This window comes from Cupriavidus pinatubonensis, from assembly GCF_019602855.1.
In the GTDB taxonomy this organism is placed as follows: Bacteria; Pseudomonadota; Gammaproteobacteria; order Burkholderiales; family Burkholderiaceae; genus Cupriavidus; species Cupriavidus pinatubonensis.
Map to the genome: position 1 here is coordinate 333,782 of NZ_CP080766.1, position 115,343 is coordinate 449,124.

The following is a 115,343-nucleotide window of genomic DNA, read 5'->3' on the forward strand; positions in this document are numbered from 1 at the left end:
ATGGCCGGCCACCTGGCCGCCAAGGGCCATGAAGTCACTGTCTACAACCGCACTGCAGCGAAGGCGCAGGCCTGGGTCGAGAAGTTTGGCGGCAAGGCGGCCGACACCCCGGCGCAGGCCGTCAGGCAGGCCGACGTAGTCTGCTCGTGCGTGGGCAACGACGACGACCTGCGCTCGGTGCTGACTGGTCCGGATGGCGCGTTCTTCGCCGCGCCCACGGGCTGCATCTTCGTCGACCACACCACCGCCAGCGCCAACGTGGCGCGCGAACTCTACGCGGCGGCGCGCGAGCGCGGCCTGCATTTCGTCGACGGCCCCGTGTCCGGCGGCGAAGTCGGCGCGGAGAAAGGCATCCTGACCATCATGTGCGGCGGCGACGCCGACGTCTACGCGCGCGTCGAGCCCGTGATCGCCGCGTATGCGCGCGCCGTGACGCGCATTGGCGAAGCGGGCGCAGGCCAGCTCGCGAAGATGGTCAACCAGATCAGCATCGCCGGCCTGATCCAGGGCTTGTCCGAAGCCATCGCGTTCGGCGAGCGCGCCGGCCTCGACATGAAGCTGGTGCTCGACGTCATCAGCAAGGGCGCGGCCGGTTCCTGGCAGCTCGAGAATCGCGGCCCGACCATGATCGAAAACAAGTTCGACTTCGGCTTCGCCGTGGACTGGATGCGCAAGGACCTGGGCCTGTGCCTGGACGAGGCGCGCCGCAACGGCGCGAGCCTGCCGGTCACCGCGACGGTCGACCAGTTCTATGCCGACCTGCAGCAGATGGGCTGCGGCCGCTCGGACACATCGTCGCTGATCAAGCGCCTGCGCCGGTTTTCGCAGAACTGACTGAGCGATCCGGACGGCACCTGGCCGTCCGACAAGTCCTACATGGCAATCGGCCTGCGCCCGAAAGGCTCGATATATCCGCGTGCCTAAGCTGGAAGGCATGAGCACGGATGGCCTCATCCGTGCGCGGCACAGGAGACGACCATGTGGAAAATCGCAGTCGCGCTGCTGGTCAGCGCTGGCATGGGCCTCGCCGGCTGTACCGCGGCCGGTGCAGTGGCCGGTGGCGTTGCGGGGCACGAACTGTCGCACGGCAGCACCGCGGGCACCGTCGGCGGCGCAGTGGTCGGTGGCGTGGTCGGCCATGAACTCGGCAAGTAGTCCTGAACCAGTTCTGAATCGAAGGCTCATCCGTTCCAACGCCCGCTGTTCGCGCAGCGGGCGTTTCCATGTGCGCACGCCTCTGGCGCAAACCGGCTTCAACGGTTTCGCATGCGTCCTGAATATATTTGCCAAGGCCGCACGATATGCGCGCACGCAACTGGCTATACGAATTATTCGGCTAGGATAGGCAGCAAGCCATGCCAACTCGATCCCCATGACACCCGCCACCACGCCTGATACGCGCCTGTCGGCCACCCCCGCCTCCCATGCACGTCACTGGATCGGCGGCACGCTCGCTGCCTGGCTGCTTGCCTGCGCCGCCAGCGCCGCGGCGCAGCCGCTGTGGTTCGCCAGCGGACGCCCCACGCCCGACGCCCAGCAGGCGGTGTCCGCACTGGCCAGCGCGCAGACGGATGGCCTGGTGCCGCAGGACTACGATGCCGACGGCCTGAAACGCGCGCTCGCCGAAGCCGCCACCGGCCCGCAGCCCGCGCAGGACGCCATCGACAAGCTCGACAACACGCTCAGCGACGCCATGCGGCGCTACCTGTCGGACCTGCACAGCGGCCGTGTCGATCCACGCAAGGTACACGCCAATTTCACGGCGCCGCCATCGACGGCGTTCGAGCCCGACAGTTACCTGCGCGCCGCCGTGGCTGGCCACCGGCTGCCCGAAGCCATCCGCGAGGCCGCACCCTCCTTCCCGCTATACGGCACGCTTCGCGACGCGCTTGCGCACTACCGGACGCTGGCCGCGCAACCGGGCTGGGACCGCACGCTACCGGCTCTGCCCGGCGGCAAGCTGACGAGCGGCCAGGCTTACAGCGGGCTTGCCGAAATGGCGCGGCGCCTGCAGGCGCTTGGCGACATGCCCGCCGATGCGCCGGCGCCCAAGCGCTATAGCGGTGCGGTCGTGGACGGCGTCAAGGCCTTCCAGGCACGCCACGGGCTGGAGGCGGATGGCGTGATCGGCGCCGGCACGCTGGCGCAGCTCAATACCACCCCGGCCGCGCGCGTGCGGCAGATCGAGCTGACCATGGAGCGCCTGCGCTGGACCCCGCTCACCGACAGCCCGCGCATGATCGTGGTGAATATCCCCGAGTTCATGCTGCGCGCCTATGACTACAACGGCGGCAAGCTCGATATCAAGCTCGAGATGAAAGTCATCGTCGGCAAGGCGCTCGATACGCGCACGCCGCTGTTCAAAGAGGACATGCGCTATATCGAGTTCAGTCCGTACTGGAACGTGCCGCCGTCGATCGCGCGCTCGGAGACCATCCCGAGATTGCGGCGCGATCCGGCCTATTTCACGCAGCAGGGCTTCGAGTTCGTCTCCAATGGCAAGGCCGTCACCACGCTGTCCGACGCCAACCTGGATGCCGTGCTGAACGGCCGCATGCGCATCCGCCAGCGCCCCGGCCCGATGAACGCGCTCGGCGACATCAAGTTCGTGTTCCCCAACAATCAGAACATCTACCTGCACCACACCCCCACGCCGCAACTGTTCAAGCGCGACCGGCGCGACTTCAGCCACGGCTGCATCCGTGTCGAGGAACCCGTGGCACTGGCGAAGTTCGTGCTACAGGACATGCCGGGCTGGACCGAAGAACGTATCCGGCAGGCGATGACCAAGGGGCAGTCGAACACCGTGGCGCTGCAGCAGCCGCTGCCTGTGGTGCTTGCCTACGGCACCGCGATTGCCCGCGCCGATGGCCGGGTATACTTCCTGCCTGACATTTATGGCCAGGACAAGCTGCTGGACCAGGCGCTGAGCCAGAAAACCGCGCGCCGGCCCGCCAGTGTGCCGGCATCGGCACCGGCCGCCCCTGCAACACCGGCCACCCCGGATGCCCTTGCCCGTCCGGCGCCCACGCAGAACCCGACATGAAGCACACTCGCACTCCCTCCCGCCGCCGTTTCCTGCAACACACCGGCGGCCTGGCGATCGGCGCCGGCCTGGCCGCGTTGTCGCCGCAACTGGCGCTGGCCAACGTATCCGGCGCACGCAGCCTGTCTTTCGATCACACGCATACCGGCGAACATCTACAGCTCGTGTATGCGTTAGGCGATCAGGTGCTGCCGCAGGCACAGACCACGCTCAACCATTTCCTGCGCGATCACTACTCCGGTCAGGTCGGCGTGATCGATCCTCAGCTTTTCGGGCTGCTGTTCGAACTGCGCCGCACGCTCGGCAGCGAATCGCCATTCCAGGTGATCTCGGGTTACCGCAGCCCGGTCACGAACGCGCGCCTGCGCCTCACGGGCGGTGGCGGCGTGGCGAAGCACAGCCTGCATATGGACGGCAAGGCCATCGACATCCGTCTGCCGGGTGTTGCGTTGGCCGATCTGCGCGATGCGGCCATGTCGCTCGGCGTGGGCGGCGTAGGCTTCTACGCGCGCGAGGACTTCGTCCACGTCGACACCGGCCGCGTGCGCCACTGGGGCTGACCAGGGCCCCCAGCGACGCTGCTACGGCAGAAATCGCGCGCAACTGCTGCTGTCCGCATGCCGGGGCCATCGCTAGCCTTGAGTCTGTGCCACGCCCGCAAGGCGTGGCTGGCCCAAGAGCGATGCGAGACCAGCCCCCATGTACCTCTATGACTCCACCGACCAGCAACTGGTCGACGAGCGCGTTACCCAGTTCACTGACCAGACCGCACGCTTCCTGAGCGGTGATCTCACGGAAGACGAATTCCGTATCCTGCGTCTGCAGAACGGGCTCTACATCCAGCGTCATGCGCCGATGCTGCGTGTGGCGATCCCCTACGGCATGCTGGTTTCGCGCCAACTGCGCAAGCTGGCCGAGATCTCGCGGCGCTGGGACCGCGGCTACGGCCACTTCAGCACGCGCCAGAACATGCAGTTCAACTGGCCGCGCCTGGAAGACGCGCCTGCCATCCTGGCCGAACTCGCCACGGTCCAGATGCATGCGATCCAGACCAGCGGCAACTGCATCCGCAATACGACCACGGACCACTTTGCCGGCATCGCACCCGATGAGGTGGTGAACCCGCTGGTGTGGTGCGAAATCATCCGGCAATGGTCGATGCTGCATCCGGAATTCGCGTTCCTTCCGCGCAAGTTCAAGATCGCCGTCAGTGGCGCCACCACCGACCGTGCCGCGGTAGGCGTGCACGACATCGGGCTGCAGGCGGTCGAGCGCGACGGCGAAACCGGCTTCCGCGTGTGGGTGGGCGGCGGCATGGGGCGCACGCCGATGGTCGGCAAGGAAATCAGCGGATTCGTGCACTGGTCCGACTTGCTCACCTACCTCCAGGCGATCCTGCGGGTTTACAACCTGCATGGCCGGCGCGACAACAAGTACAAGGCGCGCATCAAGATTCTCGTGAAGGACCTTACGCCGGAAGTCTTCGCTCAGCAGGTCCATGAACACTGGCAGCCTATCCGCGGCGGCCCCGATACCGTCGATGCGGATTTCGTGCGCGACATCGCCACGCGCTTCACCACGCTGGATTACGACGCTGCCGCCGCGCAGGACCACGACCCGAACCCCGCGCTGGCCGCCGCCAACCCGCGCTTTGCGCGCTGGCTGCGCAGCAACGTGCATGCGCACCGCGTGCCCGGCTATGCCGCCGTCACGGTATCGCTGAAGGCCACCGGCACGCCGCCCGGCGACATCACCGCCGACCAGATGGAAGCCGCGGCAGACCTCGCGGACCACTACGGCTTTGGCGAGCTGCGCGTCTCGCACGAACAGAACCTGATCATCGCCGACGTGCGTCGCACGCGCCTGCATGAACTGTGGCAGCAGCTGCAGACGTGGAACCTCGCCACGCCCAATATCGGCCTGCTCACCAACATCATCGCCTGCCCGGGCGGGGATTTCTGCTCGCTGGCCAATGCGGTATCGATCCCGCTGGCCGAGGCGATTCAGCAACGCTTCGACGATCTCGACTACCTCTACGAGATCGGCGAACTCGACCTGAACATCTCGGGCTGCATCAACTCTTGCGGACACCACCACGTCGGCCATATCGGCATCCTCGGCGTCGACAAGGCCGGCGAGGAGTGGTACCAGGTCACCCTTGGCGGACGCCAGGGCGGGCCATCCGGTGCCGCAATCGGCCGCATCATCGGGCCATCGTTCGCGCGCGATGAGATTCCGGAGGTGGTCGAGGAACTGATCAAGCGCTACATCGCGATGCGCGACAGTGAAGCGGAGCGCTTCATCGATGTGGTCGAGCGTGTCGGTATCGAACCGTTCAAGGTTGCGGTCTATCAGAATCCGGTGATTGCAAAGCGCCGTCTGGAAGCGGAGGCTGCCCGTGTCTGAAGCCATGGCTGCGCTGTAGCAAGATACAAAATCGGAGAATGACCGCAGCAGTGCTCGCCGACGCGCTGCCTCTGTCACCGTTAGGCGGGCCTGCTCCCTTCCATGTAGTGGGAATCCAGATACCTGCCTGGTCCTGATCTTCCCAATCCATTACAGTTGACAAAACTGCCAAAAGGACAAGATCAGATGACAGGCGCCCCCCGGCCGATGACCCGCTATGAAGAACTGGCGGAGGACATTGCCCAGTCCATCCATGCCGGTGTGCTGCGCCTCGGCGATCGGCTGCCGTCGGTGCGCCAGGCCAGCACCGGCCGCGGCGTCAGCCAGTCGACCGTGTTCCAGGCCTACTACCTGCTGGAGGCGCGTGGCCTGATCCGCGCGCGCGAGCGTTCCGGCTACTACGTGGCCACGGGCTCGCGCCAGCTTGCACCGGAGGCGGAAACGCCGTCGGCACCCGTGCAGGAGTCGGGTCCGGTCGATGTCAGCGAACTGGTCTTCAAGGTGCTGGAGTCCACGATGCGGCGCGACGTGGTGCCATTCGGCTCGGCATTCCCGAGCCCCTTGCTGTTCCCGATGCAGCGGCTGGCCAAGACCATGGCCACGACCGTGCAGAAGCTGGACCCATGGAGCAGTGTCGACGACCTCACGCCAGGCAATGCGAACCTGCGCCGCCAGATCGCGCTGCGCTACCTGGCGGACGGGCTGACCGTGCAGGCCGACGAGATCGTCGTCACCAACGGCGCGCTGGAGGCGCTGAACCTGTGCCTGATGGCCGTCACGCGTCCCGGCGATGCGGTGGTGATCGAAAGCCCGACGTTCTACGCGGCGCTGCAGGCACTGGAACGCTGTGGCCTGTCTGCCATTGAGGTGCCCACGCATCCGCGCGAGGGCATCGAGCTGGGCGCGCTGGAGCAGGCACTGGAGCGGCACCGCCCGAAGGCGTGCTGGCTGATGACCAACTTCCAGAACCCGCTTGGCTCGCTGATGCCCGACGCGAAGAAGCAGGCGCTCGTCGAACTGCTGGCGCGGTATGAGGTACCGCTGATCGAAGACGATGTCTATGGCGAGCTCTACTTCGGCACGCGCCGCCCCACGCCGGCCAAGGCGTTCGACAAGGCCGGGCTGGTCATGCACTGCGCATCGTTCTCGAAGTGTCTGGCGCCGGGCTATCGCGTTGGCTGGGCCGCACCCGGCCGCTTCGCGCGCGATGTCGCGCGGCTCAAGCTGACCACGACGCTGGCCGGCTCCGCGCCCGCGCAGGTGGCCATTGCGGCGTATCTGGAAAAAGGCGGTTATGACCGGCACCTGCGCCAGCTCAGGCACGCGCTCATGCTGCGGCAGGATGCCGTGGCACAGGCGGTGGCGCGGCACTTCCCGCCCGGCACGCGTGCGACGCGCCCGGCGGGCGGCTATTTCCTGTGGATCGAACTGCCTGAAGACACCGACACGCTGGCGCTGCAACAGCTGGCGCTGTCGCACGGCATCAGCATCGCACCGGGGCCGATCTTCTCGGCCCGGCACAGTTTCCGCAATTGCCTGCGGCTCAACTACGGACACGAATGGGACAAGCGTGCCGAGACCGCGCTGGCCACGCTGGGCCGGCTGGCCGGCGCGGTGGCCGGCACACGGTCGTAACGGAGATCAACCCTCAGCGCGCGAGGCTGCGTAGACCTTCGGCGCAACCTGTTCTGACGGCACCGCGCCCACCGATGCGGCGCGCCGATGGTCGATGCCGCCCACCGCCAGCACGGCCACCACAGCCGGTACCGCGATCGCCAGGAAGTTCTGCTCGAGCGGCAAAGCCATGCCTACCAGCACACCGATCACGATCGGCGCAAGGATGGCCCCGGCACGTCCCACGCCCGACGCCCAGCCAATGCCCGTCGATCGCGCGGCCACCGGGTAGAACTGCCCCGCATACGCATAGGTGACGATCTGCGTGCCGATGGTCGAGGCACCGGCCAGGCCCACCAGCAGGAACAGCACCGGCGTGGGCACCTTGTAACCGAGCAGCGCGATCGACACCGCGGCCAGCGCATACATGCCCATCAGCACGTACTTGATGCTGAAGCGATCAGCCAGCCAGCCGCCGCCAATGGCGCCGAGCATGCCGCCGATATTCAGCACCAGCACGAAGGTCAGCGCAGAGCCCAGGCTGTAGCCGGCCGACGCCATCAGCTTGGTCAGCCACGAACTGAGCGCGTAGACCATGAACAGGCACATGAAGAAGGCCAGCCAGAACATCAGCGTGCTGAAGCCGCGCCCTTCGCGGAACAGCTCGCCCACAGCAGCCTGGCCACCCGTGCTGGCGTCCGGCAGCACGAGGCGGTCACCATCCTTGCAAGGGTTCGCCGGATCGATGGCGCGCAGGATCTTGCGCACGGTGTCGTTTTGTCCGGTGCGAAGCAGGAATGGCATGGAGTCAGGCAGTTTGCTGAGGATCAGCGGCACCAGCAGCGCCGGTGCACCAGCGGCCAGGAACACCGACTGCCAGCCGTACTGTTCGAGCAGTTGCTTGCCGAGCAGCGCGGCCAGCATGCCGCCGACAGAGTAGCCGCTGAACATCAGCGTCACGAGCGTGCCGCGGATACGCCGTGGCGAGTACTCGGTCATCTGCGCCACCACATTGGGCATGACCCCGCCGATGCCGAGCCCGGCCAGGAAACGACTCGCGGCGAACAGCATCGGATCGCTGGTCATGCCCGCCGCGGCGGTGAACACGCTGAACAGCAGGATGCAGATGGCAATGGCCTTGCGCCGGCCGATGCGGTCGGCAATCGTGCCGAGGAAGATGGCCCCGAACATCATGCCGAACAACGCCGAGCTGACCATGAAGCCCGCGTGCGTCGCCGACACCCCCATGTCCTTCATGATGGCCGGCAAAGCGATGCCGGCCACTGCCAGGTCATAGCCGTCGAAAATGATGATCAGCGCGCACCAGAACAGCACGCCTGCATGGAAGCGGTTGAAGGTGGCGCCGTCCGCCACTGCGTACACATCGATCTGTCTCACTACCTGTCTCCAGTTGTCCAAAAGTCCCGCTTCTTGCGTCGGGATCGCCGCGACGTTGCCGGCGGCACGTCTTCTGGCGTGGAGAATAGGAGTGGCGCGGACGGCCAGTCCAACACCGAATGGGTATTTCCGGCATACCCCAGAGGTATCGGCCGTAAAGGCGCCTACAGACTGGCGCGGCTCTGGGGGTGATCACGCGCAAGCCCCTTCATTCAGGGTATACGTGGAGCAGTATGGAACGGGACCGACGGCTATCCGGGCCGCCAGCCGGTCAGGTGTTTCACTTGGCGGACGGGTCGTCCTTCGGATCCAGGTAATGGATATCCAGCGGGCCTGTGCCGTGGATCTGCACTACGGTCTCGGTCTTGCTGAACGCATAGTGATGGGCCTTGGCGGGCAGATAGTGGAAACCGCCCGTCTTCAGGGCATGAGCGTGAGCCATGTCCATCTTGTCCCCGGCTCCAAGGTAAAGCGTGCCAGAGATCACGGTCAGGTTCTCGGCCTGGGTATGCCAGTGGGCCGGTACCTTGTAGCCGGCCGGCGTCTTGAGCCGGATGACAAACGGCACGTCTTTGCCCGGATCGCCGTACAACACGGCAAGCTTCGCCCCTTTGGGCAGCGAAGCGGGCGCGTCGCCCCATTTCACCGCGTCTGGGTTGATCATCTCCATGCCTGCCGCGGCCGGTTCCTGAGCATTGGCTGGTCCGGCCGCTGCCAATAACGCCAGGATCGCTGCCGCCAGCCATGCCTGCCGCGCTGCATGCTCTGAAGAATGCGCTTTCATGATCTTCTCCTTCTTGCGTTGGCCCATGCTCGCACGCGGCCTGGCAGCCGCATCGTTACCTCCGAGGAGAGCCTGAGACCATCGTAGTGCAGGCGCACGGCGTCGGCGTTACTGGACGTCCAGCGCAAAGGCCACGGCGGAGGTGCTGGTCCGACCAACGCTTTCAGGTCGCCCGGTTCGGCGGGCGCGAGTTGCCGTCCGCGGCCGCATGCAACCGCCGCCAGAGCAGCCGTGGCAATCGCACCAGCCAGCCGGTCACCAGCCGCAGGTGCATCCACCCCAGCAGCAGGTTGTCGCGCAGATAACGGAAGTGGGACACACCGCCCGCGCGCGGATCGAAGTAGCGCACGGGCGCATCGAGGTTGACCGGCCGCACGCCGCGCCAGCACAGGCGCACTGCCACCTCGGGATCAAAGTCGAAGCGCCGCATCCAGCGGCTTTCCCGCATGATGGCCCGCAGCGGTTCGATCGGATAGACACGGAAGCCGTACAGTGAATCGCCGATGCCGGCCCACAGTGTTTCGACGTCCGTCCAGAAGTTGGACACGCGGCGCCAGTACACGCGTTCGACCGGCGCGCTCGCATCGAAAATCGGGCGCCCGAGCACCATTGCGTCCGGGTCGCGCATCGACGCCGCCATGAACTGCGCGATCAGCTGGGCCGGGTGCTGGCCGTCGGAGTCCATCACCAACGCATGCGTGAAGCCCTCCGCGGCGGCGGCCTCGATGCCGTGCAGCACCGCCGCGCCCTTGCCCTGGTTTTCGGGCAGGACCAGTACGCGCAGACCGGAATCCTCGCGGGCCTGTTGCTGCAGCCATTGCGTGCTGTCGTCGGTGCTGCCATCTACCACCACCCAGACCGGACACCAGGCCGCGCGCGCGGCACGCAGCGTTTCCCGCAGCTTCGCGCCGGGGTTGTAGCTGGGGATCAGCAGCAGATGGGTCGGGGACGGCTGCGGGGCCATGGTGGGAAGACAGGTTCAGGCCATGCCGCCATTGACGGACAGTACCTGGCCGGTCACATAGGCTGCCGCATCGGAAGCCAGGTAGGCCACCATGCCGGCCACGTCATCGGGCGTGCCCGCGCGGCCGGCTGGCACGATCTGGCGGACGCGCTCCGCGGGGAACGCCAGTTCCGTCATGGGGGATTCGATCACGCCCGGCGCCACGGCATTGACCGTAACGCCGCGCGACGCCATCTCGATCGCCAGCGAGCGCGTCGCGCCGATCAGGCCCGCCTTGGCCGCGGCATAGTTGGCCTGCCCGCGGTTGCCCATCACGCCGGCCACCGAGGCCATATTGATGATGCGGCCCCAGCGCGTGCGCATCATCGGCATCAGCAAGGGCTGCGTCACATGGAAAAAGCCGTGCAGCGAGACGTCGATGACGCGGCGCCACTGGTCGCGGCTCATGCCAAGCAGCGGCGCATCGTCGTGGATGCCGGCGTTGTTGACCAGGATCTGCACCGTGCCGTGTTGAAGTACACGCTGCAGTGCAGCTTCGGTCGCGTCGGCGTCGGTCACGTCGAAGGCAATGGCGGTCGAGGCACCGCCCGCTGCGCGGATGGTGGCCGCCACGGCTTCCGCCTGCGCCAGGTTGCGATTCGCGTGGACCCACACCTCATTGCCGGCTGCGGCGAGGGCGTGACTGATAGCACTGCCGATAGCGCCGCTCGCGCCGGTGACGAGCGCCAGCCTGCGCGTAGCTTGCGGCCTGCCCTGCTGCGCCATAAGTGCTCCCTGTCCTGCTCCTGTCCGCCGGATCGGCCTTGGCCGCCGCGCTCAGCGCGTGCGGTTTGCCGCGACGTAGGCGGCCAGGCTGCCCAGCGAGGCGAAGATGGTCTTGTTGTCGGGATTGTCCGAGCGCAGTTCGACCCCGTACTTGCGCGACACCAGCAGCGCGATTTCCAGGATATCGATGGAATCGAGCCCGAAACCGTCGCCGTAAAGCGGCGTATCGGCGCTCACGTCTTCCAGTTTCAGGTCGGCGATGTCCAGTTCGCCAATGATCAGGCTAGCGAGTTCCGTGTCGAGTTCGTTCATTGTCGTGAATGTCTTCTTCCGCTCATAAGTGACGCCGGAAGACGGCGAGGCGATGCTACCAAAGCCCGGCACATCGCACTACCTGAGAGAAGTTTAGTAACAACATTGGAACGACTTTGCTGAAACATCGCTGCGTCCCCGGGGTCTTTTAAGGTATAAAGCGTTCGCCTTGACGGCGTTGCGCGCGCGAAATGCCATTCTGTGCGCCATCCGCCCGCAGGAAAAGAGTATATTGCATCACAATAATTCCGTAATGCCCTCGAGCCAACCTTCCCACCCAGTCGTCCCGTCTTCCGCCGCAACGCCGCTACTGCAGCGTGCCGGTTGGGTGGCTGCACCCGTGGGCTTTCTGGCGTACGAATCGGCACTTCACCACGCGGCGCATACGCCGGGAAGCGAAGTCCCGGCGCTGATGCTGGGACTGGCGCCATTTGTGCTGATTGCCCTCGCCGCAGCGTGGCGCGCCACTTGGCGCTTGCCCTGGCTAGTGTTTGTGACGGCTTGCGGCGTTGCGTTGTGGGTCGCGCGCATTCCCTTGGCCGCTCATTTTGGCTGGACTTACTTCCTCCAGCACTTTGGGGCGAACACGGCTCTCGCCGCCATGTTCGGCCGGACGCTGCGCGCTGGCGCGACACCGCTCTGCAGCGAGTTCGCGGCGGCGATCCACGGCCCGCTGACGCCGGACATGCAACGCTATACCCAGCGCGTGACCCAGGCCTGGACCCTGTTCTTCGGCGCGACGGCCCTGGCGTCGCTCGTGCTATTTGCGGTCGCGCCCATGTCAACGTGGTCGACGTTTGCCAATCTCGGCACCCCCATCCTGATCGCGCTGATGTTCGTTGCCGAAGCGGCCTGCCGCCGCGCGCTGCTGCCGGCGGCCAAGGACACCGGCGTGCTCGATGCCGTGCGCGGCTATCGCACCGTGATGACCGAGCGCGCCAGCCGCGCCGGCGCGTCGCGCTGAACGCGGATTGCTTATGACGAGCACGTTCGCCCTTCTCTCTCATCCCGACCCAGACAGCGTCGTCGCGTGGCGCGGCAGCCAACCGGTCACGGCCAGCCGGTTCCTGGCGGATGTCCACGCGCTCGCGGCACGCCTGCCACCCGGCGACCACGTCTTCAATGCGTGTGCGGATCGATACCGCTTTGCGGTCGGACTCTGCGCGTCGCTGCTGTGCGGCAAGGTGAGCCTGCTGCCGTCGGCACAGACGCCGGAAACGGTGCGGCAACTCGCCGCGTTTGCGCCGGATGTCTTCTGCCTGTACGACGACGCGGATGGCAGCGTGGCGCTGCCCCGTTTCTTTTACGATGCATCTGAGCCCGAGCCATCCGCACCGCTGCCCGTACCGGACATTCCGGCAGAGCGGCTGATGGCCTATGTGTTCACCTCGGGCACCACCGGCCAGCCTGTCGCCCATGCCAAGACGTGGGGCGCGATGGTGCGCGGCGCGCGTGCCACGGCGCAACGCCTTGGCCTGGCGGACGGCCGCGCGTGGACGCTGGTCGGCACGCTGCCCCCGCAGCATATGTTCGGACTGGAAGCCACGGTGATGCTGGCCCTGCAAGGTAGCGCAGCGCTGGCCTCGGTGCGCGCGTTCTATCCGGCCGATATCCGCGCTGCCCTGCGCGACGTCCCGCAGCCACGCGCGCTGGTGACGTCCCCGGTGCACCTGCGCGCACTGCTGCAATCAGACAGCGACCTGCCTGCCGCCGACCTCGTGCTGTCCGCTACGGCCCCGATGAGCCGAGCCATGGCACGGCAGGCGCAGGCTGGTCTGGCGGCACCTTTGCTCGAGATCTACGGCAGCACCGAGACCGGCGCGATGGCGACGCGCAAAACCGCCGACACGGACGAATGGACGCTGTTGCCCGGCATCACCCTGGAAAGCCGCAGCGATCACGCTGGCGATGGCGAATCCGAGCCCGCGATACGGGTCCGCGGCGGCCACATCGACGAGCCAGTGGCGCTCGGCGATGCCATCGCGCCGCTCGACGCCGGGCGCTTCGTGCTCCACGGCCGCAAGGCCGACATGATCAAGATAGCCGGCAAGCGCACGTCGCTCGCCTATCTCAATCAGCAACTCACAGCCATCGACGGCGTGCAGGACGGCACCTTCTACGTGCCCGATGACGTGCATGAAGTCGAGGCCGCAGGCCGCGTGGTGCGGCTCGTGGCGCTGGCCGTAGCCCCCGGCGTGCCGGCCGCGCGCATCCTGCAGGAGCTGCGCGAGCGCATCGACGCCGCGTTCCTGCCGCGGCCGCTTTGTCTCGTCGATCGCCTGCCGCGCAATGCCGCGGGCAAGCTTCCGCGAGAAGCACTGGCGCCGCTGGTGGCCGCGCAACTGGCACAGCGCCACGCGCCAGGCTTTGTGATCGACGCGGGGCACCCGGCGATAGCGGGCCATTTTCCGGGCAATCCCGTGGTCCCCGGCGTGGTACTGCTGGACCATGCGATCCTGCAGATCGGCGCAGCGCTCGGACAACCGCTTGCCGTCGCGCAAGTTGGCACGGTCAAGTTCCTGAGCCCGGTCCGGCCCGGCGAGCGGGTCGAGGTCGCACACCAGCTGCATGGGGACCACGCCGGCACGGCGTCCATCCGCTTCACGCTGCGCGCGGGCGGCCGTGACGTGGCCAGCGGCACGCTGAGCACGCGGGCCACGCTGGCGAGCAGGGAGGCATCGCCATGCTGACCTGGCTTCGCAAGCCCCAGCCACTGGACACCGACTGGTCCAGCCGCCAGGAACGCAGCAATGTCACGCTGATGCGCGTGATGACGTGGATTTCGCTCGCGCTCGGCCGCCCTGCCGGGCGCGTGGTGCTGCGCCTGATCGCGGCGTACTTCACGCTGTTCTCGCCGACCGCGCGCCATGCCTCGCGCGCGTACATGGACCGCGCGCTCGGCCGCGAAGCCGGCTGGATGGACGGCTTCCGCCATGTCTTCACGTTCGCGTCGACCATCCACGACCGCATCTACCTGCTCAACGGCCGCTTCGACCTGTTCGACATCCGCCTGCACGGCGAAAAGCAGCTCGAACAGACGATCGCGCGCGGGCAAGGCGCGTTCCTGATGGGCGCGCACCTGGGCAGTTTCGAGGTGATCCGCGCCATGGGCCGGAAGCATCCGGACATGCGTGTCGCCATCACCATGTACGAAGAGAACGCCCACAAGCTCAACGACGTGCTGCAGTCGATCAACCCGGCCATGCGCCGCGACATGATCACGCTGGGCAAGGTCGACGCCATGCTGCGCGTGCGCGACTACCTGGACCGCGGCTACATGATCGGCATGCTGGCCGACCGCACGCTGTCGCAGCGCGCGACGGACCCGGTACAGCAGTGCGATTTCCTGGGGGCGCCGACGGGCTTCCCGACCGGTCCGCTGCGCATGGCGGCCATGCTGCGCCGGCCGGTGTTCTTCATCACCGGGCTGTACCGCGGCGGCAATCGCTACGATGTGCACTTCGTACCGCTTGCCGACTTCTCGCAAGTCGCGCGCGGACGCCGCGAGGCCGAAGTGCAGGCCGCGCTGCAACGCTACGTGGCGCTGCTCGAGCAGTTCTGCCGCAGTGCGCCGTACAACTGGTTCAATTTCTACGACTTCTGGCACGCCGGCCCGCCGCTGTCCGAACAGCCGCCGCCAGGCAACGAGCCCTGACCGATGCGCCGAATCCGCCTGATTTTGCCGGCCCTGCTGCTGGCTGCTGCAATGCTGCCCGGCATGGCCGGGCAGGCGCTCGCCGCCGACAGCGGCTCGTCCGCCTGGGGCGTCGACCAGCTCATGTCCGCACTCGCGCAGCGCAAGTCCGGCCGCGTGCAGTTCACCGAGACCAAGTACCTGGCGATCCTGGATCGCCCGGTGGAATCGAGTGGCGAACTGGTGTTCACCGCGCCCGACCACCTCGAAAAACGCACCGTCACGCCCAAACCTGAAAACCTGGTGCTCGACGGCGACATGATGACGGTGGAACGCGGCGGCAAACGCTTCACCATGCCGCTGCAGAACTACCCGGAAATCGCCGCGTTCATCGAGAGCATCCGCGGCACGCTGGCGGGCAACCGCACCACGCTCGAACGCTACTACAAGCTCGGCCTCCAGGGCCGCGCGAGCCGCTGGACGCTGACGCTAACGCCGGCCGATTCGCGCATGGCGGCCATGGTCACCCAGGTGCGTATCGAGGGCGCTCATGATGGGCTCGACAGTGTGGAAATCCGCCAGGCCGACGGCGACCGTTCGGTCATGAAGATCCGCCCCGCCGGCAAGCCATGATGCCGGCGCCGCGCGGCGGTTCGCGCACAACCGCCCTGCCCTGGGCCCGGCTGGCCGTGGCGCTCTGGCTGGCGTGGTTGCTGGCCTGCGCGGCCGTGGTTGCGCGCACCGGGTTCACCGCCGACCTGTCCGCGTTCCTGCCGCGCATGCCGAGCGCCGAACAGCAATTGCTGGTGGACCAGTTGCGCGAAGGACTGGTGTCGCGCCTGATCCTGGTCGGTGTGGAAGGCGGCGACGCCGACGGGCGTGCGGCCGTATCGCGGACGATGGCGGCCAGGCTGCGCCAGGATGCCCGGTTCTCTGCGATCACCAATGGCGAGCCGGTCAACCAGGCCGCCGACCAGCGCTATGTCTACAACCACCGCTACCTGCTGAGCCCGACGGTCACGCCCGAACGGTTCTCGCAGCAGGGCCTGTCCGCGGCCGTCGGCGAAACGTTCGATCTGCTGGCGTCCCCGGCCGGACTGTTCACCAAGTCCCTGCTGCCACGCGACCCGACCGGCGAAGTGATGTCGATGATGGGCCAGCTTGACGCCCAGCAACGCGTGCCGATGCACGCGGGCGCGTGGGTTTCGCATGACGGGAAGCGTGCCGTACTGCTCGCGCAGACGGCTAGCGCCGGCTCCGACACCGACGGCCAGGCCCGGGCGATCGACGCCATCCACGGGGCATTTGCCGACGCGGCCAAGGCCGGCCCGTACCGGCTCGTGATGACGGGGCCCGGCGTGTTCTCGGTCAAGGCACGCGACACCATCCGCCATGACGTGGAACGGCTGTCGGCAATCGGCATAGCGATCATCATCACGCTGCTGCTGGTGGTGTATCGCTCGGTGCCGCTGCTGGTGCTCGGGCTTGTGCCGGTGCTGTCCGGCGCGCTGGCCGGCATTGCGGCCGTGAGCCTCGGTTTCGGCGGGACCGTGCACGGGCTGACGCTCGGCTTCGGCACCACGCTGATCGGCGAAGCCGTCGACTATTCGATCTACCTTTTCGTCCAGTCGGCGCAGTACACGCGCAACGGGCAGCGAGACAACCGCGCCTGGATCGCCGGCTTCTGGCCGACCGTGCGGCTCGGCGTGCTGACTTCGGTGTGCGGGTTCGCCTCGCTGCTGCTGTCGGGCTTTCCGGGGCTGGCGCAGCTTGGGCTGTACTCGATCGCCGGGCTGGCCACCGCCGCGCTGGTCACGCGCTTCGTGCTGCCGCATCTGGTCCCTGCCAACCTGCACCTGCGCGATGTCACGCCGCTCGGCCAGCGCCTGGCGGCGCTGCTGGCGCGCGCCAGCCGGCTGCGATGGCTGGTGGCCGTGGCGGCGATTGCCGCCTGCGCTGTGCTGTGGGCGCGCCACGACTCGCTGTGGGGACGCGAGCTGTCGGCGCTGAGCCCCGTGGCGGCCTCGGAGCAGGCGCTCGACGCCTCGCTGCGCGCCGATCTTGGCGCGCCCGACGTGCGCTACCTGGTGGTCCTTTCGGGCCCGGACCAGGAATCAGTACTGCGGGATGCCGAGCGCGTAGCGCGCGAACTCGATCCTCTCGTGGCATCAGATGTCATCGGCGGCTACGAAAGCCCCGCTCGCTACCTGCCAAGCGCCGCGACCCAACGCGCGCGCCAGGCCAGCCTGCCACCGCCCGAGGAACTGTCGCAGCGCCTGCGCACGGCCATCGCGCAACAGCCCGTGCGGCCGGAACTGTTCGCTCCGTTCCTGGCAGAGGCCAACCAGGCACGCACGGCGCCGCTGCTGCAGCGCCAGGACCTCAAGGGCACGTCGATGGCGCTTGCCATCGACGCCCTGCTGACCCAGCGCGGCGACCACTGGAATGCCACCCTGCCCTTGCGTGCGCCGGCCAATGCCAAATCCACCGACGTGCTCGACAGCCAGCCCATACGCGCGGCACTGGCGCGCGCCGGTGCCGGCCATGCGCTCTTCGTTGACCTCAAGCGCGAGTCGGACCAGCTCTATGGCGGCTATATGCGCGAGGCGCTGCACCTCTCGCTCGGCGGCGTGCTCGCCATTCTCGTGCTGCTTTCGGTAGCGCTGCGTTCGCCACGCCGCGTGCTGGCCACAGTACTGCCGCTGGCCGCGGCGGCGCTGGCTGTCATGGGCGGGCTGGCGGCGCTGGGCCAGCCGCTCACACTTTTGCATCTGGTAGGCCTGCTGCTGCTTGTGGCAGTGGGATCGAACTACGCGCTGTTTTTCAATGGCGCGGCCGGTAGCGGGCCGGCGACGGCCATTTCGGCGCATACACTGGTATCGCTGCTGTTGGCCAACATGACCACGGTGGCGGCGTTCGGGCTACTGGCTTTGTCGGATTTGCCGCTGCTGAAGGCATTCGGCCTGACAGTCGGTCCGGGCGCGGTGCTGGCGTTGTGCTTCTCGGCCATCCTGGCGCCCACGCCAGCCAACGCTAGCGGTAGCAGCTGGAACGATGAAGACGTCTGACATGAACCCCACTGCGCAGCACGGGCCGATGCCACCAGCGGCGCGCCGCTGGCGGCCCGGCATGCTGCTGTACGGCGCGGGCGTGGTGCACGCAGGTGCCGCCGCGGCTGTGCTCGCCAATCCGGCCACACTCGGCCTGGCTGCAGCGAGTGTCGGCGTCACGCATGCGGTGCTTGCTACAGTCGGACTGTGGCCGCGCAGCACGTGGCTCGGGCCGAACGTGCTGCGGCTGCCAGCGAGCGCCGGCAACAGCGTGGCGCTGACTTTCGATGACGGCCCGCACCCGGACATGACCCCGCGCGTGCTCGACATGCTCGACCGTCATGGCGCGCGCGCCACGTTTTTCTGCATTGGCGAGCGCGCGGCGCGATATCCCGATCTCGTACGGGAGATCGCACGCCGCGGGCATACCGTGGAGAACCACAGCATGCATCACCGGCTCGATTTTTCGCTGTTCGGCCCCTGGCGCATGCGTCGCGAGATCCGCGCGGCCCAGCAGTTGCTGACCGAGATCACGGGACAGCCACCGCGCTATTTCCGCGCGCCGGCAGGACTGCGCAATCTGTTCCTCGAACCCGTGCTGTGCGCGGAGGGACTGCAGCTTGCCGCATGGACCCGGCGCGGCTACGACACGCGCAACGGCGACCATGCCGCGCGCGTCGTGCAGCGCCTCATGCGAAACCTGGCCGCTGGCGACATCCTGCTGCTGCACGACGGCAATAGCGGTGTCGATACGGCCGGCAAACCGCACTGCACGACCGTGCTGCCCAAACTGCTTGCAACAATTACCGACGCGGGCCTGCGCTGCGTGACGCTGCGTGCCGGCATGGCGGCATGGGACTTGCAAGCGGCTTGATACAATGGCCGCACCCCGCGTCTCCTACTCAACACATTCCGTGTCGCCGCTACATCTTTCGCATTTCACTGCCACCAGTTGCATCGGCACCGGGCTTGACGACACGGTGAGCGCACTGCGAGAACAGCGCGGCGGCCTCGCGCCGTGCCAGTTCGGTGATATCCGGCTCGATACCTGGGTCGGCGAAGTGCCGGGCGTCGACAGCGTCACCCTGCCGCCGGCATTGGCGGATTTTACCTGCCGCAACAATAGCCTGGCCCTGCTCGCGCTGGAACAGGATGGCTTCGCCGACCGGGTACGCGAGGCGGTGGCACGCTACGGCGCGGACCGCATCGGCGTATTCCTCGGCACCAGCACGGCGGGCGTGCTGCAGACTGAACTTGCCTACCGGCAACGCGATCCGCAAACGGGCGCGTTGCCTGCAGGCCTCAGCTATGCCGGTACCCACAGTCCGTATTCGCTGCCGGGCTTCGTACGCGCGTATTTTGGCTTGCAGGGCCCGGCCAACGCGGTGTCGTCGGCGTGTTCATCCGGCGCAAAAGTATTCACGTCGGCGCGCCGCCTGATTGAAGCCGGACTGATCGATGCAGCCGTCGTCGGCGGCGTGGACTCGTTGTGCCACACCACGCTGTATGGCTTCGGCTCGCTCGAATTGCTCTCCAACCAGCCATGCCGGCCATTCGATGCCGATCGCAACGGCATCTCGATCGGTGAGGCCGCCGCCTTTGTGCTGGTCGAGCGCACGCCCGATCCCGCACCGGACGGTGCGATCCTGCTGCTTGGCATCGGCGAGTCGAGCGACGCACACCATATGTCGGCACCGCACCCGGAAGGCCTGGGCGCCCGCATGGCCATGGAGCAGGCGCTGACCCGTGCCGGCGTGTCGCCGGAACAGGTCGATTACGTGAACCTGCACGGTACCGCCACGCGCGCCAATGACGCCACGGAAGCGCGCGCGATCTCGGCATTGCTGCCGGGCACGCCATGCAGTTCCACCAAGGGCGCCACGGGGCATACGCTTGGCGCCGCGGGCGCACTCGAAGCGGTGATCAGCGCACTGGCCCTGCGCCACGGGCTGCTGCCGGCTGGCATCAACACCACGCAGATCGATCCCGCGCTTGCGGTGGACTACTGCCTTGCAACGCGCGAACAGCCGCTGCGCCATGTGCTCAGCAATGCGTTCGGCTTCGGCGGTTCCAACTGCAGCCTGCTGCTGGGCCGCGCAACGGGCGCGCAATGACCATGCGCACACCGCTTATCGCTTTCATCGATGGCATCGGGGTGCTCGGCCCGGGGTTGAGCGGCTGGGCACAGGCCAACGAGGTGCTTGCCGGACGGCAACCCTACGAACCTGCGGCGACGGAACTCGCTCCGCCGGACATCCTGCCGCCGGCCGAACGCCGCCGCAGCGGCACGGCTGTCAGGCTCGCGCTCGGCATCGGTCAGCAAGCTGTTGCCGCCAGCGGCATGGAAGCCGCGGACCTGCCTACGGTCTTCACGTCTTCGAGTGCCGATGGGCACAACTTCCACGCCATCTGCGAAGCGCTCGCGCAGCCAGAGCCGTTGATGTCGCCGACGCGCTTTCACAACTCTGTGCACAACGTCGCCGCCGGGTACTGGTCGATTGCTACGCGCGCGATGCGCCCGGCCAATGTGCTGAGCGCGCTCGACGCGAGCTTTAGTGCCGGCCTGCTGGAAGCGGCGGCGCAGGTATCGGCCGACCAGGAGCCCTGCCTGCTAATCGCCTACGACTCCGATTATCCGGAACCGCTGCGCACGCTACGGCCCATCGCGGCGCCGTTCGGTGTCGCGATGCTGCTATCGCCGCATCGTTCTGGGCGCTCGCTGGCACAGATAGAAGTGGGACTGGCTCAGGCGCCCGCGACGCCGATGGATGATGCTGCGCTGGAGCACCTGCGCCGCTCGGTACCGACCGCGCGCGCACTGCCATTGCTGCATGCCGTCGCCGTGCAGTCGACCGGCACGGTGGTGCTCGATTACCTGGAAGACCTGCAACTGCAGGTGACGGTACAGCCGCAAACGCAGCGCGGGACTGGCGAATAGCGTGCCGGCCCCGCACACGCCTCTAGACCACGCCTGGATTACAACCCGGATTCCCCATCAGGGCAGCATGTGCCTGCTCGACAGCGTGCTCGACTGGGACGCGGATTTCATTCGCTGCCAGGCCACGAGCCACCGCAGCGTCGACAACCCGCTCCGCGCGCACGGGCGGCTGGCCGCCGTGTGCGGCGTGGAATACGCGGCGCAGGCCATGGCCGTGCACGGCGCGGTGCTGCAGCAAGGCGGGGAGCGCCCGCGCATGGGCTATCTCGCCAGCGTGCGCAAGCTCGCGCTGGACGTCGAACGGCTCGACGATATAGACGGGCCGCTGACCATCGAAGCCCATCGCGTCAGCGGCGAAGGCAGCAACGTGCTCTATGCGTTCGAGGTCAGCGGTGGCGGCAAGCGGCTGCTTTCCGGCCGGGCGGCGGTGATCCTTGACGTGGCGCCACCCGGCGCCGCCTGAACGCGCTTACGCTTTGGGCGCCGGCAGGATCTTGCCGGACACTGCGCCAAAGCCGACGACGTATCCGTCGCCCGCAGCGAAACCGCTCATCACGACTTCATCGCCGTCCTCGAGGAACGCGCGGCTGCTGCCGTCGGCGAGCTTCAACGGCTCGGCACCGTTGCGCGTGAGTTCGAGCAGGCTGCCGTAGGAATCCGGCGTGGTGCCGCTGATCGTGCCCGAGCCCATCAGGTCGCCCACGCGCACGTTGCAACCCGACACCGTGTGATGCGCGAGTTGCTGCGCCATGGTCCAGTACATCGCCTTGAAGTTGGTGCGGCAGATCGTGGTGGCCGCCGCGGCGCCTTGCGGGCGCAGCGCGACTTCGAGCGCGATGTCGTAGGCGTTCTTGCTTTGCTGCTGCAGGTACGGCAGCGGCTGCGGCGACTGCTCGGGGTTGTCGCGGCGGAACGGCTCCAGCGCTTCCATAGTCACGATCCACGGCGAAATCGAGGTACCGAAGCCCTTGGAATTGAACGGCCCGAGCGGCACATATTCCCACTGCTGGATGTCACGCGCGCTCCAGTCGTTGAGCAGCACCATGCCAAACATATAGTTCGGTGCATCAGCCGTGCTGACCGGTTCGCCCAGTGCCGATTCCTTGCCGACGATAAAGCCGACCTCAAGCTCGAAGTCGAGCTTGCGGCATGCGCTGAAAATCGGGCGCGCTTCGTTGGGCAGCTTGATCTGCCCGTTCGGGCGGCGCAGGTCGGTACCGCTCACCACCACCGAGCTCGCACGGCCGTTGTAGCCGATCGGGATTTCCAGCCAGTTCGGCAGCAGCGCGTTGTCCGGATCGCGGAACATGCGGCCGACGTTTGTGGCGTGTTCCTTCGACGAATAGAAGTCGGTGTAGCCGGGAATCTCGACGGGAAGATGCAGCATCACCTGGTCCATCGGTACGAGTGCGCGGTCACGCAGCGCGGCGTTGTCGCGCAGGGCGGCGTCGGCGCCCGACAGCAGCGCGGTCAGGCGCTGGCGCGTTTCGGACCACACCGGCTTGCCCAGTGCGATGAAGCGGTTGAGGCTGGCGGCGGCAAACGTGCCCTTCGCTGCCACGGGCAGCAGGCCGGCTTCATCGAGCGCAGCCAGATCGAGCACAGCATTGCCGATCGCAACGCCGACGCGTGCAGCCTGGCCCTTCACGGAAAAGATGCCGTACGGCAGGTTCTGCAGGGGAAAATGGGTCTTGCCGTCGTTGGCGGATTCAATCCAGCTGGTGATCGGGGCGGTCATGTGGGACTCCGGAAAATGTCTGTGGCACGCGGATATTGCCGCGTGCCGTTTGTTTGTTTTATGTGGCGTCTGCCGTGCTTAGCGCACGTTCGGGTTGAAATGCTTCTTCAGCCCTTGCCAGCAGGTGTAGTAGTCCTGCTGCAGCGATGCCGAGCGCGCTGCGTACGGCGTGGGCCGGATCACGCCCGGCGTCTCGAACATGAAGGCCATGGTGTCGGTGATGTGGTGCGGCGTCGATGTGTCGGCCGAGGTCGCCTTGGCAAACGTATCGGCATCGGGACCGTGGCCGCTCATGCAGTTGTGCAGGCTCGCGCCGCCCGGGGCGAAGCCGTCGGCCTTAGCGTCGTACACGCCGGTGATCAGGCCCATGAACTCGCTGGCGATATTGCGGTGGAACCAGGGCGGGCGGAACGAGTTTTCCATGGCCAGCCAGCGCGGTCCGAAAATGACGAAGTCGATGGTGTCCACGCCCGGCGTGTCCGACGGCGACTGCAGTACCAGGAAGATCGACGGGTCCGGGTGGTCGAAGCTGATCGAGCCAATGGTGTTGAAGCGGCGCAGGTCGTACTTGTACGGCGCGAAGTTGCCGTGCCAGGCCACCACATCGAGCGGCGAATGGCCGATATCGGCGCGCCACAGATTGCCCTGGAACTTGGCCACCAGCTCGAAATCGCCTTCCCGGTCCTCGTACGCGGCAACCGGGGTCATGAAATCGCGCGGGTTAGCCAGGCCATTGGAGCCGATCACGCCGAGGTCGGGCAGCTTGAACAGCGCACCATAGTTCTCGCAGATATAGCCACGCGCCTCACCATCAGGCAGTTCCACGCGGAAACGCACGCCGCGCGGAATCACCACGATCTCCTGCGGCTCCACGTCGAGCCGGCCCATTTCCGTCACGAAACGCACGCGACCCTGTTGCGGCACGATCAGCATTTCGCCGTCGGCGTTGTAGAAGAAGCGGTCCTGCATCGACTGGTTGGCCAGATACAGATGGATACCGCAACCGGTCATGGCGTCCGGACCCCCGTTGCCTGCCATGGTGACGATGCCGTCGATGAAATCCGTTGGCGTAGTGGGCATGGCCGGCGGGCTCCAGCGCATCTGGTTCGGCGATGGCGGCACCTCGTCGAAGCGGCTCAGGAACCGCGACTGCTCCACCAGCGTGAACGGCTTGTGCACGGCGCCCGGGCGGATGCGGTACAGCCACGAACGGCGGTTGTGGGCGCGCGGCGCGGTGAAAGCCGTGCCTGACAACTGCTCGGCGTACAGGCCGTACGGCGCGCGCTGCGGTGAGTTCTGGCCAACCGGCAGTGCGCCAGGAAGCGCCTCGGTGGCGAACTCGTTGGCAAAGCCGGACATGTAGCCATGTTCGGCCAGTTGGGTGTGCGTAAGGTTCATGGTCGGATCAGCGTCGGGGGTCAGGAGCTTTCGATCGGATGACGAAATGCGAAGTACGAATGTCGAATTACGAATTGCGTAATGCATTTACCATATCGTAATCATCAGCAATGGACGTGTCAAACCGTTGCCGGGACGCGCGCGGGAAAACGCACATCACAGACGTTGTAGGCGGGAAACGAGGGAAACGCGGAGAGACTCGCGGGAAAAAAGCGCGGGAGGGTTCCGGCCGGGAAAAATATGCCGGCCACGCAGCCGACAGACCGAGGAAAAGCGATGCTTGGACGACAACAACCGGCACAGCGCATGGCACTGTGCCGGTTGCTGCGGTACCTGTCCGGCAGGTGACTGCCTGTGCCGGCCCGTCTGGAACGTGGCCGGTCAGGCAGCCCTGGAAAGCCGAGGCTAGTGGCCCTCGCCCGTACCGGAGCCGAAGCTGCCGGTAGCCGGGCTGGCCGCGGTCGCCGGCGCACTCGGGGCCGCTTGGCCGGCCATCGAGGCTGCCGTGACGCCGCCATTGCGGCTGGCAATAAATGCGTTTACGTCGGCAGCAAGATGCTGCGGCGCCAGGACCACTTCTAGCCCCAGGGCTTCGCATGCGGCCAGGAAGGTCGACATGCGGGGATCGGCTTGGCCAGACTCTGCACGCAGGTAGGCTTCTCGCGAGATTCCCGCCTTGCGGGCAACGTCTTCCTGCTTCAGCTTGCGCGCTCGACGCAACGCCCGCAGTTGCCGGAACGGTTCGCTAGCGCCTCTTGGCACGGCTGTACTGTTCATGTCGGTCTCCAGTCACCAGTGAAAAAAAAGTGCGCGGACGTGCATTCGAGTATAGAGCACGCGAAGCATTCCGTATGTAACTGCCCAAACACTTTGTGCAGATTTCTTGCAACGAAGGTTTTGGAGGCCAAAGCAGGCTGCCGAGGGGCCGAATACTGCACAGAATCGTCGTACCGCCCTGACAGTAACGAGAATGTCGCAATTGCGTTGACGTACAAGGCACACGACTTGACTTGCCCCCGCTTTAGCCGCGGCAACTTCATTGACAAACCGACCGGTCGTGCTATTCTCAATTCCATGCAAAAAGGCCAACTGACGCGTAACGCTATCATCGAACAAGCACTCGACACCGCCGCCAAGGTTGGTTTCGAACAGCTTTCGCTGGCGAGCCTGGCGGCGGACACCAATATGTCCAAGAGTGGCCTGTACGCCCACTTCAAGTCGAAAGAGGCGCTGCAGCAAGCTGTCCTGGAACTGGCGACGGACCGCTTTGCGACCATGGTCGTCCGCCCCGCCATGCGGCAGCCGCGCGGCGTTGCACGCATGGAGGCGCTGTTCGAAGGCTACCTGGAATGGCTGGGCGGCACCGTGACGCAGGGACGTTGCCTGTTCATGGCGCTTGGGCAGGAGTATCGCGACAAGCCCGGCGCGATTCGCGACCAGGTGGTGCAGTCGCTCAAGGACTGGCACAGCACCATTGCGCGCGTGGTCGCGGACGGTATCGAAGAGGGCGAGTTTGCGCCGGACGTCGATGCGCGCCAGTTCGCCTTCGACATGGTGGGTATCGGCATGTCGTTCCAGCAGTCATTCAAGCTGCTGGGCCGCGCCGACGCCGAAACCATGGCCAGGCGCGCATTTGCCGGCCTGCTCAACCGCGCTCGCCAGCGCGCAGCGGCAAACTGAAACCGCCTGAAAGGATTCCGGACGACAGCGTACAGCTATCCAAAAAAAGCACGACTGGTCGTTCTTTATAACAGCGTGGACATTCCGTAACCGCTTTGGTCGGTCCGATCCGCGCACCCCATCAGTTGGAGGTGTTGGTTGTGAGGCAAGGACTTTCATCATCTTCTCCTGGCACCGCCGTGAAACACACGGCGCCTGCCCTGGGAGCGCTCGCCGCCCTGGCTCGCTTGCGCTGGCAGGCGGGCAGCCTGATCAACCCGGCGGGCACGGCGCGAGCGCTGGAACGGCTCTGGTTCGGACCGCCACGTGGGACCCCGAACGGCGCCGCGCTGCGGCTACTCGATCGCGCGCGTGCCGACTGGGCGCTCGTTGTTGGCCATGGACCGAGCCGGCGGGTTCGCGTGTACCGGTGGGGCAACAGTGGTCCGGTGGTGTTGCTGGCCCACGGCTGGGGCGGCCATGCCGGCCAGTGGCATGCAGTGGTCGATGGATTGCTCGCGGCGGGTATGCGCGTGGTGGCGTTCGATGCGCTGTCGCATGGCGCGTCGGATGCCGGCGTGCGCGGCAGCACACAGACCTCGGTGCTGGAGATGTCGCGCTCATTGCTGGCGACGGCTTGGCATGCCGGGCCGGTGCACGCAGTGGTGGCGCACTCGCTGGGCAGTGCCGCCACCGCACTCGCGATCCGCGAGGGCCTGCCCGCGCGGGCCGCAGTGATGATTGGCCCGCCGGCCGACATGCACGCCGCGTGCGCCACGATGGCATGGAACCTCGGCATCGGTCCGCGCGTGCTGGCACGCATGCAGCGCGACAGCGAGCAATGGCTGGGCATGCCGTGGTCCGCGTTCAACGTGCCCGATGTGGGCCGCGCGCGCCCCGTGCCGCCGACGCTCGTCATCCATGACCGGCACGACCGCGAGGTGCGTTGGGAAGACGGCGCCGCCATCGCGGGCGCGTGGCCGCAGGCGCAGTTGCTGACCACCGAAGGCCTTGGCCACCGGCGCATCCTGCAGGACGCCGGCGTGATCGCGCGAATCGCCGATTTCATGGGACCGGCGGCCGCGCGGCCCTTGCCCGGGCTCGCGCTGCCAGACATGGCCTTGCAGTAAGAGCGGGAGAACCGACATGTTCCTGGTCAGCAATGACATGACAGCCACACTGCCCGCACGCACCTCCTTGCGCGTCGTGGCGGACCCTGGCGAGCGCGTCGCCGTGCGCTGCACAGATGGCGAGCTGTGGCTGATCCGCGACGGCGATCCGAAGGACACGTCGTTGGCCGCCAGCGAAAGCTTCACGCTGGCCGAGGCCAGCGGCGTCGAACTGTACGCGGTCACCGCGGCGACACTACGGGTCACCCGCTGCCGCTCCGGCGGCGCCACCATCAGAGGCTGGCGCGGCTGGTACAGGCGCGCCCTCAACCTGGTCTATCCCATGCAATCCAGCGGCTGAAAGCCGCCTTGTTGGCGGGCGACGCAAAGCGTCGTCCCGCTTCATCAGGTGTGGAATTTGCCTGTCAGTTAATTGCTTAATTTACCTCTCGGCAGCCTGTTCCCGAAGCATTTCCCGCAGCCTGAACTTCTGGATCTTGCCGGCCGGCGTCGCCGGCAAGGCGTCCTGCACGATCAGCCGTTCGGGGATGTACTGCAGCGCCACCTTCTGCGCCTTCAGGAAATCCACCATCGCCGGCTTGTCGAAGCCCTGCCCTTGCCTGGGCACGACCACGGCACACGCACGCTCGCCCAGCCGCTCATCGGGATACGCGACGATGGCGACCTGCGCTACGGCAGGATGCCGGTACAGCAGCGTCTCGATCTCGACCACCGGGATGTTCTCGCCACCGCGGATGATCACGTCCTTGCTGCGCCCGGCGATGCGCACGTAGCCCTCTGCGTCGAGCTTCGCCAGATCGCCGGTATCGAACCATCCCTCGGCATCCGTCGCGTTCAGTTGTGGCCGCTTCAGGTAACCGCCGAAGTTCGAGCACGCACGCACGAGCAGGCGTCCAACCTCGCCCGCCAGCACGGAAGCATCCTGCGCATCCACCACCTTCACCTCTACGCCGGGCAACGGCAAGCCGTCCGTCGTCGAGGCACGCTCCTCGCTGTCATCGGGCAACGTTGTCGTTACCGCGCCGTTCTCGCTCATCCCCCAGGCCGAAACGATGCTCGCGCCCAGCGCGGTGCGCGCTCGCTCCACGAGCGCTCCGGGAATCGGCGCACCCGCGCACAGGAACGTACGCAGGCTCGGCACAGGCTGGCCGGACTCCTCCACCGTGCGCGCAAGATCGGTGAGGAATGGCGTCGACCCCATCGTGAACGTGACGCCGGTCTCGCGGATCAGCCTGGCCGCCTGTACCGGATTCCAGATGTCCTGAAGGACCGCATGCGCGCCGAGCACCACGGGCATCATCAGCCCGTACATGAAACCGGTCTGGTGCGCCATGGGCGAGGCCATCAGCACCACATCGCCGGCACCAAGGCGCAGCCGCTCGGCATAGGGAAGGATGTTGGACAGCAGCGTGTTCGCGGTATGCATCACGCCCTTGGGCTCGCCCGTCGTGCCCGAGGTATAGATGAGCTGGGTGACGTCATCGGGGCCGGGGCGGTCGCGCCTCAGGATGGCGGCAGCATCCGGGTCGCTGTCGCGATCGGCGCCGCACAGCATGGCCTCAAACCCGTCGGGACCATCGCTTCCGGTGATCACGACATGACGCAGCGCCGGCAACGAATCGCGCAAGCCTGCCAGCATCCCCGCATGATCAAACCCACGGAACCGCTGCGGCACGACCACGACTTTGCTGTCCGCGTGCGCCAGCATGAACGACAGCTCGCGCTCGCGGAAGATCGGCATCAGCGGATTGAGCACCGCGCCGATGCGCGCGCAGGCCAGATACAGAGCCGTGACCTCCCAGCCATTGGGAAGCTGGCACGACACCACGTCATTGCGTTCGATGCCGAGCCGGCGCAGCCCGACAGCAATGCGCGTGACCATAGCATCGAGCTGACGCCACGTGAAATGCCGCACCGCCCCGCTTTCCACCTGCAGCGACGTGAGCGCCGGGCCGTCGGGCGCACGCGCCACAGTGGCGTCGAAATAATCGTTGATGGTGCGGTCACGCCACAGCCCTGCCGCCACGCTCGCCGCGCGGCGCGGCGCAATCAGTACCGCGTCGAAATCCATGGCTTGTCTCCTGTGTTCTTATGTCGATGGCCCGGCTTGTGCGCGGCCTCAGGCCGGCACCGCAGCGCGCCCGGCACGGTGGCGCGCGATGATGGTCTTCATGATCTGGGCCGTGCCGTCGCCGATCTGGAAGCCCAGCACATCGCGCAGTCGCTGCTCCATCACGCCGCGGTCATAGCCGCCATGCCCGAAGGACAGCAGGCACTGGTGCACCACGTCGTACGCCAGCTTCGGTGCCCACCACTTGCACATGGCAGCCTCGGACGTATGCGGCAGGCCGTGGTCCTTGAGCCAGAGCGTCTGCAGGCAAAGCAGGCGCGCTGCGGTGACCTGCGTCTCGAAATCCGCAAGCGGATGCGATACGCCCTGGAACGCCGACAGCGGCTTGCCGAATGCCTGGCGTTCGGCCACGTATTCCCACGTCTCATCGAGCGCTGCCTGCGCCACCGCCAGGACCTGCAACCCGATCAGCGCACGTGAGAAATCGAAACCCTGCATCACCTGCACAAAGCCCTGACCTTCCGTGCCCAGCAGATGGTCCGCCGGCACGCGCACGTTCTCGAAGAAGATCGAGCCGCGCCCGATCGCGCGCTGGCCGTGGCAATCAAAGCGGTTGCGCGTCACGCCGGGCAGATCCATCGGCACCAGCACGGCGGAAATGCCGCGCGCGCCGTCCTCGACGCTTCCCGTACGCGCAAACACGACCGCGGCGTCGGCCTGGTCGGCTGCCGAAATCGACGTCTTCTCGCCGTTGAGCACGTAACTGTCGCCGACGCGTTCCATGCGCAGCCGCAGGCTGCCCGCGTCCGATCCGCCGCGCGGCTCGGTCAGCGCAATTGCGAACAGCGCCTCGCCCCGGGTGAGGCGCTGCAGCCACGGCCTCCCCACTTCAGGCAAGGCATGCTGCGCGAGGATCTGACCGTTCAGCGACGCCAGCAGGTTGACATACGACATGCTCAGGTCCGCACGCGCAACCGCTTCATGGATCACGCCGGCGGCCAGGCAACCCATGCCCTGCCCGCCGTACGCTTCGGGCAGCTCGGGGCCGATGAAGCCCATCTCGCCCATCTGCCGCATCAGCGAGCGGTCCAGCACGCGCGTCTTGTCGCGCTCCAGGAAACCGGGTGCGATGCACGCATCGGCAAACCGGCGCGCATGCTCGGCCAGCGCCTGCAGGTCTTCGTTGAGGTAGGGATTCATGATGTTTCCTCGATCTGCCTGTCGGCGCCTTACTTCGCGTACTTGCGGAATTCGGGCTTGCGCTTTTCCTGGAATGCCTTGACGCCTTCGCGTGATTCCTCGGTGTCGTAATAGAGCTTCAGCGCATACATGCCCATGCCGGCGATGCCACTCTGGTGAGCGGTGTCCATGTTGAACGAGCGCTTGGCGATGGCGACCGCGGTCGGGCTCTTCTCAAGAATCTCGTCGCACCACTTCTGCACCTCGGCATCGAGCTGCTCGTGCGGCACCACGGCGTTGACGAGGCCCATCGCCAGCGCTTCGGCTGCCGGATAGCGGCGGCACAGGTACCAGATTTCGCGCGCTTTCTTTTCGCCGACGACGCGGGCCAGATAGGCCGTGCCATAGCCGGGATCGACCGAGCCGACCTTCGGCCCGACCTGCCCGAACACGGCCTTTTCGGAGGCGATGGTGAAATCGCAGATCGTGCACAGCACATTGCCGCCCCCGATGGCATAGCCCTGTACTCGCGCAATGACCGGCTTGGGCACGTCGCGAATAGCGTTGTGCAGTTCTTCCATCGGCAGGCCGATGGTGCCCCGCCCGTCGTACTGCCCTTCATGCGCGGACTGGTCGCCGCCGGTGCAGAACGCCTTGTCGCCAGCGCCGGCCAACACGATGGCGCCGATCTCGCGGTCATAGCCCGCGCGATTGATCGCGTGGATCAGTTCGTCGCACGTGCGGCCGCGGAAGGCATTCATCTTCTCCGCGCGATTGATGGTGATCCAGGCCGCGCCGTTGCGGACTTCATAGAGGATGTCTTCGTATTGCATGGTGATCTGTCTCCTGTGTATTGCCGATTAGGATGGCGAGCGCCGGGCTCAGCCGTTCATGGTCAGGCCGCCGGACACGCTGAGCACCTGCCCGGTGATGAATGCCGCGTCGTCGCTGGCAAAGAAGGTAATGGCGCCCGGCAGGTCGTCGGGCTGGCCGATGCGGCCAAGCGGGATCGAACGCGTGAACGCTTCCATGAGCTTTTCGGGGTTGCCCGCGCCCTGCTTGTAGTCTTCGAACAGCGCGGTCTGCGTCGGCCCCGGGCACACCACGTTGACGGTGATGCCGTGGCGCGCATGTTCGCGTGCGATGGTCTTCGAGAACGACACCAGCCCGCCCTTGCACGCGGCATAGACGGCTTCGCCGGACGAGCCCACGCGCGCCGCGTCGGACGCGATATTGACGATGCGGCCCTGCTTGCGCTCCACCATGCCGGGCAACACCGCGTGATGCATATGCAGCGCGCCGGTCAGGTTGATGGCGATCAGGCGCTCCCATTGCGCCGGCTCGGTCTTGGTGAAGGGCCGGAACACGTCCCAACCCGCGTTATTGACGAGGACATCGACGGGCCCCAGCCCTTCCCGCACTGCGGCGACGGCCAGGTCCACGCTGGCGCGGTCCGTGATGTCGCAAGCGATTGCCAGCGCCTTGCCGCCAGTTTCGGCAATACGGTCCGCCACCTTCCGCGCCGCCTCCGCACTGAGGTCGAGCACTGCCACCGCCGCGCCTTCGCGCGCAAAGCGCAAACATGTTGCGCCGCCGATACCACCACCACCGCCAGTCACGATGACCGTTTTGCCTTTCAATCCCTGCATGGCTATCTCCGAGAAGGTCTCCGGTGCTATCGTGCCGCCATTGCGTCACGCGCCGCCACCGAATTAGGTAAATATATTGACCTATACTAGGCTGAGTAGCGTTGTCACGCAAGGCTCTTACACAGTGGATCGGATCATGGTTAACCCGGAATTTGGCGACGATATCGCCCCAAACGCGCGGATGGAACTGGCAAACCGGCTGTTCTTCCGCCTCTATCAATGCGCAAATATGTTGCATAAGACTGGTTCGCGCGCCGTGGAAGCGGAAGGCCTGACCACGCAGCAATGGGCGGTACTGGGTGCGCTGTCGCGGCCAGAGGCAGCCAACGGCATGAGCGTGGGAGATCTGGCGCACTACCTGATGGTGAGCCGCCAGAACCTGTCGGGTCTGGTCAGCCGCATGGAGCGGGACGGCCACGTGAGCCTGGCGCCGGATGCGCGCGACCGTCGTTCGAGGCTCGTGCGGATGAGCGAAACGGGGCGTGAGGTTTGGCTGCACCAGGCGCAGCCGAAGATCCGCGACTACTACGAGCGCGCGCTGGAAGGCTTCTCCACGAACGACCTCACGCACACGCTGCACTACCTGCTCAAGCTGCTGGACAATATGCGCGCGCTCGATACCGGCGCGGCGGACTCCGAAAGCGACTGACCGGCCGTATCACGTTTGCAACGGCGCGCACGATCGGCCGCGCCATCCGCCAGCGCCGCTGACCGGGAAGCCGCCTGAAACGGCCAATGGCGCGCAACTTGCGTAAGCACAGGTTTGCTCAGACGCAAGGGCGCCTTACTCTCGAGGCGCGAGCGCTTTACCGCGCGACGTCCCGCGGCGAAGACCCTGGCACAGGCTGCCCGGGCAACGCCAACAACGCTCCGAAGCCCTGAACCACCGTCCGCGCGCGCCGCGCCGACGGCGCCTATCCATTCCGCCGGAGACTCACTATGACCCGATACCTCGTGCTGGCCAACTTCACCGACCAGGGCATCCGCAGCGTGAAGGACACGACCAAGCGTGCCGCCGCGGTGCGTGAAATGGGCGCCCAGCTAGGCGTGCAGATGAAGGAGATCTACTGGACGCTCGGCGCTTATGACCTCGCACTGGTCGTGGAAGCACAGGATGATGATGCGATGACAGCCTTCGGCTTGACGGTCGGGGCCCTGGGCAATGTGCGCACACAAACGCTGCGCGCGTTCAATGCCGATGAAATGCAGGGGATTCTCGGCAAGATGCGTTGATGCACTAATCAACGCGAAAAGCGCCTGACCGCTCAATATGCGGCCGGCGCTTTTCGTCTTTCGGGTACGCTCTCGGACCGGGTCAGAACCCTTCCAGCACCAGCTTGCCGATGGTCTTGCCGCCCTCCAGCATCGCATGGGCGCGGCGCAGGTTGGCCGCGTTGATGGCGCCGAGATGTTCGCCTACCGTGGTCTGCAGTCGCCCGGCATCCACCAATCGCGCCACCTCGTTGAGCAGCCGGTGCTGCGCGATCATGTCGGGCGTGCCGAACATCGCGCGCGTGAACATGAATTCCCACACAAACGCCGCGCTTTTGCTCTTGAGCCGTTCCACCGGCAGCGGCGCCGCGTTCTCGACGATCGTGCAGATCTTGCCCTGCGGTGCGATCAGGTCCGCCATGACCGGGAAATGGCCATCGGTATCGTTGAAGCACAGGATGTAGTCGACCTGCGCAAACCCGAGCGCCTTCAATTGCGCAGCCATGTCGCTGCGATGGTCCACGGTATGGTCCGCGCCCAGCCGACGGCACCACGCCTGCGACTCTGGCCGCGCCGCCGTGGCAATCACCGTCAGCCCCGCCAGCGTCTTGGCAAGCTGGATGCCGATGGACCCCACGCCGCCCGCACCGCCAATGATCAGCACCGACTTGCCCGCATCGTCGCCCTTGGGCGACACGCCGAGCCGGTCGAACAGCGCTTCCCACGCGGTGATGGCCGTCAGCGGCAACGCGGCGGCGTGCGCGAAATCGAGCGAGGCCGGCTTGTGCCCGGCAATGCGCTCATCCACGAGGTGGTATTCCGCATTGGCGCCGGGACGAGTGATGCTGCCCGCGTAGTAGACAGGATCGCCAACCTTGAACAGGCTGACATCCGGCCCCACGGCGACAACCGTGCCGGCTGCATCCCAGCCCAGCACGCGCGGGTTCGGCTCGACCTGCGGCTTCGGTGCGCGGACCTTGGTGTCGACCGGATTGACGGCGATGGCCTCGACCTTGACCAGCAGGTCGTGGCCCGACGCAGCAGGCGTTTCAAGTTCGATGTCGACCAGAGAATCGGGGTCGGAAATGGGCAGGTAGCGGGTCAGGCCGATGGCTTTCATGGTCACAGTCCGGTGGTTCGTGCCGGCCCGCAGGTGTGCCCGCAAGCCGGTTCAGGGAGATGGACTGTAGCGTAGCCGCAATTGACTTGTTTGATTAGCGGGATTATCCGGCAATCACTTTCCTGCAATACAGGAAAATAGCGCCCACAATACCCTCAGTGAGGTTTCCGCGCCGGGCTCCTGGCCGGGTCTTCGTCGTAGAAACCGGGCGGATAGATCGGATACCGCACAGCCGCGTACACCACCACGGCCGCGCCGATCGCGGTGATCCAGTCGAGCAGATTCGTCATGGAGACTCCTTGCAAAGCGCCGGCCACTATTGCTCCGGCCTTTGCTGAAGTCTACGAAGGTTCCGCCCGCGGTCCAACGATCTATTTCGACTTAGGTTGCTCAGGCTGTGACTTTCGCTGCGCCAGCAACTTCTGGATGGCGGCTTCGGTCTCGGCGTAGCGCCCTTCGCCGTAGTGCTGGTAGACGATCCGCCCGTCGGCATCGATCAGGTAGGTAGCCGGCCAGTAGCGGTTATGGAAGGCCGACCACGTGCCGTAGGCGTTGTCCTGCGCGACCGGATAGCGGATATCGAAGCGCCGGATCGCCTCCTGCACATTGGCGGTCGATTTCTCGTACGGAAACTCCGGCGTATGCACGCCGACGACAACCAGCCCCTGGTCCTTGTACTTCTCGTGCCACTGCTTCACGTACGGCAGCGTGTTGATGCAGTTGATGCAAGAGTAAGTCCAGAAGTCGACCAGCACGACCTTGCCGCGCAGCGACTGCATCGTCAGTGGCGGCGAGTTCAGCCAGTGGTCGATCTCCGTGAACTCGGGAGCTTTGCCCTGGTCGCCGACGGCCGGGCTGGAATAGGCACTGAAGCCGGTGCCGAAGAGGTAGACGGTGACGAGAAGGGCCGCGGCAAGGGCGGCGCGAAATAGTGTGCGCATGGTCAGGGCTGGTCGTTGGGCAGTGGGCGCGGCAGCCGCGTCGCTCGGATAGAACGCGCCGCCACGCTTGCTTGCATTTAAGGCGACCGATGTATCGCGCCCTTAGCGCGTGAAGGCTGCGCTTGCGTGTTTACGTATCGTTGCGGGCGCGCGATACAAACGCATACAAAGTGCCGTGGCTCAGGGCCATCAGCCCAAGCGGACTTCGGCCGCGAGCCCGCCCCCTTCGCGATTGCGCAGCCTGAGCGAGCCGCCCATGGCTACCGCGAGCTGCTGGGCGATCGCCAGGCCCAGCCCGGTGCCGCCGGTCTCCCGGCTGCGCGAGTTTTCAAGCCGCACGAACGGCTGCAGCACCGATTCGAGCTTGTCCTCCGGGATGCCGGCACCGCGGTCCAGCACTTCGATGACCACGGCGTCCTGATCGCGCCGCACGTTCAGTTCCGCCGCGCCGCCGAACTTGATCGCGTTGTCGATCAGGTTCGTCAGGATGCGGCGCAGTGCCTGCGGGCGCGTCTCGATCGCACAGCCAACGCTCTGCTGCACGGTGACGTCCTTGCCGGTGTCCTGATAGTCATACACCAGGCTTTCCACAAACGAACACAGGTCGATCCGTGACATCTTCTCGCCACCGCCGTGCGCCGAGCGCGCATACGCCAGCCCTTCCTTCACCAGCGTCTCGATCTCAGCGAGGTCGTTGACCATCTTGCGCTTCTCCTCGGAGTCGTCGGCCATCTCGGCACGCAGCTTCATGCGCGTGATCGGCGTCTGCAGATCATGGGAAATCGCGGCGAGGATCTGCACGCGCTCCTCCACAAACCGGGCGATGCGCTCGCGCATGGCATTGAACGCACGGGCCGCGCGCGCCAGTTCGGTGGGACCGTTCTCCTCAAGCGGCGGCGTCTTCGCGTTCGGGTCGAGCGCATCGGCGGCATCGGCAAGCTTCACCAGCGGGCGGATGGCCAGCCGCACGGCGAACCAGCAACACACCACCAGCAGCAGCAACTGGATCACCAGCACATAGGGCAGCCATTGCGCGATCGGCGTCATGCGCGGGTGCACATCGATGGTCAGCGGGCTGCCGTCGCTGAGCGTCAGGTGCGCCTGCAATCGCTTGCCATCGCCCGGGATGGATTCCACGCGGACTGCGAAGCGGCCTCCGCCCGCGCCCATGATCCGGTCGGCAATGTCCTGGCCCCGCTGCGTCATCTCCGGCACACCGGGCAGGCCCGGCCCAAGGATGTACTGATAGTTGCCACGATTCAGGCGCGGCAGCCACTGCGGCCGCTCGCTGGCCGGTAACCGATCAAGGATCGCCACCGAGGTGGCGACATCGGTTTCCAGCGTGCCCAGCATCACCTGGCGCGCCGAGATGTAACGCTCGGCGAACAGCACGCCAAACGACAAGCCGTGCGCGACAACCAGGCCGGCGAGCAGGATCAGGAACAGCCGCGCGCCGAGCGTGCGGGGCCACTCCCAGCGCGGCAAGGTCAAGGTCACTGGCGTGCCTCCCGGATTTCCACGGGCATCGAGAACACGTAGCCCTCGTTGCGCACGGTCTTGATATGTTTGGGTTCGCGCGCATCGTCGTTGAGGCGCTGGCGCAGGCGGCTGACCAGCAGGTCGACCGAGCGCTCGAACATCTCGGCCTCGCGGCCCTGCGTGAGGTTGAGCAGCTGGTCGCGGTTCAGCACGCGCTGCGGATGATCGACGAACACGCGCAGCAGCCGGTACTCGGCGCCGCTCAACGCGACGATCGTGCCGTCGCGGTCGATCAGGTGCCGCGCGGTGGTATCGAGCTCCCAGTCCCCGAATGCCAGGACCTGCGCGGCTTCAGTGATCTGCAGGTTCGGCGGCAGCATCCGCGTGCGACGCAACACGGCCTTGATGCGCGCCAGCAATTCGCGCGCCGCAAACGGCTTGGCCAGGTAGTCGTCGGCGCCCATCTCGAGTCCGATGATGCGGTCGGTCTCGTCGTCGCGTGCGGTCAGCATCAGGATCGGCGTAGCCTTGTGCTTGCCCGCGCGCAGTTCGCGGCACAGCACCAGGCCGTCGTCGCCGGGCATCATCACGTCGAGCACGATCAGGTCCACGGTATTGGCTTCCAGGAACGCGCGCATGTGCCGCCCATCGGGCGCCACCGTGGTGCGCAGGCCATTCTTGGTGAGATAGGTGGAGACCAGTTCGCGGATTTCCCGGTCGTCATCGACGATCAGGATGTGGTCGACGTGTGCGTCCATCGTTGTTGCCTCGGCAAAGAGAAAGTGAACGGGCAGCCTGCTTTGCCAGCATTGTATGGGGGTCGGCCGGCGCGCGTGTATCGCCATGTATCTGGCGGCCAGGGCTGCACAAAGCGGTACAAAACCGCCGGTTGGCGACACACGCCGGCCACGCGAACGGAGTCTGATTGGGCCAAGCCAACAAACGGACCGCATCATGACCTTGCTGATCCTCGCCTACCTGGGCGGTGCCCTGACCATCCTGAGTCCATGCATCCTGCCCGTCTTGCCCTTTGTCCTGAGCCGCACGGGGCAGCCGTTCCTGCGCGGCCGGCTGCCGATGCTGGCCGGGATGGCGCTGACCTTTGCCGTAGTCGCGTCGCTGGCGTCCGCCGGCGGCGCCTGGGCCGTGCGCGCCAATGCCTACGGCCGCATCGGTGCGCTGGCGCTGCTGGCCTTGTTCGGGCTCTCGCTGCTCTTGCCCAAGGTGGCGGACACGCTCGCCCGCCCGGCCGTAGCGCTCGGCAACCGGCTGGCAGGCCGCGCCGGGTCGAATGGCGAGGCATCGGCTTCACCGTGGGGCTCGCTGCTGCTCGGCATCGCCACCGGCATGCTGTGGGCGCCTTGCGCGGGGCCGATCCTGGGTCTCGTGCTCACTGGCGCCGCGCTGAACGGCGCCAGCGTATCAACGTCGCTGGCGCTCGCGGCCTATGCCGCCGGTGCGGCGACGTCGCTCGCGGCCGCGCTTGGCCTGGGCGGCCGGGTTTTCGCGGCCATGAAGCGGAGCCTGGGCGCCAGCGAATGGCTGCGCCGCGGTCTGGGCGCAGGCGTGCTCGGGAGCGTGGTGATCATCGGGCTGGGCGCCGACACCGGCCTGCTGGCGCGATGGTCCGCCAGCGGCCCGGCGCGTCTTGAGCAGGCACTGGTTGACGCGCTGCACAAGGACCGCCCGGCGCCGCAGGCGGCCAATGAAGTACCGGCTCCCGGCAACGGCATGCTGCTGGCCGCCAACGACACGCGCGTCGGTTTCCCGACTCCCCTGCCGGCCCTCCCTGTAGAAGGCCGGTTACCCGCCCTCGACGGCGCGGTGCAATGGCTCAACTCGCCGCCGCTGTCGCGCGAGCAGCTGCAGGGCAAGGTCACGCTGGTCTACTTCTGGACCTATTCCTGCATCAACTGCATTCGTACCCTGCCCTACCTTCGTGCGTGGGCGGACAAGTACAAGGATCAGGGCCTGACCGTCGTCGGTGTGCATACGCCCGAGTTCGCGTTCGAAAGATCGACGGATAACGTCCGGCGCGCGGTGGCGGACTTCCGCATTGGCTTTCCCGTGGCCGTCGACAGCGACTACCGCCTCTGGCGCGCGTTCCACAACAGCTACTGGCCCGCCGCGTACTTTGTCGATGCGCGCGGCAATATCCGCCACCACCAGTTCGGCGAGGGCGATTACGCGAAATCCGAACGCGTCATCCAGACGCTGCTGACGGAAGCCGGTAGCCGTACGGTGGCCGGCGATGTCGTCTCCCCCGATGCCGCCGGTGCACAGGCGGCGCCGGACCTGCACAACGTGCGCTCCGAAGAAACCTATATCGGCTACAGCCAGGCAACGAACTTCGCCTCGCCGGGCGAGGTGCGGCCCGACGCTTCTCGGCAGTACACCGTTGGCAAGCTGCTCCTGAACGAGTGGGGCTTGTCGGGCCAATGGACGGTCGGCCCCGAGCAGGCGACGCTGGATCGGGCCGACGGCACCATCCGCTACCGCTTCCATGCACGCGACCTGCATCTGGTACTAGGGCCGGCAGCCAATGGCCAGGCCGTCCGCTTCGTCGTGACGATCGACGGCAAGCCGCCGGGCAAGAGCCATGGTGCCGACACGGACGCCGGCGGCAATGGCGCCGTCACGCAGACGCGGCTCTACCAGCTTGTGCGGCAGGCTGGCGAAGTCGGGGAGCATACGTTCGAGATCCGCTTCGTGGACGCTGGCGCGCAGGCCTACGCCTTCACTTTCGGCTAGCCGCCGGGCCGCTCAGCAGCTGATTCGCCAACGGAATCCACGCAATCCGCAGCCACGAATCGCCGCTTCGGTGCCGACCTGCAACGGTCTGGCCACGAAAGCGGCGAAATCGCACGCGCGGAAGTGTAAACTGCTGGATTTTTCGCTCTGGCGACATGCTTCAAGCACCACGGCGCGCAGGGTTCAGCGGTCCCACGCTGATCCGCCTGCTGGTTCGCCTGACCGGCGACGACGCCCCCGAATCCGGACAATCGCTTTCCGACCAGCTCGGCCAATGGCTTGGCTGGACGGACGCGATCGCCTTGTCCGCCGCGCTGAACGGCAACCCGCCGGCGGCGGCCGGCGCACGCGCGGGCGGCACCGAACAGGCTGACTGCGCCCGCATCAGGGCTGCCCTGACGGCAGCCATTGCGGACGACAAGGCGGGCAGCAACCGACAGCGCGGACGGCCGCGCCCGGCCGCGCCGGAGCCGGCGGAAGCCGTCGTGGACTATGCGGCGTTCCGCCAACGGTACGTCACATTGCAGCAGACCATGGAAACGGAAATCGGCAGCCTGCGCGGCCGCCTGCGGACAACGCTGGCGGCACGCGGCGCTGGCATGACGCGCCTGTCCATGGTCGATGCCGTCATGGAACGCGTGCTCGGCGCGCGCGAACAGGCGCTCCTGGCCACCGTGCCGGGGATGCTCGAAGCGCATTTCACGCGCCTGCGCCAGGCCGAGGAAGCCGCACTGGCGAATGCCCAGACGGCGGGCAAGCCGGCACCCGTGTCGTCCGGTGCCTGGCTGACCGTCTTTCAGAACGATATGCAAAGCGTGTTGCGCGCCGAGCTGGACATCCGCTTCCAGCCCGTCGAAGCATTGCTCGCGGCGCTGCGTGACAGCTAACCCAACCATCATGACCCGACCCATTACTCATATCGTCGTCTTCCTGGCAGGCCTGGCCGTCGTGGGCTGGATCGGTGCCGGCTACGCGGGCACTAATGCGCTGGCCCTGGCCGTCACGCTGCTGATCGGCGGCTTCTACCTTGCAGGGGCGTTCGAACTGAAGCGCTACCGTCAGGCCACGTCCTCGCTGGCGCAGGCCATCGCGGGGCTGACCGAGTCGCCCGCGGGCCTTGCCGGCTGGATTGAACCGCTGCATCCGAGCCTGCGCAATGCCGTGCGCCTGCGCGTCGAAGGCGAGCGCACGGCCCTGCCCGGCCCGGCGATGACGCCGTATCTGGTCGGCCTGCTGGTGCTGCTCGGCATGTTCGGCACGTTCCTGGGCATGGTGGCAACACTGCGCGGCACCGGGATCGCGCTCGAAGGCGCCGCGGACCTCGACGCCATCCGTGCGTCGCTGGCCGCTCCGGTCAAGGGGCTGGGCTTCGCGTTCGGCACGTCGGTCGCCGGCGTCGCCACCTCGGCCATGCTGGGCCTGCTTTCGGCGCTGTGCCGGCGCGAGCGCATCGAGACCGCGCAGGCGCTCGACGCTCGCATCGCCACCACGCTGCGCCCGTTCTCGCGCGCGCACCAGCGCGACGAGGCGTTCCAGCTGCTGCAGCGGCAGGCCGACGTGATGCCCACGCTGGTCGACCGCCTGCAGGCCATGATGACCACCATGGAGCAGCAACACCAGGCCATGTCCGACCGGCTGGCCGCCAGCCAGGCTGCGTTCCATGACCGCACCGACGCGGCATACGGCCGGCTCGCCGACGCCGTGCAGCAGTCGCTGACGCAAAGCATCGCCGACAGCACGCGCACCGTCAGCGCGGCGATCCAGCCGGCTGTCGAGGCCACCATGGCAGGCATCGCACGCGAAACCGCGGCGCTGCACACCACCGTCACGGACGCAGTGAAGCAGCAGCTCGATGGCCTGTCGACCCGTTTCGAGGCCACCACGGCCACGGTCGCAGACCTTTGGCAACAGGCACTGGCCGGGCACCAGCGCACCAGCGAGGCACAGGCCAGCGACCTGCGCGCCACGCTCGATGGTTTCGCGCAGACGTTCGATCAGCGCTCGGCCGGCCTGCTCGAAAGCGTGGCCACGCGCCTGGATGCCACGGCGGCCAGTGCAGCTGGGGCCTGGAACGACGCGCTGGCGCGGCAGGCAAGCCTCGGCGAGAAGATGGCCGGCGACAACCGGCAGGCCGTGGCGAATGCCGCAGCCGCGTTCGAGCAGCAAGCGGCTTCGCTGGTGCAGGCCGTGGCCCGCACCCATGCGGACCTGAAGCAGGAACTGTCCGCGCAGGACGCCCAGCGCCTGCAGACGTGGGCAGACACGCTCGGCGCGGTTGCGGCGACCCTGCGCAGCGAACTGGAACAGGCCAGCGCCCGCAGCGCGAGCCACCAGCAGGAAACCGCCGCTACGCTGGCGCAAACCGCGCGAGATATCTCCGCCGAGGCTCGCACGCACGCCAGCAGCACCATTGCCGAGATCGACCGTCTAGTGCAGGCCGCAGAACATGCTCCGAAAGCCGCTGTCGCGCTGCAGGAAGAACTGGCCTCTCGCGATCAGCAGCGCCTGACCGCGTGGACCGAGGCGCTGGCAGGCATGGCCGCGACGCTGCGCGCGCAGATGGAACAGGCCAACGCCAGTGCCGCTGGCCATCAGCAGCAGATCACGGAAACGCTGGCACAGACCGCGCGCGATATGTCGGCCGAAGCGCGTACGCACGCCAGCACCACCATTGCCGAGATCGACCGCCTCGTGCAGGCTGCCGAACTGGCGCCAAAGGCCGCTGTCGCGCTGCAGGAAGAACTGGCCTCTCGCGATCAGCAGCGCCTGACCGCGTGGACCGAGGCGCTGGCCGCCATGGCCGCGACGCTGCGCACGCAGATGGAACAGGCAGGTACGAACGCCGCTGAGCAGCAGCAAAGGATCACCGAAACGCTGGCGCAGACCGCACGCGATATGTCGGCCGAGGCCCGCACGCACGCCAGCACTACCATCGCCGAGATCGACCGTCTAGTGCAGGCAGCAGAGCTGGCCCCGAAGGCCGCTGTCGCGCTGCAGGAAGAACTCGCCTCCCGCGACCAGCAGCGCTTCACCGCGTGGACCGAGGCGCTGGCCACCATGGCCGCGACGCTGCGCACGCAGATGGAGCAAGCCGGCGAGCAATCGTCCGACCGCCACCAGGCCATCACCGAAGCGCTGGCACAGACTGCCCGCGATATCTCGAACGAAGCCCGCACGCACGCGAGCAGCACGATCGCCGAGATCGACCGCCTCGTGCAGGCAGCAGAACTGGCCCCGAAGGCCGCCGTCGCGTTGCAGGCCGAGATCGTTGCGCGCGAGGAGCAGCGGATGGCCGCCTGGACCGAAACGCTCAGCGCCATGGCATCGTCGCTGCGCCAGGAATGGGAGCAGACCACCGCGCAGACCGTCAGCCGCCAGCAGGACATCTGCGACACGCTGGCGCAGACCACGCGCGACATCTCCGCACAGACGCACGCACAAGCGAGCCACACCATCGCCGAAGTCTCCCGCTTGGTGCAGGCCGCCACCGAAGCGCCCAAGGCCGCGGCCGAAGTCATCGCCGAACTGCGCCAGAAGCTCACGGACAGCATGGCGCGCGACAACGCGATGCTGGAAGAGCGCAGCCGCCTGCTTGAAACCCTGGGCACGCTGCTCGACGCCGTGAACCATGCGTCCACGGAGCAACGCGTGGCGGTCGACTCGCTGGTCACCACCACGGCTGGCCTGCTGGACCGTGTCGGCACGCGCTTCCACGAGCAGGTCGAGTCCGAGACTGGCAAGCTGGCCACCGTTGCCGCACAGGTCACGGGCAGCGCAGTCGAAGTCGCAAGCCTCGGCGAAGCGCTCGGCGTTGCCGTTCAGGTGTTCAGCGAGTCCAATGACAAGCTCATGGCCCATCTGGAGCGCATCGAGACCGCGCTCGACAAGTCCATGACGCGCAGCGATGAACAGCTTGCCTACTACGTGGCACAGGCGCGTGAAGTCGTCGACCTGAGCATGCGGTCGCAGAAGCAGGTGCTTGAAGACCTGCAGCAACTCGCCGGGCAGCAGGCATCCAACGCAGAGGCCGCATGAGAGACGACATCGACGCCGGCGTCGAGCCGTCGGTACCCGCATGGGCCGTATTTGGCGACCTGATGACGGTGGTGCTCGGCGCGTTCGTGCTGATTCTGCTTGGCGTCATCGGCGCCCAGATGGAACTGACGGCCCGGCTCGAGAAAGAGGCGAAGCAGCGCCAGGAAGAAATGCAGCGCCGCGAGAGCCTGGAAAAGGCGCTGGCGGCCCCGCTGGCCGCCGGCCGCGTGACGCTGGTGAACGGCCGCATCGGCATCAATGGCAGCGTGCTGTTTGCGATCAACTCGGACCAACTCCAGCCACAAGGCCGTGACGTGCTGAAAAGCCTGGCCGGCCCGCTGTCGGCCTATCTGCGCTCGCGCGACGAGATCCTGATGGTCAGCGGCTTTACCGACGACCAGCAGGTGCGCGAACGCAACCGCCGCTTTGCCGACAACTGGGAACTGTCCGCCCAGCGCGCTTTGACCGTGACTCGCGCGCTGATCGATGCCGGCATTCCGGCCGCTTCCGTGTTCTCGGCCGCGTTCGGCGCGGAGCAGCCAGTGACATCGAATGCCGACGAAGCCGGCCGCGCCAGGAACCGGCGCGTGGAGATCGCCCCGGTGCCGCGCGTGTCGATGGGAACGGCCAAACCCCATGGCTGACGACGCCATGCAGAACACCCTGATGGCTTGGCGCGAAAGCGGCGCAGACCGCGTCGACCCCGTACGGTTTCGCCTGATCGAAGCGATGGCACGGCGCGCGGCCGCGCACAGCGGCGACGCGCGCCGGCTGCTCGATGACAGGCTTGCCGAACTGGTCAGGGCTTACGGGGATGCAGTGGGGGACGCCGAATGCCCGAGCGACACCGCGAGCGGTGCGCCTCGAACACCCCTGCCCGTGCGCGGCGCGCTGGCCGACGTCGTCGACTACATCGCGAGCCGCGTGCAGGAGCCGGACGCCATGCCCGCCCGCAGCGCCGCGACGCCGCGCAACACACCACGTGTGGAACCCGGGCTGATCGATTACTTCCGCGACACCTGGACCCGCGTCAGCGCCGGCCAGCAGTTGCAGCAGTCGCTGGAGCGCGTCCCCGAGCATGCGGGACCGCTGAATTCCAGCCATCTCGTCCACCGTTCGCTGACGCTGATGCGCGAGATGTCGCCGGAGTACTTCGAGCAGTTCCTGTCGTACGTGGATGCGCTGACGTGGCTCGAACAGATGAGCAGCGGCGGTGCCGTGGCCAGCAAGGAAGCCCCGCGCGCCGGCGTCGTGAAGAAGGCCACCAGAGCCCGGACGCGCAAGTAAGGCACCGGCACGCATGCCGTATCTGCCCTTGGTGGCAGGGAAGCCGATCTTCTAGGATAGATACGCTAGCGAAACGACCGTCCAGGCAGAGCGCCCCATATGACGCTGAAGAACCACGTGACGGTTACGAAGCCTCAGGAGGTAACAGCTATGCCTGCCACCAGGATCGAGATGTGCGACGGCGATGGCGACGGAGTCCTGGCCATCCGGGATGACGGCGCCGAATTCTCGGGCGTCGCACTGGACCTCTCCAATACGTTCGGTGAAGACGTCGTCGCGGATCTGGACAAGCATCAGTTGCTTGACTGGTGCGAGCGGGTCGCGGCGCACCTGCGGGCCCAGGGCGTTACGCCGAGCGCGGGCGCGGCGGGAAGCTACGTCAACAAAAGCAGCCAAAGCCATGCGAAGGAGCAGCCCGGCGTCGACGACCTTGTGCAGTCGGCGGCATCCTGATCAAGACAAAAAAAGACGCTCGGCAGACACCGAGCGTCTTTTTTGGGCTTATCGGCCAATGGGGGACAAGCCCCCGGAACAGCAGCCCGATCAGGCAACCTTGCGCAGGAAGCCCTGCTGCCCGCCATTGCGATTGGGCGCGAAGCCGTTGGCCTGCAGCGTTTCGTCCACGGTGTCATAGAACTCACCGATCCGGCACATTTCGCGCGCTTGCCGGGCGGTTGCGATCGGGCGGCTCATCTCTTCCGAGATCCGCACCAGTTGCTCGATCTGCGCCACCGTGCCCATCTTCTTGGTACGCGTCTGGTTCCACAGCGTGTCTTCGGTGCCGCAACGGACATGCAGGCCCATCGCAATGCCCATCGTGTTCACCGGCAGCACGTTGCACACCGAGCTTTCCACCGTCAGCACGGCGCCATCGGGCACGGCGCGCACGAAGTTGGCCAGGCTGTAGACGCTCGGCGAGTCCATGCCCCCGCCAATCGCCACCCAGTTCAGGACCAGCGGGCCCTTGTAGATGCCGCGGCGCATCAGGCGCTCGACGGACTCGAAGCTGTTGAGGTTGTAGCACTGGAACGCGCTCTGGATGCCAGCCGCGGTCAGACGGCGCACGTGTTCCTCGACCCAGCCCGGCTGCGCCGGCACGGTCATTTCCTTGTAGGCATTGAAGACCTCCGGGTCCTCCATGGAGCTGCCGACGATGTCGCGATGATCGAACTGCTCAAGGATGTTCATCTGCGACGTATTGACGGTGACCGTCACCTGGTCAGGCGTGGGTTCCAGTTCAGCCAGCATATGGCGCGTGTCGTCCGAAAGCCACTTGGCGGCCGCGCCTTCCGATTCGGGCGCGAAGCTGATCGATCCGCCGACCTGGATGATCATCTCCGGAACGCGGGCACGGACACCGGCGATCAGTTCATTGAACTTGGACAGGCGCTTCGAGCCCTTGCCGTCGAGTTCGCGTACATGCAGGTGCAGTACGGTGGCACCTGCGTTGTAGCAATCCACCGCTTTCTGGATCTGGTCTTCCATGGTGACCGCGATGTCCTCGGGGAAGTCCGAGGGCATCCATGAGGGCGCATAGGGTGCGGCCGTGATGATCAGCGGTTGCTGGTTTTCGGGGAACAGGTGTCCGTCAAGGAAGTTCATGGCAAGTCAGGAAAAGGATTTGGGAGGGGTTCCGGCACTCCCGAATCCAGGAAGGCCGACAAGGCTGTAGTCTAGGAATCCCGAGCCTTCCTATCTCTCTCATTTGACGACATAGGCATCTCATTTCATGACAAAATGAGTAGGACTACGGTTCTGCGCAGCGCGGAATCGGACCACACGCTGCATGGACGAGACGCGATGGGCACGTTGATGCGTACCGGGACGCTGACCAACTTTCTCAAGGTTGCGCAGCAACTGGACTTTGACCCTCAGCCGCTGCTGCGCAAGCTGGGGTTGACCAAGGAAATGCTTGCCGACCCGGAATGCCTGATTCCCGGGAGTGCTTCCGTCACCTTGCTGAAAGAGTCGGCACGCCTGACCCAATGCCCGACCTTCGGACTGCGCGTGGCCGAGCGCTGGCAGCTGTCCGACCTCGGCGTCATCAGCGTGCTGCTCACGCACCAGAGCACCCTGCGCGACGCCGTTGGCACCCTGATCCAGTATCGGCACCTGCTGAACGAGTTCCTGGTCATCCGCATGGAGGATGTCGGCAGGAAGGTGATCGTGCGCGAGGAACTCGTCGCGGATGAGGCCGGCACCTCCATACAGTCGACCGAACTGGTGCTGGGCTCGCTGTCACGCCTGTGCAGCACGCTGATGGGCGCCACGTGGCACCCGCTGAGCGTCCATTTCGCCCACGATCCGCCACCTGACCTGCGGCTGCACCGCCGCGTGTTCGGCGGCAAGCTGGAATTCGCCAGCTCGTTCAATGGCATGATCTGCCGCGCGGCGGACATGGATTTCCCCAACCCCATCGCCGACCCCGTCATGGCACGCCACGCGCGGCGCTTGCTCGAGGGGCTGCCGGGTGCCAAAGAGCCGTCCATCGTGCTTGAAGTGCGAAAGGCCATCTATCTGTTGCTGCCCTTGGGGCGAGCGACCATCGAGCAGGTAGCGCAGGGCCTTGGCATGAACGTGCGAATGCTGCAGCGCCAGCTCGAAAGCGCGGGGATGGTGTTCTCGGACATGGTCAACGGCGTACGGCGCGATCTCGTCATCCACTACATGGACAACAAGAGCTACACGCTGGGGCGCATTGCCCAGTCGCTCGGATACTCGGCCTATGGCTCCTTCGTACGCTGGTTTGCCGCGCAGTTCGGCATGACGCCGACACGGTGGCAGAGCCTGCGCCAGCAAAAGGAAGACGGCCGGAGTCCGATCCAGATCCACAGTTGACGCGACCCGCGCGTCTGGGTGATGAATTCTATACATCACTTTTTGACGCCTTATAGGCTCCCCGCCCTCTCCGGCCCCGACAAAGCCTCTGCTTTCCATCGAAATATCTATACGGCCGCTACAAAAGATTCACTTCTGCTTGCCGGGCACATCGCTCAGCATCTGTTTATCTCTGGTCACGTGGCCAGGCCAGAGCCTGCGCTTCGCAAGCGCCGCCCGGCGCAAGCCCCGGCTGCCTGTATCCACTGCGTCCCCCGTACGGAGATCCAGAGAATGCTTGCTCAAATCGCTGCGATGTATCGCTACTTCATGTCGGTCGTACCGTTCCGGCTGACGCCCGCCATCATCAGCACGGTCGTGCTGGTCACCTTGCTGCTCCTTCCGGCCCCCGAAGGCCTGAAGCCCGAGGCCTGGCATCTGGTCGCCATCTTCCTGACGACGATCGTGGCCATCATTCTCAAGGTGATGCCGATCGGTGTGATGGCGATGATGGCCATCGTCATCGTCTCGCTGGCGCAGGTGACGTCGAACTCCTCGAAAGGCGCCATTGCCGACGCGCTCAGCAGCTTCGACAACCCGCTGATCTGGCTCATCGTGGTCGCGATCCTGATCTCGCGCGGCCTGAAGAAGACCGGACTTGGCAGCCGCATCGGGCTGATCTTCATCTCGCTGCTCGGCAAGCGCACGGTGGGCATCGGCTACGGGCTTGCGATCTGCGAACTGGTGCTGGCGCCGTTCACGCCCAGCAATACCGCGCGCGGCGGCGGCATCGTGCATCCGATCATGAAGTCCATCGCCGGCGCGTTCGACTCGGATCCGGCCAAGGACACGCAGGGCAAGGTCGGCACCTACCTGGCGCTGGTCAACTACCACGCGAACCCGATCACGTCGGCCATGTTCGTGACCGCCACCGCGCCGAACCCGCTGGTGGTCGACTATGTCGCCAAGGCCAGTGGCGGTGCGCTGAATCTCAGCTGGACCACCTGGGCCCTGTGCATGCTGGTGCCAGGCCTGCTCTGTCTGCTGGTGATGCCGTTGATCATCTACGTGCTGCAACCACCCGAACTGAAGGCGACGCCCAACGCCATCGACTATGCGCGCGGCGAACTGGAGCGCATGGGCCCCCTGAGCGGACAGGAGCGCGTGATGATGGGTGTCTTCGCCGTGATGCTGGTGCTGTGGGCGAACCTGCCGGCGATGATTTTCGGCCCCGGCCTGACGCTTGATCCGACCGTGGTCGCCTTCCTCGGCCTGTTTGCGCTCATCATTACCGGCACGATCGACTGGGACGACGTGCTGTCGGAAAAAAGCGCCTGGGATACGCTGATCTGGTTCGGCGCGCTGGTCATGCTCGCCGAGCAACTCAACAAACTCGGGGTCATCACCTGGTTCGCGGCGGACATGCGCGACGCCATTGAGGCCAGTGGCATGGGCTGGCTCGCAACCGCTGCCGTGCTGGTGCTTGCCTTTGTCTTTTCGCACTACCTGTTCGCGAGCACCACCGCCCACATCAGCGCCATGATGCTGGCTTTCCTGACCGTGGGCGTGCACCTGATCCCGCAGCCCTACGTGCCCGTGTTCATGCTCATGATGACGGCCGGATCTGCGATCATGATGACGCTGACCCACTACGCCACGGGCACGTCCCCGATCATTTTCGGCAGCGGCTACGTAACGCTGGGACAGTGGTGGCGGGTCGGCGCCGTCATGTGCGTGTTCGAACTGATCGTCTTCGCCGTGGTAGGCGGTATCTGGTGGAAGATCCTGGGATTCTGGTGATCCTCACCCGATGCGCCGCCGCACAAGAGGGCTGATGCAGCGCGCGCATGGGGAATGGGTTCACTCCAGCGACACCCCCGTATCCGCCGTGAGCTTCAGTACCACCGGCAGATAGGCCTTGTAGGCGGCGACCGCTTCCCCAGGCAGATTGCCCAGCGGTTCCGCGCCCATGTCCTCGATCTTCTGGCTCACAGCCGGGGTCTTGACCAGCGCACTGACTTCGCGCCCCAGCCGCTCGACCGCCGCATCCGGCGTCTTCGCCGGCGCCAGCAGGCTGACCGGGCCAACCAGCGCAAAGGGCGTGTCCTTGTAGCCGGACTCGGCAAAGGTCGGCACGTCGGGCATCGCCCGCGCGCGGCTGGGGCCCACGACCGCCAGCGCCCGCAGGCGTCCGTCGGCAATATGCTGCTTGAGTGCCGTGATCGAGCCCACCGTCAGGTTCACCTGCCCGCCGAGCAGGTCGGTGATCATCGGCCCCTCGCCGCGGTACGGCACGTGCAGCATGTCGATCCCGTACGTCTTGTCCATATACGCCTGGATCGTGTGCGGCTGCGTGCCAGGCCCCCACGACCCCATCACCAGCTTGCCCGGCTGCTTCTTCGCGTAGGCAATCAACTCGGCTACCGTCTTCACTGGCACCGACGCATTGACCGCCATCACCGTGCGCGCGACAGCGACGTCGGAGATCGGCCGCAGGTCGGTGCGCGGATCGTACGGCAGCCGCTTGTAGAGCGCGATATTGGCCGTGAGCGGGCCCGGTATCGTCATCAGCAGCGTATAGCCGTCCGGCGCCGACTTTGCGACGTAATCCGTGCCGATTCCACCGCCTGCTCCCGCACGGTTCTCGACCACTACTGGCTGGCCCAGGCGGCGCGACAGGCCGTCGGCGACCGTGCGCGCCAGTGTGTCGGTCAGTCCGCCGGGCGGATACGGTACCACCATGCGAACGGGCTTCACGGGGTAGGTCTCGGCGCTCTGACCGACGCCAGGCACCAGCGACAGCGCCAGTGCCGCGGCGCCCAGTGCGCGCATGGAAATCGACAAGGTCCAGCGCCGTGCGGCGCGGACGGGACTGTGTACGGTCATGCTGTCTCCACATAGCCGGGCAGTGCCGCCCGCAGTGCATGCCATGGCGGGTCGCCCTGTTTTAATACACCGCATTAATTCAGACACAATGTAACAGAGGCCTGGCGCCGGCCGGCATGGTGGAAACCCCAATGCCCGCGCGCGTGGTCAGCGCCTACCCTGTTTCCACGGTTTAATACGATGAATTAAAAGACTACCGGAGACTGCAGATCGCCATGAACGCTCCCCGCACCCCTGCTTCCGACCAAGCCGCGCTGCTGCGCGACGCCGTCGTCTACACCTATCCGCTGTATGAAATGGCGCGCATGCGCGCCGCCACGTGCCCGCGGCGCCGCACCGACGGAACCTTCGCTGGCGACACGCCCGACACCACGCTGCGCTGGGTCAACCAGCTGTTCCACTCGCGCGCGCTGCTCGGTCCGCAGCACCGACAGGTCGTCACGCCGAACAACGACACGCTTTACACCAACGCCTGGCTTGATCTTTCGGAAGGACCGGTGTGCATCAGCGTGCCGGACACTGCGGGGCGCTACTACGTGCTCGGGCTGCTCGATGCCTACACCAACCCGTTCGGCGGGATCGGCAGCCGGACCACCGGCACTGGCGCCGGACGCTACCTGCTGCATGGCCCGCGCTGGCAAGGCGAGATTCCATCCGGCATGCAGGCGGTGCCGTGCCCGACCCATGCAATCTGGATGATCGGCCGCTGGCTCGTCGATGGCGAAGCCGACCTGCCGGCGGTGCATCGCTTGCAGGACGCCGTCAGCCTGACCCGCCCCGACGGCACGCCAGCCGCGCACGCATTCGACGTCGGCATGCAGCCCGGTGAGCGCGCTGGCGACCCGGTACGCTTCGCCACCGTGGTCAACCGCATGTTGCGCGACAACCCCCCGCCTGCGGAACAGGCAGCACATGTCGCCCGATTTGCCGCTGTCGGCATTGGCGCAGATTGCGATGCGGGGACGATGGACGATGCGCAGCGGAAAGCCCTGTCTGCCGCACTGGCAGCGCTCGATGCCGAACTCGCCGCACCGATCCCGTCGGACCTCGGCGGCGGCTGGTCCCTGCCGGTCGAGTTGCTGTCCACGTTCGGCGAACGCTATCTCGAGCGGGCGCTGGTGGCGCGCAACTACATTGGCGCGCTGGGCATGGAAGAGGCGATGTACCTGATCGCCGATTGCGATGGCGACGGGCAGCCCCTCGACGGCCGCGCCAGCTATGAACTGGTCTTTCCGGCAGACGGCCTGCCGCAGGTCGATGCGTTCTGGTCGCTCACGCTGTACCGAAAATCCGATTGCATGCTGGTGGAAAACCCGTTGTGCCGGTATTCGCTCGGGGACCGTTCACCGGCGCTGCAATATGAATCGGATGGCAGCCTGCGCCTGCTGCTGGGCTCGCGCGCACCGGCTGCTGCATCACTGCAAGGCAACTGGCTGCCTGCGCCCGATGAACCTTTCTATGTCGCATTGCGCCTGTACGTACCGCGCAAGGCTCATCTGGACAAGACCTTCGCGTATCCCCCCATCCGGCGCGTCAGTGCCTGAGCGCGTAATCGCATGAGCGCGTGACGTCATGCCGCTGCACGGGCAGCGGCAGCGCTCACCTCTTTCGCGCCTTGCCAGCGCGGCGCGGAGCGCTCGTGGTGCGCGTGACCGGTCCCGTGAGCCCTGCAGTGCAGTAGTCGGCCAGTTCGTCGACGGGCGGCGCGCCATGCTCGGCGCGCGTGCGCTGGTACCAGTCCGCCAGCGAAAAGACCGTGCCGTGGTTGAACCACATCAGGCGGTAGTCCATCACCTTCGCCGGCACGTCGGGCAGCGCGGCCATGACCATCCGACGCGTGCGCGCCAGCCCGGTCATCGCATCCTTGTCGAGCAGTTCCGCGTTGAAGAGCGTCGGGCTGAACATCGTCTGCGCGGCCACTTGCAGATAGTTTCCACCCCATGCCGTGTCGACCACGGTATCGGCCAGGGCACTGATCGATGCATGCACGATCGCGCGCACATCGCCTGCCTTGCCGGCGGCCTCGACTTCATCGAGATAGGCGTTGCGCAGCACGTTGACATGGGCCAGCCGCAAGTTCAGCAGATGGGCGACCAGCGCCTCGCGCGAACCGAAGTGGTAGTGCAAGGCCGAGCGGTTGCGCTGGCCCGCCTCGACCACGATCTGCCGCAGCGGCACCTGCTCGATGCCATGCTCGGCGAACAGCCGCTCCGCGATTTCCAGCATGCGCATGGCGGTTTCGCTTTGCTGTGCGGCGGCGGGTGTTGCCGCCTCGGCCGGCGGGGGCCTGCCGGCGGGGTGGCTTGCCTCGGCGACGAGGGAACTTAGGGTGCGGATGCGGGGCATTCCGGGAGTTTTTGATGGGAGGTTGGATGGATTATCAGAGCGCCGAGCCGTTCAGGCAATTGGATTGGAACGTTCCAGGAAGGGCAGCGGCAGGACGCCACATCGCGAGAGCACGTAGCCCCAGGGTTCCAAGGATCAAAACGCCGCAGGGGCCAGCGCGCTGTCAGACCCCACCGACACGCGAATCGGCCGCAACCGGCTCCACAACCCGTAAGCGCACGAAGTATGATGCTCGCGTCTTCATGGCGGCTTGCGGGCCGCAGTGCGTCAGGAGGCAAGCTTGGACCACCCACGGCCGCCCACATCCGAATCCCGCCACGCCCACGACCTTATCATCGCCCGCCCCGAGGGCCTTTACTGCCCGCCCGGTGACTTCTACATCGACCCGTGGCGCCCGGTAGATCGCGCCGTCATTACCCACGCCCATTCCGACCACGCCCGTTTCGGCCACGCGCACTACCTGTGCGCCGAACCCGGTCGCGGCGTGCTGCTGGCACGGCTGCCTGGCATTCAGCTCGACACCCTGCCGTACGGCCAGCGCATCACGCACCACGGCGTCACGCTGAGCCTGCATCCGGCCGGCCACGTGCTTGGCTCCGCGCAGGTGCGACTCGAATTCGGCGGCCAGGTATGGGTGGCCTCCGGCGACTACAAGCTGGAATCCGATGGCACCTGCGACCCGTTCGAGCCGGTGCCGTGCGACACCTTCATCACCGAAAGCACCTTCGGCCTGCCGATCTACCGCTGGCCGCCGCAGGCGGCACTAATGGCGGAGGTTTTCCACTGGTGGCAGGCCAACGCGCAGGCAGGACGCGCCAGCATCGTTTACGCCTACACCTTCGGCAAGGCACAGCGCATCCTGCACGGCCTGCTGCGCCATGCCGGCGATGACGGCCTGCCAGGGCCAGTCATCGCACACGGCGCGCTGACCACGCTCAACGGCGCCTATGCCGAAGCCGGCGTGGCGCTGCCGCCGATGATGCTCGCCACCGAACTGCCGCCACGCAGCCCGCTGCTGCGGCAGGCACTGGTGGTAGCGCCGCCGTCGGCGCAGCGCTCGCCTTGGCTGCGCCGCTTTGGCGATGCGTCCGATGCGTTCGCCAGCGGCTGGATGCAGTTGCGCGGCACGCGCAGGCGCCGCGGCGTGGACCGCGGCTTCGCGCTGTCCGATCATGCCGACTGGCCCGGGCTGCTGAAAGCGATCGAAGCGACGGGCGCCGGCCGCGTGATCGTGACGCACGGCAATGTGCCGGTGATGGTGCGCTACCTGAGCGAGCGCGGCTGGCAGGCGCAGGCGTTCGATACCGAATACGGCGACGACGACGAATCCGCACGCGCCGATGAGCAGGCTGAGCCAGCCGCCGCCAGTGAGGATACGGCGCCATGAAGGCCTTTGCCGATCTCTACGCCGCGCTCGACGGCACCACCTCCACCAAGGCGCGGCTGGCCGCGCTGGTGGATTACCTGCGCGCGGCGCCGCCGCAGGACGCCGCCTGGGCCGTGTATTTCCTCGCGGGCGGCAAGCCACGCCAGATCGTGCCGGTGGCCCTGCTGCGCGACATGGCACGTCAGGCCGCCGACCTGCCGGACTGGCTGTTCGAGGAAAGCTACCAGGCCGTGGGCGACCTGGCGGAGACCATCGCACTGTTGCTGCCGGACCCCATGGATGCCGATCATGCCGGCCTGGCCGAATGGGTCGAGCAGCGCCTGCTGCCGCTGCGCGGCCTGCCGCCCGACGAACTGATGCCGCGCCTCGATGCGCTGTGGCGGCCGCTCGACGCGCACGGCCGGCTGGTGCTGTTCAAGCTGATCACCGGCGCCTTTCGCGTGGGCGTATCGCGGCTGCTGGTGACGCGAGCGCTGGGTGAAGTCGCCGGCATTGACCCCAAACGCGTGGCCGAGCGCATGGTCGGCTACACCGACCTGTCCGCGCGGCCCGACGCAACGCGATTCCAGGCACTGCTCGCACCCGAAAGCGAGGACGACCGCGAACTGCGCGCCAACGGCCAGCCCTTCCCGTTCTTCCTCGCGCATCCGCTGCAGGTTCCGCTGGAGCAGTTCGATGCCGTGCTGGGCGACCCGGACAACTGGCAGGTCGAATGGAAGTGGGACGGCATCCGCGCGCAGCTCGTCTGCCGCGGCAATCAGACCTGGCTGTGGTCGCGCGGCGAGGAACTGATTACCGAACGCTTTCCCGAGATCGTCGAGGCCGCCGCGGCACTGCCTGACGGCACCGTACTCGACGGCGAGATCGTGATCTGGCAACAGGGCCGCGTGCAGCCCTTCGCGCTGCTGCAGCAACGCATCGGCCGGAAGACGCTGAACGCGAAGCTGCTGCGCGACGCGCCGGCCATCCTGATGGCCTATGACCTGCTCGAATGGCGGGGAGAGGACTGGCGCACGCGGCCGCAAGCCGAGCGCCGCACCCGGCTGGAACAGCTTGTCGCCAGTCACGTGCACCCGGCACTCGAACTGAGTCCGCTGGTGCAGGCCGGCGACTGGGCGCACTTCGCCAGGCTGCGCGAGGCGTCGCGCGAGATGGGCGTGGAAGGCTTCATGTTGAAGGCCGCAAGCGCAGCCTATGGCGCGGGCCGCACCAAGGACGTCGGTATCTGGTGGAAATGGAAGATCGACCCATTCTCGGTCGATGCGGTGCTGGTCTACGCGCAGCGCGGCCACGGCCGCCGCGCGAGCCTCTATACCGACTTCACGTTCGCGGTCTGGAACGCGCCGCCAGGCACGCCCAATCGCGCCCTGGTGCCGTTCGCCAAGGCCTATTCCGGCCTGACCGATGAGGAAATGCGCGCAGTCGATGCCATCGTTCGGCGAACCACGGTGGAGAAGTTCGGCCCGGTGCGCAGCGTCGAGCCAACGCAGGTATTCGAGCTGGGCTTTGAAGGCATCGCCCGCAGCGGCCGGCACAAAAGCGGCATTGCGGTGCGCTTTCCGCGCATGTTGCGCTGGCGCACCGACAAGCCGATCGACGAGGCCGATACGCTAGCCACGCTGGAGGCGATGCTCCCCGTCAGTCCAGCGTAATCCCTTCCCGCTGGATCACCGCGCCCCAGGCCGCATCTTCCTTCTCGATGCGTTTGGCGAAGGTGGCCGAATCGATCATCACCACATCGCCCTGCTGCCCCAGCGCCGCCTTCGCCTTGCTGTCCTCCAGCAAGCCGCGCGTGATCGCGTTGAGCCTCTGGACGATCTGCGGCGGCGTGCCGGCCGGTGCGAGCATGCCGATCCAGAAGGTCACGTTGAATGGCGTGATGCCGAGTTCTTCCAGCGTGGGCACGTCAGGCAGCTGCGTCATGCGCTTGGACGAGCTGACGGCCAGCGGCTTCAGTTTTCCGACCTTGATCTGCGGCAGCGCGGTCCACGGGTCGAACGCGGCTTCGAGTTCTCCGCTCATCACGGCCAGCTCGGCCTGCGCAGCCGACTTGTACGGGATATGCGTGGTCTGGATCTTCGTCCGGTTGTTCAGCATGGCGAAGCTCAGGTGCGCGATATTGCCGGGGCCCGCCGAACCATAACTGATCTTGCCCGGATTCTGCGCGGCAAACTTCACGAGATCCGGCACCGAGCCGACCGCATGCTTCTGCGACCACTCCGGGTTCGTGACGAGGATGAACGGCGCCTCGAGCACCAGCGTGACCGGCGCGAAGTCCTTCGGCTTGTAGTTGCTCTTCTTGTAGACCTGGTGGTTGATGGTGATGCTGCTCGAGTTCGTGAGCAGCAGCGTGTAGCCATCAGGCGCGGCACGGGCCGCCTCGCCCACGCCGATCAGCCCGTTGGCGCCGCCCTTGTTGTCGACGATCACCGGCTGGCCCAGCGATTTGCTGAGCTGCTCCGACACGACGCGCGCCACGGTATCGGTGAACGAGCCCGCCGGGAACGGCACGATCATACGGATCGGCTTGTTCGGCCAGCTGCCGCTCTCGGCGACGGCCGGGCCGGCGACGGTGCAAGCCAGGGCGATCAGTGCGGCACCGGCCATGTTGAATTTCTGCATGCTTGTCTCCTGTTGCTGCTCTGTGTTTTTTTGATGTCTCGCTGACCTTACGCGGCCTTGCCAGATGCCTTCGGCTTGGCAGCCTTGCCCGTGATGCCTAGCCGTTCGAGCTCCGCCAGCCGCTGCGCGCTCAGTCCGAGCACACGGGTCAGGACCTCGTCGGTGTGCTCGCCCAGGGTCGGCGACGCATGGCGGACAGGCACGGGTTCGATACCGGTACGGCACCAGGCAGTGCTGGCCGTGTAGGGACCGCTGTGCGCACGATCTACGCGCTGCCAGAACCCGCGCGCGTGCAGATGCTTGTCCTGCAGCACCTGTGACATGGGACGGACCACGCCAGCGGCAACCCCGGCCTGTTGCAGCGACCGCATGGCCGTCTCGGGATCACAGCCCGCACTCCATGCCGTAATGGCCGCATCGATCCTGTCCTGCTGCGTACGCCGCCCGGCCGCATGTGCAAGCTGCACGTCTGCTGCAAGGTCTTCCCTGCCGATTGCGCGGCACAGCGCAGGCCAGTGCGCGTCAGGGACAGTCAGGACCACCCACGCGTCGTCGCCAGCGCAGCGGAAGCAGCCGTGCGGCACATTCACCGGATGGCGATTGCCCTGCCGTGGCGCGACGGTTCCGCTGACCGATTGCTCGATGATGAACGGCGCCGCCATCGGCAACATCGCTTCGACCTGCGACAGGTTCAGGTGCCGCCCCTTGCCAGTCGCCTGCTGGGCGAACAGCGCCAACAGCATCGCTGCTCCGGCATTGAATCCGCCGACCGGATCGCCGTACGCGTACGATGTCATCGCGGGCGGACCATCCGGATGGCCCGTATGCAGCGGCAGGCCGCTTGCCTGCTCCAGCGTGCCGCCATACGCGCGGGTGTTGCTCCACGCGTTGCCGAGGCCGAATGCGGGCATCGACACCATGACCAGCCGCTCGTTCACGGCGCGCAGTGCCTCGTAGTCGAGACCAAGCTTCGGCAGGACCTCGGCCGAGTAGTTCTCTATCACCGCATCGGCGCGCGCCACAAGATCGAGCAGCAACTGCTTGCCTTCGGGCTGCGTCAGGTCCAGCGTGATGCCGAGCTTGTTGCGGTTCATCAGGTGGAAGTTGGTGTTCTTCTCGTATAACCGCTCCCGATAGAACTCCTCGGTGAAATTCGCGCCACGCCACCAGTCGGGATAGCCAGTGCTTTCGACCTTGATGATCTCCGCGCCGAAATCGGCCAGCGTCCGCGACGCCAGCGGCCCGGCCCATCCCATCGTCAGGTCGACGACGCGAATGCCCTGCAGCGGCAGTTGCGGCGAAGCGGTTTGCCGAAGTTGCCGGCGCGGGTGGTGATCAAGGCCCGCAGCGCGATAGAAGGCGTCGTGCGCGCCCTTTGCCGGAGCGGGTCCGCCAAGCAGTGGCCCGGCCGCATCGAGCCGCAGCGGCACGACCGGGCCTTCAAACGCCACGCCACCGATTTCCACCGGCACGAACGCATTGCGCTGCCGATGCACGTCCTGGCGCAGCAACTGCTCCATCGTCGGCACGATCACCGCCGGATGCTTCTTGTCGCAAAGGATGTCGAACCACTCCTGCGCGGTCCGCGTGCGCAAGGCGGGAATGAGCAGATCGTCGATCTCGTCCGCGCGGGCCATGCGCTCCTGGCCATTCGCATAGCGCGGATCATTGCCCAGCTCCGGACGACCGATCGCCTCGCACAGCGCCTTCCATTGCGGCAGCGTGTGCGTGAAGATGCCGATCCAGCCTTGGGCGGTCTCGAAGATGCCGGCCGGATGCGTGCCGCAGAAGCGGTTGACGCCAAGGCGCCGCAGCGGGTGTCGCTTGTCGGGCACCATGCCCGCTTCCATCTCGACCACGCCGAAGACGGCTTCGTGCGCGCTCAGCACGTAGCGGCGGCTGCCTTGCCCGCTGCCGATCAACGCCGCAACGGCGGCCGAGAACACCTGCAGGCCGACGGCGATTGCGGTCTGCACATCGTGGGGCATGTGCGGCGGGCCCGCTACGGGACCGCTTCCGTGAATCGCACCCGCAAGACCCCGGCAGACGGACTCCGCACCTGCGTATTCACTGTACGGCCCGCTTTCGCCAAACCATGTGAGCGCCACTTCGATCGGCTCGTGCGGCGGCTGCGCAGCGCCCGACCAGACGGAACTGGCAAGCACGCCGGGACCCTCCGTCAATGCGCGCGCATCCAGCACGACATCGCAAGTCCGCGCAAGCTGAGCGATCCATGCAATGTCTTCGGCATTGTCGGCATTTGCCGTGACGCTGCGCTTGTTCGTGTTCAGCCATGCGAACAACGCGCTTTCCGGTTCGGCGCCGGGAACATCGACCATTGGCGGCATCTGCCGCCAGGCATCGCCCTCAGGACTTTCGACCTTGATGACTTCGGCGCCGAAATCGGCGCACAACTTGCCCGCGTACGCCAGCGCCGGACCGGTGCCGATCTCGAGTACGCGCAGCCCGCGCAGCGCAAGCTGCGCCGGGTCAGGACCATTCCTGATCATGCAAACCTCCTGGCTGTTGTGGATGGAATCGCTGCGGTCGCGTTCACCATGCATCGACGAAGCCGCGGCGCGCGCGGCGGCTGCGCACCTCGGCGGAGGCGATGCCCTGCGCGATCCATTTCCGGGTCTGCGCCGGGTCGATCACGGCATCGATCTCCACGGCCGCTGCCGTATTGATCGCATGCCCGCGCTCATAGGACTGCCCGACGAGCTGGTCGAACAGCGCCTTGCGCTCGGGGCCATCCGGCACTGCTTCGAGTTCCTTCTTGAAGCCCAGTCTCACGGCACCTTCCAGACCCATCGGTCCGAACTCGCCGGTGGGCCACGAGACAGTGAAGCTCGCGGAGCGGAAGCCACCGCCCGCCATCGCCATGGCGCCAAGCCCATAGCCCTTGCGCAGCGTCACGGCCAGCAGCGCGACGCGCAGCTTCGCGGCTGTGAGGAACATGCGCGATACGTGCCGCACCTGCGCTTGCGCTTCGCACTCCGGCCCGACCATGAATCCCGGCGTGTCGATCAGCGAGACGATCGGCAGCCCATGCGCATCGCACAGCTGCATGAAGCGCGATGCCTTGTCGGCCGCATCGGCGTCGATGGCGCCGCCGAGGTGGTAGGGGTTGTTGGCCATGATGCCAACCGCCTGCCCTTCCACGCGCGCCAGCGCGGTGTGGATGCCCGCGCCAAACCCGCCGCGCAGCATCAGCACGCTGCCGGCATCGGCAATGCCTTCTATGGCCTTGCGCGTGTCGTACACGCGCAGACGGTTTTCAGGAACGACATGGCGCAGCGCCAGCGGGTCCGGCGCACTCCAGTGCTCGACGCGTCCCTGGAACATGGACAGGTAGTGCTTCGCGACCTGCACGGCTTCCGCCTCGTTCTCTACCAGCACGTCGATCACGCCATTGGCGAACTGCACGGGCGCGGGACCGACCTCTTCGGGGCGGTAGATGCCGAGACCGCCCCCTTCGATCATCGCGGGCCCTGCCATGCCGATGTTGGCCGACTTGTCGGCGATGATCACGTCGCAGCAGCCGAGGAAAGCCGCATTGCCCGCAAAGCAGCGGCCCGACACGATGCCGACCACCGGCACCTCGCCGCTCAGTTCCGCGAACGCGGCAAAGGACGGCTGGTAGAGGCCTGACACAGACGGGAAATCGACATCTCCGGGCCGGCCGCCACCGCCTTCGGCGAACAGCACCAGCGGCAGTTCATCGCGCAACGCCACTTCGACGATACGGTCGGTCTTGATATGGTTGCGCTTGCCTTGCGTCCCGGCGAGCACCGTCGCGTCGTAGGCCATGACCGCGCTGCGCGCACGGTCCTTGCCGACCAGTGCGCCGTTGATGTTGCCGATGCCGGTGATCAGCCCGTCCGCGGGCGTGTTGACGATGAGATCGTCCTTCGTACGGCGAGACGACTGCGCCGCAAGGGCCAGCCCGCCATATTCCACGAAGGTATCGGCATCGCACAGGTAGGCCAGATTCTCGCGCGCCGTGCGCTGGCCACGCGAACGGCGCCGCGCGACGGCGTCGGGACGCGCGGCGTCATCGAGAAACGCGTGCCGGTCCAGCACGCGCTGCAGATCCGCGCGGATGGCGTTCGGGTCGGCCTTCTGCGCCGCATCCACCGCCACGCCCTCCGCCTCAACCTGCTCCACCACGATCAGGATCTGGCCTTCCGCTGCCAGCGCACCCTTCTCCAGCCGCAGGTCGACCACGCGGCCACCGCATTCGGCGGTGATCGCGTGTTCCATCTTCATGGCATCGAGCACGGCAACGGTCTGTCCGGGCTTGACGATCTCGTCAAGACCAACGGCAATCTCCACGACGCGGCCGGTCAGCGGGGCACGGATTGCCACGAGGCCGTCCTCGACTTCTTCCTCGGCTTCATGCGATCTGGACGCGTGTGCAGCGGGCGAGCGAGAGGCATCGCCGAGCAGCGCCTCCTGCGCGCGGCCGGCTTCCGCGACCGCCTCTGCCGAAGCCGCCAGCGCCGGCAGGATCGCCTCGAAGTGGCGGGTATGGACATCCTGCGTGAGGAAGTCGTCGCGCTGCACCAGCGCGCGCAGCAGGTTGATGTTGGTCGGCACGCCGACGATGCGGAACTCCGCCAGGCTGCGCTGCAGGCGCCGCACGGCGGCCTCGAACTTTGGTGCGGCGCTGCTGACGATCAGCTTGGCGAGCAGCGTGTCGAAGTTGGGCGACGGCTCATAGCCGGTGTAGCCGTGGGAATCGACGCGGACGTCGGGACCGGACGGCGGATCGAAGCGTTCGAGCCGGCCATACGCGGGACGCGCAAGCCCCTGTGCATCGGTACTTTCCGCGTTGATGCGCACCTGGATCGCAAAGCCCTTGGGTTGCGGCGGCGACGCCGGGTCCAGCCCGAGATCGGCAAGCGTGCGCCCTGCCGCGAGGCCGATCTGCAGCGCGACAAGGTCGACACCGGTGACCTGCTCGGTGATGGTGTGTTCGACCTGCAGGCGCGGGTTGGCTTCGATAAAGACGAAGTCCTTCTGCTCGCCCGATTCCGTTTCCTCGACCAGGAATTCGAACGTGCCAAGGCTGCGGTAATTCACACAGCGCGCAAGCCTCAGGGCGGACTTGATGATCTCGTCGCGCAGCTGGGGCCGCAGCACGGGGCTCGGCGCGATCTCCACGAGTTTCTGGAAGCGGCGCTGCAAGGTGCAGTCACGCTCGCCCAGCGCGACGACATGGGTGCCGTCGCCGGCGATCTGCACTTCGATATGGCGCGCGCGGCTCACTAGCCGTTCGGCGTACAGCGCATCGACGCCGAACGCGGAAGCTGCCTCCGACCGGCAGCGCGCATACGCTTCGGCCAGGTCTTCGCGCCGCCTGACCACGCGCATGCCGCGGCCACCGCCGCCGCCAACGGCCTTGATCACCACGCCGGCATCGCCCTGCTTGTCGAAGAAGCTCGTGATGTCTTCGAGCGAAGCACCGCCGCGCGTGGCGGGCATGACGCGCACATCGCTTTCCATCGCCAGCTCAAGCGCCCTTCCCTTGTCGCCAAACAACGCAAGCTGTTCGACCGTCGGCCCGATGAACCGGATGCCGGCGTCGGCGCACGCCTGCGCAAAATCAGCGCGCTCGCTCAGGAAGCCATAGCCCGGGTGGATCGCATCGCAACCGGATGCCTTCGCGGCGGTGATGATTCCCGCAATGTCGATATAGGCGGCCGGCCCTGAGCCGTCGAGGGCAATCGCCTCGTCAGCCAGCATGCGATGCCGCGAGCTGGCGTCGTCCTGCGAATACACGGCCACCGTGGTGATATCCAGGTCGCGTGCCGCGCGCAGCACGCGCAAGGCAATCTCGCCCCGATTGGCGATCAACAGCTTGTTCAATTTTGTCTCCTCGTTCAGATTGCGGCTTCTGCGGCCAGTGACTGGTATTGCGTGCTTGTTGCGTGCGGCCCGCTCAGGGACGGATGCCGAAGCGGCTGATGCCCGCTTCGCGCAGCGGCGCCGCCAGGTTGGCAAATTCGCACAGCAGCGTGCGGGTCTCGCGCGGGTCGATGATGTCTTCGATGACGAAGGCTTCGGCGCTGCGGAATGGCGAGGTCAGGCTGCGCACGCGCTGTTCGATCTCGGCGCGCTTCTGCACCGGATCATCCGCGCCTTCGATCTCGGCCTTGTAGGCGACTTCGAGCCCGCCTTCAATCGGCATCGCGCCCCAGTTCGCCGAAGGCCATGCATAGCGGCAATTGAAGCGGCCCATATGCTGGTGCGCGGCCGCGGACATGCCATACGCGCGGCGCAGGATGACCGAGCACCACGGCACGGTCGCCTGGTAGACCGCTGCGAGCGCGCGCACGCCGTGGCGCATGGTCGCGGCCTGCTCGGCCTCCTGGCCGATCAGGAAGCCAGCCGTGTCGACGAGATTGACCACGGGCAGGTGGAAGGTCTGCGCCAGGTCGACGAAGCGCGTGAATTTCTCGGCGGTCGCGCTGTCCCAGCCACCCCCGTGGAAGTACGGGTCGCTCGCGATCACGGCCACAGGCCAGCCATCGAGCCGGGCCAGCCCGGTGACGATGGCGCAACCCCATTGCCGGCCGATCTCGAAGAACGAACCGTCGTCCACGAGCGCCTGCACGATCGGGCGGATCTTGTAGACCGCGCGGCTGTCACGCGGAATCGCAGAGAGCAGCCATTCGTCGCGGCGGGTGGGATCATCGGACGGCTCGGTGCGCGGCGGGAGTTCGTGGACCGACGCCGGCAAGTAGGACAGGAAGCGGCGGGCATGCTCGAACGCGTCCTGCTCCGTGGCGACTTCGTCGTCGACCACGCCATTGCGCGTGTGGATGTGGCTGCCACCCAGTTCGTTCTTGCTCAGTTGCTGGCCGATGTGCGCGACCACGGGCGGGCCTTCGGTGAACAGTTGCGAGGTTTCCTTGACCATCACCGAGTAATGGCTGGCTGCCACGCGTGCAGCGCCCATGCCCGCGACGGACCCGAGCGCCAGCGACACCACGGGCACCACCGACATGTTCTCGACCACGTGCTGCCAGACCTTCATGGTGGGAATCAGCGTGTGGCCCTTGATCTCGATATTGCGCACCGAACCACCACCGCCGGTGCCGTCGACAAGCCGCACCATCGGCAGGCGCAGATCGTGCGCCATCTTCTCGGCGTGGACGAGCTTGTCGCCAACCGCGCCATCGTTGGCGCCGCCACGCACCGTGAAATCGTCGCCCACCAGCACCACGGGCCGCCCGCCCATCTTCGCGCGGCCCATCACGAGGTTCGACGGCACCAGGTCCACCAGCCGGCCATTGCTGTCATAGCGGCCGCTGCCGCTCAGGCCACCGACCTCGCGGAACGATCCCGAGTCGGCAATGCCGGCGACGCGATCGCGCACGGTCAGCTTGCCGGCCTCGCGGTGGCGCGCCACTTTCTCTTCGCCGCCCATGCGCTCGGCCAGGCGGCGGCGGTAGGCGAGTTCGTCAATTTCGGGCTGCCAGGTCACGGTGTGTCTCCGGAGTTCTCGTTCGTGCATCGGATCCAGTACCGCACAAGCCATGCCAACCCGGCGACACCCCGCGAGCCGTTGATTTCATTGAGGATTCTTTTTTGCGCAGCTATGATGTCCGCGATAACGACAGGATGTGTCCGCACAGAGGACACACACGGAGACAGACGGTGTCCTCATCGACAACACAAGGGCCGACCCCGCCCGCCCTCGGCGCGGTAATCCGGTCACGCGAAGGGAAGCGGCTATCGGCGATAGGGGTCTGTGCTGACCCCAGCACTGCGGAAGCGGCGGAAGCTGCTTGTGCCGGAGCGGCGGATCGCACGGCGGGTAGGCGGCTGTTTCCCGTGGAGGCTGGCGGTCACCGCTACGTCGGCCTGTGTCTCGAGGACGCAGCGCAGCAGATCATCCTGCTGCACCGCGCCGATACGCACACCGTACTGTTCGACTTCCTGGGCACGGTGCCCTTTGCCAGCGCCATCCTCAACCATTTCCTGACCGACCCGTACCAGGCCATCACCGTGGCTGACCGGCAAGGCCGCATGCGGTTCATGAGCCCCGTCCACGAAAAATTCCTGGGCCTCGATACCGGCGAAGGCATCGGTCGCCCGGCCGCCGACGTCATCCCGAATTCGCGGCTGGCGCAGGTAGTGGCCAGCGGCAAGGCCGAGATCGGGCAGCTTCAGCCGATGAATGGCGTGACGCGCGTGGTCAACCGCATTCCGATCCGCCAGGACGGCGAGGTAGTGGGCGCCATCGGCCAGATCATGTTCAAGGGCCCGGAAGACATGGTCCGGAGGCACGATGAACTGTCCGAACTGCGCTCGCAGGTCGCGCGCTACCAGCGCGAACTGGACGGCCTGCGCGAGGGCCAGCCGCCGCTCGGGTTGATCGGCGACAGCGCGCCGATGCAGCGCCTGCGCCGCGAAATCCAGACTGTTGCGCGGCTCGACGTGCCGGTGCTGATCCTCGGGGAAAGCGGCACCGGCAAGGAACTGGTTGCCAACGCCATCCACCACGCGGGGCGCGAGCCCGTCAGCGAGCGGCCGCTGCTCAGCCTGAACCTGGCCGCGCTGCCCGCCACGCTCATCGAGTCCGAACTGTTCGGCCATGCGCCCGGCGCGTTCACGGGCAGCCAGCGGCATGGGCGGGCCGGCAAGCTTGAGCTCGCAGCTGGCGGCACCGTGTTCCTCGACGAGGTCGCCGACATCCCGATGGAGATGCAGGTCAAGTTGTTGCGCGTGTTGGAGGACCACATGGTCGAACGACTCGGCAGCCGCCGGGCGCAGCACGTGGACTTCCGGCTGATCTCCGCGACCAATCGCGACATTCCGGCGCTGATCGATGCGGGTCGCTTCAGGCTGGACCTGTACTACCGCCTCAGCGGCGTGGTGCTGCGCATTCCGGCGCTGCGACAGCGGCGCGAGGATATTCCCGCGCTGCTGCAGCACTTCGTCAATGCGTTCTGTGCGCGCAACGGCGTGCCGGTGCCGAAGGTCGACCATGACGTCGCGCGGCACCTTGCGGGCCAGCCGTGGCCCGGCAATGTGCGCCAGTTGCGCCAGCGTATCGAGGAAGCGCTGGTGTTCTGCGATGGCCGCATGCTCAGGGCTACCGACTTTGCGCGTGGCGAATCGGCGCGTGGGCTCGTGGGCCTGGAAAGCGAGCCGGTCGTGCATCCACTGGCGCGGGCGTATTCGCATGAAGAGGTTGAAACGGACAGCAGGGCATCGAATGCGGCATTGCCGGTTAGTGAGCCTGCGGCGGGGATGAGCGAGCTTGCCTATGCGGCAGTGGTCGACGCGATTGCGCGTCATGGCGGCAACAAGAAGCGCGCCGCAGAACAACTGCGGATTTCGCGTTCGCATCTGTACAAGATATTGGAGCGCGGGCCCGGCGGGTGAGTCTGAACGGCGTGCGGAGACAGCAGCGCCGAGAGTTTCATCCCGCAAAATTTTTTCGCGTCGCAGGATGACGGGCATTCTCTGATGGCCTATAACCGCTCCTACAGGTTTCAAGCGACGAAAACCTGACAAGGAGACAACCGGCGTGACCACTCCGAGCACCTCGCTGCAGAAGGCCTGCCGCCTGCTGCGCGCGCTGACCGATGCCCGCAACAGCCGCCTGACCGACCTCGCCAACGCCGCCGGGGTCGACAAAGCGTCGGCGCTGCGCCTGCTCGAAACGCTGGTGGCAGAAGGGATGGTGCAACGCGACGCGGCGACTAAGGCGTTCATGCCCGGCCCGGAGTGGCTGACCCTGCACGCCACCACCGTGCATCGCACCGACTTGCGCCCGCTGGTCCGCCCCGCGCTGATCCGGCTGGCCAATGCGTTCCAGGACAGCGCCATCCTGTCCGTGCCCAGCGGCTGCGAGTCGGTCTGTATCGAATTGCGCCTGGGCACGTTCCCGATCCGCGCGAACTACCTGGACATCGGCAGCCGCCGGCCGCTCGGCATCGGCGCGGGCAGCCTGGCGCTGCTCTCCGCGCTGCCCGACGCGGAGGTAGAGGCCGTGATCGAAGGCATTGCCCCGGCCATGCGCCGCTATCCACGCTTCAGCAAATCCATGCTGCTCGGCCACGTGCAAGCCACGCGCGAGCGCGGCTACGCAGTGCTGCTGGACGTGGTGGTCGAGCGCATGGGCGGCATCGCCATCGCGTTGCCCGGCCCGGACGGCTACCCGCTAGGTGCGATCAGCATCGCCGCGCTCAACGAACGCATCACCGAGCGCGAAGCCGCAATGGCGCGTGCGCTGCGGCGCGAGGCCGATGCCATCTGCCAGAACTGGCGCCCGCGCAGCGGCGCCACCCCCGACACCGAACAAGAACGGCCGGCGGCCCGGCCACGCACGCGAGAGGAGGCATGACATGCGCTGGAAGCAACGTCCGCAGGGTTCCAACTGGGGCGATTTCGGGCCCGACGACCAGCTCGGCCGCATCAACCTGATCGGCCCCGAGCAGGTCGTGAAAGGCGCGCGCGAGGTGCAGGCCGGCCTGAGCTTCTGCCTGTCGCTGCCGCTCGACTACCCCGGTGGCAACAAGCTCAACCCGCGCCGCCATCCGCCGATACTGCGCCCGACGTTCCGCGACGATGTCCCGTACGTGAACTTCCCGTTGGCCAAGGTCGATCCGGCCGCGACCGACGTGATCAGCGACGACCAGGTGCTGATGTGCCTGCAGTACAGCACGCAATGGGATTCGCTCGCGCACGTGGGCGCGTTGTTCGATGCCGATGGCGACGGCAAGCCCGAGCGCGTCTACTACAACGGCTATCGCGCCAACGAGCATATCGTCGGCCCCGTGGACTATGCCGAGGACGACCACTTCGCCGCCCACCCCTGCGACCATGGCCACGACCACAGCGCCGCGCAGGCGCTGGGCATCGAGAATTTCGCGGTCAGGGGCATGCAGGGTCGCGGCGTGCTGGTGGATCTGGCGCACACGTTCGGCATGGATTTCCGCAACGTCGGCTATGACGACCTGATGCGCGCCATGGACGCCACCCAGGCCGAAGCCGAGCCCGGCGACATGCTGCTGCTGCGCACGGGCTTTGCCGAGGTGGTGCTGTCGATGCAGCGGGAGCCCGACGAAGCGGTGCTGCACCACAGCTGCTGCGCGCTCGACGGGCGCGACGACAAGCTGCTGCAATGGATCACCGATGCCGGCATTGCCGCACTGATCGCCGACAACTACGCCGTCGAGCGCTACCCTGCCCGCCCCGCGCCCGATGGCGACAAGCACCATCCGCTGCTGCCGCTGCACCACCACTGCCTGTTCAAGCTGGGCCTGCCGCTTGGCGAGTTGTGGTACCTGCGCGAACTGGCCGACTGGCTACGCGCCAATGGCCGCACGCGCTTCCAGCTCACCGCGCCGCCCCTGCGCCTGCCGGGCGCAGTCGGCTCGCCGGTGACACCGATCGCCACGGTCTGACCACACCACACAGCAACACACGACAGCACACAACAGCACACAACAAGCCACGGAGACGACATGAAGCGACACCATTCGATGTTCCGCAAGGCCGCCGGCACGCTGGCCATGGCCGCCGGCACGCTGGCCATGGCCGCCGCGCTGGCCTGCGGCGCCGCGCACGCCCAGCCAGCGGCTGGCATCTCTGACGACATGGTCAAGATCGGCATGCTGCTCGACATGAGCGGCCTCTACGCCGATGTCACAGGCCGCGGCAGCGCCACGGCCGCGCAGATGGCCATCGACGATTTCGGCGGCAAGGTACTGGGCAAGAAGATCGAACTGGTGGTGGTCGATCACCAGAACAAGGCGGACATTGCCGCCAACAAGGCACGCGAATGGTTCGACACGGGACATGTCGATGCCATCCTCGACGTGGCGGCCTCCGCGCCGGCGCTGGCCGTGCTGGACGTGGCCAAGCAGAAGAACCACATCGTGGTGTTCTCGGGCCCGGGCAGCGAGCGCATTACCAACGACCTGTGCACGCCGGTGTCGGTGCACTACGCGTACGACACCTATGCGCTCGCCAATACGACCGCACGCGCCATGGTGCAGCGTGGTGGCAAGACCTGGTTCTTCCTGACCGCGGACTACGCGTTCGGCCATACGCTGCAGGACTCGGCCACCGCGGTGATCAACGAAGCCGGCGGCAAGGTGCTGGGCGCCGCGCGCCATCCGATCGGCGCGAGCGACTTTGCGTCCTACCTGCTGCAGGCGCAGGCCAGCAAGGCGCAGGTCGTAGGGCTCGCCAATGCGGGCGGGGACACCGTCAACGCGATCAAGGCCGCGTCGGAGTTCGGCCTGACGCGCAACGGCGCGCAGCGCATGGCCGGCCTGCTGCTGTACATCAACGACATCCACGCGATCGGTCTGAAGACGGCGAGCGGGCTGGTGCTGACCGAGGCCTTCTACTGGGACATGAACGACGCCACGCGTGCGTGGTCGCGGCGCTACTTCGAGAAGGTCAAGAAGATGCCGAACATGAGCCAGGCTGGCGCCTACTCGTCGGTCATGCATTACCTGAAAGCCGTGCAGGCCGCGGGCACCGACGAAACCGCCGCGGTGATGAAGAAGATGAAGTCCATGCCCATCAACGACTTCTTCGCCAAGAACGGCCGCATCCGCGAAGACGGCCGCATGATCCACGACATGTACCTGTTCGAAGTGAAGAGCCCGGCCGAGTCCAAGTATCCGTGGGACTACTACAAGGTACTGGCAACGGTGCCGGGCGACCAGGCTTTCATGCCCGCGTCAAAGTCGCAATGCCCGCTGCTCAAGCGCTGATGACACGCACAAGCTACATACGCGGCACCGGCAACACGCGCTTCGGCCGCCTGGAGGGCAGCACGCCGTTGACGCTGATGGCGCAGGCCGCCGATGCCGCACTGGTCGACAGCGGACTGGCGCGCGCGGACATCGACGGCGTGCTGTGCGGCTACGCCACCACGCTGCCGCACCTGATGCTGGCCGACCGCTTCTGCGAGTACGCGTCGCTCAAGCCGGCCTATGCGCACGGTGTTGCCGCGGGCGGCGCTACCGGCGGCGTGATGGCAATGCTCGCGCACGAACTGGTGCGCGCCGGCCGCTGCCGCCATGTGCTGGTCGTGGCCGGCGAAAACCGCCTTAGCGGCCAGAGCCGCGACCAATCGATCCAGACGCTGGCGCAGGTCGGCGAACCGCATGCCGAGGTGCCGAACGGCGCTTCGGTGCCGGCCTACTACGCGCTGCTGGCCTCGCGCTACCTGCATGAAGCCGGCATGGATGCCGATGCGCTGTCGGGCTTTGCCGTGCTGATGCGCGAGCACGCGGCGAGCCATCCCGATGCACATTTGCGCGAGCCGCTGTCACTGGCTGATGCGCGTGCCGCACGGGCCATCGCGACGCCGCTGCGGCTGTCGGATTGCTGCCCGATCTCCGATGGCGCAGTTGCCGTGGTCGTGTCCGCCGAGCCTGGCGTCGGCACGCCGGTGCGCATCGCGGGCGCAGGACAGGCGCATCGGCACCAGCACCTGAGCGCGATCGACGACGTCATGCAGACCGGCGCCGCCGACGCCGCGCGGCGCGCGTTTGCCGAAGCTGGCGGCGGCGCGGAAAGCATCGATTACCTGGCCATCTACGACTCGTTCACGATCACGCTGGTCATGCTGCTGGAAGAACTCGGACTTGCCGAACGCGGTCGGGCGCAGGCACGGATGCGCGCGGGCGATTTCGGACGCAACGGCCCGTTGGCACTCAATACGCATGGCGGCTTGCTGGCCTTCGGGCATTCGGGCGTGGCCGGCGGCCTGATGCACCTGGCCGAAGCCGCGCGCCAGCTCGGCGGCCGCGCCGGTGAACGCCAGGCCGGCACGCGCCTGCGCGCGCTGTTCCATGCCGACGGCGGCGTGCTGTCATCCCACGTCAGCCTGGTGCTGGAGGCCATGCCATGACCCATCCCTATACCGACGGCTTGGACGTCGGCGTGGTGCGCTACCAGTGCTGCGACGACTGCGGCGCCTGGCAGCCGATGGAGCGCCATGCCTGCCGTCGCTGCGGCGGCCTGCAGCTGCGCTGGCGCGATGCAGGCGGACTCGCCACCGTCCACGCCGTCACCGAGATCAGCCGCGCGCCCGATGAAGCGTTCCGCGCGCTCGCCCCATACACGCTGGTGCTCGCTACGCTCGACGAAGGCCCGCGCGTGATGGGGCATGCCGAGCCCGGCGTCGCCATCGGCGACCGCGTGCGTGCGGGCTTCCTGCGCTTCGGCGAACGCACGCTGCTGCGTTTCCAGCGCGAATAGCGCCGCCTCTGGCGCCCTGCCGGCAAGCGCCTCCCCGTCCCGGCCGGCATTCACAACCGGAGTAACCACTTGGCACCGAATCGATCCCGGCGGCACGCGCTCGCCCTGATTTCCTGTGTAGTCCTGTCCGCGACTGCCCTCTCGGTCGCGCAGGCACAGTCGTTCCCGAACAAACCGATCCGCGTCGTGGTGCCGTACCCGCCCGGCGGCCCGACCGATATCGTTGCCCGCGTGGTCGGGCAGAAGCTGTCCGAAAAGCTAGGCCAGCCGCTGGTCGTGGAGAACCGCCCGGGTGCCGGCGGCAATATCGGCGCCGAAGCCGTGGCCAAGTCCGCACCGGACGGCTACACGCTGCTGGTCGCCACCACCGCGCACGCCATCAACATGACGCTGTTCAGCAAACCTGGCTACGACACGCGCAAGGACTTCGCACCGGTCAGCATGCTCACGCGTGGCCCGCTGGTACTCGTGACCGCTCCCGCCACGCCGGCCAGCAATGTGGCCGAGCTGATCGCACTGGCCAAGGCCAAACCGGGACAGGTCACCTTTGCGAGTTCGGGCAACGGCCAGTCCACGCACCTCGCCGCGGAACTGTTCAACAGCATGGCGGGCATCCACATGACGCATGTGCCGTACAAAGGCAGCGCGCCCGCGCTGACCGACGTCATGGGCGGCCAGGCCACGGTGATGTTCGACACCATGCTGTCGGCCATGCCGTTCGTGCGCGACGGCAAGCTCAAGGCGCTCGCGATCACGGGGGCCACCCGCTCGCCCGCCGCGCCGGACACACCGACCATCGCGCAGGCCGGCCTGCCCGGCTACGAGGCCAGCGCCTGGAATGCGCTGCTGGCCCCGGCCGGCACGCCGCCGGCGATCCTCAATACGCTCAACGGCGCGCTCAAGGCTGTCCTGCAGGACCCTGACGTGCGCGCGCGCTTTGCCTCGCAGGGCTTCGCCGCCGAATGGACCGAGCCCGCCGCCACCGCCCGCATCATCGGGCAGGAAATCGACAAGTGGGCCAGGGTCGTCAAGACCTCTGGGGCCACCATCGACTGACCCACTCACCATCCGCCTACCCGATCAAGCCTTGCTCATGACCGCCCCACTCCAGCCCCTGCTCTCCCCGCGCTCGATTGCCGTGATCGGTGCTTCCGACAACATCCACAAGATCGGCGGCCGGCCCATCCATTACATGAAGGCGCACGGCTATGCCGGCACGCTCTATCCCGTTAATCCGCAGCGCGACACCATCCAGGGGCTGCGCGCCTATCCCACGCTGGACGCGCTGCCGGAAGTGCCTGAGCTGGCCATCATCATCGTAGCCGGCGAAGCTGCGGTGCAGGCCGTGCACGACTGTGCGCGGCTCGGCGTGGCGGCGGCTATCGTGATCGCCTCAGGCTTTGGTGAAGCGGGCGCCGAAGGCCGCCGCCAGCAGGACGAGATGGTGCGCGCCGCGCGCGCCACCGGCCTGCGGCTGGTTGGCCCGAACAGCCAGGGGCTGGCCAACTTCGGCAGCGGTGCGATCGCGAGTTTCTCCACGATGTTCATCGAGGTGCCACCCCAGGACGGACCGGTGGCAGTGGTCAGCCAGAGCGGCGGCGTGGCGGCAATGGTCTACGGGTTGCTGCGCGGACAGGGCATCGGCGTGCGCCATATGCACGCCACGGGCAACCAGGCCGACATCACGGTCAGCGACTTGGCGCTGGCCGTCGCGCATGATCCCGGCGTGCGGCTGGTGCTGCTGTATCTGGAGAGCCTGTCCGATCCCGAGGTGCTGGCCGAAGCCGCACGCGTCGCACGTGCTCGCAATGTGCCGATCGTGGCCGTCAAGGCTGGCCGCTCGCAGGACGGGCAGCGCGCCGCGGCCTCGCACACCGGCGCCATCGCCAACGAAGACCGCGCTGTCGACGCGTTCCTGGCCCGCCATGGCATCTGGCGCGTCGACGATGCCCACGCGCTGGCACGCTGCGCGCCGATGTACCTGCGCGGCTGGAACGCCAGCGGGCGCCGGCTGGTGGTGGTAAGCAACTCGGGCGCCAGCTGCGTCATGGCGGCCGACGCGGCCCAGTCGTTCGGATTGACGCTTGCGCCGCTATCCGACGCCACCCAGGCAGCGCTCGCTGAACGCCTGCCAGGCTTTGCCGCAACGGCGAACCCGGTAGATGTCACGGCCGCGCTGCTCACCAACAGCGCGTTATTCGGCGAGGTGCTGCCCGTGGTCGGGCAGGATCCTTCCGCCGACTTGTTCCTGCTCGATATCCCAGTCTCCGGCATGGGCTACGACGTGCCGCGATTTGCCCGCGACGCCGCCGCGTTTGCCGACACCGCGGGCAAGCCCATCGCCGTCGCCGTCTGGCAGCAGCCGGTGGCCGACGCATTCCGTCAGGCCGGCGTGCCGACCTACGCCAATGCAGCCGAAGCGCTGTCCGCCTTCTCGCAGGTGGTCTCTCATCAGGAGCGCCTGCGGCAGATCGAAGCCGAAGGCGAGCCGCCGGTGCCGGCTCGCCCCGCGCTGCCGGTGACTGCAGGCGCGACGCTAAGTGAAGCCGCCAGCCTTGGCCGTCTCGCGGCCGCCGGCATGCCGGTGGTCGAGCACTACGTGTGCCGCCACGTCGATGCAGCAGTCGCCGCATGGCAACGCATCGGCGCGCCGGTCGCAGTCAAGGCCAGCTCGCCACAGGTGCCGCACAAGAGCGAATACGGGCTGGTGGCTTTGAACTGCAACGATCCGGAATCGGTTGCCAGCGCCTTTGCTGCCCAGACCCGCACGCTGGAAAAGATGGGCGCGACGTGCGAAGGCGTCGTGGTCGCCCGCATGTCTCGCGCCCAGCGCGAATGCATGATCGGCGCGCACTGGGATCCGGTGTTCGGCGCTGTACTGGTGGTCGGGGACGGGGGCAAGTATGTCGAGGTGCTGCGCGACACGGCTGTACTGCTGGCGCCTTGTCGGGAGGCTGACGTAGCCCGCGCGCTCGAAGTACTCCGCATCGCGCCTTTGCTGTATGGCGTGCGCGGCGAACTGGCGGTGGATCTCGCGGCACTGTGCCGGCTGGCGGTTCAGGTCGGCGATATGGTGCACGCAGCTGGCGGGGAGATCCGGTCGGTGGATCTCAATCCGGTGATGGTGAACGCCGGTGGTGTCGTGGTTGTGGATGCGCTGGTGGAGATCGCAGGAGGTTCGCTTTAGACAAAGTGCTGTCCCTGCGCTCGAGCCCCGGAATCGGACCCTTGGTGGCTTCCTGTTTCTCCGCCAGGCGCCGCGCCCTGGCGGAGAAGCCGGTCCCCGATGTGGTCTTCGAATGCGTCGGCGTGCCTGGCCTGATTCAACAGATCATGCGTGCAATGCCGCCGCGCTCCCGGGTAACCGTCGCGCTCGCATGAATCAGTCCCCCACAGGCTCCGCGGCGATACCCAGAGCCTCGGTCCGCGCAGCAAGAGTGCGGCGGGCGATATTGAGCTGGTGGATCTGCGTCGTGCCTTCATACAAACGGAACACGCGGACGTCGCGATAGAACCGCTCCGCCACGGTGCGGGCCATGTAGCCACTGCCGCCAAATACTTGCACCGCGCGGTCGGCCACACGGCCGGCCATCTCGGAGGCAAACATCTTGCACATCGACGCTTCCATCGTGACATCCTCGCCATTGTCGCGGCGGCGCGCCGTTTCCAGCACCAACGCACGCGCCGCATGCAGTTCGGTGTTACTGTCGGCGATCATCTGCTGCACGAGCTGGTAGTCGGCAATCGGCTTGCCGAACTGACTGCGCCGTGTCGCGTAGCGAACCATTTCGTCGACCAGGCGTACGGCCGGACCGATGCAGAGCCCCGCCAGGTTGATCCGTTGCTTGTTGAGCGCCTTCATTGCAGTCTTGAAACCGGTGCCTGGCTTGCCGCCGACGATGGCGCTGGCAGGCACGCGGCAATTCTCAAGGTAGATGTCGCCCACTGGCGAGCCGTGCTGCCCCATCTTGCGCTCGGCCGGGCCAGTGGTCAGACCGGGAGTGCCGCGCTCGATCAGGAACGCGCTGATGCCGGGCGCGCCGGCGACGCCAGGCTCGCTACGCGCGAAGACCGTGAACAGATCGGCAATCGGCGCATTGGTGATGAAGCACTTGGTGCCGTCGAGTACATAGTGGTCGCCCTCGCGCCGTGCGTTGGTACGCAGTGACGTGGCGTCGGAACCGGCATCCGGCTCGGTCAGCGCGAAGCAGCCGGTGAGTTCCCCGGAGGCAAGGCGGGGCAGGTAGCGATCTTTCTGGGCCTCGGTACCGTCCACCACCAGCGACTCCGACGCAATGCCGGTATTGCCACCGAAGCGTGCACGAAACGTCGTAGCAGCTTGCGAGACTTCGATATTGACCAGCGTAAGCTCTTCCGAAGTCAGTCCGGCACCTCCGAAGGCTTCCGGGATGCTATGACCGAACAGGCCAAGTCTTCGCATGGCATCGACGACGTCTGCCGGGATGGCATCGTCAGCATCGATGGAGGCCTCCAGCGGGATGCAGGTTTCGGCAACGAACCGGCGGATGTCAGCCAGTATTTTCTCGAGGCGAGCGGCGTCACGGATCATGGTGTATCTGTTTCCTGTCGATAAAGATAACTTGGGCGAGGCGCCGGCGAGCCGGCGCGGTACAACACATCCGGGGCTCAGCTTCCGCCCATGCCCGCGTTGCGCAGAACGCCGGACCACTTGCGCGTCTCTGCGGCGATGCGCGCATCGAACTGTTGTGCGGAAAGGGGCGCTACGTCCATGCCGAGCTCGGCCAGGCGCTTCACGACTGCAGGGTCGGCGAGCGCCTTCGTCACGCTCTTCTGCAGCCGGTGTACCGCGGCGTCGGGCGTCTTGCGCGGCGCCACCAGGCCGAACCAGGCGCTCACCTCGAAACCAGGCAGGTGTGCCGACTCGGCCACGGTCGGCAACGACGGGAAGGCGGCGGAACGGCGCGCCGCGGTGGTGGCCAGAGCCACCAGCTTGCCGCTCTGCACCTGCGGCCGGGCGATGGCCACGGTCAGCGCCATCATCGAAATACGGTTGCCGAGCAGGTCGGTGAGAGCCTCGGGCTGCCCCTTGTAAGGCACGTTGGTAAGCTTCACGCCGGCCGACTGCGCAAGCAGTTCCGCGGACAAATGATTCGAAGTGCCAGGGCCGGGGCTCGCGTAAGTGAGCGACCCTGGCGCCGTGCGCGCGGCGGCCAGCAACGACGGCAGGTCGCGCAGCGGCGAGGCGGCCGGCACCACGATCAGGTTCGGGATATCGCCAATGCCGGCGATGGCCCTGAAATCCCGCTCGGCGTTCCATTTCACCGCCGCATTCAGCATAGGACCGACAACATGGCTCGGGCTGACGGCCAGCAACGTGTAGCCGTCAGCAGGCGCCTTGGCGACATAGTCGGTGCCGATCGCGCCGCCCGCGCCGGCGCGGTTCTCGACGATCACCGGTTGATGCAGGTCGTTTGCCATGTACTCGGCCGTAATACGCGCCACCGAATCCACCACGCCTCCCGCCGAGAAAGGCACGATGACGCGGATGGATTTCTCCGGGAAGGTCGCCGCCGCGTCCGCGGCCATCGCCGCACCTGCCGGCATGCCGCCTGTCCCAAGCATTGCCATCGCGGCGATCGCTGCCAGGGGGTACCGCCGGATTGTCTGGTTGTCGTGTCGTGCCATGCGAGTCTCCTGTTTTGGAATGCGAACCGCTGCGGGCCGCTTTGAAAATCACTGCCCGCGCCGGTCTGCGATGCGGGCACGGCGTGCTATCGTGCACACGCCAATTCGATCTGTTTCACACACGCGACCAGTCGCGGCGCTACGTCCCGTTCCAGGTACCCGCCGGTGTTGCGCATTGCGGAGACCGTGCAGTTCAGCGCGAACGGATCGTTGTGCAAACCCTGCCGGATCGGTGCCGCGATTGCATGAATCTCTGTACGCCACTCGCCGCGGCTGATGCAGTAGCCGTGCGCGGCGAAGTGCTTCTGGTCGGCTATCCACATCACCTTCTCGGCGGCGAAGCGCTCGGCATCGCCGACGCTCAACCGGTTCAGCACGGCGGTGCGCTCCTTCGCGTCGCATGCGAGCAGAATGGCTCGTCCGATCGAGCTGCCGAGCAGCGGACGCGTGCTGCCTATGTCGGGCTGATAGATGTTGGCGGTATCGACGCGGCAACTATCGACGTACACCACAGACAGGCGCTCACGCATGCCCAGGTTGACCGTGCAACCTGTCTGCTGGGCGATGGCTTCCATATATGGCCGTGCGATCTGCCGAATCGTGAGGCCGGCGAGCATGGGATAGGCGAGCGACAGCACCCCGGCACCGAGCCGGTATTTCTGGCTATTGGGCACGCGGCTCAGGAAACCGAGCAGCGAGAGCGTATAGGTGAGCCGCGAGACGGTTGCCTTCGGCAGCCCGGTCTGGGCCACGATATCCTGGTTGCCCAGCACCGGCCGCGCCGGCGTGAACGCCCGGAGCACATCGAGGCCGCGGGCCAGGTTGATGGCGAACTGGCGATCTGTCGCCAGTTCGTCGGAACTGGCAAGTCCGGGCAGTGGATTCGAGGTCATGGAGGGATCCTGCAACATTGGGGCGATGCTCATTTGGCAGACGGTTGAAGTCAATATCAGGGCGAACCGGTTCCGCTGTGCGAAACCAGGATTGTCCGCGATGCGCAGGTCTGCCACTGTCGAAGCCGTTCCGACTGACCCGTAGCGGCACCGACATGACACCTCCCCTTGCACAGACCACCTTCTCCAGGAATGCCCCGCAAGATCGCGGCCCGCTTGCGGGCGTGCGTATCCTCGACATGGCGACCGTCGTCGCCGGCCCGTTCTCCGCCACGCTGTGCGGCGATATGGGAGCCGAAGTCGTCAAGCTGGAGCTGCCCGACGGCAGCGATCCGCTGCGCAGCCTCGCGCCGGTCAAGGACGACGTCCCGCTGTACTGGAAGGTCACCAACCGAGGTAAGCGCGGCATCACTCTCGACGTACGCACGGAGGCGGGCCGTGAGTTGTTCCTGCGCATGCTCGGCGAGTTCGACGTGCTCGTGGAGAACTTCCGTACTGGCACGCTCGCGCGCTGGGGCCTCGATCTCGCCACACTGCACGCGGCAAATCCGCGTCTGATCGTATTGCGCCTGACCGGCTTCGGCCAGACCGGGCCCTATGCGGCACGCCCCGGCTTCGCACGCATTTTCGAGGCAATGAGCGGGCTGACAAATCTCGCCGGCACCGAGGAGAGTGGCCCGATGCACATGAACTTCCCCATCGGCGACATGATTGCTGGTCTGTTCGGCGCGTTCGCCATATCGACAGCCATCGCCGAGCGGCGCGCCAACCCGGAATTGCGCGGCCGCGAGATCGACCTCGCCGCCACCGAGGCACTGTTTCGCCTGCTCGAACCGCTCGCCGTCGAGCACGAGCAACTTGGCGTGGTGCGCCAGCGGGCCGGCAACCGCGCGACCTATACTGCGCCCTCGAACATGTACCGCACTGCAGACGGCGTGTGGATGACGCTGGTGGCCTCGTCCGACGCCACATTCCGGCGCCTGGCGGAAGCGATGGACCAGCCGCAACTGCCGCTGTCCCCCGATTTCGCGGTGAACGCTGCGCGCATCCGTAACCTGGAGCGGCTCGATGCGCTGATCGCCGCATGGTTCGCGGCGCGCGATGCCGATGCGGTGTCCGCGGCGCTCGAACGCTGCGACGTACCGTTCAGCAAAGTATTCACGATTGCCGACGTCATGGCCGACGCGCAAATGCAGGCACGCAGCGCCGTGATTCGCATGCCTGATCCGGACGTCGGCTCCGTGCCTGCGCCGTGCGTGGTGCCACGCTTTGGGGGGTATCAGCCGCCCGCACCCCGCACCGGTCCCGCCACTGGCGAACACAACGACGAGTTCTACACCGAACTGGGTCTTGGCAAGGACGACCTCGCGCGGCTCGCGCGGGACGGCGTCATCTGAGTGCAGGCAGGAGCCGGTTTCCGTTGATCACCGTTGAATTGACGCTACAACAAGGAGACTCCTTGGGCACCCTGACCGAGTTCCGCCAAGCGGCTCGCACCTGGATCGAGGCGAACTGCCCGTCCGAGATGCGCGAGCCGATGCACAGCGATGCCGACCTTTGCCGGGGCGGCACCAGATTCCACTTTCAGTCCGATGCCTGCCAGACCGTGCTTGCTGGTCTGGCAGTGCCCGCATGCTGCCCCCGCAGCACGCTCCTTTACAACGAGTCAGCCCTGGGTCCCGAGACCCGGCAGGCTTCCCCCTGTTCATCCCGCCGCCGCGCTGCGACCGGCGCCCGCTGGCCATGGCCACGCAATAGGAGGCCGTCATGAACCGCTTTCTTGCCTATCGCCTGCATGACGACGGCCCGGACGGGCGCGTCGCAGGACGCTTCACGGAGCTTCGCTTCGACAATCTGCCGCCTGGCGATGTGCTGATCCGCGTGGCCTATTCCGGCATCAACTACAAGGACGCGCTCGCGGCGGCCGGCCGCAATGCCATCGTGCGGCAATATCCGCGCACGGGCGGCATCGACCTGAGTGGTCACGTGGCGGCGTCCGATGACCCGCGCTTTCGCGAAGGTGACGCGGTGGTCGTGCATGGCTTCGGCATCGGCGTCGACCACGACGGTGGCCACGCGCAATATGCCCGCGTGCGCGGCGATTGGGTGATGCGGCTGCCTGAGGGCCTCTCACCGCTGGAGGCCAGCACCATCGGCGTGGCGGGCTACACCGCCGCGCTGGCGCTGCACTGGATGGAGCACAACGCGATGAGCCCGGAGCAAGGGCCGGTGGTGGTAAGCGGCGCGACCGGCGGCGTCGGCAGCATGGCGGTCGATATTCTTTCGGCGCGCGGCTACATGGTGCACGCGATGTCCGGCAAGAGCGCGGAACATGTCTATTTGCGCTCGCTTGGCGCCGGCGAGATCGTTTCGCCAGAGGTGGCCTCGCAGCCCGGCAAGGCACTGGAAAAGGCCCGATGGGCAGGCGCGATCGATACCGTCGGTGGCCCGGTGCTGGCCTGGATGATGCGCACCATGCAGCCCAACGGCGTCATCGCCAGCGTGGGCAACGCCGGGGGCCCGCAACTGGACACCACGGTGCTGCCTCTTATCCTGCGCGGCGTACGCCTGCTCGGCATCAACGCCAACAGCCCGATGGCGCTGCGCGAGGCCGTATGGGCAAAGCTGGCTGCCGACTATCGGCCCCGCCGCCTTGCCACCATTGGCCAGGTCATCGACTTCGACGCACTCCCCGACGCCATGGACCGCATGCTGTCACGCGCCACGCGCGGACGTCTGGTGGTGCGCATCGATAACGGTTCGCCCGACCTTGAGCGGGGATTGTAGTGTGAAGCGCCACGCCGAATCGGCGACAGGCTGATCGGACAGCAAGCCTTTATCGAAGAACAGTATGCGCCGCCGCGATCCCGCGGCCGTTGGCGGCAAGGCAATGGTGAATGGCAAGCCGCCAGACCCGAATCGAAAAAATGGAGATACGAACCATGGGACCTCTTGCCGGTATGAGGATCGTTGAACTGGCCGGCATCGGCCCCGGCCCCATGTCTGCCATGCTTCTGGCCGACATGGGGGCCACCGTGCTGCGTGTGGAGCGCCGTGACGCGGCCGACCTGGGCGTGAAGCGTCCGATCCAGTACAACCTGCTGCTGCGCAATCGAAGGGCCATCGCGCTCGACCTCAAGGACCCCGCCGCCGTCGAACTGGTGCTGGATCTGGTGGAAAACGCCGACGCGCTGATCGAGGGCTTTCGTCCCGGCGTGACCGAGCGGCTCGGCCTCGGCCCGGATGTCTGCCTGAAGCGCAATCCGCGTCTCGTCTACGGCCGCATGACCGGTTGGGGCCAGACCGGACCGCTGGCGAGCGCCGCCGGGCACGACATCAATTACATCTCCCTGACCGGGACGCTGAACGCGATTGGTCGCCACGGTCAGCCGCCCAGCGTGCCGCTGGCATTGGTGGGAGACTTCGGAGGCGGCGCCATGTTCCTGGTCATGGGCCTGCTGGCCGCGATCATCGAAGCGCGCGGCAGCGGCAAGGGACAGGTGGTGGACGCCGCGATCGTCGACGGTGCGCTGGCACTGAGCACGGCGATCTACGGCATGCATGCAGGAGGCCTGTGGCACCCCGAACGTGGCAGCAACGTGCTCGACTCGGGGGCGCCGTACTACGACGTCTACGCTTGCAAGGACGGCAAATACATCTCGATCGGTCCGATCGAGGCACGCTTCTACTCGGACCTTCTCCAGCGCCTGGATCTCGACGCGGCGGAACTGGGGAACCAGAACGACACCGCCGCCTGGCCTCGCGCGAAGGAGGCCTTCGCACGCGCCTTTCTCGGGCGGACGCGCGATGAATGGTGCGCCGAACTGGAAGGCACCGATGTCTGTTTCGCCCCCGTGCTGTCCTTCGACGAAGCGCCGCAGCACCCTCATATGCAGGCACGCGGCAGCTTTGTCGAGGTCGACGGAGTTACCCAGCCCGCGCCGGCACCGCGATTCAGCCGCACCCAGCCAGCCGTACCCACCGCGCCGCAGGCAGCGTGCGATGCCACGGTATTCCAGGCACTCTCCGGCTGGATGGACCCGGCTACGGTGGGCAGGTGGCAGGAAAGAGGGGTCTTGGGCGGTTAAGGAAACCCGTCATGCCGAGGTCAGGTTGATGGCTGAACGCAGCCACATCGCTTTGGGACCCTGGCCTCTTTGAGCTTCAGAGCCGGCCTCACCGGCCCCTTACTCGACCGCAATCCCCTTATCCCGAATCACCTTGCCCCACTTCGCGTAATCCTGGCGGATACGCTGGCTTTCTTGCGCAGGCGTCTGGTAGTTCGCAATCGCGCCAGCCTTGAGCACCTTGTCCTGGACATCCTTGTCGGCCAGGATCTTGCCGACTTCGGTGGAGACACGGTCGACGATGTCCTTCGGCGTTCCCGGGGGCGCCAGCAGGCCGCCCCACGACACGGCGTCGTAGCCCTTGAAGCCTTGCTCTGCAATGGTCTTGACGTCCGGCAGCATGCTCACGCGCTGCGGCGAGCCGATGGCGATGGCGCGCAGCTTGCCGGCCTGGATATGCGGCAGCGCGGCGACGAGATCGGCGTACATGATCGGTACCTGGCCGCCAATGGTGTCGCTGATCGCGGGCACGCCGCCCTTGTACGGCACGTGCTGCATCTCGAAGCCGCCCATCTGCTTGAGCAGTTCCATGCTCAGGTGGCCGAAGCTGCCTGCGCCCGAGCTGGTGTAGTTGAGCTTGCCGGGCTGGGCCTTGGCCTGCGCGATCAGCTTCGGCAGATCGGTCACGGTCGGCAACAGCGCCGGGTTGACCACCACGACGATCGGCAGGTCATAGACCGTGGCGACCGGCGTGAAGTCCTTGGTCGTGTCGTAGCCGGCCTTCTTGTACAGGTACGGGGCGAGCAGCGTCGGCGTGGCCAGCATCATGAAGGTGTAGCCGTCCGGTGCGCTCTTGGCGACCTGCGCGGCGGCGATGGAGCCCGATGCACCGGCGCGGTTCTCCACGATCACGGGTTGCTTGAGCGCTTCGCCCAGCTTCTGGCCGACGATGCGCGATACGGTATCCGTAGGACCGCCCGGCGGGAACGGCACGACAAGCTTGATCGGCTTGGTCGGCCAGGCTTGCGCAAACGCGCTGCTGATCAGCATCGGCGCGGCGGCCAGCGCCAGGATGGCACGGCGGCGGGAGTGGACCATACGGGTGAAATTTCGAATACGCACTTTTAGTTCCGGTTTGAGTCAGTGCAAGGTCTCCATGGGGCCCCCTTGCCGGGCCTGGCCGCGCGCACACTCATGGCGTTCGCGCGGCGCGAATGCTCAGGCGTTGCCCGGTGTCTCCGGCAGCGTCAGTACGCCGCGCGCCTGCAGGTCCCGCAGTTGCTCGTCGCTCATGTCCAGCAGGTTCTGCAGCACGGCCCGCGTGCCTTCGCCCAGCGTGGGGGGCGCGCTTCGGATCGGCAGGCGCTGGCCATCCAGGCGGTACGGCGGCGCGAACACGTGCGTGCTGCCTGCCACCGGATGCGGCATTTCGCGCAGCAGGCCGCCCTGGCGGGTCCGCTCGCTGGTCAGCGCCTCATGCAGGCCGGCCACCTTGCCACACGGAATGCCGCAGGCCGTCATGCGTTCCAGCAGCAGGTCGCGCTTGAAGCTGCGGATCAGGCCGGTGATCAGCGGGGTCAGCGTCTCGCGGTGCTTCGCGCGTTCCACATTGGTCGCATAGAGCGGATTCTCGACAATGTCCGGACGCTCGATGACCTGGCGGCAAAACTTGTCGAACTGGCTGTTGTTGCCCACGGCGATGATCAGCGGACCATCGGCGGACTCAAACATGCCGTAAGGCACGATCGACGGGTGGGCGTTGCCGTAGCGTGCCGGATCATGGCCGAGCAGCATGGCGTCCAGGCCGTAGTAGCCGGTGACCATCACGCCGCAGTCGTACAGCGCCATCTCGATCAACTGGCCCTTGCCCTTACGCTCGCGGCGGAACAGCGCGGCCAGCACGGCCTGCGCGGCATACATGCCGGTCATCAGGTCGACCACGGCCACGCCGAACTTCAGCGGCGGCGTGTTCGCTTCGCCGTTGAGCGCCATCAGACCAGCCTCGCCCTGGATCACCAGGTCGTAGCCAGGCCGCTTGGCCTCGGGCCCGCTGGTGTTGTAGCCCGACACCGCGCAGTAGATCAGGTCCGGCTTGATGGCCTTGAGCTGCTCGTAGCCGAGGCCCAGCTTTTCGGCGCCGCCGGTCTTGAAGTTGTGGATGACCACGTCGAACTGCGGCAGCAGGTCATAGACGATCTGCACGCCTTCCTTGCTCTGCAGGTCGAGCGTGATGGACCGCTTGTTGCGGTTCATGCTGTTGAAGTACGTGGTCTCGGTCTTGCCGATGCGCATGCCCCAGTCACGGGTGTCGTCGCCGCGGCCGGGGTGTTCCACCTTGACCACGTCGGCGCCGAAGTCGGCCAGGACCTGGCCGCACAGCGGCCCCGCGAACACACGCGACAGGTCCAGCACACGCACGCCCTCCAGCGGGAAGTCGACGTCCTGGGATGGTTCGGTTGTTGTTTGCATTGCTTGTCTCCATGCGCTGCAGCGAGGCATGTGCCGCCTCGCTGCAATGAATTGTTCTGGCCACACTGGCGTCGCGCACTGCGCGACGCCGGCATGTCAGCGGCCGGCCTGGTTCAGGCTGGCAAAGTCCTTGCCTTCCGCCACCAGCTTCTCGAGCAGCGGTGCCGGCTTCCAGAATAGCGGGTCTTCCTTGGCAAAGGTGCGGATATCTTCGAGGATCTTCGGCAGGCCGACCATATCGGCATACTTCATCGGGCCGCCGCGGAAGCGCGGGAAGCCGTAGCCCGACAGGAACGTCACATCGACATCGAGCGGACGCAGCGCGATGCCTTCTTCCACCACCTTGGCGCCCTCATTGACCATCGCGGCCATATAGCGGCGCATGATCTCCTCGGCCGTGAACTTGCGCGGTGCGATGCCCTTCTTCTGGCGTTCGGCCTCGACAATGGCGAGCACTTCCGGGTCGGGCTGGCCGATGCGTGCGCCTTGCGGGTACAGGTAGAAGCCACGGCCCGTCTTCTGGCCGAACCAGCCGCGTTCGCAGATGCGGTCGGCGACTTCGACATAGCGCGCCTTTGGATCGCGCGTGGCAGCGCGGCGCTTGCGCGTGGCCCAGCCGATGTCGCCGCCGGCGAGGTCGGTCACCTGGAACGGGCCCATCGGATAGCCGAAACCGCGCACGGCCTCGTCGATCTCGTAAGGGCTGGCGCCGTCTTCCATGATGTAGTCGGCGGCCTGCTTGTAGACGGCCAGGATGCGGTTGCCGATAAAGCCGTCGCACACGCCTGCGCGCACCGGGATCTTCTTCATGCGCTTGGCCAGTTCGAACGCGGTCACGACCACGTCCGGGCTGACCTTGGCCGGCACCACGATCTCCAGCAGCTTCATGATGTTGGCCGGGCTGAAGAAGTGCAGGCCGATCACGTCCTGCGGACGCGAGATGCTGCCAGCGATCGCGTCGATATCAAGATACGACGTATTGGTCGCCAGCACGGCGCCCGGCTTGCACACGCGGTCCAGTTGCTGGAACACGGCCTTCTTGACTTCGATGTCTTCGAACACGGCTTCGATCACGAGGTCCACGTCGGCAATCGATTCATACGACGTGCTCGGCGTGTAGCGCGCCATGATCGCGGCCTTGCCTTCCGGCGTCATGCGGCCCTTCGCGATCAGGCCGTCGTAGACCTTCTCGACATTGGCCTGGCCACGCGCGATGGATTCGGCATCGCGCTCGATCATCACCACCGGCAGTCCGGTATCGAGCGCGGCCACGGTGATGCCCGCGCCCATGGTGCCACCGCCGATCACGGCGATGCGGTTGAGCGCGCGCGGGGCGGCGCCTTGTGCCTCGGGCACCTTGGCGGTTTCGCGCTCGGCAAAGAACGCATGGACCAGGCCGGCGCGCTGCGGGCTGTTCAGGCATTCGACGAACAGCGCGCGCTCTTTGGCCAGGCCTTCGTCGAACGGCAGTTCGACCGCGGCACGCACGCATTCCACAATCTTCTGCGGCGAGAACAGGCCGCGCGTCTTCTTGGCAGTCTCGGCCTGCAACGTGTCGAGTTCGGCCAGTGCTGCGGCCTTGTCGGCAATGGCGAGGTCGCGCGTGCGGCGCAGCGGCGCGCCTTGCTCCAGCAATTCGTTGACGTAGGCGAGGCCAGCGGCCACAGGGTCGTCGCCTTCAGCCAGGCGATCAACGAGACCAGCGGCCTGCGCGGCCTTGGCCGACAGGTGCTTGCCGCTGAGCATCAGATCGGCAGCGGCCTTCACGCCCATCAGGCGCGGCGCGCGTTGCGTACCGCCAGCGCCGGGCAGCAGGCCCAGGTTGACTTCAGGCAGACCCAGCTTGGCGGCCGGCAGCGCGAGGCGATAGTGGGCCGACATGGCGACTTCCAGGCCGCCCCCAAGGGCCGGACCATGGATCGCGGCGACAACGAGCTTGTTGCTGGCTTCGATCTGGTTGCAGACTTCCGGCAGCGACGGCGGCATCGGCGGCTTGCCGAATTCGCGGATATCGGCGCCGGCGATGAAGGCCTTGCCTTCTCCCACGACCAGCACGGCGCGCACGCCGGCATCGGCTTCGGCCTGTTCGATGGCCTGCTTCAGGCCCTGGCGAACGGCAACGCCGAGGGCATTGACCGGCGGATTGCAGATGGTGATCACCTGCACGTCGCCGTGGCGGGCTGTGCGAACGACGGAAGCTTCGTTGGTCATGGGGTTGTCTCCAGTTACTGACGGTCAGTCCGGCATTCTTGCCCTGATAAATTGACTATACAATCACAATGATTGTTGACATAACGTTAAAGAGAATTTGACGATCGGTCGTGGGGGTCTTCTGGGAGGGGGTTGTCGTGCTTGGCAGGCGCCGCTGTTTCGCCGGCGTAGCCGACGAGTCACTTTCTGTCCGAGCGACAGAAAGTAACCAAAGAACGCGTCGCCTGGCGGCTGGCCATCAACGGTACGCTTCTTGTTATCAAGCGGCTTGGGTCTCGCGAGACGTGGTCATCGTTCAGGCCTGCTAACGCTATGTGAGTCAGAACCTGTGCCTGGCGCGGTACGACTTTTGAACGATCCCCAAGTTGGACTCGGGTACAGCGTTCCAATACGGTCAGTGGTGGGACGCCTTCGGCTGCGCTGCGCGCACGTCGTCGTCTGGACGCAAGCTCATCAACGTCGCTGGCGTACGAGGTCCGCTTTCTTCTCGCTCTCTATTTCGCGCATGCAATAGGGAGCCTCGTCACCGCAGCGCGGTTTGCCCTGGGCCCACGTGCTCAGACTTGAGCTCTGCGCGTAGCGCAGCCGAAGGCGATCACCCGATATCGCCAGCAGCAGGGTCCACGGACAGTTTCGGGGCTCGTTCAATCAGCGCTGTAATTCTGACCACGGTGGTGCCCCACGCGGCAGGCAGCGTGAAAAACCTCTGAAGCCCATACCCGTACACGCTCGGACAAAAGGAGGTCGCCGGCTACGCCGGCGAAACAGCAGCGCCAGCCAAGGCCGAGAACCCGTCTCAACCAGCACCCGCCCACTAGGCCGGACACAACAGCGGCGCCCCGCCTGTTCCATACCTGCCGAGACAAAAGCTATCAAGAAGCGCTGCACTAGCCACAAAAGGCGCCAACTGCGTGGTTGCAGACCGGTTCAACTCGACAATCCGAGGAACCGTAGATAAATACACCCCCTCGAAATATAGATTGCCTTGGCCTTCGACAGGTCGTACATTATTTCCAAGTATCGTAAATACATACGGCATTTCGGAGATAGAGCTTGCCCGTCCAGATCCCAGCAGCCAGCCGCGCCATGGCCGTATTCGAGGTCTTTGCGCGCGAAAAGCGCGACCTGTCCAATTCCGAGATGGCGAAGCTGCTTGCCGTGGCCGACAGCAGTTGCTCCGACCTGCTGCATACCCTGCATTCGCTCGGCTACCTGATGCGCACCACGCGCACGCGGCGCTTTTACCCGACTGGCCGCCTGTTTGAGACCGCGCGCCAGATCGCGGAAAACGACCCGCTGACCCGGCTTGCGCAGGAAGCGGTGCAGCGCCTGACCGATGCCACCAACGAGAGCGCGTTCTTCGGCGTGCTGGAACCCCAGGCCGTGCGCGTTGCCGCTGTGGCGCAGAGCCGGCTGCCGCTGCGCTACATCCTTGATGTCGGCGAGCGTGTCGCGCTGCACGCCTCCGCGCTGGGCAAGGCCCTGCTGGGCGTGCTGCCGGAGGGCGAGGCACGCAGCAGGCTGGAAGCCATCCGCAGACCGGCCGTCACGCGCAGCACGGTGGTGGATATCGAGCCGCTGATGGCCCAACTCGCGCGTGGCCGCGAGCAAGGCTGGTACGAAGCCCATGACGAAGGCACCGCGGGTGTGATGGCACTGGCGGTGCCGGCGCGTCTGGACGAGCGCCCGGTGGCGATCTCGCTGGCCGGGCCCATCGAACGTATCGAAAAAAATCGCGAATCCTATCTGGCGGCCCTGCGCGATGTGCGCGATGGACTGCTGGCCGACCAGTGATTTGCAAACCCGACTCTGCAAACCCCGACTCTGCAACCCATAAGGAGGAGAAATGGATCTTGGACTGAATGGCCGCGTGGCGATCGTCACCGGCTCGGCGCGCGGCATCGGCGCGGAAACCGCCCGCATGCTGGCGAAGGAAGGCGCAGCCGTGGTGATCACGGACCTGGACCTGGAGGCCGCGCGCGAAACCGCGAGCGGCATCGAGCAGGCCGGCGGCAAGGCCATTGCCGTGCAGTGCGATGTGCGCCATGAAGAACAGGTGCGCAATATGGTTGGTGCCGGCAAGGAAGCGTTCGGCAGCATCGACGTGCTCGTCAACAACGCCGGCCTGGTCAAGGACCGCACCATCCTCAAGATGGACGAAGCCGACTGGGACCTCGTGCTTGACGTGACGCTCAAGGGTTCGTTCCACACGTGCCGCGCGGCGCTGCCGTTCATGCATGAAAAGGGCTGGGGCCGCATCATCAACATCAGCTCGCGCGCGCTGTTCGGCAACCCGGGCCAGGCCAACTACTCGACCGCCAAGGCCGGCATCATCGGCTTCACGCGCGCGCTGTCGCTGGAGCAGGCACGCAAGGGCGTGACCGTCAACGCGATCGCCCCGGGCTATATCGAGACCGAGTACATCAAGAGCCTGCCGAACTACGACACCATTCTCGCCAACGTCATGGCCAAGAACGCGGTGACCTTCCCGGGCCAGACCAGCGATATCGCCGGCGCCGTGGCCTTCATGGCATCGGAGCATGCCCGCTATATCACCGGCACCACCCTGTTCGTGACCGGAGGCCGCTATGGTTGATTCCAGCATTGACGTCGACGGCCTCGATGCCGAGCAGCGGCTGCTGCGCGACAACATCCGCCGCTACCTGAAGGAAACCTTCACCCCGCACATCCGCCAGGCCGAGCGCGACAAGCGCTTTCCGCACGAACTGATGACGGGCCTGATCGACTTCGGCTACTTCGGCGGCGTCCTGCCAGAGGCCGATGGCGGCCTGGGCCTGGACTACCTGACGTGGGCCGTGATGATGGAAGAAGCCGGTTACTGCTGGCTGTCGCTGCGCATCCTGATCAACGGCCTGAACATCGTCTCCGGCATCATCAACGCCTACGGCACCGAAGTGCAAAAGGAACGCTTCGTACGCCCGCTGCTGCGCAACGAGCGCAAGCCATTCGTGTCGATCTCGGAACCGGACGTCGGCTCCAACGTGGCCGAGGTGAAGACCCGTGCCGACAAGAAGGGCGACCGCTACGTGCTCAACGGCAGCAAGCTGTGGGTCACCAACGGCATGTTCGCCGACTTCGGCATCGTGGTCGCGCGCACCTACAGCGAGACCTGCAACGGCGAGCTGTCGCTGTTCCTGGTCGAGCGCGATGTGACCAAATACACGGCCGAACCGGTGGACGTCATGTTCACGCGCAGCACTGGCACAGCGGCCTTTACGTTCGAGAACGCCGAGATTCCCGCCGCCAACCTGATCGGCGTGGAAGGCCAGGGCCTGCGCCAGATCCTGATCGGCCTGAACTTCGGCCGCCTGAACGTGGCCATGGGTGCGGTCGGCGCGGCCCAGTGCGCGCTCGACCTGTCGGTCGACTACGCGCTGCAACGCAAGCAGTTTGGCCGCCAGATCGGTTCATTCCAGCTGATCCAGAAGCACATTGTCGACATGACGATGCGCGTGCAAGCCTCGCGCTCGCTCGGCTACCGCGCCGCCCGCTCGATGCAGAACGGCACCTCGCGCACGGAATGCTCGATCGCCAAGCTATACGCGACGGAAGCCGCGTTCGAAGTATCGAACCTCGCGCTGCAGGTGCATGGCGGCATCGGTTATGCCACTGAGTACCCGATCGAACGCATCTTCCGCGACACGCGCGGCGGGATGATCCCCGAGGGCACCACGGAGATCCAGACGCTGATTATCGCGCGCGAGATTCTGGGGATCAGTGCGCTGTCCTGAGCGTCGCCAACGTCGACACCACTTGAAGAAGGCTCCTCTCTCCTGCTTGCGGGAGAGGGGAGAAACCCTGAAAAGCCACAGAAGCACCGAACACCGAGACACACAATGACCCAACCCGCCATCCTCGAACAAGTCGCCAACACCACGCTCTTCTGGGAAGACCTGACGCCCGGCCTGACCTACAGCACCTCGTCGCGCACCATCACCGAAGCCGATGTGGCCGCGTTTGCCGCGCTGACCGGCGATTTCAACAAGGTGCACGTCGATGCCGAGTACGCCAAGGGCACGATCTTCGGCCAGCGCATCGCGCACGGCATGCTGGTGGCAGCATTCATGGCCGGCCTGACCTCGCGCTCGATCCCGAACCAGTTCTTCGAAGGCTCGCTGTTCAGCGTGCTGGAAAACCGCCTGAAGTTCCCGAAGCCGACGTTCATCGGCGACACCATCCGCGTGGACATCGAAGTGGTCGAGCAGAAGACCACGAGCCGCCCGGACCGCGGCATCATTGCCTTCATGCGCAAGGCCGTGAACCAGCGTGGCGAAGTCGTGGCGGAAATGGCCGCTACCTGCCTGTTCAAGCGCCGCCCGACGGGAGAAGCGCAATGAGCAACCAGGGCATCTGGTTCAGCGACCTCTCGCGGCTGGTCAATCCGAACTCGATCGTGCTGGTCGGTGCGTCCGAAAAGCCGGACAGCATCGGCGGCCGCACGCTCGAGAACCTGACCACGTTCTCCGAATTCAAGGGCGAACTGCTGCTGGTCAACCCGGGCCGCACCGAGATTCACGGCCGTCCGTGCGTGGCATCGGTCAAGGACCTGAAGGAAGCGCCGGACCTGGCCATCCTGGCCGTGCGCGCCGACATGGTCATCCAGACGCTGCGCGACTGCGGCGAGATGGGCATCAAGTTCGCGATCGTGTTCACGTCGGGCTTTGGTGAAACCGGCGAAGACGGCCGCGCGGTGGAAGCCGAGATGCGCGAGATCGTCGCCAGCACCGGCATGCGCATCTATGGTCCGAACTGCCCCGGCCTGAACAATATGAACGCGCGCCTGGGCCTGACATTCTCGCCGGCTTGGCGCATCGACCGCCGTCCGGGCCCGATCGGCGTGGCCACGCAGGGCGGCGGCCTGGGCCGTTCGTTCATCCAGGCGATGGACCGTGGCGTGGGTGTGGGCCTGTGGTGCTCGGGCGGCAATGAAGTCGACCTCGAGGTCAGCGACTACATCCACTACATGGCCGACGCCCCCGATATCGAGGTGATCGTCACCACGCTCGAAGGCGTGCGCAATGGCCCGCGCTTCATGGCGGCCGCACTGCATGCGGCCCGACGCGGCAAGCCCATCGTCGCGATCAAGGTCGGCAAGTCGGAATACGGCGCCAAGGCGGCGCAGTCGCACACGGCCGCCATCGCTGGCTCGGCCGAGATCAACAGCGCGGTATTCAGCCAACTCGGGATCATCGAAGTCGACGATATCGATGAACTGATCGACGTGGCATCGTTGCTCGCGCGCCGCAAGCCGACCGGCAAGGAACAGCTTGCCGTGTACAGCTTCTCGGGCGGCACCGCCGCGCTGGCGTCCGACATGGTCGGCCTGGCCGGCCTCAAGCTGTCCGAGTTCGCGCCGCACACGATCGAAGCGCTCCGGAATGCCCTGCCCGGCTTCGCCGCGTTCACCAATCCGGTCGACGTGACGGCCGAAGTACTGGTCAATACCGAAGTCAGCTACGCCACGCTCAAGGCCACTGCCGCCGACCCGAATACCGACCTGGTGCTCGTGCCGATCCCGGTCGAGTACGGCAAGACCACGGCCATGCTGGCCGACAGCATGGTGCACGTGCAGCAGGAAGAAACCAACACGCCGATCGTGCCGGTCTGGATGAGCGACCGCACCGGCGAAGGCCATCGCAAGATGATCGACGGCGGGCTGATGCCGATGCGCGCCGTTGGCAACGCCGTGCTGGCTGTCCAGCGCTTCATTGAATACGGCCGCTGGAAAGCGAAGTTCGAGCGCGAATGGTGTCCTCTGGCTGACGTGAGCACCGCCGAGACCACTGCCAACCTGTCCGAAGCGAAGACCAAGGCGCTGCTGGAACAGGCCGGCGTCCCGACGCCGCAGGGCGTGGTGGCACGCTCGCCGGCTGAGGCCGCGCAGGCGTTCCGCAATGTCGGCAATGGCAAAGCGGTCATGAAAATCGTGAGCGCGGCCATCACGCACAAGACCGATATCGGTGGCGTGCGGCTGGGCATTGCATCCGAAGGTGCGGCCATGGCCGCGTATGAGGAAATCCACGCCAACGGCGTGAAAGCCTGCGACGCCGCGCAGATCGACGGCGTGCTGGTGGAGCCGATGCTGCCCTCCCCGTTCGTGGAAGCCGTGGTGGGCATCCACCGCGATCCGGTGTTCGGCCACGTGTGTACGTTCGGGCTGGGCGGCGTCAGCATCGAGCTGTTCAAGGATGTGAGCCGCCGCCTGCTGCCGCTCACGCCGGCCTCGGCGCGCGAGATGATCACCGAGACGCGCTGCTATGAACTGCTCAAGGGCTATCGCGGCCAGCCGGCGTTCGATATCGACGCGCTCGTCGACATGCTGGTGAAGCTGTCCGACTTCGTGGGCAAGCATGCCGCGCGCATCGAAGAGCTGGAGATCAACCCCCTCGCGGTGCGTCCGCAGGGTCAGGGAGTGGCTGCGCTGGACGCCGTCCTCTCGTTTCAGGGCATGGAGCCTTCAACATGGTAACGACTGTCAAGACTGAAATCGGCTACACCACCACCGACACGATCATGGTGCGTGGCCTGAACCTCGCCACGGAGATCATCGGCAAGTTCGATTTTGTCGACATGATCTTCTTCACCACGCTGTCGCGCCTGCCCACGCCGCGCGAGAAGGTCATGGTCAACGCCTTGCTGGTGACCACGGCCGACCACGGCATCACGCCGAGTTCGCTGTCGGCCCGCCTGACCTACATCGGCGCGCCGGAAGCGCTGCAGGGCGCGGTGGCCACCGGCCTGCTCGGCGCGGGCAGCGTATTCCTCGGCCCGATGCAGAATGCGACCGAGATGCTCAACGAAGGCACGCGCGAACTCAGCGATGACGCCACCGATGAGCAGCTGCTGGAAACCGCCCGCGCGCTGATCAAGCGCTACAAGGAAAGCCGCCAGCAGGTCTACGGCGTGGGCCATCCGATCCACGTCGACGGCGACCCGCGCGTGCCGGCGCTGCGCGAGCTGTCGCGCCAGAATGGCTACTACGGCCTGCACTGGCGCCTGATGGAGGCGATCGTCGAGGTGCTGATCAAAGAGCAAAAGCGCAAGCTGCCGATGAACGTGGTCGGCGCGATCGGCGCCATCGTCGCCGCGATGGGCCTGGACCCGCTGATCGCGCGCGGCCTGGCGCTGGTGGGCCGCTCGGCAGGCCTGCTCGCCCACGTACTCGAGGAAAAGCAGGATCCGATGGCGCGCGAAGCGTGGCAGCTCGTCCTGAAGGCAGATCCGCGCAACGTGCTGCCCTGAGGAGACGGGCGCCTATGACGCCGCTGCACGGCGGCGCCTTAGGCGCGTGGGCGGATGACGCGGGCTTTCCGAGCTGTACGAAATTTCGTATAGTTCCACTGTCCGCTGAATCCACCACCTCTGCCAAGCATGCCCACAATGATTCCTGCCGCCAGCCGAGCCATGGCGGTGTTCGAAGTGTTCGCGCGCGAAAAGCGCGAACTGTCCAACTCCGACATGGCACGCCTGCTGTCATTGCCGGAAAGCAGCACCTCCGACCTGTTGCACACCCTGCATTCGCTGGGCTATCTGATGCGCACGACGCGCACTCGGCGCTTCTATCCCACGGGTCGCCTTTCTGAAATCGCACGGCAGATCGCCGAGAACGACCCGCTGACCACCGTGGCGCAGGAAGCCATCGAGCAGGTCAGCGCCAGGACCAACGAGAGCGTCTTCTTCGGCGTGCTAGACGGGACCGCGGTCAAGGTCATGGCCGTCCAGGCCAGCCGCCTGCCCCTGCGCTACATCATCGAAGTCGGCTACCGCGCCGCCCTGCACGCGTCTGCGCTCGGCAAGGGGCTGCTGGGCCTGCTGCCCCCCGAAGAGGCCCGCGAGACACTCGCCAAAAGCAGCCTGCGCGCCGTCACCCCGCATACGGTCGTCGACATCGACACGCTGATGGCCCAGGTCGCCAAAGGCCGCAAACGCGGATGGTACGAGGCGCACGAAGAAGGCAGCGAGGGCGTCCACGGTCTGGCGGTGACGGGCTGGCTGGGTGGCCAGGCTGCCGGCATCTCGCTGGCGGGGCCTGCCGAGCGCATGAAGAAGAACCACGACGCGTATCTGGCGGCGCTGATCGAGGTGCGGGATGCGTTGATGAGCGAGGAGTGAGGGGTGAAGGGTGAAGGGTGACGAGTGATACCGGGCCGTCCCTTTGCTTGTCACGAAGCCTTCCAGGCCATGCAATGCCGGCACGCTATACGCGGTCCGACCGAGCCATGGCGGCCCGGCACTCGACCACGCCTTACTGCATGTGCTGCCCGCCATTGATGGCGATATTGGACCCGGTCACATAGGCCGCGTCCTCCGAACACAGGTAAGCAATCAACGCAGCCACTTCTTCCGGCTTGCCGACGCGGCCAACCGGAATCTGCGGCAGGATCTTGGTATCCATGATTTCCTTGGGCACGGCGTTGACCATTTTGGTAGCAAGGTAGCCCGGAGAAACCGTGTTGACCGTCACGCCCTTTCTTGCCACTTCCAGCGCCAGCGACTTGGTGAAGCCGTGCATGCCGGCCTTGGCGGCGGCATAGTTGGTCTGGCCGAAGGCGCCCTTGGACCCGTTGACCGAAGAGATGTTGATGATGCGTCCCCAGCCGCGTTCGACCATGCCTTCGCACAGCGGCTTGGTGAGATTGAAAACCGAGTCGAGATTGGTCCGCATCACGGCATCCCAGTTCGGCTTGTCCATCTTCTTGAAGGCCATGTCGCGGGTAATGCCGGCGTTGTTCACGAGGATGTCCACGCGGCCAACGTCAGCGATGATCTTCGCGGCGCAGGCCTGGCAGGCATCGTAGTCGGATACGTCGACCTCGTACGCACGCATCTCGCGGCCGGCGGCGGCCATCTCGGCAAGCCAGTTCTGTGCGTTCGCATTGCCCGGCGAATGCGTCACCACCACGGCGTGGCCTGCGTCGTGCAATTTGATGCTGATGGCTTCTCCCAGCCCGCCCATGCCACCCGTTACCAGTGCGATTTTCTTGGTCATCCTGCCTGCTTCATTCTCGTAAAGTTGAAAAACCCCTGGATTGCCGATTAAGGCGTTCCCCTGGTCGTCCCGATCAAGTTCCCGTTGCATGCGCGCAAAACGGCAAAAAGCGGGTCGCCGGAATGATTCCGGTGCCGCTTTGTCTGCCGTTGCGGGAAGGTTGGTGTCGCGGTGCGGTAAGCCAGGGACACTGGGGTCCCTGCTCTGCCAGCCTGCGATCTCTGTTCGGCGCGCTGGCCTGCACGCCAGCGGCGCTACGCCGTTACTGCCGGGGCGCGCGGGCCCCCGCCTGCTGTGCCGCGCCCGAAGCCGCTAGGGCGGTCGTGACAAACCTGGCCCCGGCGGCTTCAGCCGTCTGCTTGGCTGCGCTCTGGATCGATTGATAGGTGCTGCTGGCGGCTGCTACGCTCGATTGCAGCAGCGCGGTGATCGCTTCAGACCCGGCCGGCGCGTTCTTCACGAAGGTGTCCACGAAGGACTGCATATTGCGGCTGTGCTGTTCGTATCGGGCTTCGACCGCCTTAGTCAGTTCCGCCTGCGTGTTCGATGCGATTTCGTACACATTGCGTGCATAGGCAATGGCCTTCTCGGCGGCGGGCTGCGCCAGGTTGGCTTGCACGGCAAACACATCGCGCAGGTCCCTTCCGGCAAACAGGGCCCGGACATTGTCCTGACTGTCTGCAACCGTTGTCCTGGCGGTCTGCAGGTTCAGCTCGGTCAATCGCTGGAGGCCTTCAACCGCAATGTTCGTCAGCGTGAACCAGTAGCCCACGCTGGATTCTTGCGCTGCAACAACCTGATCTGGCGTAGAGGGGAACATCCGTGATCTCCGGTGGATTTGAAATGGCGGATTTTGCGCAAACATGCAGCAAACGTTACTCACCAAGCGGTGTTTTCGGGATCGGCAGCGCCGTCAATCCCTACCTCGCACCATTCGAGTGCAAATCCTAGAGTAATTCCTCTAATTTTATCCGTAGGTATATACCCAAAAAGTATTGAAAAGATGACAATAAAAGTGCTTTAACATGCCCAAATGTTACATATATTTACGTGAAAATGTTGCAATGCATCGATAGGACTGCAGCGTCGTGTCTCAGGGGCCTAGCCCGGCCATGAGCACTGGCGGCCAAGCTGCCGCCACCCCATACCTCCCACGGCGGAACATAGCGTTCCCGATGAAGCGGACCCTATAAAATCTGCCCGACCCACCGATTGCGGGGGGCGCTATCGTTGCCGCAAGGCTCTAAGGTGTAGGCATCAAAAAGGCCGATTTCAGCCGGCCATGCAACACCGGAGAGTTCTCCATGACCTGTCAGCCCGCCCCGGCACCCCGCAGCTTCCACGAAGACGCCCGCCAGTTCCTGGCCCACACCCTGCCCACGCTGCGCCGCTTCGATGCCCAGTTGCACGCGCTTGCCGGCAGCGCCCGCGCCGGCGGCATGACGCTGGCGACGCGCCACGCATTCCTGCTGCGCCTGGCGGGCTATGAAGCCGATCTGAAGGCCATGGCCGGGATCGCACGGACGCTTGCCGCGACACAGCAGCACGACAGTCCCGCCGCACAGGCAATGGGGGCCATGCTCACGGCCCGCGGTGCCGACCTCCATCTTCAAATGGAAGATTTCCTGGCGCAGTCGCTCGGGGACTGCGGCATGGCGCAGGACCGGGCTGCGCGTGCGGCGCGTGCGGGCACCCGCGCGGCAATGCCAGCCCGTGATTCTGCGCGTGCTGTGACGGCAGGCGCGTAGCGCTTGAAATGCAACCGGCGCCCTGGGAGCGCCGGCATAGGCTTTCCATGCGCCGGCCGCCCGATCGGGGACCGGCCTGAATGATCAGTCCAGCGTCGCGCCGGCGCGTTCGATCGTCCCCTTCCACTTGGTCCGCTCGCTCTGCACGAAGGCACGGAATGCCTCCCCGCTCAGCGGCAGCGGTACACCCCCCATCTTCTGCAGGGCTTCAACCGTGGCCGGTTCCTTGACCATGCGCCCGACGTCGGCTTCCCACTTCGCCACGACGGCGGCAGGCGTGCGTGCCGGGAAGAACAGGCCGATCCACGAGGTGGATTCCGCACCCGGATAGCCCGCCTCGGAAATCGTCGGCACCTGCGGCAGCGCGGGCAGCCGGCTCGTGCCGGTCACGGCCAGCGCGCGCAGCTTGCCGGCCTGGACCTGCGTCAGGGTCGACACAGGGTAGTCGAAGGTCAGGTCGACCTGACCGGCCAGCAAGTCATTGATCGACGGCGCGCTGCCCTTGTACGGCACGTGCACGAGCTTCACGCCGGCCAGCGTCTGGAACAACTCGGCTGCCAAATGGCTGCCCGTGCCGTTCCCGGCCGAAGATACCGTCAACTTGCCGGGGTGCGCCTTGGCATACGCCACCAACTCCCTGACCGACTGGTAAGGCAGCTTGCCGTTGACGACCAGCAGATTGGGAATCGACACCAGCGCCTGTGCAGCGATGAAATCCTTTGCGGGATCGAAGCGCAGCGACTTGTACAGGAACTGGTTGCTGGCCATCGTGCCTTGCGTGCCGAGCAGTACGGTATAGCCGTCAGGCTCCGCGCGCGCCGCGATCTCGGTGGCCAGGTTGCCGCCCGCACCGGGGCGGTTGTCGACGATCACGCGCATGCCGTAATCGCTGGTCATCTTGGCCGCGACCAGCCTCCCGATCTGGTCGGTAATCCCGCCGGGCGGCCCGGGCACGACCAGCGTGACAGGTTTGGCCGGATAGGCCGGTGCGGCGAGCGCAGCGGGCGCCAGCGCGGCCAGCGTGCCGCAGGTCAGCAGCAAGCCGCTGCCGGCCGCTGCCGCGTGGGCAAGCAAGGTTCGAAACTGGGTAATTAGCGTGGTCATGGAATGCGTCTCCTGTAGGCCGGGATGCCGGCTATGCCTCTTGTGAAGCCATATGTGCTTCGGTTCACCGCGGAACGTATACCGGTCCCGGCGACGACGATTTATTCTACGTTATTTCGTACATATCTACTGTATATCGTAGATAGGAACATCCCCTAAGTGGGGCGGCAACCTGACCACCGTTTCGCAAAAAATGGGCCTTATCGCCACCGGGGTGGGCCGGTTCGCTGCATACCCCCCTTGGTCGAGTGGGGGCAATTTGTGCGTGCCGGCGTGAAACTGGTTTCCACCATGACGCGGGCAGCCCTTGCCCAATGCGCAGCCCTTTCAGAACGCGACACGATGCAGGCTCGACAAACAACATCCCAACCTCAAACCGCCCGCGGGCAAAGGCAGCCCGCCACCCGTGCCACCGCGCACGCCATCGCACCGATGGAGCGGCTCATGGATCTGCTTCAGGAGGTCCGCCAGTTCAGCCGCCAGTTGCAGCGCTGCGCGCGCGAATCCGCGCGTGCCACGAACACGCCGTCCTACGTGGATACGCTGCGCGCGCTGCTGGACAGCCGCATGCAATGCGACGACGCCCGCATGCGCATCGTCTGCTACGCGTGCGCGGCCGAACTCGGATTGCCGATGGAACTGGAAGCGGAGCATTGCCGGCAAGTCATGAGCGGCAGTCTGGGTTTTCCGCTGCGCGTGCTGTTCTGGGCCGCGCACCGCCGCATGCAATCCGCGCGCCGCAGCCATGGCAGCACCTGGCTCATGCCCCACAACTGATCGCGGCTGTGGCGCCTACGCCACGGCTTTGCACTCCGGCTCCCAATCCCCCCGATCCCTGCGAGTTCCACTTCAGTTGCCACCAGGCGTGTTGCGCATGAAGCGGTATGGCATCTGTATCGATGGGGGGGGAGCCGCGCCATCCGCGCGCCGGCGCCAGCTACGCCGGAATGTCCGCCACAAGGGGTGGGTAACCGCTTGATGCGCAGATGTCCCGTTCGGGTTGTTTCACTCCTGCCGAGGCAAAACACCACCCCGAGACGGGGAGCGGAGCACAGCGGCAACCATGCTTTCCTTGCAAATACGCACAACCGGTGCGCGAAGAACTTTCCCCGGCCGGGGTACCACGGTGCACGGCACGGGCAGCACAAACAACGACGGAGGAGATGGCAGCACATGAAACATAAACTGTGCGCAGTGGCGGTACTGGGAGCATTGTCGGCATGGAACGGCGCCGCGCACGCGGCGAACAACGTCACGCTCTACGGTGTGATCGACGCCCCGATCGAGTATGTGAACCGCGTCGCCACATCCGCTGCAAGCCCGAATACGGGCGGGTCGCGTATCGGCATGCCGAGCATTGGCGGCCTGTCCGCGTCGCGCTGGGGCATGCGCGGCACGGAAGATCTTGGCAGCGGCCTGCAGGCAACCTTTGTCCTGGAAGGCGCGTTCATGCCGGATACCGGTACCATGCCTTCCAGCGGGCTGTTCGGTCGCATCGCGACGGTGGGACTGAAAAAGAACGACCTGGGGCAAATCACCTTCGGTCGCCAGACCACCAGCTTGCTGGATGGCCTCGTGAACTTCTCGCCGCTGCGCTTTGCAGCCACGTATGAGCCGGGCATCTGGTGGATGGGCGTGAACTACCGCGAAAGCAACATGGCCAAGTACACCGGCCAGTTCGGCAATGTGCAGGCGGTGGCCCACTACTCGTTCGGTACCGGTGTACCGGCATTGTCGTCCGGCAACCTGCTCGCTAACGGCGGTGCGGGAGAAGATCCGGCGCATGGCAAGGACAACACCGCATACGGTGCGTCGGTCATGTACCTGGACGGCACGTTCGGCCTTGGCATCGGCTATGACCAATGGAACCCCGCGCTCACGCCCGGCCAGACCGCGAAGGTGCGCAAGGCTTCGATCGGCGGCAGCTATACCACGGGGCCGTTCAAGCTGTCGGCCGGCTACCGTTGGAACAAGGCCGACTTCCCGAACGGCAATACCTTCCTGCGCGATGACTACTACTGGGCCGGCGTCAACTACCAGGTCACGCCAGCCCTCGGCCTGTCGCTGGCCTACTTCTACGCAGACGTCAAGAAGACCGCGGCCACGCCCACGGCCGCTTCCTCAAATCCGCCGAACATGCAGCAGTACACATTCCTGGCGGACTACAACTTCAGCAAGCGCACCGACGTCTATTTCTCCGTCGGCTACGCGCGCAATGGCAGCCTGAGCTTTGACAGTGCAGCGACGGCCTATGCGTTCAACTATCCGTCCATGGCGGGTCAGAAAGGCATGCTGGGGGTGATCACGGGGATTCGGCATATCTTCTGATGGGGGCTTGGCAGGGCAAATGAAGGCGTTCCGCGCGGCCGGTCCGGCTGCACGCGCTTCGTCTGGTGTGACGGATGCCGCAGGCTTATGGCCTGCGGCATTTTTTTTGGTTCAACGAGGAATTCCGGAGAAGGCCGCCTTAATCTTCAGGAAGAAGTACTCCTCGTCACGGTAGCCATAGGCTCGGCGCTTAATGACCTTGCTGAACGACGTGAAACGGTGGCGCACATCGCGCCCGCGAGAGCCGCTGAAGCCAGTAAGCGGCGTTTTGCCCCTTCAGTAAGCCCCGTTTTTCCTCCGTTTTTCCCGCGCTCTCCAAAACAGCCGCTTCATCCGAAACGGATACGTTCGCCCCTCCCCGTATTTCCGCCCTCGCCCACCCCCGTCGGGGTGTGCCGCTTTCGCACGCCAAAGCAATCATCCGGAAAAGCACAACCCCGCGCCTCGGCGCGGGGTTGTGCCCAAGGAGCAAGTGCCGGCACGACCGGGCCCTACCGCCCGGCAATTTCAAGACGACAAAAAAGGAGACTGACCATGCTGATGTTCAAACGCCGCGCGCTGCGGCTGCTGTGCCCTGCCCTCGCCACGCTTGCCGCGCTCGCCATCGCCGCGCCTGTCAAGGCCGGCGATTACCCTGAGCGCCCCGTGAAGATCGTTTCGGTCACCAGTGCCGGGACCGGCATCGACGACTACACGCGCCTGCTGGCCAAGTACCTGTCCGACAAGCTCGGCCAAAGCTTCGTTGTCGAAAACCGGCCGGGTGGCAACATGGTCGTAGCCACCGACTATGTGTCCAAGGCTGCGCCGGACGGCTACACGCTGCTGCTGTCTGGCTCCGGCGCCATGGCTGCCAACCCATTCCTGTTCCGCAGGCTGCCGTATGACCCGATGAAGGACTTCGTCCCCGTGGCGCGCCTGTCGGTGCTGCCCATTGCCGTGATCGTGCCGGGCAACTCGCCCTACCACACCGCCGGCGAACTGATCGCGGCCGCGCGCGCGAATCCCGGCAAGCTGAACTTTGCTACGTCCAGCACGGGCTACCGCGTCATCCTGACCGCGTTCAACGATGCGGCAAAAATCCAGTCCGTGAGCGTGCCCTACAAGGCCGCCAGCGCGATGATGACCGATGTCATGGGCGGCATGGTCGACTACGGCGGCGTTGAAGTGTCGGCCATCATCCCGCACGTGCAGAGCGGCAAGCTGCGCGCGCTGGCCATTACCGGCCCGAACCGCCTGGCGCAGCTCAAGGATGTGCCGACGCTGCGCGAACTCGGCCTGGAGCGCTATTCGCTCAACACCTGGGTCGGCCTGTTCGCTCCGGCCGGCACGCCCAAGCCCATCGTCGACAAGCTGACCCGGCTTGCCTTGCAGTTCACGTCCACACCCGAGGCCATGGCGCACTACCAGGCACGCGGCAGCGCGGCCTATCCCGCCGATGGCGCCGAACTGCGCAAGAACATCGTGGCCGACCAGCAGGGCTGGAAGCAGATGATCACGGTGGCCGGCATCCAGCCCGAATGAACAGGAACACCAATCAATCCTGGCCCCACAGGGCAACAATGAATCGCCGGAGAACCGATATATGAAGACGCTGGACCGCTTCTACATCCAGGGAGAATGGGTGACGCCAGCTGCCGGCAGCACGCTGGTCGATGTGATCAACCCCGCCACCGAAGCGCCGGTCGCGCGGCTCGCCATGGGCACCACGGCAGACGCCGATCGCGCGGTCGCGGCCGCGCGCGATGCCTTTGGCACGTGGTCGCAGAGCACGCGCGAGGAACGCATCGCACTGCTTGAACGCATCGCCGAGCAATACCGCGCACGCGTGCCAGAGCTGGCCGAAGCCGTGCGGCTCGAAATGGGCGCGCCGGTCACGCTGTGCAACGCCATGCAGGCGCCGATCGGGCTCGTGCATATCCAGAACACGCTCGAAGTCCTGCGCAACTTTGCCTTCGAGACCACGCATGGCAAGACCTGGCTGCGCCGCGAGCCGGTCGGCGTAGCGGCGCTGATCACGCCGTGGAACGTGCCGCTGAACCAGATCGCGGCCAAGGTTGCGCCCGCGCTGGCTGCCGGCTGCACGGTGGTGCTCAAGCCTTCGGAAATCGCGCCGCTCGACGCGGTGATCTTCGCCGAGATCATGCACGCGGCCGGCACGCCGCTGGGCGTGTTCAACATGATCTTCGGTGACGGGCCTTCGGTCGGCGCGGCGCTGTCGTCGCATCCCGATGTCGACATGGTGTCGATCACCGGCTCCACGCGCGCCGGCGTCGAAGTGGCGAAGAATGCCGCGCCCACGGTCAAGCGCGTCGCACAGGAACTCGGTGGCAAGTCGCCGCTGGTCGTGCTCGACGATGCCGACATGAAGACCGCCGTCACCACCGCAGTGGCGCAGTGCATGGTCAACACGGGCCAGGTCTGCGTGGCGCCGACGCGTCTGCTGGTATCGCGCACGCGCTACGACGAGGCGCTCGCCATTGCCGCGGCCACGGCGGGCGCGCTGCAGGTCGGCGACCCTGCTGACCCGGCCACCAAGATCGGCCCACTGTCCAACCGCGCGCAGTTCGAGAAGGTGCAGCAGATGATCGGCATCGGCATCGAGGAAGGCGCGCGCGTGATCGCGGGCGGCCCGGGCCGCCCCGACGGCATCGAACGCGGCTTCTATGTCCGGCCGACGGTGTTCGCCGACGTCCACAACAGCATGACCGTGGCGCGCGAGGAGATCTTCGGCCCGGTGCTCTGCGTGATTCCTTATGACAGCGAGGAAGACGCCATTGCCATCGCCAACGACACCGTCTATGGACTGGCCGCCTATGTCGCGTCAGGCGATGCGGAACGTGCGCGCCGCGTGGCAGCGAGGCTGCGTGCGGGCACCGTGCGCGTCAATTTCGCGCCGGCGGACCTGACCGCACCGTTCGGTGGCGTCAAGCGCTCGGGCAATGGCCGGGAGTTTGGTGCTGAAGGACTGGTCGAGTTCCTGGAGTGGAAGGCGATCAGCCTGTAAGAGGCCCAACGCGCCGTCCCATTCAAGGGACGGCGCAGATTACCGCGTGGCGATCAGAGCCGGAACTTCGTCTTGGCGATGATGCCGCGCTGGATCTCGCTGGTGCCGCCGTAGATCGTGGTGGCACGGCGGAAGAAGGCCTCCGTCGCAATATCCTGCATCACGTCCTGCATCGGCAGCGGCTCGCCGGCGTGGCCATCGTGGCTCGACGGATACGACACCGGACCATAGTCGCCCATGCTCTCCACAGCAAACTGCCCCATCTGCTGCTGCAGCTCGGTACCACGGATCTTCAGCATCGATCCCAACGCGTGCGCAGCCGGGCTGTGGTCACCGGCTTGCTCCATCGCCGCGACTCGCTGCACCATGACCGCGATCGCTTCCAGCTCGGCCTCATAGCGCGCCAGCCGCAGTGCGAACTGGGGCTGCTCACCCAGCGTGCTGCCCGCGGCCGGCGCTGCAGCGAATGCGCGGAGCTGGCGTTGCAGGCGGCGCAGCGTAGGCAGGTCGGCCGTGGTCGCGTGCTCGTTGTTCAGCAGGAACTTGGTGATCTTCCAGCCGCCGCCTTCCTCGCCGATCAGGTTTTCGACGGGCACGCGCACGTTGTCGAAGAAGGTCTCGTTCAGGTGGTGGCAGCCGTCGATGCTGATGATCGGGCGCACGGTGATGCCGGGCGTTTTCATGTCCACCAGGATGAACGTGATGCCGGCCTGCTTCTTCTCGCCGCTGCCGGTACGCACCAGCAGGAAGATCCAGTCGGCCTGGTGGCCGTAGCTGGTCCAGATCTTCTGGCCATTGATGACGTAGTGGTCGCCATCGCGCACGGCCTGCGTACGCAGCGACGCCAGGTCCGAACCCGATCCCGGCTCGGAGAAGCCCTGGCACCACAGGCGCTCGCCGCGCAGGATGGCGCCGACATGCTCGTCCTTCTGCGCCGGCGTGCCGAAGTGGTTCAGCACCGGCCCGACAAGTTTCTGCGCAAAGGCATCCTGCGACGGCGTTCCGGCCAGCGCACACTCCTCGTCGAAGGCCAGCCGCTGTGCCACGGTCCAGCCCGTGCCGCCGTGTTCGGCCGCCCAGTAAGGCGCGCCCCAGCCATGCGTATTGAGCACGCGCTGCCACTGCATCAGCGTATCGCGCGGCGAACGCATGCCATGCGCGCGGCGCGGCATGTCGGCCGGCATGTGTTCGCGCAGGAAGTCACGCACCTGCTGGCGGAACTCGGCGAGGTTGGGGTCGGGTCGGAAGTCCATCTGATTCGCTCTCCATCTGGCGTGGCGGCGCCGCGGACGCGGCTTGCCGGATGGTGACACCTTAAGTGCTGGGGATGGTCGCGGCGCCCCCCACCACTGGTGGCGATAGGTGCCGCCAGGTTTGAAGCAATGCGTTGGTTGCGGGCCATCGGGCGATGTCCCATATGTTCTGGTGATACGAAATTCCACCCGATTCGAGTGGTCCCTTAATTGGCCAGCGCGACGACACTATCGGCAATGGCGAAATCGCTTCCGCCATTGTGGCGTGTGGCATGACTGCAATCGGGCTTGCCATGGCGTCACGGTCTCCACCCCGCGGGTCTGCTCGACTTGTGGGTCTTGGCGCTCCGGAAGGGTTTCGGGGCGCTTTTTTCTTTGTTTTCTTGCCGGAATAGCGGGGTGGCGTAGTTTGCCAGGAACGATACCCGGCCCTCACCAATCCCCCCTCCCATTGTCCCCACCAGTCACACCCACGCCCCACCACGTCAACCTCAATCCAAATCCCCTTACTACACTGCTGACAGTTCAATCCGGGCACACTGCGTTGCCCGCAAACGGTGACTGGCAGCTATGGCGGACTCTGAACGATTTCTGGTAACCGGGGCATTGGGGTGTATCGGCGCATGGACGGTTCGCCGGCTCGCAAACGAGGGCGTGCCAGTCGTTGCCTTCGACGCAGACAATGACGTGCGACGCCTGCGCCTGCTGATGGACGACGCACAACGGTCGCGCGTGGAAATGGTTCGGGGCGACATCACGGACCTGAGCTTGCTGGAGGCAACGCTCGATCACCATCGCATTACGCATGTCATTCACCTGGCCGCACTGATCCATCCAAGGTTCAAGAGCGATCCACCGCTTGGCGCCCGCGTCAACGTGCTCGGCGGCGTGAATCTGTTCGAGGCCGTAGCGCGGCGCGTGGAGCGAATTCCTCGCATCGTGTATGCGTCATCGATTGCGGTGTACGACAACGGCGACGCGGCCAACGATGCAGCCATCCAGCACCACACAGCCGGGCATCCGACAACCCTATACGGTGTGTTCAAGCAAGCCGAAGAGGGCATGGCGCGCGTGTATTACCAGGACAGAGGGGTGTCCAGCATCGGCCTTCGCCCGGCGACGGTTTTTGGCGCCGGAAGAGACTATGGACTGACTGCGGCCCCCACGCAGGCAGTCCTGGCGGCAGCGCTCGGACGCCCTTTCCATATTCCGTACAGCGGCCGCAGCCAGATCCACTATGCCGACGACCTTGCGCGCATGTTCATCGCTTGCGCACGTTCGGGCTATCGCGGTGCGGACGTCTTCAATATGCATGGCAGCGTCGCGGACATGGGCGAGATCGTCGAGACGATCGAGTCGGTCATTCCGCAGGCGCGCGGAACGATCACGTTCGACGGGGCATCGCTCGGGCTTCCGGAAGACTACGACGCGACCGCGCTCGAGAACGTGATTGGTCCGCTGCCCCGCACACCGCTGCGCGAAGCCGTGGGCGAGACCTTCAGGCTCTTTCGCAGCAGGATCGCCAGCGGCGAAATCCGCGACACCTGATCCGTTGATGGCGGCAGTACTGCCGCGCCGCGGATCTGCGCATCTCCCGACGCATCCCCTCGTTTTCCCGAACTGTCCCGAAGGGCATCAAGGTTGTCCCGGAGGGTCACGCCTTGCCACGCCCGATTCCGGATACTCGCGCAGGCTCAGATACCCCTTTCAACGAAACACCCGCATCACAGACCAGAAAACAACAAGGAGGAGATTTGTCCATGAAGCTCAGGAGCATGGCCGTGGCCGCATTGCTCGCCTGTTCGGGCGGCGCCCTCGCGCAGTCGAGCGTCACGCTGTACGGTGTCGCCGACGTCAACCTGGAATATGTCAACCACGTCGGCGCGATTCCGAGTGCCGCCAACCAGTTCAACCGCGGCCCGTCCAATGACGTCTACCGCATGAACGCGGGCGGCTTCTCCGGTTCCCGCTGGGGTATCCGCGGGACGGAAGACCTTGGCAATGGACTGAAGGCCTTGTTCGTGCTGGAGAACGGCTTCAACGTCGATACCGGCACCCTGCAGCAAGGCGGACGCATGTTCGGGCGCCAGGCCTTCGTGGGCCTGCAGCAGGCGGGCATCGGCCAGCTCAGCTTGGGCCGCCAGTACGCGTCCATGTTCGAGGCGCTGGCCAATTTCGCGCCGGCCGCCTATGCCACGCAGTATGAGCCGACGGTGCTGATGACCGGCCCGAACTTCCGCCAGGACAACACCGTCAAGTACACCGGCCAGTTCGGCCCTGTCACGGCGCTTGCGCACTACTCCTTCGGCGTGGGCCTGGCGCTGCCGCAGACGGTCGGCATCGCCACGCCGATCGGCGGCAACGGCGAAAACCCGGGCCAGGCACGCCGCGACAGCGCCTACGGCGCAGCCGTGGCCTACCAGGGCGGTGCATTTGGCGTCACGGTCGGCTACGACCAGTGGAATCCGACCATCGGCACCAGCAGCGGCACCGTCAGGAAAGCCGCGGTCGGCGGCAGCTACACCTTCGGCAGCCTGGCGAAGATCATGGGCGGCTACCGCTGGGGCCAGAACAAGAACGCGGCGGATGTCGTCATCCAGCGTGACGACTTCTACTGGATCGGCGCGAACTACCAGGTCACCCCGGCCATCGGCCTGACGCTGGAATACAACTACGACAACGTCAAGAGCCTGTATGGCGATACCCACGTCGCCAACCCGTGGCAGATCGCCCTGATTGCCAACTATGCGTTCTCCAAGCGCACCGACCTCTACCTGTCCACCGCCTATGCCAAGAATGCCGGGCTGATGATGGAGTCGCTGGCCACGGTGTACGCCAACAGCCTGTCGCTGGGCAACAACTACGTGCTGGCCAATGGCCAGAGCAATATGCTCGGCGTGTCATTGGGCATCCGCCACAAGTTCTGACGAGCCGCGGACACGGGTGCGGGCCGACTTGCTTGCGCGAGCCAGGCCCGCTTACATTGGGCTTTCCCTAACTGTCCCGAAATGTCAAATATTTGCCCCCGAATGTTAAGGGGCTTTGCATCGACCGCCCATACTTCTGGCACGACTTCCGTCGTCCATGGCACCCAACTCCAGCCCATACCCATAACCGGGGAGACAACTATGCCGATTCGCCCTGCCCTGACCCGCGTGCACCACGCCGCCGTTTGCGCTGTCCTGGCCCTGTCCATGCCCGTCGCCATGGCATGGACCAACAAGCCGGTCCGGGTACTGATCCCTGCACCTGCCGGTGGCACCATGGATGTGCTGGCACGCGTGCTGTCCGAAGCGCTCACCACCGAACTGGGCCAGCCCGTGGTGGTCGACAACAAGCCGGGCGCCGGCGGCGGCATTGCGATCAACACCTTGCTGGCGGCGCCGGCAGACGGGCAGACCATCCTGGTGTCGACCACCAATGTGCTCACGGAGATCCCCCATGTGATGAAGGTCTCCTTCGATCCGATGAAGGATGTGAAGCCTGTGGCCGCGGTGGCCAGGTCGACGCTCGTGCTGGTCGGGTCGCCGAGCCTGCCGGCCAAGGATCTGCCGAGCCTGGTCAGCTATGTGAAGGCCCATTCGGGCCAGCTCAGTTTTGCTTCCTACAGCTCGGGAACGGTCGCCCATTACGCCGGCCTGATCATGAACCAGAAGGCAGGCATGGATCTCCAGCACGTGCCGTTTGCCGGCTCTCCGCCCGCGCTGACACAGGTCATGGGCGGACAGATTGCCGTGATGTACGACGGCATGGTGACCTCGCTGCCGATGATCAAGGCCGGCAAGCTGCAGGCCTACGCGCTGGCCGCGAAACAGCGTTCACCGCTGCTGCCGCAGGTGCCGACGTTTGCCGAGCTGGGCTATCCCGACATTGACTTCAACAACTGGGCGGGTGTGTTTGTCTCGTCAAAGGTGCCGGCAGACGTGGTGCAGAAGATCCAGGCAGCGGTCTACAAGGCGGCCGCAACGCCCAAGGTGCAGGAACGGATCACCGGCCTCGGCTTCGAGACCGTGCCGCCGCAAACCCCTGCCCAGCTTGGACAGGCCTTGCGCACCGAATACGATCGCAACGCTGCCATCGTGAAGGCCTATAACATCCAGCCCTGACGGCCCGCGGCTCCGGCGGCATTGGCATTGCTGCCTGCCGGAGCACGCTTCAGTCCGTCGCGACGATGGGCAATTCCCCAACCTTCGCCAAACGCTCCTCTCCTCCGGTTTCCCTCTCCAGCCGCTGGCGCGATGTCCCCAACGGTCACGGCAAAGCCCCCTGGGATCATTCACCGGACCGCCCCTCTGCCTAGAATCGGCACACATACCGGCACGGCGCATCGCGCCAAGCCTCCTCGATTTGCCGAATCCTGCAGGAGCCTGCATTGCCTCTCACCCGTGCCCTCGAACACGCGGCTTCCCCCGAACAGGTGGGACTGTCCACCCGGCGGTTGCAGTCGATCTCATCGGTGATCCATGCCGATGTCGACCGGCGCAAGATCCCCGGCGCAGTCGTGCTTGTGGCGCGCAAGGGCCGGATCGCCTGGTCCGAGGCGTTTGGCTTCGAGCAAGCCGATACGCCGTCGCGCCCGATGCAGCGCCATTCGGTCTTCCGCATTGCCGCGATGACGCGGCCCATTGTCGGCGTGGCGGCGCTGATATTGATGGAAGAAGGCCGGCTGTCCCTGAACGACCCGGTCGAACGCTACATCCCCGAGTTCGCCAGCCTCCAGGTCGGCGTCGAGTCGGTCGATGCGAATACCGGCGAACGCCGCCTCGCACTCGAACCCGTGCGCCGCGCCATGACCGTTCACGACCTGTTCCGGCACACGTCCGGCCTGACTTACGGGCAGTTCGGCGATTCGCTGGTGCAGCGTCAGTATCGCGAAAGCGGCCTCATGGACCCTGCACAGACCAATGCGGAGATGGTCGCGAAGCTGGCGGCCATCCCGCTGCAATGCCAGCCGGGCGAGGTATTCGAATATGGCATGTCCACCGACGTGCTGGGCCGCATCATCGAGATTGTCTCGGGCATGGACCTCGCCCGCTTCGTCGCGGAGCGCGTGACGCAGCCGCTGCGCATGCATGCCACGGGCTTCCACCTGATCAGGCAGGACGGTGCCGGGCTGGCACTGCCATCCGGCGCATCCGGAAAATCCACCGCGCTATTCGACTACGACGAACACCACCCGCCGCGCTGGCATTCCGGTGGCGCCGGCCTGCTGTCGACGGCCGGCGACTATGCGCGCTTCTGCCAGATGCTGCTCAATGGCGGGGCGCTCGATGGCGTGCGCCTGCTTTCACGCAAGACCGTCGAACTGATGCTTGGCAACCACCTTCCGCAGTCCACGCGATTTGGCGGTTCGACAACCGGGCTCGGCATCAACGCGCCATTGCCTGATCTCGGCCAGGGCCATGGCCTGGCAGTGGGCGTACGCACCGCATCGGGCTTGAGCCCGGTACCCGGTTCCATCGGCGATTTTTACTGGGGCGGCGCGCTCGGGACCTATTTCTGGGCGGATCCGCAAGAGCAGCTGATCGCCATCCTGATGCTTCAGGAAAACGACCTGGCGACGCGCACCGGATACCGGTCCCTCTTGCGCAACATCGTATATGCCGCGCTGGAAGACTGAGCGGCGACGCTTTGCGGCGACTGGCAGTGCAGCACGCACACGGCGCCACGTACCAATTTTGGAGGAGCAAGCATGAAGACCATGAACCGGCGCTGGATCCTCAGGCAGCGCCCCGTCGGCGATATCGGCGACAACGATCTGCAGCTCGTGGAAGCACCGCTGCCTCGACCGGGCGACGGCGAGATCCTGGTGCGCAACATCTATCTCATGGTGGCACCGACCAACCGCGTGTGGATGAGCGAGATCGACCAGTACATGGCCCCGGTGGCACTTGGCGAGGTGATGCGCGGCGTCACCATGGGCGTGGTGACCGAGTCCCATCACCCGGACTTCAAGGCCGGTGACATCGTCGAAGGTGGCATGGCGTGGGAGGAGTATTCGGTCACGAAGACGGCCCGGCGTGTCCCGGTGGAGTACGGCCTGCCGCTGCATGCCTATGCGAGCGTGCTGGGCAACTCCGGCATGACCGCCTATTTCGGCATGCTTGACATTGCCCGGCCCAAGGCTGGCGAGACCATCGTGGTGTCGGCCGCCGCAGGCGGCGTCGGCTCGATCGCCGGCCAGATCGGCAAGATACTCGGCTGCCGGGTAGTCGGCGTTGCCGGCGGCCAGAACAAGTGCCGGCTCGTCAGGGAAGAGTTCGGCCTGGATGCCTGTGTCGACTACAAGGCCGGCAACGTGCTCGCCGATCTTCGCGCCGCCTGTCCGGACGGCATCGACGTCGATTTCGAGAACGTGGGCGGCGAAACCATGGATGCCGTGCTGGCGCTGATCAACCCGGGAGCGCGTATCGCGATGTGCGGGATGATCTCCACCTACAACGCGAGCGGCGACTGGTGGAGCCCGAAGATGTTCCGCAATGTCATCATGAAACGCGCCCGCATCGAAGGCTTCCTCATTGCCGACTACCGTTCTCGGTTCCACGAAGCCGTGGAAGTCATGGCGAAATGGGTCAGGGACGGCCAGCTCAAGTATCGGGTCGACATTGTCGAAGGCATCGAGCAGGCACCGGCCGCGCTGAACCGCTTGTTTACCGGCAAGAACATCGGCAAGCAGCTTGTGCGCCTGGCGCCGGAATCCGTCATCGGCTAAATGCCGCGACTCTCACCTGTCAATCTCCATGACTCAATCTGACTCCCGACCGCGCCTTCAGGATTTCGAGGGCAAGACGGCAATCATCACCGGCGCCGCGTCCGGCATCGGCCTGGCATTGGCCGAGGCACTGGCAGCGCGCGGTGCCGACCTTGCGCTGGCCGACATTGACGCACGCGGGCTTGACGCCGCGCGCAAGCGCCTCGCACCGACCGGCCGGCGCATCTGCACGCGCGTGCTGGACGTTTCCTCCGATGCGGACGTGCGCGACGCGGCGGCGGAGTTCGAAGCGACGCTCGGACGCATCCATCTGGTCTTCAATAACGCTGGCATCGATATGAGCGGCGAACTGGCGTCTCTGTCCGAGCAGGACTGGACGCGCGCGTTCGGCATCAATGTGTTTGGCGTCATTCACGGTATCCGCCATTTCCTGCCGCTGCTGCGCCGGCACGGCGAGCCCGCGCATTTCGTCAGCACGGCATCGGGCGCAGGCTTATGGGTGAACGGCGACTTCCCCATGGGCGCCTACGCGGCCACGAAATACAGCGTGGTGGCCCTCTCCGAGGCACTCGAGCAGGAGCTTCGCGGCACCGGCATTGGTGTATCCGTGCTTTGTCCTGGTCCGGTGAAGACGCCGATCGCCGAACGCTCGAACCATGCCAGCGAATCGTTCAGGGCCGCAGTGGCCACTGGCACGGCGCCAGAGCTGGTGGCCAGCCACACGCTGGAGGCGATGCGCGCGGGCGAGTTTTACATTTTCACGCCAACGCGCATGCGGCCGCGCCTGGAGGCGCGATTCGCGCGGATTCTCGATGCGCTGGAGCGCGCGCCCGCCGTCACAACCGGAATGGCCGCGACATGATCCACCTCATCTTCCTCAGCATGCGGCGCGCCGACGTGGACCGCCGGGAGTACCTGCGCGACTGGCGCGACGTTCAGGCGCCGCTGGTAGCCGGCCTGCCGGGTGTCCGGCGCTACGTTCAGAGCACCGTCCGCGCCGTCCCCGGCCAGGTCGCGCGCTACGATACCGTGGACGAGATCTGGGTCGATGATGCCGCCGCGCTCGATGCGCTGCTGCATAGCGCCGACTATGCCAGGTCGACGCTGGCAGGCGCCGGCAACCTGGTCGACCCGGAGCATTGCGTGCGTTTGCAGACAACGGATCACGTCGTGCACGCCGGCGCATCGATCGCCCGCGAGGAATCGTTGCCGAAGCGGATGACCTTTTTCCGGCGCAAGTCGAATCTCAGCCGGGAAGACATGCTGCGCTACTGGCGCGGCACGCACGGGCCGCTGGCTGCATCGGTGCCGGGACTACGCCGCTATGTGCAGAGTGCGATGCTGCCCGCTGTCGATGATCAAGGCCCAACCCACTTCGACGGCGCGGCGCAGATCTGGTTCGAAGATGATGCCTCGCTGCAGGCTGCAGTGTGCTCCCCACTCTTCCGCGAGTCAGTCAAGCCGGACGAAGCGAACTTCATCGATACTGACTCCGCCGTAACGCTCTCGATCGAAGCAGAGCACCGCATTGTCTGGCCGCAGATGGCCTGAGCAACGCCGTGCTACATGCGCTGCTCGGGGCTCGCCGCTAGCAGAGGTTGCCGCGGCACGGGCCGCGCCGGCTGCATGCCCTCGCTGCGCCATGCGCTGGGGCTGCAGCCAAAATGATCGCGGAACCAGCGCGAGAACGCGCTCTGCATCGAAAACCCGAGCAACACGGCCACGTAGCTGACCGGGCGCTCCAAGTGCCGCAGATACTGCAGCGCCAGCGTGGCACGGACCTCATCGAGAATGCTGCTGAAACTCGCGCCTTCCTGCAGCAGCTTGCGATGGACCGTGCGCCGGTCGACGCCAAGCTGGCTGGCGACGCGTTCCACGCTGCAGTTGCCCGAAGGGAGCAAGGACAGCACCATCCGCCGGACGTTTTCGGTCATGGACAGGGTCGCACGCGCCGACAGTGAATCCAGATAGGCATGCGCGTACTGCGCCAGCTCCGGGCGCGCGGCGCGCGGCATGGCGTCCATGTCCTTCAGCTCGCAAACGATGCCGTTGAAGTCGCAACCGAAATCGACGGCCCGACCGAACACGCGCAGATGGGATGCCAGGCTCCTTGGGGCCTCATGCGAAAGGCAGATCCGCCGCGCGCGCCATCCTGGCCCGATCAGTTCCTGAAGCATCCGGTAAAGCGACACCACGACCATCTCGTCGGCCTGGCGCGTCGAGCCGGCGTGCTCCACGATCAGCGACACGCGGATCACAAGCGCGCCCTCGCGTTCTTCCACGCCGAGGAACAGCGCCTCGCTGTGCAGCGTGATATAGCGCACCATCGCCCCCAGCGCATCGCGCAACGTCGGCGAGTCCCGCACTGCCATGCCGAGCGGCCCCAGTACCGACAATTGACGGCCCTCCCCCATGCGCAGGCCGAAGTCTTCGGCATCGGAATCGGCTGCGGACATTTCGAGCAGCCGGCAGACCGCGTTGGCGGAGACCAGGTTGTCGCCGGCGTCCAGGCAGGTTCTGGGCAGCCCGACTTCTGCCAGGATCCGCAATGGATCCAGCCCCACCGAGCGGGCCACCTCGGTATAGCGGGACAGCGTGGCACTGCGGACTAAACGGCTCATGGGCCTCCTTGCACGGGCGGCGGCTGCAAGGCATTGCAGCCTTCGGTTGTCGCGGGAATCAGGCGCGGCGCATCAGGCTGTAGCTCTGCGCGCTGGGGCCAACATCGGGCATGCCGGCCAGGAACAGCGCAAGCGGGACAACGTCCGCAGGATCCTTGAACCATTCGCCGGGCGGCACCGGAACATCGCGCGTCATGTCCGTCCGGACCGGACCCGGTATCAGCTCATTGACGCTGATGTTGTCCTCCTGCAGTTCCGTCGCCAGCGACTGCGTCAGCATCCACAGGCCGCTCTTGGAGCATGAGTACGCCGAGAACCCCGGGGCAGGCCGCTGGCGCTGGCCCGAACCGATCATGATGATCTTGCCGGCCCCGCGGCGGCGCAGATGGGCAATGGCGGCGTGGGCGGTGTGGTACGCACCGGTCAGGTTGATATCGATGGTCTTGCGCCAGAGCGCTGGATCGCCGTCAGCGATCCTGCGCTGCTCGAGCGCGACACCGGCATTGGCCACCACGATATCGACACCGCCGAAGGTATCGCTGGCTCGCTGGAACAGCGTCTTGACGCTCTCGTAGTCCGCCACGTCTGCAGTTTGGGCAATGGCCCTGCCACCCGCTTCGCGGATCATCGCAGCGGTCTGCGCGATGTCGGCCTCGCCACGGCCGCTGCATACCACCGCAGCACCGGCGCTGGCATAGGCCATTGCGATGGCGCGGCCGATGCCGCGGCCTGCGCCGGTGATTACGGCAACCTTGTCCTTGAGCAGGTTGGGGTCGATCTGGCTCATTGTCAGTGTCTCAGTCTGGTTTGCGTTGCAATGGGGAAGCATGAAGGGGCGTGCCGCTCAGAACGGGCGATCCCCGATCACCGTGGCACGGTCCATCCGGCGATGGCATGGCGGGTAGTCCATGACCGCGTAATGCTGGGTCGAGCGGTTGTCCCAGATCGCCACGCTGTTCGGCGTCCAGCGCCAGCGCACCTGGTACTCGGGAATGTAGGCCTGCGTAATCAGGTAGCGCAGCAGGTCGGCCGCGCCCGGGTTGAAGTCCTGCCCGAAGCGCACGTGCTCCGGCGTATGGAAGTTCGTGAAGTGGGTGGTGAAGCCGTTTACGAACAGCACCTTCTCGCCGGTGTCGGGATGCGTCCGGACCACAGGGTGCTCGGCGTCCGGAAACTGGGCCCTCAGGGCATGGCGTTTTTCGATCGGCATGGCCGCGCCGAAGCTGGCTTCGATGCTGTGGCGCGCGCGCAGTCCTGCGATCTGGTCCTTGATGTGCTGCGGCAGGTTCTCGTAGGCAAGCACCATATTGCTCCACATGGTGTCGCCGCCGACCGGCGGGCATTCGCGGCAGCGCAGGATGCTGGCGAGCGGCGGGGCCTCGCGCCAGGTCGCA

The 115,343-nt window shown here is 66.1% G+C and carries 98 protein-coding genes (2 of these 98 running past the window's edge); 61 read left to right on the top strand and 37 right to left on the bottom strand.

All coding sequences use genetic code 11. The annotated features are described in order from the left end of the window. The 6 genes from K2O51_RS01640 to K2O51_RS01665 all read left to right on the top strand — a co-directional run. On the top strand, positions 1-834 hold the 3' portion of the coding sequence (locus tag K2O51_RS01640; RefSeq protein WP_011300068.1) for an NAD(P)-dependent oxidoreductase. It extends 42 nt beyond the left edge of the window; 834 of the gene's 876 nt are visible here — the last part of the coding sequence; the start codon falls outside the window, past its left edge; it ends in the stop codon at positions 832-834. A 144-nt stretch (positions 835-978) separates the two neighbouring features. Further along, positions 979-1,155 carry a glycine zipper 2TM domain-containing protein gene (locus K2O51_RS01645; RefSeq protein ID WP_011300067.1) on the top strand — a complete coding sequence of 59 codons (177 nt, stop codon included), beginning with the start codon at positions 979-981 and terminating at the stop codon, positions 1,153-1,155. 217 nt (positions 1,156-1,372) lie between these two features. After that, positions 1,373-3,046, top strand: coding sequence for a L,D-transpeptidase family protein (locus K2O51_RS01650; protein WP_011300066.1), 1,674 nt, complete (start codon positions 1,373-1,375; stop codon positions 3,044-3,046). After that, complete coding sequence (locus tag K2O51_RS01655; RefSeq protein WP_011300065.1) at positions 3,043-3,606, top strand: YcbK family protein; 564 nt, start codon at positions 3,043-3,045, stop codon at positions 3,604-3,606. The genes K2O51_RS01650 and K2O51_RS01655 overlap by 4 nt, the downstream gene beginning before the upstream one ends. A 139-nt stretch (positions 3,607-3,745) precedes the next feature. Then, positions 3,746-5,452: a nitrite/sulfite reductase gene (locus K2O51_RS01660; RefSeq protein WP_220630400.1), complete on the top strand. Its 1,707-nt coding sequence runs from the start codon at positions 3,746-3,748 to the stop codon at positions 5,450-5,452. A 207-nt stretch (positions 5,453-5,659) separates the two neighbouring features. Next, a complete protein-coding gene (locus K2O51_RS01665; protein WP_041680152.1) occupies positions 5,660-7,087 on the top strand; it encodes an aminotransferase-like domain-containing protein in 1,428 nt (475 codons plus the stop codon). A gap of 6 nt (positions 7,088-7,093) precedes the next feature. Here K2O51_RS01665 and K2O51_RS01670 read toward each other — a convergent pair whose 3' ends face one another. The 5 genes from K2O51_RS01670 to K2O51_RS01690 all read right to left on the bottom strand — a co-directional run bounded on the left by K2O51_RS01670 (position 7,094) and on the right by K2O51_RS01690 (position 11,289). Beyond that, positions 7,094-8,464, bottom strand: coding sequence for an MFS transporter (locus tag K2O51_RS01670; protein WP_011300062.1), 1,371 nt, complete (start codon positions 8,462-8,464; stop codon positions 7,094-7,096). Positions 8,465-8,744: 280 nt separating this feature from the next. Beyond that, positions 8,745-9,248, bottom strand: a complete 504-nt coding sequence (locus tag K2O51_RS01675; RefSeq protein ID WP_011300061.1) for a cupin domain-containing protein — start codon at positions 9,246-9,248, stop codon at positions 8,745-8,747. Between the two features lie 163 nt (positions 9,249-9,411). Beyond that, a complete protein-coding gene (locus tag K2O51_RS01680) occupies positions 9,412-10,212 on the bottom strand; it encodes a glycosyltransferase family 2 protein (protein WP_220630401.1) in 801 nt (266 codons plus the stop codon). A 15-nt stretch (positions 10,213-10,227) separates the two neighbouring features. Continuing rightward, complete coding sequence (gene fabG, locus K2O51_RS01685; RefSeq protein WP_140949283.1) at positions 10,228-10,977, bottom strand: 3-oxoacyl-ACP reductase FabG; 750 nt, start codon at positions 10,975-10,977, stop codon at positions 10,228-10,230. 51 nt (positions 10,978-11,028) lie between these two features. Continuing rightward, complete coding sequence (locus K2O51_RS01690) at positions 11,029-11,289, bottom strand: phosphopantetheine-binding protein (RefSeq protein ID WP_041680151.1); 261 nt, start codon at positions 11,287-11,289, stop codon at positions 11,029-11,031. 169 nt (positions 11,290-11,458) lie between these two features. On the opposite strand from K2O51_RS01690, the gene K2O51_RS01695 reads away from it, so the two are divergent. The 9 genes from K2O51_RS01695 to K2O51_RS01735 all read left to right on the top strand — a co-directional run bounded on the left by K2O51_RS01695 (position 11,459) and on the right by K2O51_RS01735 (position 21,374). Next, the gene (locus tag K2O51_RS01695; RefSeq protein ID WP_373460822.1) at positions 11,459-12,253 is read left to right on the top strand and encodes a COG4648 family protein; all 795 of its coding nucleotides are present in this window, start codon (positions 11,459-11,461) and stop codon (positions 12,251-12,253) included. Between the two features lie 13 nt (positions 12,254-12,266). Continuing rightward, a complete protein-coding gene (locus K2O51_RS01700) occupies positions 12,267-13,979 on the top strand; it encodes an acyl-CoA synthetase family protein (protein ID WP_011300056.1) in 1,713 nt (570 codons plus the stop codon). Further along, a complete protein-coding gene (locus K2O51_RS01705; protein ID WP_011300055.1) occupies positions 13,973-14,944 on the top strand; it encodes a lysophospholipid acyltransferase family protein in 972 nt (323 codons plus the stop codon). The genes K2O51_RS01700 and K2O51_RS01705 overlap by 7 nt, the downstream gene beginning before the upstream one ends. Before the next feature lie 3 nt (positions 14,945-14,947). Continuing rightward, on the top strand, positions 14,948-15,556 hold the full coding sequence (locus K2O51_RS01710; protein ID WP_011300054.1) for a LolA-related protein: 609 nt from the start codon (positions 14,948-14,950) through the stop codon (positions 15,554-15,556). Next, a complete protein-coding gene (locus tag K2O51_RS01715) occupies positions 15,553-17,991 on the top strand; it encodes an MMPL family transporter (protein ID WP_220630402.1) in 2,439 nt (812 codons plus the stop codon). The genes K2O51_RS01710 and K2O51_RS01715 overlap by 4 nt, the downstream gene beginning before the upstream one ends. Then, positions 17,978-18,847 (top strand): polysaccharide deacetylase family protein, encoded by an 870-nt coding sequence (locus K2O51_RS01720; RefSeq protein ID WP_220630403.1) that lies wholly within the window; start codon positions 17,978-17,980, stop codon positions 18,845-18,847. Before K2O51_RS01715 ends, K2O51_RS01720 begins: the two co-directional genes overlap by 14 nt. A gap of 40 nt (positions 18,848-18,887) precedes the next feature. Beyond that, a complete protein-coding gene (locus tag K2O51_RS01725; RefSeq protein WP_220630404.1) occupies positions 18,888-20,087 on the top strand; it encodes a beta-ketoacyl-[acyl-carrier-protein] synthase family protein in 1,200 nt (399 codons plus the stop codon). Continuing rightward, entirely contained in the window at positions 20,084-20,911 is an 828-nt protein-coding gene (locus K2O51_RS01730) for a beta-ketoacyl synthase chain length factor (protein ID WP_011300050.1), read from the top strand. The genes K2O51_RS01725 and K2O51_RS01730 overlap by 4 nt, the downstream gene beginning before the upstream one ends. Before the next feature lie 67 nt (positions 20,912-20,978). Continuing rightward, positions 20,979-21,374 (top strand): ApeP family dehydratase, encoded by a 396-nt coding sequence (locus K2O51_RS01735; RefSeq protein WP_011300049.1) that lies wholly within the window; start codon positions 20,979-20,981, stop codon positions 21,372-21,374. A 6-nt stretch (positions 21,375-21,380) separates the two neighbouring features. Here the strand turns inward: K2O51_RS01735 and fahA are convergent, their stop codons facing one another. From fahA to K2O51_RS01750, 3 genes are all read right to left on the bottom strand, one after another. Beyond that, complete coding sequence (fahA, locus tag K2O51_RS01740) at positions 21,381-22,649, bottom strand: fumarylacetoacetase (protein WP_011300048.1); 1,269 nt, start codon at positions 22,647-22,649, stop codon at positions 21,381-21,383. A gap of 78 nt (positions 22,650-22,727) precedes the next feature. Beyond that, positions 22,728-24,047, bottom strand: coding sequence for a homogentisate 1,2-dioxygenase (gene hmgA, locus K2O51_RS01745; protein ID WP_041680146.1), 1,320 nt, complete (start codon positions 24,045-24,047; stop codon positions 22,728-22,730). Between the two features lie 405 nt (positions 24,048-24,452). Next, a complete protein-coding gene (locus K2O51_RS01750; protein WP_084791941.1) occupies positions 24,453-24,824 on the bottom strand; it encodes a helix-turn-helix domain-containing protein in 372 nt (123 codons plus the stop codon). 297 nt (positions 24,825-25,121) lie between these two features. On the opposite strand from K2O51_RS01750, the gene K2O51_RS01755 reads away from it, so the two are divergent. The 3 genes from K2O51_RS01755 (at position 25,122) to K2O51_RS01765 (ending at position 27,176) form a co-directional block, all read left to right on the top strand. Continuing rightward, complete coding sequence (locus K2O51_RS01755; RefSeq protein WP_011300045.1) at positions 25,122-25,727, top strand: TetR/AcrR family transcriptional regulator; 606 nt, start codon at positions 25,122-25,124, stop codon at positions 25,725-25,727. 179 nt (positions 25,728-25,906) lie between these two features. Then, positions 25,907-26,836, top strand: a complete 930-nt coding sequence (locus tag K2O51_RS01760) for an alpha/beta fold hydrolase (RefSeq protein WP_245001821.1) — start codon at positions 25,907-25,909, stop codon at positions 26,834-26,836. A 16-nt stretch (positions 26,837-26,852) separates the two neighbouring features. Then, positions 26,853-27,176 (top strand): DUF2917 domain-containing protein, encoded by a 324-nt coding sequence (locus K2O51_RS01765; protein ID WP_220630406.1) that lies wholly within the window; start codon positions 26,853-26,855, stop codon positions 27,174-27,176. Between the two features lie 81 nt (positions 27,177-27,257). On the opposite strand, the gene aliA is transcribed toward K2O51_RS01765, so the two are convergent. From aliA to badH, 4 genes are read right to left on the bottom strand one after another with little or no spacing between them, the layout of a single operon-like run. Next, the gene (gene aliA / locus K2O51_RS01770; RefSeq protein ID WP_220630407.1) at positions 27,258-28,907 is read right to left on the bottom strand and encodes a cyclohexanecarboxylate-CoA ligase; all 1,650 of its coding nucleotides are present in this window, start codon (positions 28,905-28,907) and stop codon (positions 27,258-27,260) included. Positions 28,908-28,955: 48 nt separating this feature from the next. Continuing rightward, positions 28,956-30,107 carry a cyclohexanecarboxyl-CoA dehydrogenase gene (gene aliB / locus K2O51_RS01775; RefSeq protein WP_011300041.1) on the bottom strand — a complete coding sequence of 384 codons (1,152 nt, stop codon included), beginning with the start codon at positions 30,105-30,107 and terminating at the stop codon, positions 28,956-28,958. A gap of 29 nt (positions 30,108-30,136) precedes the next feature. Continuing rightward, positions 30,137-30,919, bottom strand: a complete 783-nt coding sequence (badI, locus tag K2O51_RS01780) for a 2-ketocyclohexanecarboxyl-CoA hydrolase (RefSeq protein WP_220630408.1) — start codon at positions 30,917-30,919, stop codon at positions 30,137-30,139. A gap of 48 nt (positions 30,920-30,967) precedes the next feature. Then, the gene (badH, locus tag K2O51_RS01785; RefSeq protein ID WP_011300039.1) at positions 30,968-31,735 is read right to left on the bottom strand and encodes a 2-hydroxycyclohexanecarboxyl-CoA dehydrogenase; all 768 of its coding nucleotides are present in this window, start codon (positions 31,733-31,735) and stop codon (positions 30,968-30,970) included. A 136-nt stretch (positions 31,736-31,871) separates the two neighbouring features. Between badH and K2O51_RS01790 the strand changes: the two genes are divergently transcribed. Together K2O51_RS01790 and K2O51_RS01795 are read left to right on the top strand one after the other, a co-directional pair. Then, positions 31,872-32,384: a MarR family winged helix-turn-helix transcriptional regulator gene (locus K2O51_RS01790; protein WP_011300038.1), complete on the top strand. Its 513-nt coding sequence runs from the start codon at positions 31,872-31,874 to the stop codon at positions 32,382-32,384. Positions 32,385-32,674: 290 nt separating this feature from the next. Then, on the top strand, positions 32,675-32,968 hold the full coding sequence (locus tag K2O51_RS01795) for a GYD domain-containing protein (RefSeq protein WP_011300037.1): 294 nt from the start codon (positions 32,675-32,677) through the stop codon (positions 32,966-32,968). Positions 32,969-33,050: 82 nt separating this feature from the next. Here K2O51_RS01795 and K2O51_RS01800 read toward each other — a convergent pair whose 3' ends face one another. The 5 genes from K2O51_RS01800 to K2O51_RS01815 all read right to left on the bottom strand — a co-directional run bounded on the left by K2O51_RS01800 (position 33,051) and on the right by K2O51_RS01815 (position 37,245). Beyond that, entirely contained in the window at positions 33,051-34,067 is a 1,017-nt protein-coding gene (locus tag K2O51_RS01800) for a zinc-binding alcohol dehydrogenase family protein (protein WP_011300036.1), read from the bottom strand. A gap of 155 nt (positions 34,068-34,222) precedes the next feature. Then, complete coding sequence (locus K2O51_RS35510) at positions 34,223-34,357, bottom strand: hypothetical protein (protein ID WP_272956361.1); 135 nt, start codon at positions 34,355-34,357, stop codon at positions 34,223-34,225. A gap of 81 nt (positions 34,358-34,438) precedes the next feature. Next, positions 34,439-35,008, bottom strand: a complete 570-nt coding sequence (locus K2O51_RS01805; protein WP_011300035.1) for a thioredoxin family protein — start codon at positions 35,006-35,008, stop codon at positions 34,439-34,441. Positions 35,009-35,197: 189 nt separating this feature from the next. Further along, positions 35,198-36,505 (bottom strand): ATP-binding protein, encoded by a 1,308-nt coding sequence (locus K2O51_RS01810; protein WP_140949264.1) that lies wholly within the window; start codon positions 36,503-36,505, stop codon positions 35,198-35,200. Continuing rightward, entirely contained in the window at positions 36,502-37,245 is a 744-nt protein-coding gene (locus tag K2O51_RS01815) for a response regulator (protein ID WP_011300033.1), read from the bottom strand. The genes K2O51_RS01810 and K2O51_RS01815 overlap by 4 nt, the downstream gene beginning before the upstream one ends. 196 nt (positions 37,246-37,441) lie before the next feature. Here K2O51_RS01815 and K2O51_RS01820 point away from each other — a divergent pair, with 196 nt between their 5' ends. From K2O51_RS01820 to K2O51_RS01845, 6 genes are all read left to right on the top strand, one after another. Beyond that, positions 37,442-39,238, top strand: a complete 1,797-nt coding sequence (locus tag K2O51_RS01820; RefSeq protein WP_220630409.1) for a cytochrome c biogenesis protein DipZ — start codon at positions 37,442-37,444, stop codon at positions 39,236-39,238. A gap of 155 nt (positions 39,239-39,393) precedes the next feature. Then, a complete protein-coding gene (locus tag K2O51_RS01825) occupies positions 39,394-40,125 on the top strand; it encodes a DUF3348 domain-containing protein (protein WP_011300031.1) in 732 nt (243 codons plus the stop codon). 10 nt (positions 40,126-40,135) lie between these two features. Beyond that, entirely contained in the window at positions 40,136-43,273 is a 3,138-nt protein-coding gene (locus K2O51_RS01830) for a DUF802 domain-containing protein (protein ID WP_220630410.1), read from the top strand. Beyond that, a complete protein-coding gene (locus K2O51_RS01835; RefSeq protein WP_011300029.1) occupies positions 43,270-43,917 on the top strand; it encodes an OmpA family protein in 648 nt (215 codons plus the stop codon). The genes K2O51_RS01830 and K2O51_RS01835 overlap by 4 nt, the downstream gene beginning before the upstream one ends. After that, positions 43,910-44,560: a DUF2894 domain-containing protein gene (locus K2O51_RS01840; RefSeq protein WP_220630411.1), complete on the top strand. Its 651-nt coding sequence runs from the start codon at positions 43,910-43,912 to the stop codon at positions 44,558-44,560. The genes K2O51_RS01835 and K2O51_RS01840 overlap by 8 nt, the downstream gene beginning before the upstream one ends. 99 nt (positions 44,561-44,659) lie before the next feature. Beyond that, positions 44,660-45,013 carry a hypothetical protein gene (locus tag K2O51_RS01845; RefSeq protein ID WP_220630412.1) on the top strand — a complete coding sequence of 118 codons (354 nt, stop codon included), beginning with the start codon at positions 44,660-44,662 and terminating at the stop codon, positions 45,011-45,013. 90 nt (positions 45,014-45,103) lie between these two features. Here K2O51_RS01845 and K2O51_RS01850 read toward each other — a convergent pair whose 3' ends face one another. Continuing rightward, entirely contained in the window at positions 45,104-46,162 is a 1,059-nt protein-coding gene (locus K2O51_RS01850; RefSeq protein ID WP_011300026.1) for a beta-keto acid cleavage family enzyme, read from the bottom strand. A 198-nt stretch (positions 46,163-46,360) separates the two neighbouring features. On the opposite strand from K2O51_RS01850, the gene K2O51_RS01855 reads away from it, so the two are divergent. Further along, complete coding sequence (locus K2O51_RS01855; protein WP_220630646.1) at positions 46,361-47,398, top strand: AraC family transcriptional regulator; 1,038 nt, start codon at positions 46,361-46,363, stop codon at positions 47,396-47,398. A gap of 273 nt (positions 47,399-47,671) precedes the next feature. Beyond that, positions 47,672-49,177, top strand: a complete 1,506-nt coding sequence (locus K2O51_RS01860) for a DASS family sodium-coupled anion symporter (RefSeq protein ID WP_011300024.1) — start codon at positions 47,672-47,674, stop codon at positions 49,175-49,177. Positions 49,178-49,237: 60 nt separating this feature from the next. Here K2O51_RS01860 and K2O51_RS01865 read toward each other — a convergent pair whose 3' ends face one another. Continuing rightward, on the bottom strand, positions 49,238-50,263 hold the full coding sequence (locus K2O51_RS01865; RefSeq protein WP_425332974.1) for a Bug family tripartite tricarboxylate transporter substrate binding protein: 1,026 nt from the start codon (positions 50,261-50,263) through the stop codon (positions 49,238-49,240). 215 nt (positions 50,264-50,478) lie between these two features. Here K2O51_RS01865 and K2O51_RS01870 point away from each other — a divergent pair, with 215 nt between their 5' ends. Continuing rightward, positions 50,479-51,807 (top strand): DUF1254 domain-containing protein, encoded by a 1,329-nt coding sequence (locus tag K2O51_RS01870; RefSeq protein ID WP_140949253.1) that lies wholly within the window; start codon positions 50,479-50,481, stop codon positions 51,805-51,807. Between the two features lie 55 nt (positions 51,808-51,862). Here the strand turns inward: K2O51_RS01870 and K2O51_RS01875 are convergent, their stop codons facing one another. After that, positions 51,863-52,495: a TetR/AcrR family transcriptional regulator gene (locus K2O51_RS01875; RefSeq protein WP_245001822.1), complete on the bottom strand. Its 633-nt coding sequence runs from the start codon at positions 52,493-52,495 to the stop codon at positions 51,863-51,865. A 394-nt stretch (positions 52,496-52,889) separates the two neighbouring features. Between K2O51_RS01875 and K2O51_RS01880 the strand changes: the two genes are divergently transcribed. Together K2O51_RS01880 and K2O51_RS01885 are read left to right on the top strand one after the other, a co-directional pair. Then, positions 52,890-53,996: a ligase-associated DNA damage response exonuclease gene (locus K2O51_RS01880; protein WP_011300020.1), complete on the top strand. Its 1,107-nt coding sequence runs from the start codon at positions 52,890-52,892 to the stop codon at positions 53,994-53,996. Then, complete coding sequence (locus tag K2O51_RS01885) at positions 53,993-55,648, top strand: ATP-dependent DNA ligase (protein WP_220630414.1); 1,656 nt, start codon at positions 53,993-53,995, stop codon at positions 55,646-55,648. The genes K2O51_RS01880 and K2O51_RS01885 overlap by 4 nt, the downstream gene beginning before the upstream one ends. Here the strand turns inward: K2O51_RS01885 and K2O51_RS01890 are convergent. The 4 genes from K2O51_RS01890 to K2O51_RS01905 all read right to left on the bottom strand — a co-directional run bounded on the left by K2O51_RS01890 (position 55,635) and on the right by K2O51_RS01905 (position 64,110). After that, positions 55,635-56,618: a Bug family tripartite tricarboxylate transporter substrate binding protein gene (locus tag K2O51_RS01890; RefSeq protein WP_011300018.1), complete on the bottom strand. Its 984-nt coding sequence runs from the start codon at positions 56,616-56,618 to the stop codon at positions 55,635-55,637. The genes K2O51_RS01885 and K2O51_RS01890 overlap by 14 nt on opposite strands. A gap of 47 nt (positions 56,619-56,665) precedes the next feature. Beyond that, positions 56,666-59,128, bottom strand: coding sequence for a CaiB/BaiF CoA transferase family protein (locus K2O51_RS01895; protein ID WP_220630415.1), 2,463 nt, complete (start codon positions 59,126-59,128; stop codon positions 56,666-56,668). Positions 59,129-59,171: 43 nt separating this feature from the next. Next, entirely contained in the window at positions 59,172-62,489 is a 3,318-nt protein-coding gene (locus K2O51_RS01900; protein ID WP_220630416.1) for an acetyl-CoA carboxylase family protein, read from the bottom strand. A 73-nt stretch (positions 62,490-62,562) separates the two neighbouring features. After that, a complete protein-coding gene (locus K2O51_RS01905; RefSeq protein ID WP_220630417.1) occupies positions 62,563-64,110 on the bottom strand; it encodes an acyl-CoA carboxylase subunit beta in 1,548 nt (515 codons plus the stop codon). Between the two features lie 173 nt (positions 64,111-64,283). On the opposite strand from K2O51_RS01905, the gene K2O51_RS01910 reads away from it, so the two are divergent. The 8 genes from K2O51_RS01910 (at position 64,284) to K2O51_RS01945 (ending at position 74,049) form a co-directional block, all read left to right on the top strand. Further along, the gene (locus K2O51_RS01910; protein WP_220630418.1) at positions 64,284-66,017 is read left to right on the top strand and encodes a sigma-54 interaction domain-containing protein; all 1,734 of its coding nucleotides are present in this window, start codon (positions 64,284-64,286) and stop codon (positions 66,015-66,017) included. Positions 66,018-66,162: 145 nt separating this feature from the next. Further along, positions 66,163-66,981 carry an IclR family transcriptional regulator gene (locus tag K2O51_RS01915; protein ID WP_011300013.1) on the top strand — a complete coding sequence of 273 codons (819 nt, stop codon included), beginning with the start codon at positions 66,163-66,165 and terminating at the stop codon, positions 66,979-66,981. A gap of 1 nt (position 66,982) precedes the next feature. After that, positions 66,983-68,044: a cyclase family protein gene (locus K2O51_RS01920; protein WP_011300012.1), complete on the top strand. Its 1,062-nt coding sequence runs from the start codon at positions 66,983-66,985 to the stop codon at positions 68,042-68,044. Between the two features lie 60 nt (positions 68,045-68,104). Further along, a complete protein-coding gene (locus K2O51_RS01925; protein WP_425332975.1) occupies positions 68,105-69,367 on the top strand; it encodes an ABC transporter substrate-binding protein in 1,263 nt (420 codons plus the stop codon). Continuing rightward, complete coding sequence (locus tag K2O51_RS01930) at positions 69,367-70,512, top strand: thiolase family protein (RefSeq protein ID WP_220630419.1); 1,146 nt, start codon at positions 69,367-69,369, stop codon at positions 70,510-70,512. Before K2O51_RS01925 ends, K2O51_RS01930 begins: the two co-directional genes overlap by 1 nt. Continuing rightward, positions 70,509-70,862 carry a Zn-ribbon domain-containing OB-fold protein gene (locus K2O51_RS01935; protein WP_011300009.1) on the top strand — a complete coding sequence of 118 codons (354 nt, stop codon included), beginning with the start codon at positions 70,509-70,511 and terminating at the stop codon, positions 70,860-70,862. Before K2O51_RS01930 ends, K2O51_RS01935 begins: the two co-directional genes overlap by 4 nt. Before the next feature lie 69 nt (positions 70,863-70,931). Then, positions 70,932-71,918: a tripartite tricarboxylate transporter substrate binding protein gene (locus K2O51_RS01940; RefSeq protein WP_220630420.1), complete on the top strand. Its 987-nt coding sequence runs from the start codon at positions 70,932-70,934 to the stop codon at positions 71,916-71,918. 37 nt (positions 71,919-71,955) lie between these two features. After that, positions 71,956-74,049 (top strand): acetate--CoA ligase family protein, encoded by a 2,094-nt coding sequence (locus K2O51_RS01945; RefSeq protein ID WP_220630421.1) that lies wholly within the window; start codon positions 71,956-71,958, stop codon positions 74,047-74,049. 195 nt (positions 74,050-74,244) lie between these two features. Here K2O51_RS01945 and K2O51_RS01950 read toward each other — a convergent pair whose 3' ends face one another. From K2O51_RS01950 to K2O51_RS01960, 3 genes are all read right to left on the bottom strand, one after another. Then, positions 74,245-75,432 carry an acyl-CoA dehydrogenase family protein gene (locus K2O51_RS01950; protein WP_220630422.1) on the bottom strand — a complete coding sequence of 396 codons (1,188 nt, stop codon included), beginning with the start codon at positions 75,430-75,432 and terminating at the stop codon, positions 74,245-74,247. Between the two features lie 77 nt (positions 75,433-75,509). Continuing rightward, positions 75,510-76,529: a tripartite tricarboxylate transporter substrate binding protein gene (locus tag K2O51_RS01955; RefSeq protein ID WP_373460820.1), complete on the bottom strand. Its 1,020-nt coding sequence runs from the start codon at positions 76,527-76,529 to the stop codon at positions 75,510-75,512. Between the two features lie 86 nt (positions 76,530-76,615). Continuing rightward, on the bottom strand, positions 76,616-77,422 hold the full coding sequence (locus K2O51_RS01960; protein ID WP_140949246.1) for an IclR family transcriptional regulator: 807 nt from the start codon (positions 77,420-77,422) through the stop codon (positions 76,616-76,618). A gap of 155 nt (positions 77,423-77,577) precedes the next feature. Between K2O51_RS01960 and K2O51_RS01965 the strand changes: the two genes are divergently transcribed. The 3 genes from K2O51_RS01965 (at position 77,578) to K2O51_RS01975 (ending at position 81,510) form a co-directional block, all read left to right on the top strand. Continuing rightward, a complete protein-coding gene (locus tag K2O51_RS01965) occupies positions 77,578-78,819 on the top strand; it encodes a CaiB/BaiF CoA transferase family protein (protein WP_049796486.1) in 1,242 nt (413 codons plus the stop codon). Between the two features lie 370 nt (positions 78,820-79,189). After that, entirely contained in the window at positions 79,190-80,209 is a 1,020-nt protein-coding gene (locus K2O51_RS01970) for an oxidoreductase (RefSeq protein ID WP_220630423.1), read from the top strand. Positions 80,210-80,364: 155 nt separating this feature from the next. Further along, positions 80,365-81,510: a CaiB/BaiF CoA transferase family protein gene (locus K2O51_RS01975; protein WP_041680142.1), complete on the top strand. Its 1,146-nt coding sequence runs from the start codon at positions 80,365-80,367 to the stop codon at positions 81,508-81,510. Positions 81,511-81,609: 99 nt separating this feature from the next. Here K2O51_RS01975 and K2O51_RS01980 read toward each other — a convergent pair whose 3' ends face one another. The 3 genes from K2O51_RS01980 to K2O51_RS01990 all read right to left on the bottom strand — a co-directional run bounded on the left by K2O51_RS01980 (position 81,610) and on the right by K2O51_RS01990 (position 86,169). Next, complete coding sequence (locus K2O51_RS01980) at positions 81,610-82,587, bottom strand: Bug family tripartite tricarboxylate transporter substrate binding protein (RefSeq protein WP_011300000.1); 978 nt, start codon at positions 82,585-82,587, stop codon at positions 81,610-81,612. Positions 82,588-82,707: 120 nt separating this feature from the next. After that, complete coding sequence (locus K2O51_RS01985) at positions 82,708-83,958, bottom strand: CaiB/BaiF CoA transferase family protein (protein ID WP_220630424.1); 1,251 nt, start codon at positions 83,956-83,958, stop codon at positions 82,708-82,710. A 96-nt stretch (positions 83,959-84,054) separates the two neighbouring features. Continuing rightward, entirely contained in the window at positions 84,055-86,169 is a 2,115-nt protein-coding gene (locus tag K2O51_RS01990) for a 3-hydroxyacyl-CoA dehydrogenase NAD-binding domain-containing protein (RefSeq protein ID WP_140949217.1), read from the bottom strand. 1,053 nt (positions 86,170-87,222) lie between these two features. Between K2O51_RS01990 and K2O51_RS01995 the strand changes: the two genes are divergently transcribed. From K2O51_RS01995 to K2O51_RS02025, 7 genes are all read left to right on the top strand, one after another. After that, a complete protein-coding gene (locus tag K2O51_RS01995; RefSeq protein WP_140949219.1) occupies positions 87,223-87,963 on the top strand; it encodes an IclR family transcriptional regulator in 741 nt (246 codons plus the stop codon). A gap of 52 nt (positions 87,964-88,015) precedes the next feature. Further along, entirely contained in the window at positions 88,016-88,765 is a 750-nt protein-coding gene (locus K2O51_RS02000; RefSeq protein ID WP_140949221.1) for an SDR family NAD(P)-dependent oxidoreductase, read from the top strand. Further along, entirely contained in the window at positions 88,758-89,921 is a 1,164-nt protein-coding gene (locus K2O51_RS02005; RefSeq protein ID WP_140949222.1) for an acyl-CoA dehydrogenase family protein, read from the top strand. The genes K2O51_RS02000 and K2O51_RS02005 overlap by 8 nt, the downstream gene beginning before the upstream one ends. A gap of 105 nt (positions 89,922-90,026) precedes the next feature. Further along, complete coding sequence (locus K2O51_RS02010) at positions 90,027-90,527, top strand: MaoC family dehydratase (RefSeq protein WP_011299994.1); 501 nt, start codon at positions 90,027-90,029, stop codon at positions 90,525-90,527. Beyond that, positions 90,524-92,659, top strand: coding sequence for an acetate--CoA ligase family protein (locus tag K2O51_RS02015; RefSeq protein WP_011299993.1), 2,136 nt, complete (start codon positions 90,524-90,526; stop codon positions 92,657-92,659). The genes K2O51_RS02010 and K2O51_RS02015 overlap by 4 nt, the downstream gene beginning before the upstream one ends. Continuing rightward, a complete protein-coding gene (locus K2O51_RS02020; protein ID WP_220630425.1) occupies positions 92,653-93,432 on the top strand; it encodes a citryl-CoA lyase in 780 nt (259 codons plus the stop codon). The genes K2O51_RS02015 and K2O51_RS02020 overlap by 7 nt, the downstream gene beginning before the upstream one ends. A 129-nt stretch (positions 93,433-93,561) precedes the next feature. Continuing rightward, positions 93,562-94,302 carry an IclR family transcriptional regulator gene (locus K2O51_RS02025; protein WP_140949223.1) on the top strand — a complete coding sequence of 247 codons (741 nt, stop codon included), beginning with the start codon at positions 93,562-93,564 and terminating at the stop codon, positions 94,300-94,302. A gap of 133 nt (positions 94,303-94,435) precedes the next feature. On the opposite strand, the gene phbB is transcribed toward K2O51_RS02025, so the two are convergent. Together phbB and K2O51_RS02035 are read right to left on the bottom strand one after the other, a co-directional pair. Continuing rightward, complete coding sequence (phbB, locus tag K2O51_RS02030) at positions 94,436-95,179, bottom strand: acetoacetyl-CoA reductase (RefSeq protein WP_041680141.1); 744 nt, start codon at positions 95,177-95,179, stop codon at positions 94,436-94,438. A 262-nt stretch (positions 95,180-95,441) separates the two neighbouring features. Continuing rightward, the gene (locus K2O51_RS02035; protein WP_011299989.1) at positions 95,442-95,999 is read right to left on the bottom strand and encodes a phasin family protein; all 558 of its coding nucleotides are present in this window, start codon (positions 95,997-95,999) and stop codon (positions 95,442-95,444) included. A gap of 484 nt (positions 96,000-96,483) precedes the next feature. On the opposite strand from K2O51_RS02035, the gene K2O51_RS02040 reads away from it, so the two are divergent. After that, positions 96,484-96,927, top strand: coding sequence for a hypothetical protein (locus K2O51_RS02040; RefSeq protein ID WP_011299988.1), 444 nt, complete (start codon positions 96,484-96,486; stop codon positions 96,925-96,927). 84 nt (positions 96,928-97,011) lie between these two features. Here K2O51_RS02040 and K2O51_RS02045 read toward each other — a convergent pair whose 3' ends face one another. Beyond that, positions 97,012-98,031 (bottom strand): Bug family tripartite tricarboxylate transporter substrate binding protein, encoded by a 1,020-nt coding sequence (locus K2O51_RS02045; protein WP_011299987.1) that lies wholly within the window; start codon positions 98,029-98,031, stop codon positions 97,012-97,014. Between the two features lie 444 nt (positions 98,032-98,475). Here K2O51_RS02045 and K2O51_RS02050 point away from each other — a divergent pair, with 444 nt between their 5' ends. The 4 genes from K2O51_RS02050 (at position 98,476) to K2O51_RS02065 (ending at position 103,363) form a co-directional block, all read left to right on the top strand. Then, positions 98,476-98,808 (top strand): hypothetical protein, encoded by a 333-nt coding sequence (locus K2O51_RS02050; protein WP_245001823.1) that lies wholly within the window; start codon positions 98,476-98,478, stop codon positions 98,806-98,808. 396 nt (positions 98,809-99,204) lie between these two features. Further along, a complete protein-coding gene (locus K2O51_RS02055; protein WP_140949225.1) occupies positions 99,205-100,359 on the top strand; it encodes a porin in 1,155 nt (384 codons plus the stop codon). 534 nt (positions 100,360-100,893) lie between these two features. Then, entirely contained in the window at positions 100,894-101,880 is a 987-nt protein-coding gene (locus K2O51_RS02060; protein WP_220630427.1) for a Bug family tripartite tricarboxylate transporter substrate binding protein, read from the top strand. 61 nt (positions 101,881-101,941) lie between these two features. Further along, positions 101,942-103,363: an aldehyde dehydrogenase family protein gene (locus tag K2O51_RS02065; protein ID WP_011299983.1), complete on the top strand. Its 1,422-nt coding sequence runs from the start codon at positions 101,942-101,944 to the stop codon at positions 103,361-103,363. A 53-nt stretch (positions 103,364-103,416) separates the two neighbouring features. Here the strand turns inward: K2O51_RS02065 and K2O51_RS02070 are convergent, their stop codons facing one another. Beyond that, the gene (locus tag K2O51_RS02070) at positions 103,417-104,616 is read right to left on the bottom strand and encodes an acyl-CoA dehydrogenase family protein (RefSeq protein WP_011299982.1); all 1,200 of its coding nucleotides are present in this window, start codon (positions 104,614-104,616) and stop codon (positions 103,417-103,419) included. 570 nt (positions 104,617-105,186) lie between these two features. Here K2O51_RS02070 and K2O51_RS02075 point away from each other — a divergent pair. From K2O51_RS02075 to K2O51_RS02105, 7 genes are all read left to right on the top strand, one after another. Beyond that, complete coding sequence (locus K2O51_RS02075; RefSeq protein WP_011299981.1) at positions 105,187-106,164, top strand: NAD-dependent epimerase/dehydratase family protein; 978 nt, start codon at positions 105,187-105,189, stop codon at positions 106,162-106,164. Positions 106,165-106,376: 212 nt separating this feature from the next. Beyond that, entirely contained in the window at positions 106,377-107,543 is a 1,167-nt protein-coding gene (locus K2O51_RS02080) for a porin (RefSeq protein WP_011299980.1), read from the top strand. 201 nt (positions 107,544-107,744) lie between these two features. Beyond that, a complete protein-coding gene (locus tag K2O51_RS02085; protein WP_011299979.1) occupies positions 107,745-108,722 on the top strand; it encodes a Bug family tripartite tricarboxylate transporter substrate binding protein in 978 nt (325 codons plus the stop codon). 266 nt (positions 108,723-108,988) lie between these two features. Further along, positions 108,989-110,236, top strand: a complete 1,248-nt coding sequence (locus K2O51_RS02090) for a serine hydrolase domain-containing protein (protein ID WP_220630428.1) — start codon at positions 108,989-108,991, stop codon at positions 110,234-110,236. 72 nt (positions 110,237-110,308) lie between these two features. Then, a complete protein-coding gene (locus tag K2O51_RS02095; RefSeq protein WP_220630429.1) occupies positions 110,309-111,328 on the top strand; it encodes an NADP-dependent oxidoreductase in 1,020 nt (339 codons plus the stop codon). A gap of 28 nt (positions 111,329-111,356) precedes the next feature. Further along, positions 111,357-112,190, top strand: a complete 834-nt coding sequence (locus K2O51_RS02100; RefSeq protein WP_011299976.1) for an SDR family NAD(P)-dependent oxidoreductase — start codon at positions 111,357-111,359, stop codon at positions 112,188-112,190. Continuing rightward, positions 112,187-112,879, top strand: coding sequence for an EthD family reductase (locus K2O51_RS02105; RefSeq protein WP_220630430.1), 693 nt, complete (start codon positions 112,187-112,189; stop codon positions 112,877-112,879). The genes K2O51_RS02100 and K2O51_RS02105 overlap by 4 nt, the downstream gene beginning before the upstream one ends. Positions 112,880-112,890: 11 nt before the next feature. Here the strand turns inward: K2O51_RS02105 and K2O51_RS02110 are convergent, their stop codons facing one another. The 3 genes in view from K2O51_RS02110 to K2O51_RS02120 are tightly spaced (at most 58 nt apart) and all read right to left on the bottom strand, a layout consistent with a single transcriptional unit that may run on beyond the window. Beyond that, complete coding sequence (locus K2O51_RS02110) at positions 112,891-113,949, bottom strand: AraC family transcriptional regulator (protein ID WP_011299974.1); 1,059 nt, start codon at positions 113,947-113,949, stop codon at positions 112,891-112,893. Positions 113,950-114,007: 58 nt separating this feature from the next. Then, positions 114,008-114,736, bottom strand: a complete 729-nt coding sequence (locus tag K2O51_RS02115) for an SDR family NAD(P)-dependent oxidoreductase (RefSeq protein WP_220630431.1) — start codon at positions 114,734-114,736, stop codon at positions 114,008-114,010. 57 nt (positions 114,737-114,793) lie between these two features. After that, positions 114,794-115,343, bottom strand: partial view of a TauD/TfdA dioxygenase family protein gene (locus K2O51_RS02120; RefSeq protein ID WP_011299972.1) — the 3' portion only. The gene runs 299 nt beyond the window's last position; 550 of the gene's 849 nt are visible here — the last part of the coding sequence; the start codon falls outside the window, past its right edge; the stop codon is at positions 114,794-114,796.

Bases quoted from the DNA above. Each gene is read 5' to 3' on its own strand.
- K2O51_RS01645 (WP_011300067.1), top strand. From the start codon at position 979: ATGTGGAAAATCGCAGTCGCGCTGCTGGTCAGCGCTGGCATGGGCCTC.
- K2O51_RS01650 (WP_011300066.1), top strand. From the start codon at position 1,373: ATGACACCCGCCACCACGCCTGATACGCGCCTGTCGGCCACCCCCGCC.
- K2O51_RS01655 (WP_011300065.1), top strand. From the start codon at position 3,043: ATGAAGCACACTCGCACTCCCTCCCGCCGCCGTTTCCTGCAACACACC.
- K2O51_RS01660 (WP_220630400.1), top strand. From the start codon at position 3,746: ATGTACCTCTATGACTCCACCGACCAGCAACTGGTCGACGAGCGCGTT.
- K2O51_RS01665 (WP_041680152.1), top strand. From the start codon at position 5,660: ATGACCCGCTATGAAGAACTGGCGGAGGACATTGCCCAGTCCATCCAT.
- K2O51_RS01675 (WP_011300061.1), bottom strand. From the start codon at position 9,248: ATGAAAGCGCATTCTTCAGAGCATGCAGCGCGGCAGGCATGGCTGGCG.
- K2O51_RS01680 (WP_220630401.1), bottom strand. From the start codon at position 10,212: ATGGCCCCGCAGCCGTCCCCGACCCATCTGCTGCTGATCCCCAGCTAC.
- fabG (WP_140949283.1), bottom strand. From the start codon at position 10,977: ATGGCGCAGCAGGGCAGGCCGCAAGCTACGCGCAGGCTGGCGCTCGTC.
- K2O51_RS01690 (WP_041680151.1), bottom strand. From the start codon at position 11,289: ATGAACGAACTCGACACGGAACTCGCTAGCCTGATCATTGGCGAACTG.
- K2O51_RS01700 (WP_011300056.1), top strand. From the start codon at position 12,267: ATGACGAGCACGTTCGCCCTTCTCTCTCATCCCGACCCAGACAGCGTC.
- K2O51_RS01705 (WP_011300055.1), top strand. From the start codon at position 13,973: ATGCTGACCTGGCTTCGCAAGCCCCAGCCACTGGACACCGACTGGTCC.
- K2O51_RS01710 (WP_011300054.1), top strand. From the start codon at position 14,948: ATGCGCCGAATCCGCCTGATTTTGCCGGCCCTGCTGCTGGCTGCTGCA.
- K2O51_RS01715 (WP_220630402.1), top strand. From the start codon at position 15,553: ATGATGCCGGCGCCGCGCGGCGGTTCGCGCACAACCGCCCTGCCCTGG.
- K2O51_RS01720 (WP_220630403.1), top strand. From the start codon at position 17,978: ATGAAGACGTCTGACATGAACCCCACTGCGCAGCACGGGCCGATGCCA.
- K2O51_RS01730 (WP_011300050.1), top strand. From the start codon at position 20,084: ATGACCATGCGCACACCGCTTATCGCTTTCATCGATGGCATCGGGGTG.
- K2O51_RS01735 (WP_011300049.1), top strand. From the start codon at position 20,979: ATGTGCCTGCTCGACAGCGTGCTCGACTGGGACGCGGATTTCATTCGC.
- fahA (WP_011300048.1), bottom strand. From the start codon at position 22,649: ATGACCGCCCCGATCACCAGCTGGATTGAATCCGCCAACGACGGCAAG.
- hmgA (WP_041680146.1), bottom strand. From the start codon at position 24,047: ATGAACCTTACGCACACCCAACTGGCCGAACATGGCTACATGTCCGGC.
- K2O51_RS01750 (WP_084791941.1), bottom strand. From the start codon at position 24,824: ATGAACAGTACAGCCGTGCCAAGAGGCGCTAGCGAACCGTTCCGGCAA.
- K2O51_RS01755 (WP_011300045.1), top strand. From the start codon at position 25,122: ATGCAAAAAGGCCAACTGACGCGTAACGCTATCATCGAACAAGCACTC.
- K2O51_RS01765 (WP_220630406.1), top strand. From the start codon at position 26,853: ATGTTCCTGGTCAGCAATGACATGACAGCCACACTGCCCGCACGCACC.
- aliA (WP_220630407.1), bottom strand. From the start codon at position 28,907: ATGGATTTCGACGCGGTACTGATTGCGCCGCGCCGCGCGGCGAGCGTG.
- aliB (WP_011300041.1), bottom strand. From the start codon at position 30,107: ATGAATCCCTACCTCAACGAAGACCTGCAGGCGCTGGCCGAGCATGCG.
- badI (WP_220630408.1), bottom strand. From the start codon at position 30,919: ATGCAATACGAAGACATCCTCTATGAAGTCCGCAACGGCGCGGCCTGG.
- badH (WP_011300039.1), bottom strand. From the start codon at position 31,735: ATGCAGGGATTGAAAGGCAAAACGGTCATCGTGACTGGCGGTGGTGGT.
- K2O51_RS01790 (WP_011300038.1), top strand. From the start codon at position 31,872: ATGGTTAACCCGGAATTTGGCGACGATATCGCCCCAAACGCGCGGATG.
- K2O51_RS01795 (WP_011300037.1), top strand. From the start codon at position 32,675: ATGACCCGATACCTCGTGCTGGCCAACTTCACCGACCAGGGCATCCGC.
- K2O51_RS01800 (WP_011300036.1), bottom strand. From the start codon at position 34,067: ATGAAAGCCATCGGCCTGACCCGCTACCTGCCCATTTCCGACCCCGAT.
- K2O51_RS35510 (WP_272956361.1), bottom strand. From the start codon at position 34,357: ATGACGAATCTGCTCGACTGGATCACCGCGATCGGCGCGGCCGTGGTG.
- K2O51_RS01805 (WP_011300035.1), bottom strand. From the start codon at position 35,008: ATGCGCACACTATTTCGCGCCGCCCTTGCCGCGGCCCTTCTCGTCACC.
- K2O51_RS01815 (WP_011300033.1), bottom strand. From the start codon at position 37,245: ATGGACGCACACGTCGACCACATCCTGATCGTCGATGACGACCGGGAA.
- K2O51_RS01820 (WP_220630409.1), top strand. From the start codon at position 37,442: ATGACCTTGCTGATCCTCGCCTACCTGGGCGGTGCCCTGACCATCCTG.
- K2O51_RS01825 (WP_011300031.1), top strand. From the start codon at position 39,394: ATGCTTCAAGCACCACGGCGCGCAGGGTTCAGCGGTCCCACGCTGATC.
- K2O51_RS01830 (WP_220630410.1), top strand. From the start codon at position 40,136: ATGACCCGACCCATTACTCATATCGTCGTCTTCCTGGCAGGCCTGGCC.
- K2O51_RS01835 (WP_011300029.1), top strand. From the start codon at position 43,270: ATGAGAGACGACATCGACGCCGGCGTCGAGCCGTCGGTACCCGCATGG.
- K2O51_RS01840 (WP_220630411.1), top strand. From the start codon at position 43,910: ATGGCTGACGACGCCATGCAGAACACCCTGATGGCTTGGCGCGAAAGC.
- K2O51_RS01845 (WP_220630412.1), top strand. From the start codon at position 44,660: ATGACGCTGAAGAACCACGTGACGGTTACGAAGCCTCAGGAGGTAACA.
- K2O51_RS01850 (WP_011300026.1), bottom strand. From the start codon at position 46,162: ATGAACTTCCTTGACGGACACCTGTTCCCCGAAAACCAGCAACCGCTG.
- K2O51_RS01855 (WP_220630646.1), top strand. From the start codon at position 46,361: ATGGGCACGTTGATGCGTACCGGGACGCTGACCAACTTTCTCAAGGTT.
- K2O51_RS01860 (WP_011300024.1), top strand. From the start codon at position 47,672: ATGCTTGCTCAAATCGCTGCGATGTATCGCTACTTCATGTCGGTCGTA.
- K2O51_RS01865 (WP_425332974.1), bottom strand. From the start codon at position 50,263: ATGACCGTACACAGTCCCGTCCGCGCCGCACGGCGCTGGACCTTGTCG.
- K2O51_RS01870 (WP_140949253.1), top strand. From the start codon at position 50,479: ATGAACGCTCCCCGCACCCCTGCTTCCGACCAAGCCGCGCTGCTGCGC.
- K2O51_RS01875 (WP_245001822.1), bottom strand. From the start codon at position 52,495: ATGCGCATGCTGGAAATCGCGGAGCGGCTGTTCGCCGAGCATGGCATC.
- K2O51_RS01885 (WP_220630414.1), top strand. From the start codon at position 53,993: ATGAAGGCCTTTGCCGATCTCTACGCCGCGCTCGACGGCACCACCTCC.
- K2O51_RS01890 (WP_011300018.1), bottom strand. From the start codon at position 56,618: ATGCAGAAATTCAACATGGCCGGTGCCGCACTGATCGCCCTGGCTTGC.
- K2O51_RS01895 (WP_220630415.1), bottom strand. From the start codon at position 59,128: ATGATCAGGAATGGTCCTGACCCGGCGCAGCTTGCGCTGCGCGGGCTG.
- K2O51_RS01920 (WP_011300012.1), top strand. From the start codon at position 66,983: ATGCGCTGGAAGCAACGTCCGCAGGGTTCCAACTGGGGCGATTTCGGG.
- K2O51_RS01925 (WP_425332975.1), top strand. From the start codon at position 68,105: ATGAAGCGACACCATTCGATGTTCCGCAAGGCCGCCGGCACGCTGGCC.
- K2O51_RS01930 (WP_220630419.1), top strand. From the start codon at position 69,367: ATGACACGCACAAGCTACATACGCGGCACCGGCAACACGCGCTTCGGC.
- K2O51_RS01935 (WP_011300009.1), top strand. From the start codon at position 70,509: ATGACCCATCCCTATACCGACGGCTTGGACGTCGGCGTGGTGCGCTAC.
- K2O51_RS01945 (WP_220630421.1), top strand. From the start codon at position 71,956: ATGACCGCCCCACTCCAGCCCCTGCTCTCCCCGCGCTCGATTGCCGTG.
- K2O51_RS01950 (WP_220630422.1), bottom strand. From the start codon at position 75,432: ATGATCCGTGACGCCGCTCGCCTCGAGAAAATACTGGCTGACATCCGC.
- K2O51_RS01955 (WP_373460820.1), bottom strand. From the start codon at position 76,529: ATGGCACGACACGACAACCAGACAATCCGGCGGTACCCCCTGGCAGCG.
- K2O51_RS01960 (WP_140949246.1), bottom strand. From the start codon at position 77,422: ATGACCTCGAATCCACTGCCCGGACTTGCCAGTTCCGACGAACTGGCG.
- K2O51_RS01965 (WP_049796486.1), top strand. From the start codon at position 77,578: ATGACACCTCCCCTTGCACAGACCACCTTCTCCAGGAATGCCCCGCAA.
- K2O51_RS01970 (WP_220630423.1), top strand. From the start codon at position 79,190: ATGAACCGCTTTCTTGCCTATCGCCTGCATGACGACGGCCCGGACGGG.
- K2O51_RS01975 (WP_041680142.1), top strand. From the start codon at position 80,365: ATGGGACCTCTTGCCGGTATGAGGATCGTTGAACTGGCCGGCATCGGC.
- K2O51_RS01980 (WP_011300000.1), bottom strand. From the start codon at position 82,587: ATGGTCCACTCCCGCCGCCGTGCCATCCTGGCGCTGGCCGCCGCGCCG.
- K2O51_RS01985 (WP_220630424.1), bottom strand. From the start codon at position 83,958: ATGCAAACAACAACCGAACCATCCCAGGACGTCGACTTCCCGCTGGAG.
- K2O51_RS01990 (WP_140949217.1), bottom strand. From the start codon at position 86,169: ATGACCAACGAAGCTTCCGTCGTTCGCACAGCCCGCCACGGCGACGTG.
- K2O51_RS02000 (WP_140949221.1), top strand. From the start codon at position 88,016: ATGGATCTTGGACTGAATGGCCGCGTGGCGATCGTCACCGGCTCGGCG.
- K2O51_RS02005 (WP_140949222.1), top strand. From the start codon at position 88,758: ATGGTTGATTCCAGCATTGACGTCGACGGCCTCGATGCCGAGCAGCGG.
- K2O51_RS02010 (WP_011299994.1), top strand. From the start codon at position 90,027: ATGACCCAACCCGCCATCCTCGAACAAGTCGCCAACACCACGCTCTTC.
- K2O51_RS02015 (WP_011299993.1), top strand. From the start codon at position 90,524: ATGAGCAACCAGGGCATCTGGTTCAGCGACCTCTCGCGGCTGGTCAAT.
- K2O51_RS02020 (WP_220630425.1), top strand. From the start codon at position 92,653: ATGGTAACGACTGTCAAGACTGAAATCGGCTACACCACCACCGACACG.
- K2O51_RS02025 (WP_140949223.1), top strand. From the start codon at position 93,562: ATGCCCACAATGATTCCTGCCGCCAGCCGAGCCATGGCGGTGTTCGAA.
- phbB (WP_041680141.1), bottom strand. From the start codon at position 95,179: ATGACCAAGAAAATCGCACTGGTAACGGGTGGCATGGGCGGGCTGGGA.
- K2O51_RS02035 (WP_011299989.1), bottom strand. From the start codon at position 95,999: ATGTTCCCCTCTACGCCAGATCAGGTTGTTGCAGCGCAAGAATCCAGC.
- K2O51_RS02040 (WP_011299988.1), top strand. From the start codon at position 96,484: ATGACCTGTCAGCCCGCCCCGGCACCCCGCAGCTTCCACGAAGACGCC.
- K2O51_RS02045 (WP_011299987.1), bottom strand. From the start codon at position 98,031: ATGACCACGCTAATTACCCAGTTTCGAACCTTGCTTGCCCACGCGGCA.
- K2O51_RS02050 (WP_245001823.1), top strand. From the start codon at position 98,476: ATGGATCTGCTTCAGGAGGTCCGCCAGTTCAGCCGCCAGTTGCAGCGC.
- K2O51_RS02055 (WP_140949225.1), top strand. From the start codon at position 99,205: ATGAAACATAAACTGTGCGCAGTGGCGGTACTGGGAGCATTGTCGGCA.
- K2O51_RS02060 (WP_220630427.1), top strand. From the start codon at position 100,894: ATGCTGATGTTCAAACGCCGCGCGCTGCGGCTGCTGTGCCCTGCCCTC.
- K2O51_RS02065 (WP_011299983.1), top strand. From the start codon at position 101,942: ATGAAGACGCTGGACCGCTTCTACATCCAGGGAGAATGGGTGACGCCA.
- K2O51_RS02070 (WP_011299982.1), bottom strand. From the start codon at position 104,616: ATGGACTTCCGACCCGACCCCAACCTCGCCGAGTTCCGCCAGCAGGTG.
- K2O51_RS02075 (WP_011299981.1), top strand. From the start codon at position 105,187: ATGGCGGACTCTGAACGATTTCTGGTAACCGGGGCATTGGGGTGTATC.
- K2O51_RS02080 (WP_011299980.1), top strand. From the start codon at position 106,377: ATGAAGCTCAGGAGCATGGCCGTGGCCGCATTGCTCGCCTGTTCGGGC.
- K2O51_RS02085 (WP_011299979.1), top strand. From the start codon at position 107,745: ATGCCGATTCGCCCTGCCCTGACCCGCGTGCACCACGCCGCCGTTTGC.
- K2O51_RS02095 (WP_220630429.1), top strand. From the start codon at position 110,309: ATGAAGACCATGAACCGGCGCTGGATCCTCAGGCAGCGCCCCGTCGGC.
- K2O51_RS02100 (WP_011299976.1), top strand. From the start codon at position 111,357: ATGACTCAATCTGACTCCCGACCGCGCCTTCAGGATTTCGAGGGCAAG.
- K2O51_RS02105 (WP_220630430.1), top strand. From the start codon at position 112,187: ATGATCCACCTCATCTTCCTCAGCATGCGGCGCGCCGACGTGGACCGC.
- K2O51_RS02110 (WP_011299974.1), bottom strand. From the start codon at position 113,949: ATGAGCCGTTTAGTCCGCAGTGCCACGCTGTCCCGCTATACCGAGGTG.
- K2O51_RS02115 (WP_220630431.1), bottom strand. From the start codon at position 114,736: ATGAGCCAGATCGACCCCAACCTGCTCAAGGACAAGGTTGCCGTAATC.